Genomic DNA, 115,343 nt, shown 5'->3' with positions numbered 1-115,343 from the left:
GAGAGAGATGAACTTGAGAAGTGTCGGATATGAAAGTTTCGAGATAGTACCACAAAAAAAATGCAAATATCAGACTTGCCGATAAGAAATCCGGGCCTATAATGCTGAAAACCGGAGCGTCTGCCAACGCTCCGGTTTTTTTGTGTCCAAAATGTACTGACGTCTGCCAACGAAGGTACTACGCACTCTGCAAAAGAGACACAAATGGTCAATTAATCAAGGAATTACATAATGCGTATCGAACAAGAACTTAAGTTAGGTTTTAAAGATGTCCTGTTTCGCCCTAAGCGTTCAACACTAAAAAGCCGTTCTCAAGTAAATTTAACCCGCGATTTTACATTCAAGCATAGTGGGCGTCAATGGTCCGGCGTGCCTGTTATTGCGGCGAATATGGACTCGGTAGGCAGTTTTGCTATGGCGAAGTCACTTGCTGAACATGATGTAATGACAGCGGTTCATAAACATTACTCAGTAGCTGATTGGGCTGAGTTTGTTAAAAACGCCGATACATCAACACTTAAGCATGTGATGGTTTCTACTGGTACATCTGATGCTGATTTTCAAAAAACCAAAGACATCATGGCGCTTAGTGACGATCTGATTTTCATCTGTGTTGATATTGCTAACGGCTACTCTGAGCACTTGGTCGATTACGTACAACGCGTGCGTGCACAATTTCCAGATAAAGTGATCTCGGCAGGTAACGTTGTCACCGGTGACATGTGTGAAGAGCTCATCCTTGCGGGTGCGGATATCGTAAAAGTTGGTATCGGCCCAGGTTCGGTTTGTACCACGCGCGTGAAAACAGGTGTTGGTTATCCTCAGCTTTCAGCCATTATTGAATGTGCCGATGCGGCGCACGGATTAGGCGGGTGTATCATTGGTGATGGTGGCTGCACATGCGCAGGTGACGTTTCTAAAGCCTTTGGTGGTGGCGCTGATTTTGTCATGCTTGGTGGCATGCTTGCAGGCCATGAAGAATCTGGCGGCGAAGTGTTTGAAAAAGATGGCGTGAGCTATATGAAGTTCTACGGCATGTCGTCACAGTCTGCAATGGCGAAGCACTCTGGCGGCGTTGCAAAATACCGCGCAGCGGAAGGCAAAACTGTATTGCTACCTTTCCGTGGCAGCGTTCACGACACCATCTCTGACATTCTTGGTGGTGTGCGTTCAACTTGTACTTATGTCGGTGCAGCTAAGTTAAAAGAGTTAACTAAGCGCACCACATTTATCCGCGTACAAGAGCAAGAAAATAACGTGTTTGGCCGCGAGTAAATCAATAGTTTTAACAACCATAATTAATCAGAGCCGCTTTTGCGGCTCTGATTAATTATGCCCCTCACTACGAAGAGTGTATTGCGCTGTTAAAAAGGAAATAATTGCCTAGCAAGAAAAAAGCCGCCAAAAATAGGCGGCTAAAAGTGTGCAAGCAAAGGTGTTGTTTAAGTCGAACCTGTCTTTCGCTACAAACAATAGACTGAAAAGGTGCGGTGCTCAACCCTGTCGTTCATGAAATGAGAGGTGAAACAAGATGCATATGTAATTATTGCATGTATAACTTGCATGGGTTCATTAGATATTCAGCTAGAACCACTTGGGATAGCTCAGGTCAAGGCTTGGCGAGTATAGGTAGTAGACGGTTTATAATAGATTATGCGGTTTTAAAATGTCAGCCAGCACCGAAATGGTTTTGGTACTGGCTGAGTTTTTCTCTGGATGTTGGTGTCTTCAATTACGTCAAATAACCGTTCCACTCTTTGCTGTATGAGCATTGGGTACAACGTCTCTATTTAACCAATGGCTGATTACTTGCTGTAACGCATTTAATGACGTCGGTTTCTCTAAACGACCGTCCATCAGCTTGCTAATCATTTCTAGCTCACGTTCGCCAGATTCACCTGACAGCGCAATGATCGGAACCTGCGGAGAATGCGCCTTAATGATTTGGCTGGCTTCAAAACCATTCATAACTGGCATTTGAATATCCATCAAAATCAAATCGATGGAATTCGCTTTAAAGATTTCTACTGCATTTTCACCGTTGTTTGCCTGCAAGTTGTTAACACCAAGTTGGTTCAGATACATTTGAACTAGTGAGCGTTGTACTTCTTTATCGTCAACGATGAGCACCGTGGGTGCTTTGTTATTGATTAGAAATGGCTGATCGATTGGTTGTATATTGTCAACGGTTCTTTGCTCGGTATTCGGTTTAGGTTGTTGCCAACTTTTGAAATCAGGAGTACGAAGCGAGTCGGCTTGGGGAGCATTGGGTACCATAGGAAAGTATAAGTGGAATTCCGTAAACTCCCCCAGTTTCGATTTGCATTCAACTCGGCCGCCAAAAGAGCGCATGACACGCTGGCAATAGCCGAGCCCCAGACCGCTACCTCCGCTTTTTTGATAAGAGAAAAAGTCATCGAAAATTTTATAAGAAATGGCGTCGTCAATCCCCGGGCCTGTATCTCTGAAGATTAAAATATTTTCATAAGTACCGATTTGAGTTGTGATCTCAATTTGGCTATTTGGGTAGGAATCAAAATAATAAATGGCGTTACGAATCAAGTTGAAAATAACAAAGTTGAATAAGGTTTCATTAAGTTTTGCTACGAAGTCATCTTGTTGTGGTAAGTGAATTCGCTCAATTACTTTCTCGTTCTCAAAGCCATATTGACTGACCGCCTGATCAACGGCTTTGTGGATCGACGTCATCGTAATCGGTTCGTGTTCAGGTGAACTATCGCTGACCTCGCGCAAGATAATATCAATCAACTGCCGCCCACGTTGAATAGCCGCTTGGCCGTTCTCAATATCCTGTTTAATTTGTTGTGCAGGCGCTTGACTATCAATATGTTGCTTTAAAATTTCAAAATGTAATTGTACTTGAGCGAGCGGGTTACGCATTTCATGCGCAATTGAATTCGCTAATGCACGACTTTGGCAGACACGTCTATCCGCTTCAATAATACTTTGTATTCGGGTTAGCAAGGTTTGAAGTGCAGCGATTTCTTCATTAGAAAACATCTGATTATTGATTTTGTGTGGCGAGATTAATAAATGTGTGACCAATTTGCTGTGGCCAAACAGTGGCATAACCAACGCTGTATTGTTTGAGCTCATTTTGTCATAAAGGGCTTTGATCGAGTTTTTTGCCGCGGTTTTGTTGTCTAATTTTTCAAACAATTCATCAAACACTAGTGCGGTTTGTTTGGATGAAAGGTAACGTTCGTAGACGGTTTCGTTATAGTTACTATTAACGAACTGCAGCTTATCATCGGCGATGTATAATAACTGGCCTAAACGGCGCATCGCATCATCAATTGACCGCTTGAAATCGTCTTCCAAAGCGAGAATTTGCTCTACAGGAGTCTGCTGATTGCCGTAAATGAGTAAAGAGGCGTAACGGCTCAAGCGTTTGTAGAGTGGATTCCAAGCAATACCAATAAGCGCACAGAGTGGTATTGCAATCAGCCATTGGTTGCTGTCGGTGAGAGGGATGAAGATTGCGCCGAGCGGTATGAATAAAACCCCACATACTAACGCAGTATTGAGACACAGGTAAGCAAGGTATTTCACACTGTAGAAGCGTGAAGTGATAAGAGCATAGCCAACAAACATCATTTCGCTGATGGAGAGTGCCGGAGGTAGCCAAGTGAGTGAAAAATCTTGAAAGAAAAAGGTAATTCCGACTTGGAGTATGAGCGTTGAAAGCATGTATACCAGGATACCTGCAATCATATAGTTGGTTTTGGCCAGTGTTAACTTACTGCTATTGGCTCGCATTGAGATCAAGTTGAACAGTGTCATTATCATGGCGCAAAGTAGAGCACTAAAAAAGTATGGGGTGTGTGGCCCAAACTCAATGACAAATTTGCTCGGCCCAGCGATATCAACATGTCGGACCGTAAGGTTAGGCTGTAAATTAATGACCAAGAAATACATAACTATGGCAATGAAAAACAGTTGTTGCCAAAGGTATATTCTGCCTCTTCTTTGCTCGGCAGATAGCTGACATGAAAAATAGTAAGCAAAAGCAAACGCAAAGGATGATACGACGTTGGCAAATTTGGCCATAAATATAGCTCTATCTGCGCCAAACTCGGCTAGCCAATCAGTATGGAAATACGCATTACTCCCTATCCATGCAATGATAAAAAGAGAATAAGCAATATAGGCGACATGGCGTGTACCCCAGATCATTTCATTTTTTTGCTTAAGACGATAGCAATAGTAAGTTAACCAAACGAGCACCATGGCTACTGCTGCGATAAGCGTTATCGCTTTAGGATAGAGAATTGGCTCTAAGCTGAAATCAAGCATACTCTTCCCTTTTGATTAAATCGTATTTTCTGCTTTGAGAAACCGCATGTTTATAGTCACGAAAATCGGCATCACTGAAGACGCGGTCCATTGATTCGAAATTCCAGAAACCACGATAAGTTTTTACTCCGTCGTTATTCAGATCGCAATTTCCACAATGGAAATACGCTTTCGGGTCAACCGCTTGATAAAAATTGAGCATGAAAGATTGAGCAGTAGCGAATAAACCAAGTTTGTATCCTAGCTGATGCATTACTTGCATGAATTTTTTTTGAGCAAGGTAGAGGAAGTAGAGCTTTTGCTGAGCGTTGCCACTGACGGTGAAACGCAGCACTTCACAGACTGCTCGCGTATCAACCAATTGTCGCCGAAATTGATGATCGAATTCTGGGAGAGAGTCGCACTTTAGCAGTGCTGGTTTGAAAAGCTGTAATTCCATCAAGGCATCGTGGCCATGATCGGGTAAGCAGAACTGCCACTGCTTATTACTGAACTGCGGCACATAGCTGAGCCAAGTCTGATTTACTGACCAATCTTGTACCAACATTGAAGCGACCAGTGTGGGAGATGCTTCGTTATCAGGATGCTTGAGTAAAACAAAGTGCTTCCCTTTTTGTGATAAGGACAATAAAGGCAGCATCTCGTACCACTTTTCGCCTTTAATAAATAGCTCAAGATTGCTCAAGGTGATCGCATCTTTGATAGGCATTTTTTGCGGGTGACTGGGCATTGTGACCCAAAGTTCAGAATCCTCTATCTGGTCGATCAAAAAACCACGGTAGGCACAGTCTTTAAGTGGCAGTTCGATACGAGGAGGAGTATCCGCTTCGATAGGGAATAGTGTTTTCATAGCCGCAATTTCGCATTCACACCAGAAATCTAGCCAATGCGAATAACACTCGCTGACGGCTTGCTCAAGATGTGCTATCTCTTCACCTAATGTATTCGGATAGCGCCGGATGAGTTCTCGGTAGTCCATCAATTCAAACAGTACTGAGAAGCTTTTATTGTGATGTTCAGGAAATAGGTTGAGTAATTGGTTTTTGCGGTGATCTGTAACGGCGCGAAAAAGATCAGCCCGTTGCTGTGGTTGATAAGTATTGATGACGAACTCTACCAGAGCCCGCTGTTTTTTTTCAATAGGCAGACTGCTTGTCAGCCGTGAGCCTAAAGATGATATTATTTTCATAGAGTTAACCTAGCCTAGGTTTATTTAATTATTTTTTATTAGTTTTATTAGATAGGCTCCAGTAAATGAGACTTTGATTTAGGAGGGTATTTGGCGTCACGTCAGTTAGTAGCAGTAACCGCGATTTTATTTGTACCTAACATCCTAAGTACCAGTTGCATATCCGCAGCAAGTTTACTACTTGCACTTACCCTCCACAACAGAGTTTTATAATAAAAGCCTTCCGAAGAAGGCTTTATCTATATGGTTAATTTATCAATTATTATCGTATCAATAGCATAGGTACGCTTGATTCGGCTAAGAGCCGAGTGGTGTTACTGCCAACAAAAAACTGACGAAGTTTAGAGTGTCCAAACGCGCCCATGACGATCATGCCAAGTTGGTTTTGTTGTTGGTACTGAAGAATCGCCTTATGAACTTCGCCAGATAAGCACGCTTCCACAACGTGAATACCGTGTTCACACAATTTTTCGGCGGCAGCTTTAAACGCGATCGCTTTATCGTGGTTATCTTCCACCATCACCAAATGGCACTCCAGCCCTTTTAGCAGCGGTGTTTTAATGGCTTTATCCACTAGTTTTTGGCTAATTTCACTGCCATCAAAGGCTAATAGATAACTTTGTGGTGGCGTAAAATCACCCGTTGCCACTAAGGTGTGCGACTTCATTGTACGCACGATACTCTCTAATTGAGATCCAACAGCCATGGCGTCGTTTTGGTGCACTTCACCTGATTTACCGACCACCAATACACGAATTTCGTTTTCAAGATCAAGCAAAGTCTCCAGTAGGTTGCCGTGCTTTTGCAGTTTATGCACATCTTGTAAACCTTGTTCATGAGCTTTGGTTTCTAGCTCATTGAGTAACGCTTTACCGTGCCTTAAGGCTAGTTTAGAACGCTTTTCGTCTAGTTCAATAAGCTCTTTCAACAGCTGTTCTCGGCTGCCTAAACCGATATTACCAGATAACTCACTTTCAGTTTGATTGGCCGCTTTATCAAGTACGTGCAATAAGGTTAACGGTGCTTGTAAGCTTTTGGCGGCCCACACGCTTAAATTGGCGACCGACTGTGAATAAATCGATCCATCGATGCAAGCAATAATATTGGTCATAATCTGTTCCTTAATGTCCGCCCATCAGCTTTTCAACTTCTTCTGGCTTACCATGCACGCCGAATTTATCGACAATCGTTGCTGTTGCTTCATTCATACCGATGATGTTTACATCGGTCCCTTCGCGTCGGAATTTGATAACAGCACGATCTAGCGAAGAAACCGAAGTAATATCCCAAAAGTGCGCTGCAGAGAGGTCGATAGTGACACGCTCTAAGACCTCTTTGAAGTCAAACGCGTTCATAAATTGATCTGACGAAGCAAAGAAGACTTGCCCAACAACACGATAGGTACGCTCTTCTCCATTTTCAGAGAGTTCACTTTTAACCACCATGAAGCGGCCAATTTTGTTAGCAAAGAAGAGAGAAGCAAGCAGCACGCCGACACCGACACCGATCGCTAAGTTATGGGTTGCAACCACAACAACGACGGTCGCGATCATCACGATGCTGGTAGAAAGTGGGTGAGTTTTGAGATCCTTTACCGAACTCCAAGAGAAGGTCCCAATGGAAACCATGATCATTACCGCCACTAAAGCCGCCATCGGGATGAGCTTGAGCCAATCACTTAAAAACACCACCATGATGATCAGTAGAATACCGGCGCAAAAAGTAGAGAGCCTGCCGCGTCCGCCGGATTTAATGTTGATGATCGATTGACCAATCATCGCACAACCGGCCATGCCGCCAAGAAAGCCAGTGGCAATATTGGCGATACCTTGGCCTTTACATTCGCGATTTTTATCACTGCTGGTATCGGTTAAATCGTCAACAATGGTTGCTGTCATCATTGATTCTAATAAACCGACAACGGCCAATCCGGCTGAATAAGGAAATATAATCCATAAGGTTTCAAGGTTGAGCGGAACATCTGGCCATAAAAATATCGGTAAAGTATCTGGTAATTCACCCATATCGCCCACAGTGCGAATATCAATGCCAAAGCTGATAGCAATCAGAGTTAAGGCGATAATGCACACTAATGGCGAAGGTAGCAATTTGCCAATCACAGGAACGTAGGGGAATAGGTAGATAATCGCCAGCCCACCGAGTGTCATGGCGTAAACGTGCCATGTTACATTGGTCAGCTCTGGTAATTGCGCCATAAAAATCAGAATCGCCAGCGCGTTAACAAACCCCGTCACGACCGAACGTGATACAAAACGCATCAAATCGCCCAGTTTGAGGTAACCGGCCAGTATTTGTAGAACCCCGGTCAAAACAGTGGCTGCCAGTAGATATTGCAAGCCATGCTCTTTGACTAAAGTGACCATCAACAACGCCATTGCTCCAGTGGCTGCTGAGATCATGCCGGGTCGTCCACCGACAATTGAAATGATCACGGCAATACTGAATGAAGCGTAAAGGCCGATTTTAGGGTCTACACCTGCGATGATAGAAAAGGCTATTGCCTCAGGAACTAATGCTAACGCAACGACAGTGCCAGCTAGAACATCCCCTCGCACATTGGAAAACCAATCGCGCTTAATATTTTGTAGCATACTTGATCTCTAAAAAATGAAATAAAAAGGTGAGTTGTGAGAGGTAAAGATCAATCTAGGGCGGCGTAAGCAGCATTCGCAACGTCTCTTAGTTGATTTTTAAAATGTGATCCTAATCATTGATGTGGTATAGGTCAACCAAACGATCGTTATTTGTATTGCAGTAATCATTTCTCCCGTTATCACGCTGCTTTTCAAGCGCCGCCCGTCGTGCGCGAGGATAGTTCTGGTGTTTGACTTCTACTCTTTTGCTCCTTACACTAAAACACATTCGATATTCCATATGTATTGTTTATGTGTCGCAGTTTATCTTTTTATAAATCCTTGTCTGAAGAAACGAGACTTAAATCCTTGCTGTTGATGAAGCACAAAGGGCAGTTGTGTGTGTGTGATTTAATGAATGCGTTGCAATTAAGTCAGCCAAAAGTGTCTCGTCATTTAGCTGAACTGAGAAAAAATGAGCTAGTGATTGATGAACGGCGCGGTAAGTGGGTGTACTACCAAATCAATCCTGAGCTGGAAAGTTGGATGGTGCAGATATTGGACATCACGCTGAGCCACAATACCGCATTGATTGCGCAAGAGCTAACGCGCATTGCTGGCCCATCTTGTCAAAATGAATGAAATTTTAGCGTTGCTATTTCTCCATGGCTGTAAGTAGAAAGTTGTGTGCGGATCCCTTTTTAGACTGACCGAGAGATGTGATGTATGAGTGAATTACCTGTCTGCGCAGAAGCCTCTGCAGCCGAAAAAATGAGTTTTCTCGATCGCTATCTAACCTTGTGGATTTTCCTTGCGATGGGGCTCGGGGTAGCGATCGGTGTCTTCTTTCCGCAAGTGGCGCAGTGGAATGAGAGCATGTCGGTCGGTTCGACCAATATTCCGCTGGCGATCGGTTTGATTTTGATGATGTATCCACCACTGGCAAAAGTGAATTACAGCCTACTAGGTGAAGTGACTCGTGATAAACGCGCCATCACACTCTCTTTAGTGATGAACTGGATTATCGGGCCTATCTTGATGTTTGCATTGGCGATCATTTTCTTACGCGATTATCCCGGTTATATGGTCGGACTGATCTTAATTGGTCTGGCGCGTTGCATCGCGATGGTATTGGTGTGGAATGATATCAGCGGTGGGAACAAAGAGTACGGCGCAGCGTTGGTGGCGCTCAACAGTGCATTTCAAATTGTCACTTACAGTTTTATGGCGTGGCTATTTATTACTGTTTTGCCGCTATATTTTGGGCTCGAGAGTGTTGTAGTTGATATTACCATTCTCGATATCGCCGAAAGTGTACTGATTTATTTAGGCATCCCATTTTTAGCTGGCTTTTTGAGCCGCAAATGGTTGGTGGCCGCGAAAGGTGAGCAATGGTACAACGAGGAGTTTATTCCGCGTATTTCACCGATTACGCTGGTGGCACTACTAGCGACGATAGTTTTGATGTTCAGCCTGAAAGGCGAGATGATCATTGAACTGCCAATGGACGTGATACGCGTTGCCATCCCTTTAGTGATTTATTTCTTAGTGATGTTTTTTGTCAGCTTTTTCATTGGTAAAAAACTGGGCATTCCTTACGATCAAAATGCCTCAATTGCTTTTACCTCATCAGGCAACAACTTTGAACTGGCGATTGCGGTCTCCATTGCCGTGTTCGGTTTAAATTCCGATCAAGCATTTGCGGGTGTGATTGGGCCCTTGGTTGAAGTGCCGGTGTTGATTGCCTTGGTCAACGTCGCGCTGCGTATGAAAAAGAAATACTAGCGCTCTCTGAGTCCGAACTTCAGGATATTTTTCTCATTAAATTTCATAACCGTAGACTGTTTTAAAAATGTTAAGTGTTTGTGAATGAGTTGGAAACGTCATCTATGTTCTGCTACGCACGAACTCTTGATCCCAATGTTGCGATGCATCGGGGTATGATCGGCGTATCAAAAATAGATCTATTGGGAAATCGATTGTAATCAAAATGCCACAAAAGCCCTGCAACATACCATCAGCTATTTTACTGCTCGCTTTAGCATTGTTCTCTGAAGTCAGCGGTAACTTTTATTTAGCGGTAGCTTTTCTATTGACAGCGATTTCTTTTTATATAATACATATGTATATCCGCATATGCAGAGATAAGTAAAATGCTACCTCATCAGTTTTTTAAATTGCTGTCCGATGAAACGCGGGTGCGCTGTTTACTCATGATTGCACGTGAGCAACGAGTGTGTGTCGGCGAGTTGACACAAGCGTTAAATGAGAGCCAACCGAAAATTTCTCGCCATCTGGCTCTACTTCGTTCCAGTGGCGTGGTGGTTGATACAAGGCAAGGCCAATGGGTGTTTTATCGGTTATCGGACCAACTACCCGGATGGATGAAAAAACAAATTCAAGGGCTGGTGGAATCCAACTGCCTGAAAAAAGAATACCAACAAGATATGCAAAGGCTGGCAGAGATGGAATCTCGCCCAGAATGCTGTGTTTAGAAGGGATAAAAGGAAATAAAGATGTCGATTAAAGTCGGAATTAACGGATTTGGCCGCATTGGTCGTTTAGCATTAAGGGCGTCATTTGATTGGCCAGAGATCGAATTTGTCCAGATTAACGACGTTGCGGGTGACGCGGCGACCTTGGCTCATTTACTCGAATTTGATTCAATACAAGGCCGTTGGCATCACGAAGTGAGTGCCAACGAGCAAGCGATGGTTATTGCTGGCAAAGCGATTCGCACTTCACAACAAAAAGCGATCAGTGATGTCGATTGGTCTGGTTGTGATGTGGTCATCGAAGCCACGGGAAAACACCGCAAGTCTGAGTTTTTGAATCAGTATCTCGCGCAAGGTGTCAAACGCGTGGTGGTATCGGCTCCTGTGAAAGAAGCGGGGATTGCCAATATCGTGGTTGGGGTCAATGACCACATCTTTGATCCACAAATACACCAGATTGTGACCGCTGCGTCTTGTACCACCAACTGCATTGCGCCTATCGTCAAAGTGATTCACGAGCAACTTGGTATTGAACATTCATCGTTTACGACCATTCATGATTTAACCAACACGCAAACTATTTTGGACGCACCGCATAAAGATCTACGCCGCGCACGCGCGTGTGGTATGAGCCTTATCCCGACCACAACCGGTTCTGCGACTGCGATTGTGGAAATCTTCCCTGATCTAAAAGACAAAATTAACGGTCACGCGGTGCGTGTGCCGCTGGCCAATGCGTCGTTAACCGACATTATTTTTGATGTTAAACGTGATACCAGCGCAGAAGAAGTCAACGCGCTACTTAAAGCGGCTTCAGAAAATGAGCTCAAAGGCATTCTCGGTTTTGAAGCGCGCCCACTGGTGTCGATTGATTACAAAGGCGATCAACGCTCAACGATTGTCGACGCACTCTCGACCATGGTGGTGGGCAAGCGCATGGTGAAAATTTACGCTTGGTATGATAACGAAATGGGTTACGCAACGCGTACCGCAGAATTAGTACGCAAAGTCGGTTTGGCATAAAGGAGCAAAGAAATGACACATCCTACATGGGAACTGCCTGTTGCAGAAAACAGCGCTGGTTTGGTATTGACGCCTTGCCCGGGGACAAAAGATCTTCCTTTGGTTGAGAGTATTGAACAACTGAGATCTCAAGGTGTTACCGTTGTGGTGACGGCTCTAAGTCATGAAGAGATGCAAGAGAAAGGTGTTGGTGACTTGCCTAAAGTGGTTGAGCAAGCGGGGCTGCAATGGTTTCACGCCCCAATTGAAGATGATTGCGCGCCCGACCACCAGTTTCAAACGCATTGGCAAAGTATCTCCCCGTCACTTCATCAGGCGCTTACCAAGGGAGATAAGATTGCCATGCATTGCATGGGTGGATCGGGTCGTACTGGTTTACTTGCTGCTCATTTATTGCTGGAGAAAGGTTGGGAACTGCAAAACATTATTACTCACGTTCAATCATTAAGACCGGGTGCGTTTACCAAAGATGTACAAGTTGAGTACATCAAACAATTTGTTAATCAATAACAGTCCCAAAGAGCTGCCTTAGGCGGCTCTTTTGCAAAGAGAGTGATTATGCTGTCTCAACTCAAGCAAAACGTTCGCCAGTACATGCTAGTGACTTTTAATTATTGGAATTTTACCGTCACTGACGGCGCGCTGCGCATGTTAGTGGTGTTGTATTTTTATGATTTGGGTTATTCGACCTTAGCGATTGCGTCTTTGTTTCTCTTTTATGAATTTTTTGGCGTGGTGACGAACCTGATTGGCGGTTGGCTTGGTGCGCGTTTAGGGCTGAATCGCACCATGAATATTGGCCTTGGCATGCAAATATTCGCGCTCTTGATGCTTGCTGTACCTGCGGCATGGTTAACCATTCCTTGGGTGATGGCGGCGCAGGCGTTATCGGGCATCGCAAAAGATCTCAATAAAATGAGTGCAAAAAGTGCGATCAAAACGTTAGTCCCTGAAAATGCACAAGGCGCACTCTACAAGTGGATAGCCATTCTTACGGGTTCAAAAAACGCTCTAAAAGGGGCCGGCTTTTTTCTCGGTGGCGTCTTGCTCTCTTGGATCGGCTTTCAATATGCGGTAGCGGCTATGGCGGCGGTATTGCTGTTGGTTTTTATCGGCAGTTTGCTTAGCTTGCAAGCCGATATTGGCAAAGCCAAAACCAAACCGAAATTTTCAGAGATTTTCTCCAAATCGCGCAGCGTGAATATTTTATCGGCGGCTCGCCTATTTTTATTTGGCGCGCGAGACGTTTGGTTTGTGATTGCCTTACCCATTTATCTGGGCAGCGTTTTTGGTTGGGATCACAGTGCCGTGGGCGGCTTTTTAGCGTTATGGGTGATTGGCTACGGCGTGATCCAAGGGTTTGCTCCTAAAATAACGGGCAGTGCTTCAGACCAAGTGCCAGATGGGCACTCTGCGCTCGGTTGGGCGGCGTTACTGGCGCTGATTACCGGTTTGATCGCCTACAGCATTCAAGCGCAGTGGCATCCGGAAGTCGTGATCATCGCGGGGTTACTGCTTTTCGGCGCGGTCTTTGCGATTAACTCATCGCTGCATTCCTATTTGATCGTGAGCTATGCCAAGGGGGATGGTGTATCGCTTGATGTTGGTTTTTACTACATGGCAAACGCGATGGGGCGTTTAATCGGTACCGTGCTTTCCGGGTGGGTTTTCCAACTTTGGGGATTAGCGGCGTGTTTGTGGGTTTCGTTTGGTTTTCTGCTGCTGACCACTCTCATTTCATTGGGGCTCCCGAAAAGCAAAGCTGTGTTGACGAGCGAACCGTAGCTTCACCAGCAGATCACTATTCCAGTGGATGGAGATTGTGATAGAGTCCGTGCTTTATTGAATGAATTGAGTCAGTCACATGAGAGCTTTTGTTGTAAGGGCCCGCGCCGCTTCCACGGATAAACAGACTTTTTTAGCCTCTGTTGGGCAAGAAGCCCACACCGAAATTTTGGCCCACGTGCTCATGAATGCTATTTTTACCGCGCAGTCGCATCGTGATGACGTGGTGGTCTATTTGGTGCTGGAAAGTACGCAAGATTTCTCGCGGACTTTATGCTTTGAGTCGAGCCAGTTGCACAATATCGGTGGCTTTCACGAGCAAGCCTTGCTGACCAAAATAGGCCACGCTTTAGATGTTTCTGTGGGTATGGGCAAAGAGCAAACCCGAGAGGTCGAGCAAGGACTCACGGTTGAAACCATCAGTTTTGAAAAGTTGGTGCAACGCCTTTCTGAAAGTTACCACTTGTATTTACTGGATAAAAAAGGCGAAAGTGTCCGTGATCATCAATTTTCTGACGACAGCTGCTTTTTACTTACTGACCACATCCCGATGCCGAAAAAAAGTTGGAACAGTTTAAAGCGCCTTAATACACAGAAAATCAGCCTTGGGCCTCGAATGCTGTTTGCCTCGCAGTGCATTGTGCTGATCCAGAATGAGTTAGATATTCGCGGTCTTTAAAAAGTCTTCTTCAAACTCATTTTTACTTTTTTTATCTGTGCTTCTTTATCAATTGGGCTGTGCTGATTGGAGTGTAAAAACCGATCCGCATAGTCTTGATAAATCTCTTTTTCTAAAAAGAGTAAGTAAAGCTTCGGATCAATATGGCCTGTGGTGGCCATGGTGGTCATGATCGCGATCGATTCGCTGAGCGTTTTGGCCTTTTTATAGGGGCGGTCGCTAGAAGTCAGTGCTTCAAACACATCGGCTATTGCCATCACTCGAGCGGGGATGGAAAGCTGCTCTTCATTTAAACCTCTTGGATAACCCGCGCCATCCATTCGTTCATGGTGGCTTCCTGCAATATCAGGAACGTTTTTCATATGTTCAGGATAAGGTAGCCGCTTGAGCATCATGATGGTTTGCACAATGTGATCATTAATCATAAAGCGTTCTTCGTTAGTGAGCGTGCCACGGCGAATGGACAAATTATAGAGCTCACCTCGGTTATAGCGCAGTTCTCCCGGTTGTAAAATAAAGTTTTCTTGCCACAGATCTTGTGGACGGCAACCGTTCACCCAGTGCAACTGGTGTACGGGTTTATCATCAAGCAAGCGCTCCATAGTGGGTAATGGTTTTGACTCTCCTGCACGTTGGTTCTCTATCCAAGAAGTACCGAGTTGATCATCCAAAGTCCGTTTCCACTCTCTTTGCGCAATTCGCTCTAAGCGGGAAAGGTCATCATCGCTCATAAACTCACTGCCAATATTACACTGCGCGACGAAAGCAAATTCCTCATCGAGGATTTGTTGGTTCGTCAGCAACTGCTGCTTGAGATCTGACTCGTTCTTGCCCTGCGCAACACCTTGCCAGTAGTCCGTTTCAGCTTGACATTTGAGCAGCTCAAAACGCATTCTAATTTCGTGAATTCTGTCGTAGATCGTTTCTAATTTGGTCGCTTTATCAATCACATATTCAGGCGTGGTCACTTTTCCACAATCATGCAACCAAGCGGCGAGAGTGAGCTCTTCCCACTCTTCATTGGTCATGGAAAATTGTGGGAAATAGGTGCGATCGTTTTCCGCCGCTTTAGTGATCATTTTGGTTAATTCAGGAACTCGCTGACAATGGCCGCCCGTGTAAGGGGATTTGGTATCAATGGCTGATGCGATCAATTCAATAAACGAGTTGAGCATCTCCTTTTGCCGTTGCATTTTGTCGATATTGTCTTTAGCGATTTCGGCAAAACTGAGCAGCTCTCGTAAAAATGCATGTTTGTCTTGCTGATCGGGAGTGATGGCCCGTTCGTAGCCTAGGTTTAATACGCCAACCAACTGCTTGTCTCGGTTGAGCAGTGGGAAAAGATAAAGATCAGAATTATACAGCTCATCTTTATGCTTACGCATCGAATTATCGGTTTTAGATAAGTGAACCGTTTGGCCTTTTCGCAGTTCAGAAAGTAGCCACGGCATCTCTTGAGACAACTGGTTGATATCAAGCTTAAAGGGAATGATGGCGTGGTTTGCTGCGGTGATAAATTGGTTATTTTCGTTGGCATAAGTGTAGAGCAAAATAGTTTCAGCTCGAGTGATCAAATAGCTTTGATGGGTAATCGTTTTGGCTAACACACCGAATTCTTGATTGCTGGCGGTTTCGCGTAATAGTCGCAGCAAGTCGTGCAGTGTATGCTCCATGAGCTCTATCGATTGGGTTAAATTGGCAACTTCACGGATCCGGCTTTTTGGGTAGCGTGTCTTTTTAAATTCAAAGCGCGTGATGTTGTCGGTCAATTGCACTAGGTTACCTAAAGGGCTGGCGAGCCTTTGCGCCACAAAACCAACCACTGCAAAAGCGATAGCGAGCATGATTAACGCGACAAAAATCTGCTGATCTCGCATCGAGAGCAAATCTGCGATCAAATCGTCTTGCGGTACCGCTTCTGCCAGCAACAAGCGTACATTGTCGTTTAAAAGTACCGGCGTTAACGTCACCGACCACGTTGTGCCATTCATATTGACCGTTTCATACAAAGTTTGGCTGCTGACCCGATTCAATATTGGTGCAAAAGTACTTTGCTGCAGCTGCTGTGCAATCTGTGAGGGATCTTGTTGTAGATCGAACTTAGTATTGTGTTGGGCGAGTGGTCTAAATTGATTATCGAACAAAATAAGCTGAGCACTATCAGAAAAACCCATCGTACTCATCTGTTTTGACAGTGAGTCAAGCGTGAAATCAGCGCCAAGCACACTCTTTCCATCGGCCGATCTACGTGACAGTGTGACGCCACTCGTTTGTAGGAAGAAAAAGAAATAAGGTTCCGTTAAGCGTATCGCGCCATCTTGACTTGCCGAGGTAAACCAAGGACGCACGCGAGGATCAAATTTATTATTGTTATCTTGTTTGTCGAGCAGGCTTTTAAGGTTCTGGTCTAAATAGATAAAGCGGTTAGTGCCATCAACTTGAGTGTAATGAGCCAATAGCTGAGCTTGCGCGGGGGCATCAAAACGCTGTTTGGCTTTATCAAAGCTCAGCGAGCGAAATGTAGTACAAGCTCCGGCTTCGTCACAATAATAGAGCGCGACTAACTGTGGATTACGTTGGAAGGTCAGCCAAACGGTGGCGAGTTGGCGTGGGTCCGAGATGACTTTATCCGGTTGATCAATTACGTTACTAAAAGCTAAAAAATCGAGCGTAGTCAAGATAGGTGCGGCACTTTGTTTAAATGCTGATTCCAGTTTTTTGCTGTTTTCGCTACTTAATCCTTGTGCACTTACCGTCAGTAGTTGCTGACTATGGTGATAACTTATGCCAATCAATACAATGCCGATCACCATGGCGAGCACTAAAAAGAGACTCGTAATGTGAATGCTCAGTGAGTAACGACGTCGTTTCATAACCAACTCCGAATTGGATGACATTGCTAAGTATTGTTCAATGTGGGTAAGTTGCAAAAAACCATTTCACATCGGTGTGTTTTCATCCGGTCAAAAAGTGTCGATATGGTGAATATATCGCCCTTAGATTGAAGTGCCATCAGCGAGGCTGTTACACTGAAGCATCGCTGTTGGAATGGAATAATTAAAATGAATCTTGTCGTTGATACTCATACCCACACTTATGCAAGTGGTCACGCTTACAGCACGCTCATTGAAAACGCGCGTTCAGCTAAAGAAAATGGATTAGCAATGTTTTGCACAACCGATCATGCGCAGTCGATGCCTGGAGCGCCGCATTATTGGTTCTTCTCCAATCAACGTATTTTGCCGCGCTTTTTAGACGGTGTTGCCATTATCCGAGGCATTGAGTCCAACATCATGAATCGTGCTGGCGAGATTGATGTTCACCCTTCGGTTGATCAAAACTTAGATTGGGTTATCGCCAGTTTTCATGAGCCCGTATTTCAGCCTGCCGATAAAGCAGCGCATACCGAAGCGTTGATCAATGTGATTAAAGGTGGACGAGTGGATGCGCTAGGGCACTTAGGTAACCCTAATTTCGATTTTGATTTTGATGAGGTGATCGCCTGCGCCGCCCAGCATCACGTTGCGATAGAAATTAATAACAGCACCTTAAAAGGACACAGCAGGGTAGGGAGTGTCGATCGCTGTTATGAAATTGCTAAGGTGGCGAAAGCGCATGGTGCTTATGTTACCACTGGCAGCGATGCTCATTTTTGTCAAGATATCGGCCAACTTCAACTGGCCAGTGAACTGCTTGAGAACGTTGGTATTGCTGCTGAGAAAGTGATTACGCACAGTGTCGAGCAGTTTCTGGCCTTTTTAGCACTGCGCGGGCGAAAAGCGATCGCAGAATATCAAACACTATAAGCCGTAAAGAGGTCATAAAAAATGACAAAAATTTGTCCCTCTTTTATCTTGAGATCCATTAAACTTGGCACTTCTTGCCAGAATAAAAAGAAATAATTATGAAAAAAATAATGATATTAACAGCTTGCGCATTATTTGCGGCTAGCGTGTCGGCGGCTAATGTTGACTTAAAACAGAACATGAAACAAATGAAGCTTGAATTTAAACAAGCGGCAGAAGCGACCAGCGTTGAAACAATGCAAGCACCCATTGAGAGATTAAGTCAGTTGGTTGAAGAGTCAAAACGAGGAAATTATCCACCGGAGAAGCAAGATCTCTATTTAGAAGGGTTTAATAAGCTTTCAGTGGCATTAGACAAAATCGAAGTGGATCTTGAGCAAGGAAATTTAGAGCAAGCTCAACAAACGCTGCGGACGGTAGACGAACTGCGTGTTGAATACCACGAGCAGCGTAACCCAAGTATCTGGAAGCGCTTATTTGGTTAATCAGCTTTGTGGCCCCCTCACGATAACGTTGGATTAGTTATAACGTTCAATGGTTCGTGGGGTGGTCGCTGCCTGAAAACTGAGCTTGTAAGAAAGGCAGCAGTAGTAAGCCGATCACAGCGGCGCAAACAGAAATGGTGACAAAAAAGCCTCGCCATTCGAATTGCTCGACAATAATGGCTAACGGGTAACCGGCGAGCGCTGCGCCCATATACGCAAATAACCCCACAAACCCAGTTGCTGCGCCAGCCGAATCTTTGTGAGAACATTCCGCGGCGGCCATACCAATTAACATTTGTGGGCCAAAGACAAAAAAGCCAATCGTAAAAAAGCCAGCGGCTTGGAATACAAACCCCGTTAACGGCATCAGCCACAGCGCTGCCACCGAAAGAAAAATGCCCATTGAAAAAATCAGGTTCATTGGCCCACGGTTGCCGCCAAACAGTTTGTCTGAGCCCCAGCCTGCGACTAACGATCCAATAAACCCACCGACTTCAAACAGCGAAAGCGCGCCATTAGCCGTGATCAAATCATAGCCTTGTTGCTCGGTAAGGTAGATATTTCCCCAATCATTGATGGCAGTACGCACTATGTAGACCAGTACATAGCTCAAGGCGAGTAACCAAATGTACTTATTTCCTAACACATATTTGTGCAAGATCTGTTTAGTGCTAAGGCCGAGGCCTTCATTTTCTTGCGCCAGTTCAAGGGCGTCATTACGCCATTGACCAACACTGGGTAAACCTTGGGTCATTGGTTTATCACGCAATCGCCAACATAAGAAAACCCCACCAATAACGGCTAAACAGCCCGGTACAATAAAACCTTCGCGCCAACTAAAATGGAAAGTGAGAAAGCCAACCAGTAATGGGATCAACGCGCCCCCCACGTTATGAGCGGTATTCCATAACGCCCACCAAAAACCACGTTCAGAGCGCGAATACCAAGTTGTCAGGAGTTTAGAGCAAGAAGGCCATCCCCAACCTTGGAACCAAGCATTGAGTACCCAGAGTAAGATGAACATACTGATTGAGCTTGAAAAGCCAAACAGAATATTGATAAAACCCGTTGCCATTAACCCTAGGCCCATAAAATAGCGCGGGTTGGAGCGGTCCGACAAAATCCCAGACAGAAATTTTGAGATACCATAGGTGATGTAAAACAACGTGCCCATGATGCCAATATCACTCTTATCTAAACCGAGGTCAGCAATCATCGCGGGCATGGCGTAATTCAAACTTTTACGCGTGAAGTAGAAAAGCGCATAACCGACATACATCGCCATCATGATGTGAAAGCGCCAATAACGGTACTGCTGGTTAACCTCTTGCGCTGATGCAAGAAGCGGTTGCGGTGGTTGAGAGCGTAGAAAATTTATCATAGTGCTTTATATTCCACGATTATAAGTGGGGCAGTGTGACGGTAAGCTGAGTGCCATTCCCGCTTAGATCGTGGTTGGCTGTTGTAGACTGACAGTGGCTAATAATCTGAAAGTGGCCACCCAATGCCTCGACTCGCTCACGCATCCCCCGTAAACCAAAGCCGTTCAGCTGCGCTTGTGCTTTGAAACCGATGCCATCATCGTGAATGCGCAGTGTGACATCACTTGCCAACGAAAACTCAATCACAATGTGGCTAGCTTCCGCGTATTTTAAGGCGTTATTGAGCGCCTCTTGGCACAATCGATAAAGGGTCACTTTGGTGGCATCACTTAACTTTTGCAGTTGAGTGGTTGAGTTCCCCGTCCAAACCACTTGGGTCTGAATGCCGTGCGTCTCAAATTCAAGGTCACGCAGCAGTTGATCCAGTGCTTCGACTAGGCCTAAATCATCTAAGGTTTTAGGGCGTAAACGGGTTAGCAAACTTTTAGTTGTGTCGTAAACATTTAAAGAGAGAGATTCAATGGTTTTAGCACAATTGCTGGTGACGGGCTGAGATTCGACGCGTTGAATAATGCTGGCTTGAGTACGGATAGCGGTAATGTTTTGACCGATCTCATCGTGCAGCTCGCGAGCAATATCGCGCCGAACAGATTCTTCAGCTTTGACTAATTGGCGGGACAAATTTTGGTTACGATCAAGCTGTTGGCGCAGCTTGGTGTTGAGATCTCTTTGTCGCTGCACACCCATTCCCAGCAAAATGCCGGTTAAACTTTGTGCTGAAAGAGAGAGCAGGAGATCAGTGACTTCCATATTAGAGACACCACTACGAGCCGCGATCAATGCAATGCTATTGAGCAGAGTACCGAGCAATGCACCTTGCCAGCCGTAGCGAAAAGCGAGCAAAATGATCGGGATGGCTAAACAAAATGGCGCAAAACGCCGAAGTTCATCAGGTAAACCAATTTGCAGCGCAATGCTTAAAATAAATAGTAAAGAGTAGAGTAAGACGTGACGCGTGCGAAATTCGATATGACGAGAGACTAAGTTCGCCGTCAGTGGAACCCAAGTGCTTTGGAAAAGATAATTCCATATCAAATAGCAGCTTGGCACAATCATTAAGCCAGCTGTGATGCTGACTAACATCACCATTGACGCGGCATGGCCGTGGTAGGTGGTGGCCAGCGTATTAATGATAGCGCTGGCGAGGATCAACCCGCCCATCACAATAAAGCGACGCCACTGACTTCCGTGGTAGTAGCGTTGGGCGAGCAGGTTTAAGGGCAGCGTTGCGATACTGGCGGCGAGTACTGTCAGCCATTGAGGTTGTTCCATTAGCATGGCGAGCGCAATCGTCAGCCACCATTCTGCACCATAAATCGCGGGCCAGTAACGTTGTGGACTGTGCAGCGCAGTGCCTAAACGCAGAGCAAAAGGAAAGAAGAAGATCGCCAGTTCCGGATCGTTGACAAAATAGTAGGCGATAACCCACAAGCAAAACCAACTGCAAGAGAGCAGAAACCAAGCGCAGAGTGACGTAATAAAATAGCGTGGCATTAGAATGAGTCAGAAAAATATTTCGCTAAGGCCACGTTATTGCTCACACCTAACTTATCCATGGCATTGGCGCGATGGACATGAATGGTTTTGTGGCTAAGTCCAAGCTCATTGGCGACCGCTTTCACATCCAGCCCAGCAGCCAGCATTTCACTGATTTGCCGCTCACGTTTGGTCAACTGTGCTAATAGCTTTGCCTCGCGCTTGGGAGAGGTGAGTTTAAGCGCAATATCGGGTGTTAAGTAGCAACCACCATGGGCGCTGGTTCGTACGGCTTGGATAAGTTCATCTGGGCTACAACGTTTGCTTAAGTAGCCTCTTGCTCCAGCCTCCAAGGCTTTTTCGACCATGGCCGCGGAATCGTGAACGCTCAGCATAATGCATGCTATCCCAGAGGGGAGATCTTGAAGCAGCGACAGCCCGCTTTCATCAGGCATTGAAATATCAAGAATACAGACGTTTGCCCCCGTGCCGGGAAGCCCTGCGCGCGCTTCGGCCGCCGAGCTAAATTGGCCGACCACTTGAATGTCGTCTTCAAGGTTCATGAGTTGGGCAAAGCCTGAACGTACCACGATATGGTCATCCACTAGTGCTACTTTGATCATCACAATCCCCGCTGTTTATATTGCCTGAGTAAAAAGGGAGCTTAAACTAACGCCACAGAGACAATTAAACAAGCAATATATCCCTTTGCTATGGATGCCATTGTAGAGGAGTCTAGCGCGTCAAAAAGGAAGGGGTGGCACAATAAAACGCGACACACTCATAAAAGAGAATATCGCGTTTGATTTTGCTGGGAGCTAAGCGGCAGCTGCGGCCAGCTTTAGCCTTTTCTCATGGCGGATCTTACGCTCTTCTGCGATCGCGACAAAAATCAGCAGTACGATACAGATCATCGCTGAAGTGTCGAGCGCAGCAAAGGTGCCCTTCCAGCCAGTGAGGCCAAAAATCGGTGTACCGTCGGCGATCATACCTAGGCCAAGTTTGGCAAAACTATCACCAATTAAGTAAGCAAAGGTGCCCTTAACGCCATCGGCGACACTGATCGCTTTTTTCGGCACAAAGCCAACCGCAGCAACACCAATCAGTAATTGTGGGCCAAAAACAAGGAAACCTAGCACAAACAGTGACCCGAGATACATAAACTCGCTGGTGGCGTGCTGATAGAATTCGAGCGCAACAATGATGAGTCCCAGAGAGACACAGGCGACCAAAGCTCGGCGGCCATTAGCAAGATCGGACAGATAACCCCACATTAAAGTGCCGACTAATGCGCCCACTTCAAAGAGAGTGAAGCCTGAAATGGCCGCTTCTTTTGACAAACCAAGTTCTTGATAGGCATACACAGTAGACCACTGGTCGATGCCGATACGCACGATGTAGAGGAAGATGTTGGCAAAGCAGAGTAACCAAATCACTTTGTTTTTCAAAATGTATTCAACAAAGATCTCACGTTTGGTCATTTGGTTTTCTTCCGCAGCAATATCTTCCTCGCTGACCGCTTCATCAAACAACTCTTCGACCGTACCTAAACCGTATGCTTCAGGAGAGTCACTACCGTAACGCAAACCAATGAAACCCACCACTAACGCGATGATCGATGGGAATACAAACATGCCCACAACATGACCATTAAAGAGATAGTTTGCACCAAACAGTGCTACGCCTGCCGCACCTGCGCCGCCGACATTGTGCGACATATTCCATAAACCCAAGTAGGTGCCGCGTTTATTTTTGGGCGTCCATTTGGTGATAGTGGAGTAGCTTGATGGCCCACCAGTACTTTGGAAAAAACCGCTTAGCGCATAAAAAGCAACCATTAGGAAAATGCTGACGCTTGAACCGCCCATGCTCATGCTAAATCCAAGCATTGCAATACCAGAAAGGATCAGCATAAAAGGTAGGAACTGTTTCGTGTTCTTGCCATCGGCGTAGTAAGAGACCACTGTCTTACCAATCCCGTAAGTGATGGAGAAACCAAGACCAATCAGCCCTAGCTGTGTCATCGACAAGCCGTAGGTTGAAATCATATCGTTTTGTGCAACGTTGAAGTTTTTGCGCACTAAATACATCGCCATGTAGCCAATAAACACCACAAGGTATGATTGTAAAAATGGTTTGAACCACATTTTACGGCGTTCTGCTGCGGGGAGATCGAGGGTCGGTAGCCGAACCTGTTGCAAAAGTTTTAGCATGTGAAATCCTTAGAAAATCACGTCAAAGAAATCTCTGCTGTCAGTCAATTCACACCAGAGTCGAATGGCTAGCAACCGTCTGGCTGCATTATAGAGTGATTGTAAAAATCGGCTTGGCGATTGACTTGAGGGCATGGCCTAACTGAGCTAGGAATATTTCCTAGTTTGGGTGGATTGATAGACAAAGCGTGAATGGAGTCACATTGATATGCATCTTGAAACGTCGTCTTTAAGCTAACGATTTGTAGCGAACTTGAGGGTATTTGTTAAGTTTTTAGCGCTGCCGCACTGTTATTTTTATCATTGCGTTATATAGTGTCGACAAGAAAAAATTGAGTGTTGCTATGATTCGCCTAAACCGTTTTAACAGAATAATGTTGCTCACCAGCGCGCTCAGTTGGGTGTTGGTGTCGCTTATGCCTGTAATAAACGCGCATGGCAATACGGCGGGGGTTTGGGCCACACTGTGCACCATTAATGGTTTTGAGCTGGTTCAAATTGAAGAGGGAAAAGTACAGACACAGCATACGAAACCCTGTCCCTTTGCTCATTTCTCCACCTTTCATCAAGATTCACTTCCAACGACACCTTTACTGACACGACTGAACTTGTTTGTTTCATACAGCTACACTTTTTTGGCTCTAAGTGTACGATTTGAAAAACAAGTTCCTCGTGCGCCACCATTATTTAATCTGTTGTACTGACGTTAGAAAATAGCCTTGATTCCTTCCTCTATTCACTATTCAGAATAAAGCTCTAACGGTAAACCATCTGGGTCGGCGAAAAATGTGTATTCGCGACCAGTGAACTCATCAACGCGGATGGGCTCGACGATAACGCCTTTTTCCTCTAAATACGCTTTGACTTCACTGACACTGTCCACCACAAACGCTAAATGTCGTAGCCCTTGAGCTTCAGGGAAGCTTGGTCTTGGTGGTGTATTTGGAAATGAGAACAGCTCAATTTGTCCACCATCGGGCAGAGCAAGATCCAGCTTGTATGAATCGCGAGCGGCGCGGTAATTTTCAGCAATAACAGGCAGCCCTAAGATCTGAGTATAAAACGCTTTGGAACGTGCGTAGTCTGAACAAATAATTGCCGCGTGGTGGATTCGTTTTAGCATGATTACCCTTTATTTGTTGAGTTGGCTGACCAAATGTTCAGTGACGTAATCAATGAACACCCGCAGCCTTGCTGGCATGTACTTGGTTTGCGGATATTGCATGGCAATCGAGCCGTAGTAATTACTTTTGATCGTCCAATCGGCTAATAGTCGGACGACGCTGCCTTCAACGAGCGCTTGCTGAATGACAAAATCATGGAAGATGCCGATACCTAAGCCATTTTTCACGCCGTTCAAACGCATTTGTGAGTGGTTTACTGCATAGCGGCCTGAGACGGCCACCGTATGGAACTCATCTTCTTTATGAAAATCCCAGAGATGGTCACGCTCGGTTTCGGCAAGATACAAGCAGTCGTGAGCCGTTAATTCGATAGGGTGGATTGGCGTGCCTCTGGCCGCTATATATTCTGGGCTGGCGCACAACACTAAGTGGGTTTTGCCAATTTCACGCAGTACCAAGTTTTCATCTGGCTTATCAGTCAGCTTAAACGCCACATCAATATTGTGTTTGAATAAATCGATCGCGCCATCTGCAGCTCTCAGCTTAAGTTGAATTTCAGGGTATTGAGTTAGAAAAGGAAGCACAAGGGGTTGCAGAACTGAGTTCAAAAATGCTTCAGGTGCCGCAACAGTGAGTGCGCCTGCAGGTTCGGTGTGGTCAGAGGTGGAAAGCTCAACCGCTTGCTGCGCAGCGTTGACCATCAACAGACTTTGATCATAAACGCGCTTTCCTGCCTGAGTGATTAAGAGTTGGCGCGTGGTTCGCTCAAATAACTTCACTGATAGTGCTTGTTCTAAACGGGTAATCAATTTACTTAATGCCGAAGGTGTTACCCCCAGCTTTTGAGCTGCTGCCGTAAAGCTACCTTCATTGACGACGAGAATGAAAGCCGCTAAATCAGGCAGCAGGGCGATAAGACGATGCGTGATCATAATTGTATTTGTGCCTGAAGTTCACGAATGGTTTTCCATGTCATGGGATAATAGTCGTAAATGGGATCAACTAAAATACCATTAAGCAATTTTACAGTGTAAATGAAGGGTCTATTTTTCGTTTAGGCTGCCCTACACCATAGCTATTGCGCTATATAAAAATAAGGACGTAGCAATGTCTTCTGCATTTTATCAACAGATCCAAAACCAGCTTGAGGAAATCAAAGCGGAAGGTCTGTATAAATCTGAACGTGTGATTACCTCGCAACAACAAGCGGCGGTCGAAATTTCTACTGGTGAAGAAGTGTTGAACTTCTGTGCCAACAACTACCTTGGTTTGGCTAATCACCCTGCGTTGGTTGAAGCGGCGAAGCAAGGCATGGACAGTCACGGCTTTGGTATGGCTTCGGTACGTTTCATCTGTGGTACGCAAGATATCCATAAGCAACTGGAACAGAAGCTCTCTCAATTCTTAGGTAAAGAAGATACGATTCTTTACACCTCATGTTTTGATGCAAACACCGGTTTATTTGAAACTATTTTAGATAAAGAAGACGCGATTATCTCTGACGCGTTGAACCATGCCTCAATCATTGATGGTGTGCGTTTATGTAAAGCGATGCGTTTTCGTTACTCCAACAATAACATGCAAGAATTGGAACAGCAGTTGATCGCAGCCGATGCGGCGGGCGCTCGTAATAAGCTCATCGTAACGGATGGTGTATTCTCAATGGATGGCGTAGTCGCAAACTTGCCCGCGATTTGTGATTTAGCGGATCAATACAACGCGCTCGTCATGGTGGATGATTCACACGCGGTTGGATTTATGGGTGCAAATGGCCGTGGCACGCATGAATACCATGATGTGATTGACCGTATTGATATCATCACCGGTACCCTTGGTAAAGCGATGGGTGGTGCTTCAGGTGGCTACACTTCCGGTAAAAAAGAGGTGATTGATTGGCTTCGTCAACGTTCACGTCCTTATTTATTCTCTAATTCGGTTGCGCCAGCGATTGTTGCAGCATCGATTCGCGTGCTGGATTTACTGGCAGAAAGCGCCGCGCTTCGCGACCAACTTTGGGATAACGCCGCGCATTTCCGTACTCGTATGGAAGGCGCGGGGTTCACTATGGGTGGTGCGGATCACGCCATCATCCCGATTATGCTCGGCGATGCTATCGTTGCAGCAGAGTTTGCAGAACGAGCACTAGCTAAGGGCATTTATGTTGTTGGTTTCTCGTTCCCTGTTGTGCCCAAAGGCCAAGCTCGTATTCGTACACAAATGTCAGCCGCGCATAGCCGCGAGCAACTCGACCACGCCATTGATGCGTTTATTGCTGTTGGCCAAGAAATGGGGCTCATTAAATGAAAATTAAAGCATTATCCAAACTCAAACCAGAGCAAGGCATTTGGATGACCGAAGTGCCAATGCCTGAACTTGGTCACAACGATCTGCTGATTAAAATTAAGAAAACCGCAATTTGTGGCACCGATGTTCACATCTATAACTGGGATGAGTGGTCACAAAAAACCATCCCAGTACCAATGGTGGTTGGCCATGAATACGTCGGTGAAGTGGTTGGCATTGGTCAAGAAGTTCGCGGTTTTGAATTAGGTGATCGCGTGTCTGGCGAAGGTCACATTACTTGCGGCCATTGTCGAAATTGCCGTGGTGGTCGTACTCACTTATGCCGTAATACTGTGGGTGTTGGTGTGAACCGCACTGGTGCATTTTCTGAATACTTAGTTATCCCTGCGTTTAATGCTTTCAAGATCCCAGATGGTATTTCCGATGATCTAGCCTCGATTTTTGACCCATTTGGTAACGCGGTACACACCGCATTGTCATTTGATTTAGTCGGCGAAGATGTGCTGATCACTGGTGCTGGTCCAATCGGTATCATGGCGGCCGCAGTGGCGAAACACGTTGGTGCTCGCCATGTGGTGATCACCGATGTCAACGAATACCGCCTTGAGCTTGCACGTAAAATGGGCGTGACACGCGCCGTGAATGTTGCGGAACAAAAGTTAGAAGAGGTCATGAGTGAACTTGGCATGACAGAAGGTTTTGACGTCGGCCTTGAAATGTCAGGCGTACCGAGTGCCTTTAGTTCTATGCTGAAAACCATGAATCACGGTGGTCGTATTGCTTTATTAGGTATTCCACCTTCAGATATGGCGATCGATTGGAACCAAGTGATCTTCAAAGGTTTGGTGATCAAAGGTATCTATGGCCGTGAAATGTTCGAAACTTGGTATAAGATGGCGAGCCTGATCCAATCTGGCCTCGATCTAACGCCGATCATCACTCACCATTACAAAATTGATGACTTCCAAACAGGTTTCGATGCTATGCGCAGCGGGCTTTCTGGCAAAGTTATCCTTGATTGGGAATAATCGAATATTGAAGTTGAAGCGCTCCGGTTGGGGCGCTTTTTTGAACAGCATTTACTCTGAGACTACAGAATAAGCAAGCAAGTTAACGGCGGTGGCAAAATATAGCGCTAGGAGAAAACTAATACCGACGTAAGAAAACGAATAATTTTCAAACGCTCACTTCATTTAGCGTACCAAAATAAAAATCCATGTAAATGCAGCAAAAAGTAGTGCAATCAAAACCGCAGCTGATCCTATATCCTTCGCACGGCCACTGAGCTCATGCCACTCACTACCTACGCGATCAACTACAGCTTCCACGGCTGAATTCATAAGCTCAACGATGACAATCAGTACTAAGCTACCGATCATCATTAACTGTTCTAATTCATTGACCGGCAAGAAAAAAGTGATCGCAATTAGAATGATAGAAGCGACGATTTCTTGCCTAAAGGCGGCTTCATTTTTCCATGCAGCCTGAAGGCCTTTCATTGAATAACCTGTAGCGTAAAATAAACGACTTATTCCTGTACGGCCTGGTTTCATAAAGTGAGTAACCTAATAGTTAATAATGAGATAATAAAAATGTCGATAGCTTGAGTTGACTCTCATCTTATTAAAAAGTGCTATCGGATGTAGCATACTGTATCTATCTATTATTTTTCTATATGAAAATTCATTGCCATGTCACTTTTTTGAAATAATACAAAGTTGATGTTATCCCTATTAACAAAAATCGCCATAGTAATGATTAAAATTTAGACGGCCTCTTCAGTCATGAATACTAATTAAAAGTTAAATAGAGCATTAAATACGGATCTTTTTGTAAAGACACCCCTGTTACTTAGTCGATTAAACCTGATGAACCTAAGCACTCAGGTTTAATGAACATATTTCTATTTTTTATGTAACAGCATATTTTTTAAATAATTGTGGTCAGTCCAGTGGCTCATTATCACAATGGCGGCTATATGGCTTATCGTTGCCAGCATCGTCAGATTTGCGAGCGCTCCATGCAATTCGCTGAGCCAGTCATTTGCCGATAACATGTCCAGTTGTGTTGCCCAGCCGCTAAGTCCTGTTAGGAGGAGGCCAGACCACAAAATCCAGACCATCACAGCTCCAGCTGGGTTGTGCCCTTCATGGTGATCTTCTTTTGTTTCTATTACTTGCTTTATGTGAATAAACGCATTGTGTATTGAAGGCTTAAAGGCAGACAAGCGAGCAGGGGAATGGACAATAAGACCCCAAATGAGACGAAGGCATATCGTGATCATCAGTAGATAGCCAATCCATTGGTGTGTTTTACTACCTTCTTCTGTTATGAGGTAGTTGGTTAAGAAAGATCCCGCCACAATCCAATGTGTCAAGCGAACAAATAGATCCCATTTGTAAGTTTTAGGCATTTTAGCGTTCCTCTATTTTGTTTATATTATCAAGATTGAAATGGATTTCTGTCGTTTAATTCATCTAAATAAATCCCGCCATTCTTAATTCTATCAGTGTTCGATAAAGGAATTTGCCATATTAATCTTAAGAAAAACTTAAGACATTTAACGCATGAAGATAAAATAGGCGATAGTTTTTCGTTTTACAAAATGAAATGGAACTTATTTCTTTTATCAATGCCTTAACGTATTATCTAATCATTCATTTAATCTTAATAGTTGTTGAAATTTATGCTCAATAAAATCAAACCCTACTTAGGGCCTCTCTATCCGATTGCTGCCGTATTCGTGGTGGGGCTAGTTATCTTTTTTGTCTCTCGTTTAGGACTGGCTATCTGGCATTTTGAACGGGTGAGTGATGCTGGTGGATGGCTGACCATTTTCTTAAGTGGTCTGCGAGTTGATATTGTTTCTCTTTGTTATTTGCTTATTTTACCAGCGTTGTTATCTAGCCTACTGTCTGGCGATCATGCTGTCGGTCGGGTTTGGCATTGGTTTTTACGTGTGTGGATTACCGGCGGTTTGTGGTTGATTGTTTACATGGAAGCAGCAACACCGCCATTTATTATTGAGTACGATCTGCGACCTAATCGAATTTTTATCGAATATCTCATTTATCCCAAAGAAGTTTTCAGTATGCTTTGGAGTGGCTATAAATTTGAACTTTTCCTTGGTGCCGTAGTTTCCACGTTCACACTTTTTGTCGGTTGGAAATGGAGCAAGCAGCTTGTTTCGAACTTAAGCTTTCCTAAATGGTACTGGCGTCCGCTGATTGCTATTTTTGTTGTGGCTATTGGTATTTTGGGGGCGCGTTCTTCACTGGGACACCGTCCATTAAATCCGGCGATGGTGGCTTTTTCTAGTGACCCTTTGGTGAATGATTTAACGTTAAACTCCTCATTTTCAGCGATTTTTGCTGCCAAACAGATGAAATCTGAAGCGAGTGCTTTCGAGTTTTACCCGAAAATGGATAAGGAGGAGATCGTCCAAGAAATTCGTGCATCCATGAATGTCGACAATAAAGACTTTGTCTCTGCACAACAACCTAGCATGGCAATGCACCAAGCGACCTATCAAGGCCAGCCTAAAAATATCGTAATCCTACTGCTTGAAAGTCACGGTGCACGTTATGTTAGCCGCCTTGGTGGTATCGATGCGTCACCCAATATCGATAAACTGATTGATGAGGGGTGGGCATTCACCCGTTTGTACGCAACGGGAACGCGTTCTGTTCGTGGTATTGAAGCGGTGACCACTGGGTTTTCTCCGACTCCTGCACGTTCGGTGGTTAAGTTAGGTAAAAGCCAAACGAATTTCTTTTCAATTGCGGATTTATTAAAGTCTCGAAATTACCACACACAATTTATTTACGGTGGTGAAAGCCACTTTGACAATATGAAGAGTTTCTTCTTGGGTAACGGTTTTGTCGATATGCAAGACTTCCCAACTTTTGATTCGCCTAAATATGTTGGTTCATGGGGCGCGTCAGATGGAGATCTCTACAATAAGGCAGATCAGCAATTTACGAAGATGAGTCGTGAAGGTAAACCGTTCTTTAGCTTAGTTTTTAGCTCATCGAACCACAGCCCATTTGAATACCCTGATAACGTGATTGAACCGTATAATGAGCCAAAGCAAACGGTGGAAAATGCGGTGAAATATGCAGACTATGCGCTTGGACAGTTCATTGAAAAAGCGAAAAAGTCACCATATTGGGATAACACGGTGTTTGTTGCTGTGGCAGATCATGATGCTAGAACACAGGGTAATCAGCCTGTACCAGTCGATTACTTTCGAATTCCAGCAGTGATTTTTGGTGGCGGCATTGAACACCGCATTGACGATCGTCTAGTTAGTCAAATTGACCTTGCACCCACACTGCTTTCTTTGGCCGGTATCAGTAGCCAAAACCCAATGATTGGGTTCGATTTAACTCATGATGTTCCTGCTGAGAAGCAGCGAGTAATGATGCAACGAGATAAAAACTATGGCTATATGACAGCAGACAACCAACTGGTTGTTATTCGGCCTGAGCAAGGTATTTCTACTTATCAATATGATTTTAAATCAGATACCCTGACAGAAAAAGAGTTGGATCCAGAAGTGGTTAAACGTGCTCATGCCAATGCTATGTGGGGAAGCTTAGCGTTTAAAGAAAACTACTACACTGCATCTGATTCATATTGATTATATTTTTATCCACCTACAGCGTTATGCGATAAATCAGTACCCAAAAGTGGCTGAGAAACATAAACTGGTTGGACTTAAACAAGTTTAGCCAGTTTGTGAGACGCAAAATGTTAGAAAAAGAGAACCTGATTAAACTTGCGCGTATGCCAATGCCGTTTGGTAAGTATGCAGGGCGAGCGCTTATCGACTTACCAGAAGAGTATTTGCTGTGGTTTGATAAGAAGGGCTTCCCTGAAGGGGAGCTCGGGCGTTTGCTGCAACTTTGCTTAGCGTTGAAAATTGAAGGATTGGATAGCGTGGTTAAGCCACTAAAGCGTATGTGATCTAGTGGCTAACCGCGTTATTTTTTCATCAGTTTGGCGAGATCGGCAAAGGGGTTATAGGTCGCGCTTTGATGATCGTCTAATCTCGCAACAGGCTCAGCGCCAAATCGGTCGTGGTCTGAATATTTAGAGTGCTCATGATCGTGACAATAGAGGCATAAAAGCTCCCAGTTACTGCCATCTTCAGGGTTATTGGTGTGATCGTGATCTTTGTGGTGCACAGTTAATTCTCGTAAATTTGAATAAACGAATTCACGCGCGCAATTGCCACACACCCAAGGGTAAAGTTTAAGTGCTTTTTCTCGGTAACCGCTCTCTTTACGAGCATAATTGGCACTTGAACCATAAAAATCTGACGACATGTTAATTCCAACCATTGATTAAAAATACTTTTTCGATATTAAAAACCAAAAATCTGCGCTAATCAAAGTTTGTGTGATTTATTTTAATGCACGCCCTCACACCTTAGCGTAAGTGTCACTTTTACCACTCAATCTCAATCGGCGTGCCTTCTTTGACTAGGCTCAAAAATTCATCCATTTCTGAGTTAGTCAGTGCAATACACCCATTAGTCCAATCAAAACTTTGTACATATTCTGGTCGTTGCTTGTCGCCATTTTTTAGGCCATGGATTTTTATATCACCACCGGGATTGATGTTTAAGCGCTGTGCATGCACTTTATCTTGATGATTCGGGTAACTGATATGAATCGAACGATAATAGCCAGAATCATTACTTATAGCTTCAAGATAGTATCGACCTTCTGGGGTACGTTGATCGCCTTCTTGCTGTTTATGTCCTTTGGGTTCTTTACCCAAGGCAATTCGATACTCTTGAATGATCTGCTGGCCCGAGATCAAGTACATGCGACGCTTAGATTTATCCACTTTGACCAGATCAATCTCAGCCGCTGCGCTGTTGAGTGAAAAACATAGAAACAAAAGTAGCCTAAAGTATCGGGTCATAAGAGAGTGTCAGTACTGATAAGGTGGCAAATAGAGAGACATTATGCAGCGGAAGAATGAACGTGGCTAGTTGTCAATATTGTCTTGCAAATAAGACAATGCTAAAAATAATAGGGCTAACCATGTAATAAATGGAAACAGAATCTCAAAAATGTAGGTTAACTCTAGGATGTAAAAACATAGAGTGCAAATTTGCGGCCGACTTAACAGCGACCTTTTTAAGAGTTTGATTGCACATGATCTTTTGTCTAATTTTGCAATGAAAATTATTAAAATGTCAGGCCGCTCATATGTTCTCTCGTACTTTACTCAAACAGATTTCTTCTGCTCGCAACCATCGTATGCTCGCGGAAGCAACGTTTGATTTTCTTCAAAGTTTCATTTCTCCCAAATCAATGCGGATCTTTCATGCACCGACATTAAACAAGCGCCATGAGCCATTATTTGAGTACAACTTACCGACTGCTCTGCAAAATTATCCAAATACCTTTTGGAATTGGGCCGCACAATTTGACACCTCTGATGGTCTAATTCCACTAGCGATCAACACCTGCAATTGGGACTACCGTAGTGTGATGGGCGGTGAGTCTTATCTTTTTATGTTAGATAACCACCCTGATTTAAGAACCTATTTGCTGCTTGAGGCAATTGATAACGTCAACATTCATGCGAAAACAGAATCCGGAGAGCTCGATTGTTTGCAACTGATTGCGGCTCGTTGGCAATGTCTTCGCGCGGAATCTGAAGCGGCAAAGGAGTTTAAAAATAGAGATATCCGCGAAGCAAAGTATTTGGATGAAATTAAACAGCGCGAAATGTTCATTGATAACATGAAGCTGGTTCATCAATTAGCGATTGAACTGGCTAACCCAGACAATTTAGATGCGCTGCACAGAGCGGCCGTTGATGTAACGAAAACACGCTTAGGGTTTGATCGAGCCGCTTTTTTAGTTCTTGATATGAAAAAACGTTGTTTTAGCGGAACTTATGGTACGGATGAAAGCGGAAAAACGGTGAGCGAACACCATACCCAATACGATTTGCACCAGCTAGAAGAAAGTTATTTAAGCGGTCTTTCTGATGATACTAAAAGTTTGGTGCTGATCGACGATGCCCCTCTATACACGGCAGGAAATGTGGTAGGACAAGGGTGGAATGGGATGTTAATCCTACGTGATGGTAATGAAACCATTGGTTGGATCGCGATTGATAACTACATTAATCGACAGCCCATTACTGAATACCAAAAGCAGATGTTGGAATCTTTTGGTTCATTGCTTGCGCAAATTTATATTCGCAAGCGTCAGGAGCAAAATGTTCGCATGTTGCATGCGAGCATGGTTGAACTGTCACGTTGTATGACGGTGAGTGACGTGTGCAAATCGGCGGTCAGTTTTGCGATTAACCGCATGGGTATTGATCGGATGGCAGTATTTTTGACCGATAAACACTGCTCGTACATTCAAGGAACGTGGGGAACCGATATCCAAGGCAACATTGTGGATGAATCCTATTTTCGTTCTGGGACCACCAATAATATGATTGTTGATATGGCCAAAGCCAACCCCAATGAGGTGGTGTTTGAAGAGTCAGTCCCTATTTATCATGACAGCAACATTGTTGGTTTTGGCTGGACAGCCATGACCATGCTTACCAACAATGGCGAACCTATTGCTTTTATTGCTGCGGACAATTTGATCCGCCGCTCACCACTGACTTCACAACTGCGAGAAGTGATCCGCATGTTCGCCTCGAATTTAACCGAAGTATTGATGCGCACCAGTGCTCAGCAGGCGATCAGTGAACTGAATGAGAATTTAGAAATTGAGGTGCGTAACCGTACCTATGAGTTACAAAAAGTGAACGACAAACTGGACTTAATGGCCAAAATGGATCCATTAACTCGCCTTGGAAATCGTCGGATGTTAGCTCATTTATTGGAACGCATCGGTTCGAGAGTACAAACGGAGACCGTAAGCTATGGTTTAATTCTGCTTGATATTGATCACTTTGGTTTATTTAATAATTACTACGGTCACTTAGAAGGGGATATTGCTTTGATTCGTATTGGCCATATTCTCAACCAACATGCTCAGGCAGAGAATGAACTCTTTTGCCGAATTGGTGGTGAAGAATTTATATTGTTGGTGGCCAACCGTGATGCAGCAGAAGTGAAAGCGTTGGCTGAAAGCATACGCTTTAGTATTGAACGAGAGCAGATTGAACATAGTGAGAACCCTGATGGTGACTGCTTAAGTGTCTCGATTGGTTACACTATTGCCCAGTACCTTCCCAGTGAACTTAAGTTTGAGGAGATGTACAGCAAAGCAGATAAGGCACTTTACCAAGCAAAAGATAATGGCAGAAACCAAGTCGTTGGTTACTCTGAGCAAAAACACCATACTCGAAGTGATAAAGTCGCCGCGCCAAATTCATAGTGTTGGCGCGACGAGCCATGACAAAAATAATGAGAACAGCAGATTATTCAGTCTGAGAGGTAATATTCAACTGTTGAAACGACGCGTACTTTTTTGATGTAAGGAGTATTGTTATCACGATCCACAATACTAAATTGTCCCTGTGAAGCGCGTTTAATCTTGCCAAGTGAGCTCTGCGAATCTTTGGCAAATTTCTCTGCGACTTCTCTTGCTTGTTTGGTCGCTTCTTCAATCATGTCGGGTTTGATTTCATTCAGTCCAGAGAATGAATAATCAACGCGGTTGTTGTAAGGATCTTGATTAAAAACGATGCCTTGTTTTCCTAAATTGCCGAGCTTATTAATGGCCTCGCGCACTAGGCCAACTTGATTGCTGTACACCGTAATGGTTTGATTCGCTAAATAACGAAACTCGACTAAATTTTCTCCACCATACTGCTGTGCTTTTTTGTCGATCACCGCTGGCGATGATAGCGAGACACTTTTTTCATCAATGCCTTGTTGAGCTAAAAATGCGGTCACCAGTTGGCTCTGCTTTTCAATCGTGTTGAACATAGTGGGTAAATCATTGTCGGCCACACTAAATTGGATCGGCCAAACAACGGTGTCGGCGGGATATTCTCGCTCTGATAATCCTTTAACGGTCACCACGCGCTCATACTCTTTATATTTCACAGCCGTTTGCTGCACAAAGTAACCGAGGGTTGCGAGCCCGAGTATTAAACTCAAACCGATGATCAATGAAGCGCTACTTTTTATTTGCATGCCTTGTTTTCCTTTTGTTGGCAACAGTCCCAAAATGACTTGAAGTCACAGCGGTTAGTCGTTTGAATATAACAGCATACCTTAGATTTGAGATTGTGATTTCGACAGCCATTTTCGGTTAGAGTTTTGCCAGAGATTCTAACTTTTTATGCTGGCGCTTAGTTTGCTTTTTTTGAATGGCATCAATCATAGAGATTAACGCTGAGCCATCCCAATCACTTTTCTGAGGTGCGTACAAAGTTTTAAGTTGCTGGTTGACTTGTGCATCTAGTGCGGTTTTCTCTTCATCACTTAATACGACTGAATCGCGCCAGAGGGTGAAGTAATAGCTAATTTTGGCACCATCTTGGCTTTGTACAGCTTCTTTTAACTGTTGATATGGGTGGCCTTCAAGCGGTTGATTATGAGCGTTGGTTTCCTGTGTTGCTGTCTGTGGTGCGTTACGAAATGACCAAGCGACTACCATAGTCGCCATCCATAACAGTGCAAAAAATGCGGTAAAGTAGGGCCAGTATCCTGCATCTTTAACGGTGACGGTTTGTACTGTTGGTGGTGTCAGCACAGAGGTGGATGGGTTGAGTAATTCACCTGGCGAAACCTCTAGCGTTAGTCCTTTGGCTTGCGCGCTTTGCTGAGATTCGTTTTTGGTGTCCCACCAACTGACGGTGAGATCCGCCAGCTCAACCTTACCGACGGTTTTTGGGATGAGTACTTGTTTTAGCGTCATTTGCACATCGCCATTATCTAAGCTTTTAAACTGAGGCTTTTCAGCATAGAGCCGAATTGAGTCTGGATATTGCACTGAGAGGTTAGGCAACTGCGTCTGCGTAAGGCCTTTCACTGTCAGAATCCATTCACGAGTCAACGATTCACCTACTTTGGTTTTAAAGCTCTCGGCGGTGATGATCTGCCCTGTGGCATCTCGCCACGTTTGGTTGAGTGTTAGTTTTTGCGTAGGTAGCCAAGTGCCTTGATAGCTACCCGGTTTCGGCAGTACGGTGAGCGAAAAGGTTTTGGCCGGAATATCGACTTGCAGCAAGCGGGTGCTGCCCGTTTGGTTGTTACCATAGATGAGGCCAGCTTTAAACGCAGGGCCGGATAACGTGAAAGTTCCTGCCTCTTGGGCTGTGACTCTAAATTTTTGGTCTACAACGGTGACTTCAACCCCATCCAATAAGCTTTGGTATTGGTTAGCTTCTCCCTCGGTCGTCAGTTCTAATCCTTGTACAGCGGGTGGCGTAATTTGTGGATTTTGCAGCCTTCTTGGGTCAGCTTTGATGATTAGGCGAGCATTGAGAAAAGTGCTTTCACTCGGGTAGAGTTTGCTACGTTCTAGATCGGCTTGTATTTCAACAAGGTCAGATTGCTTGGGCGCTTCACCATCAGCGATAACTTGAATCGCGATCGGTTGAGTAGTTGCCCCATTGACGCTAAAACTAGGAATGGTCAGTATGCCGAGTTTGTTGGCTGCCAACGATACATTCCATTCACTGCGCGTGCTGCGATCGCCATTGATGATGTTCACCGAAGTACCAAAACTTGGGCGGCCGAGAAAAAAATCGCCTTCTAACACCTTAAAGTCGATCGCATCGGTCGATACTTTTTCATCGGCAACAATTCGTAATTGGAATACTTCATTTTTCGCGACCTTATTTTTACTGACGCTGGCGTAAAGTGCAGCCGCGTTAGCGGCCGAGCTCAATAGAGCAACAGAAACTAGGCTGATAATCGCAGCCCAAAATGAATGCTTGATCGATTTCATACTTACCACTTCTTGCTGTTGTTTTGTGGAGGTTGTGCTTGGTCTTCTTGCCGTTGTCTTGCTTGTAGCAACAATTGTGCTTTGAGTAAGCCACTAGGATCTCGTGCACTTTCGACTTGTTCTAGCTTGCGAAGTTGCGGGTCAACAGTTTGGCTATCGCTTTGCTGTTGCGATTGCTTCTGTGTTTGCTGCTCAGAGGCTTCTTTGTCACTGACCTCATCTTCGTTGTTCATTGATCCATTTGTTTGAGTCGCTTCAGTCGGCTGTTGAGAGGCAGGCGATTCATCCGCCGTGTTGGTCTTGGATCGCTCACTTTGCTCATCTTTACTTTGTGCCGATTGAGGCGAAGACTGAGAGCCGTCGTTCTGCGGTGAGCCATCGCTTTGGTCGTCAGGTTTATCTCCGGTTTTTTCGCCATCTTGTTGTTGTGCATCGTTTTTATTCTGTTCATTATTTTTATTTTCCGACCGATTTTTATCTTGATTTGGATCGGAAGGCTCACCAGACTGTTGCTGTTGCTGTTGCTGTTGCTGTTGCTGTTGCTGTTGCTGTTGCTGTTGCTGTTGCTGTTGCTGTTGCTGTTGCTGTTGCTGTGCTTTTTTTATGATTTCCAAATTATGCTGAGCATCTTTATGGTTTGGGTCGCGCTTTAACACCTCTTCATACAAGGTTTGGGCCTTTTCCAATTCTCCATTTTGCGCGTAGGCGTTGGCCAAGTTGTATTGCACTCGCACATTGTCTTGTGGCAGTTGAGAGAGGGTCTCCACCGCTGCCTGATATTCTCCAGCCTGATATTGAGCGATGCCTTTCCACTCTAAGTCTGTAAATTGTTCACTGGCCGCTTGATACTCCTTTGCATCAAACGCTTTTTTGGCTTGTTGATTGCTATTTAGCCAAGGTGAAGCCTGTACACTATTGCTGTGCAGTGTAGGGATGAAGAGCAGTAACAAAGAAAAAATGACGCTACGGCGAAACAAAAGCAAACACGGGATAATGAGGATCAGCACTAACCAATAGCCATTGTTAACGCGCTCTTTCACCATTTGTTGACTCTTGGTTGTACTGTGTGGTTGTTCGTTTTGGTCTAGCTTAGCGATCATTGCGACATCGCTATTGTCTAAGCTGATTGGCGTAAATAATCCATTTATATTCTGCGCGAGCGACTGCATATTGGCAAAGTTGGTCTTGGCCACCACGGTCTGCCCTTGTGCATTTTTCAGTAAGCTGCCATCGCTGAGCGTAATAGGCGCGCCCGCTTGTGTACCAATGCCTAAGATCACTAATTTCCAACGCGTATTGGTAAGCTGTGTTTCAATCTGAGCTTGCTCTTGTGAGTCGATGTCATCGGTCAATAACACAATGTCACCTTGTGCAAGGCCGGCATTTTTCATCATGTCGATGGCTAATTGAACCGCGCGATCCGCATCTGCGCCGGGGTAGGGCATAATATCGGGCGATAGATTGGGCACTAAGTTGCTTAGGGTTGCGGTGTCGGTGGTTAATGGGCTAACGGTATAGGCATCACCAGCATAGGCGACAAGCCCTGTACTACCTTCTTGCCATTGCATGAGTAAGTCGAGCGCTTTATAACGCGCTTGCGTTAAGCGGTTGGGTTTTATATCAGTAGCGTACATCGATAGTGACATGTCCATCACTAATACGCGCGCGTTACTATTGCTGTAACTGGGGCGTGTTTGAGATTCAAAACTCGGACCAGCTAGCGCCAGTACTGCGAGCAGCCAACTGATGCTGATGATCACAATGGCCGCGTTATGCTTTTTATCGCTCAAACCCATCGCCTTAGCCAGATGAGGTGCTATCAAAGAGTGTCGTTTGGCACGCAGAGTGAACCAGCCCAGCAGCAGTGCTAAGGGGAATAGTGCGGCTAACCACCAAGGTGTAAGAAAAACAAACTCAGACATGATTTCTCCTTAGTAGCGCTAAGAGTACAGAAAGCGCGAGCGCTATCGCCAACGGATAACCAAACCATTCGCTTTGTGGACGCCAAGTTTGGCTTGCTTGGCTTATGGGTTCTAATTGATTAATGGTGTCGTATATTTTGGCGAGATCTTGGCTATTTCGTGCGCGAAAATATTGGCCACCAGTCATGGTCGCTATTTGTGTTAACGTCTTCTCATCTAAATCTTCCGCGGTATTTATTTTTCGAGTCATAAAAAACTCTTTGACCATCATTTCGCCAGCGCCAACACCGACTGTGTAAATGGTGGCATTGTATTTTTGGGCAATTTTCGCAGCTTCGATTGGGTCGAGCACGCCAGCGGTATTGCTGCCATCACTGAGTAAAATCATCACCCGCTGTGGGGCATCACTATCGATAAACGTTTTGGTCGCAAGCCCAATCCCTTCACCAATGGCGGTTTGGGTGCCGATCAGCTTAAGGACGGCTTGATTAAGCTGCTGGCGAATGGTGTTTTTATCCAGAGTCAACGGCGTCTGTAGATAGGCGTGATCGGCAAATAAGACTAACCCAAGGCGATCACCTTCGCGCTTGTCAATAAAATCAGAGAGCACATTTTTAACGGCGCTCAAACGATCAATGTACTGATCGCCAAGCAGCATATCTTCTTGGCTCATGGAGTAAGAGAGGTCAACCACCAGCATCAGATCTCGGTGTTTGGGCTGAGCAATAACCGGGTCGCCAAACCACACTGGGCGGGCTGCGGCGATCAATACTAAGCACCAAATAACGCTCGCAATGATTTTAGCGATGATCTGGTTTGGTGCTTGACGCTGATTATCTTTAGGAAGGTAGGGCAGGTGAATCGCTGCCCTTTCTTTTGCTGGTGGTAAGAATCGATAAACGACCAGCGGGAGTGGCAGCAGACATAGCATCCACCACCACAATAACTCTATATTTGCCAAAGCCTAGCTATCTCCGTTTTTTAGGCGGCAAAGCATCATTAACCCATTGATAGCAGTGATTAATCAGTTCTTGACTGTTTTCTGTTTTCTGCTTTTGGTATAACGCTTGCTGCCACAATGTTTCATTGGGAACAAAAAGAGGGTAAGAAATTTGTGAATCTAAAAAGGTGTACCACTCTTTGCCGGTAAGATGTGCGATTTCCATTCGAGGGTAGTAACAAAGTGCGGCTTGACGAAGTAGCTCAATCGCTGAAGAAGGAGTTAAATGCCCAAATTGGGGGTTGAGTAAACGCAGCGCCGTTTTTTTCGGGGCTAAGCGTTTACGACGCCAACGAATGGCTAACACCAGAATCAGCAGACAGAGCAGTATGCCCGCCGCGCTTGCCCACCATCCCCAAGCCAAGGGAAACCAAGAGGGTAGCTCAGGCAGTTGCATCGCGCTTAAATCTAAAAGTGTAGCTATTGATGATTCCTTCATTCTTTATATCCGGATAGTTGTTGCAACAAAGGTTTCTCACTAGAGAGTGAGGTATAAGAAATTGCCATAGTTTGACTCAATGATTTTAGTTTTTCTTTTTGAGATTCAAAGGCTTTTTTTAACCCTAAGCGCGTACTATTTTTCGAAAAGTTGAGCCAGCTCGTCTGTTGGTCATCGGTTACGCGTTCTACACCGCGAAATTGGGTCTCTCCTTGCTCTAATGGATCGTAAATGTGCACAATTTTTACACGATTATGTCTCTGCAATTGGTTGAGTATTGGTTGTAATGTGGCATTGAAATGGACGAAGTCACTGATCAAAATCACTTCACTGCCTTTAGGGCACAAACGATTCAACGCAGTTAGGCCGCGCTGCATGCTGTGTGATTTCGTTTTATCAAGCTCCAGCAGCTGTTGGTTTTGTAGTGTCACCAACTGTTGCAACAGCTGTAATGGCCCTTTTTGGCGGCTAGTCGGTTTTAACTCAACCAGTGTCGAACCAGTATCAATCACCGCGCCCACTCGGTCCTTATTGGCAATGCTTAACCAACTGAGCAAGCTTGCCATGTGCGCCGCTTGCACTGATTTGAGCATTAACTGCGATCCAAACTGCATAGAGCGGCTCAGATCAACGTAAAGAATGACGGGTTTTTCTCGTTCTTCACTGAACAGTTTGGTATGAGGTTTTCCCGTACGCGCAGTAACGCGCCAGTCGATGGTCCGAATATCATCTCCTGCTTGGTATTGCCTGACCTCAGCAAAGTCCATTCCTCGGCCGAGTTGCTTGCTCTGATGCTGCCCCAATACTTGCGCCCATAAACTTTTAGCCGGTGGCAGCCAGCGAATAGCGTGCTGCTTGTAAGGCAACAGTTCAGCCAATGAAAGTGTGACACCCGTACTAAACGGTGGAAGTGACTCTTGCATAGTAAACCTTAGTCTTAGTGCTAAGCACTACCAACCAGTGAAAGTAAGTGAGTGATAACTTGGTTGGGATGCACGCCCTCAGCCTGTGCTTGGTAGCTCAATAATAGCCGGTGGCGCAAAACCGGAAATACCATCGCTTGAACATCTTCAGGGCTGACAAAATCACGCCCACTGAGCCATGCATGAGCGCGAGCGCATCGATCAAGCGCGATGGTTGCTCGCGGGCTGACGCCCATCTCTAGCCATTGTGCCAACGTGGCATCGTAGTCTGCGGGTTTACGTGTTGCCATGATCAGGCGAATAATATATTGCTCAATAGGTTCGGCCATGTGAATGTTCAGCACCGCTTGTCGAGCACTGAAAATATCGCTTTGGCTTAATGTTGGCGGAGAGACTTTCTCAATTCCCTGCGCTTCCCCGCGGTTCAAACGTAAAATGGCGAGTTCATTTAATCAACATTTAAATGCAATAAAAAACGATCCAACTGCGCTTCGGGTAGAGGATAAGTACCCTCTTGCTCGATCGGGTTTTGGGTAGCCATCACTAAAAAAAGTTCAGGTAACGGGTAGGTTTTTCGACCTGCCGTGATCTGTTTTTCAGCCATCGCCTCGAGCATCGCAGCTTGTACTTTGGCTGGAGCGCGGTTGATTTCATCAGCCAATACTAATGAGTTAAAAATCGGGCCCGCTTGAAAGGTGAACTCACCTGTTTCAGGGCGGAAGATATCGGTACCGGTTAAATCGGCGGGGAGCAGATCAGGCGTAAATTGGATTCGATGAAAATCACCTTCTATGCAATCGGCGAGTGATTTCACGGCACGGGTTTTTGCAAGGCCAGGAGGCCCCTCGACCAAAATGTGCCCATCAGCAAGAAGTGCAACTAATAACTGTTTAACCAAACCTGTCTGGCCTATGACTTGCTGATTTAAATAGTGTTGTAGCGATTGAAACGCGTGCGATGGCATTGAATGGGTCTCCTGCTGTTTTGCTGAATTAGTAATTTATTGATTCGAAAAGTTCCATGAAAAGTGTGATACATCAACTGATTGGCGAATTATTATCCATTTGGCGAAACGAAATAATGTTTGGTCACCATACTCGACTATGCTTAGGAACAACCATTGTTGGCCATGATCACATTCTACGTGAAGATAAATCGATTCTATCAATAAATTTCTCAAGAGAGAGGGTTTGTTGCCGATACAAAAAAGTTATTCATGACAAGCCAATAATAAAGAGCGCAAATAATGTTCAAACTTAATTCGATGAGTATTAAGCAAAAGGTTGTATTAGGAATTACGTTCGCGGTACTCGCTTCGACGGTTATCGTTGGTGTAATGGCGCAGCGTCAAGCACGAGAGGTACTGGAGCACCGATTAATTGATATCGAACTTCCCTCGTTACTTGATCAAATCAGTAGCCAGATAGATCGAGAAGTATCGCAATTGCTCTTTTCTGCTGAGCAACTAGCCAATAATGAATTCATCAAGCAAGCCGTTCAGACGACCAATATTAATGCTGACGCAGAGGCGATGCTGATTAAGCAGCTCAATAATGTACGCGATCAATATTCGTTGAATGATGCTTCTGTGGCTAACCGAAAAACGGCGTATTACTGGAACCAAAATGGTTTTCTGCGTCAGCTTAATCAACAGCAAGATGGCTGGTTTTTTGGTTTTACGCAATCGGGACAAAAGACCATGGTCAGTATGTTCCAAGAGGCAAGTGGCGAAGTAAAAATGTTTGCCAACTATCAAAATGTCAGTGGCGATACGATGTCTGGTTTGTCGAAATCAATGGATGACATGGTGAACCTGCTCAATGGATTTAAAATCGAGGACACAGGTTTTGTCTTTTTGACCAACTCGAAAGGGGAAGTGCAAATCCATCGCCAAAAAGAGAAAGCTAAAGCCTCATTAACACAATTGTACGGCTCAAACGCAAACCAACTATTGAATAAAAGCCGCTTCAACCTGATTTCGACAACCTATCAAAACCAAGATGTTTTTGTCGCTAGTGTCTACGTGAAATCGATGGACTGGTTTGTGATTGGTTCAGTACCTGTGTCGGAAGTCTTCGCAGAATTAAATGCCGTTGCGCAAAAAATGTTGTTCACAACCTTAGCTGTGGCGGGTTTATTTATTTTGATGGGTCTTTTTCTCGCGAATAGTATTGCCAACCCAATTAAACAGATTGCACAACGCTTTACCGATTTAGGTAAAGGCGATGGTGATTTATCGCAACGGATTGAGGTATTGGGCCGCGATGAAATCGCTCAATTATCAGCGGGCTTCAACGGTTTTATTGAGAAGATTCATCAATCGATGAAAGAAGTTGCTTCTACCAGTCATGCATTGCAGTCGGCGGCGGGTCGGGTGTCGGAAAAATCGACGCGAACTCATGACAATAGCCAAGAACAGCGTGACCAAACTATACAAGTGGTGGCGGCGATCAATCAAATGGGGGCCACTATCAGTGAGATTGCTTCTAACGCGGCGACGGCAGCTGAAACAGCAAATCACGCGGCTGATAACACTGAAGTAGGACGTGAAGTGGTAAGCAAAGCCAAAGATGCCATCAGTCGTTTAGCCGCGGATATCGAAAATACGGGTAAAGTGGTGGAGCAGCTAGCATCGACCACTCAAGATATTGGCTCTATTTTAGGTGTTATCCGTGGTATTTCTGAACAAACCAACTTGCTGGCATTAAACGCTGCAATTGAAGCGGCGAGAGCTGGAGAGCAAGGTCGAGGTTTTGCTGTGGTGGCAGACGAAGTACGCAATTTGGCCAGCCGCACGGCCTCTTCAACGGAAGAAATTCAAAAGATGATCAATCAATTACAAAACGATGTAAAAGATGCGGTCTCGGCGATGTCTTCTGGTAAGGCTGTTACACAGGAAGGGGTTGACGCTTCCGATGAAGCGGTGAACGTTTTAGTGAATATTTCAAACAGGATCCACGATATTTCCGATCGGAACACTCAGGTTGCCACGGCGACTGAAGAGCAATCAACGGTGGTGCACACAATCAATCAAAATATTGAAGAGATCAACGCCATCAATGAAGTGACCACCAGCACCGCAGAAGAGTTGGCAGAAGCGAGCCAAGAGCTGCGTGATCTGTCTGGCCGTTTAGATAAAATGGTGGGTAGCTTTAAGCTCTAGAATCATGAGGGGGAAATCGGTACACTTCCCCCATTACGTTTATGTTTAGGTAAGTAAAATGAGTGATTTCGAAAAAGAGTTAGCACAATTGTCACAACAGGTGGCGGGTGAACCTGAAGTGAAACTGCCTTCGTTGGAAGAGCAAAAAGCGATTGTGGCTGAGCTTAAGCAGCTAGAAGCGGAAGGCAAGCTGACGCCAGAAGTGCTGGAAAAGCATTTTGGACAATTCTTTACAGAAACGGATACCCCCGTCCATTAATTCAAACCCACTTTATTTAATTTAGAGCACACAAGTTTATTTAGAGTACACAATAGTATTTAGGGCACACATTAGTATTTAGGGCACACAGTAGTGGTGCCCTTTTTTATCAGAAAACGTTATTGAGTCATAGGAAGCTGTTGCGCGATATCTTCGAGTGCCTGTTGAAGGATCTCTGTCGTTTGCGCGCCTGAGATAAGATGGCGTTGCTCAATGATCAAGGCTGGCACAGCTTGAATTCCTGCCTCTAACCACTGTTGCTCTGTGACAGAAACGGTTTTCGCCCACGACTCATCAGTTAAAACTGCGCGGCAGATTTCTCTGTCTAAACCAAGGCTCTGTACTAGGTCGAGCAAGACATCATCGTCATCTAAGGCTTGCCCGAAAGTGAAATAAGCACGAAATAGTGCCATTTCCAGCTCTAATTGTTTTCCTTGGCTATTCGCCCACATTAATAATTGATGCGCTTTACGGGTATTATAAATACGCATGTCGTCACTGAAGTTGAATTGAAAGCCGACTTCTTGCCCTAGGGCGCTGAGGGTTTGGCGTGCTTGTAAACTTGCTTCTATCGACGTGCCATATTTTTTGGCTAAATGTTGCTGTAGGTGTTCACCACCTATAGGCATAGCAGGGTTGAGTTCAAAAGGGTGCCAATGGATGTCTACATCGATCGTATCGCTGAGAGCCAGCAGCGCTTGCTCTAACCGCTTATAGCCAATGATGCACCAAGGGCAGACAACATCTGACACGATATCAATGCGTAGTTTTTTCATTTTCTTCCCTACCGCGATTGGCAATTCACTGACCTTAATTATAGCGAGATTATCAGCATAAACTGTGACTTGTTGTGTAGCCCTTTGGAAAGCTAGGCGCTTTTTTATCGCTCTACGCCTTTTCTCTCATACAAACAATATTGCAATAAGGCTGATGGAATTGCTGAAACGCTCTCTATACTCTAAAAACGTTAAATGCAGAGAATTAAACTGCGCTTTGAGAAACAAGTGACGTATTGTGAGGTTTCGCCTCTTTCAACTTGTGAGTTAACCATGATGAACAGGGACATTGACGTATGACAAATGTTCAACCAACCGATGTGATTTTGCATGCTTTTGATTGGCCGTATCGTTTAGTCGCTGAGCGTGCAGAGCAAATTTTCCAACTGGGTTATAAAACGGTGTTGATTTCACCGCCGATGAAATCGTTCAAAACCGCTCAAGGTACAAAATGGTGGCAACGTTACCAACCGCAAGATTATCGCATCATTGATAATCAACTGGGCAATACCCATGATTTTAAACAAATGGTTGAAACCTTAACCGCATTAGGCTTGCGAATTTATGCCGATGTGGTGTTCAACCATATGGCCAACGAATCCAAATTGCGTTTGGATTTACAATACCCGAGCGCACAAGACTTAGCTTCCTACCAGAATAAAAGCGATGAGTACCAAGCGCTGCGCCTCTTTGGTGATCTGACCCAGCCACTCTTTGATAAAGATGACTTTGTGGAAGCGTTTGGCATAAAAGATTGGAAGGATCGTTGGCAAGTGCAAAATGGCCGCATTACTGGAGGGGCGCATGATCCGGGCCTACCGACGTTGCGTGATAATGAACATGTGGTTGTACAACAACAGGCTTATTTAAGGGCGTTGAAAGCGTTAGGAGTCAAAGGATTTCGAATTGATGCTGCTAAGCATATGTCTATTGAGCATTTGAAGAAAGTATGGGCCGATGACATTACGCAAGGCATGCATATTTTTGGCGAGATCATTACTGATGGCGGTGCAACCAAAGAAGAGTACCAACTTTTTCTCGAGCCTTATCTGCAAGAAACAAAGTTGGGTGCTTATGATTTTCCACTATTTCAAACGGTATACGATGCGTTACAAACAAAAGGTAGCCTGAAATGGCTGATTGACCCTTATTGTTTTGGTCAGGCGCTTTCCAACAACCGAGCGATTACGTTCACCATTACGCATGATATCCCCAACAACGCTGTGTTTGCCGACCTCGTCATGGATGAAGCCTTAGAAAATATCGCCTACAGCTACATTCTTGGTCGCGATGGGGGAGTGCCATTAATTTACACCGATTTAAACACCAGTGGCATTCTGAACCATGCTGGTCTTCCGCGCTGGCAAGAGGCATGGTGTTCGCCACAAATGGCGGCGTGTATTGCTTTTCATAATAAAATGCATGCGTTGCCAATGAAAACGCTAGAAGCGAGTGATGACTTGTTAGTGTTCAGCCGCGGTAAGGAAGGGATAGTGGTTTTGAACAAATCTCAACGCAGTCAGCGCGTTGAAATTGATTGGACAAATCCAATGCTAGAATTGTTTACGAAGCAGCAGTATCAACCCAATAACCAAAAGATTGTCATGGATATCGCCGCTCGCTCTAGCGCCATGCTTTGTCGGCTATCAAATGTCTGATGGTGAATAAAACGGTGAGTCGTTAGAAAAGTAAAGGCGCGTAATCAGCGCCTTTACTGAGTCTACCCAGTTGCTGTGGTAGAGGATTAAACGATAAATTTATTCAATATAGCATCTTGCTCTCTGATATTTTCGGTTTGAGCTTGCATGGCTATGTTGGCATTGTCAGCGGCGTCTGCAACTTGAACGGAAAGATCTTTGATCTTAACCGTGTTGTTGTTGATCTCTTCTGCTACCAAGCTTTGTTCTTCGGCTGCCGAAGCTATTTGGATATTCATATCACTAATTTGCTGAATAGCATCGCGGATTTTCAGCAGAGCATTATTCGCTTCTTCGGCACGATTGACCGCCTCAGCTGCCGTTGTTTTACTCTGATTCATCGCATTGGCAACAGAAGTAGCGCTCGACTGCAACTTCTCAATCATATTACGGATCTCCGTCGTGGATTGCTGCGTTCTTTGCGCCAGCGTACGCACTTCGTCTGCAACGACCGCAAAGCCTCGGCCTGACTCTCCAGCCCGAGCCGCCTCTATCGCTGCGTTTAGTGCCAGCAAGTTGGTTTGGTCGGCAATGTCGTTGATCACTTTCAAAATGGTTTCGATGTTTGCCGTTGCATTTTCTAGTGCACTTACCTCTGTTACTGCTTCATCAATACGCGTCGAAAGATTATCAATCGCTTGAGTGGTTTGGGTCACAACATTGGTACCAAATTCTGTCGCATCATCAGCATCTTTTGCCGCCGACGCCGCGCCTTGCGCGTTGTTGGCGACATCGCCAGAAGTGGTGGCCATCTCATGCATGGCTGTGGCTAATTGCTCAAGTTCATGGAGTTGATCACGCATCGCTTCGGCCGATTCTTGCAACCCCATCGAGGTCATTTCCGAACCGCGTAAAATTTCTGAACCGATGGCTTTAGACTGGGTAATTTGTTGTTGTAAGGCTTCAGTAAAGGTATTGAAACCGACCGCTAATACCGAGAATTCTTTATCCGTGTCGGTGGCTAAGCGTTGGGTTAAGTCACCACTACCAGAGGCAACGTTCTGTATTGCATTATTAAGTGCATCAAGCGGTTTCATCAACAGACGGATAAGCACAAGCAGTATCGCAATACTGAAGACTAAAGCGATTAACGTATAGATGATCGAACTGTTGCGCAGTGTTGCTAAAGACGCATAGGCGATCTCTTCATCCAAAACGACACCGACATACCAATTCTCTCCGGGTACTTTTGAAAAATCGAGTGTGTAGTGTTTGCCATCAATCAGCACTTGTTTAGGCTCTTCGGCGATAACCGCATTGCCTAAGTATTCTTTCATTGGCTTGCCGTTCATCTCTGCTCGGGGGTGGGCTATGGTTGTGCCGTCGGATGAAACAATAAACACATAGCCTGCATCAAATAATTTTACGGTGTTGACCAATTCTGCTAACCCAGCAAGGCTAACATCGTAGAAGATGGCGCCGATAAATTTGCCGTTATCTTTAACTGGGGTAGCAATAGACACCAATATTTCATTAGTGGCAGAGTCGGCGTAAGGTGCAGTAATAATCAGTTTGTCGGCATTTTTTGCATCAATATACCAAGGGCGCACGCGTGGATTCCATGATGCGCCTGGGTTCCAAGTAGGATCATTACTTATGTAAGAGCCATCACTCTCAAAACCGACCCCAGCCAGTAAAAAAGTTTGTTTGACAATCGGCCTTGTGATGACCTTAGACATACTTTCTCGGTTAATGTCGACTTCCAACATGCTGGTGGCGTAAGCGGCAATGGCCTTGCGGCTATTGATCTCTGCACCAGCGGTATTGCTAACCCCATCCACTATTTCAGTTACACTCGCTTCAACTTGTGACTTCACTTCTTTTTGGACGGTGAAGTATTGTTGTATCGTCAGCAGAGTAACGGTGACCAACAGCAGCAAAGATGACGCCGCGACGATCTTATGGCTGAATTTCATGGCAATCCCTTCCATCAATAAATATTAATATTATTAATAAATGTATAGTTAGGGATTAATCATTCAGCCAGTAAACAATCCATTTTTAAGCGAAAAATTACAAATTTCGCCCGAGAACTAAAAGCGCAAGTTGTTGGCACTCTTGTTCATTTCCTTGGAAAAGCTCATCGACGATTTGGTTCAGCTTGATGCCAGACAGTTTGCGCTTTTGTGCCTCACGAACACGTAGTGCTATTTGACATTCAATTGGTAGCTCACTTACTTGATGTGGTTGCCACGCTGATAGCTTTTCGCTGAAGTTGTTTAACGATAATTTGGGTTTAAAATGCGTGGCTTCACTTTTTAGTACATGAAGAAGGTGCGAATAGATTTCATCGTTAGGTTGACATTGGCTCAGGTGATCACAAGCGGCTTGGCTCAGTTCAGATAAGGTGACGTAACCCGCTTGATGGGAAAAATCGGCGGTTAAACGTACTGAAAAATCGACACGCTGCCACTGCGTATTAGGAAAAATAGTCAGCGAGCATAAACAGTCAAAAGGGATCCAAAAACTCTGCTTTGCTTCAACTGAATATTCATGTTTGCCAAGTTTACACAGTACTAATCCGCTCATTACTCGAATCAAACTGTGCTTGATGACTTTCTTGCGAGGGGTGACAACTAAGTTAGCAGACAGTAAGGCTTCAAATTGAATCGCGTAGTTCATGGTACTTCTCACTGATTTTGGGGCGCTAAGAGTACCTTGTCTCACAGAAAATGCCAAATATGCGAACTAAAATCACCTTATTCTGGTCTGACCTTAGTGAATCTGTTACGACTGTAGCTGCGAGCTACGTCAACTATGCGTAGAATGAGCCAGCTTTTTATTTGATGTATGAATATATGACCACCACAACTGATCCTTATGTAGATATCCGTCCTTACAACGACGATGAGATTCCAGCGGCTATTGACCGTTTAATCAATGATGAAGAATTTATCTCAGCTATTTTGCAACATCGTTTTGATAAACGATCTGCTTGGCTAAAATCGATACTGAGCCCTTTTGTAAAAGCATACTTAAAGTTTAAATGGGCCAAACTCACGTCCGTGGAAGCAATCCAACTTGAAGTGAAGAAATATCTCACGAAAACGCTAGAATCAACGACACAAGGTGTCACCTTCAGTGGTCTCGATAAATTGGATAAACAGACGGCTTATTTATTTATCTCGAACCACCGTGATATCGCGATGGACCCAGCATTGGTCAATTATGGTCTGTATATGTCTGGGCATAAAACTGTGCGTATTGCGATTGGTGATAACTTATTGAAAAAGCCTTGTGCTACAGAGCTGATGCGTCTTAATAAGAGCTTTATTGTGAAACGCTCGGCTAAAGGCCCGCGCGAGATGATGAAAGCGCTCAGTACCTTATCTGCTTACATTAAACACTCACTTGAAACTGGAAATTCTATCTGGATAGCGCAAAAAGAGGGACGAGCAAAAGATGGTAACGATTTTACCGATCCGGCCATTTTGAAAATGTTCCATGTGGAAGGGCGCAAGCAGAAAATAGAGTTTGCTCAGTATATTCAATCGCTCAAAATTGTCCCGGTCGCGATTTCATATGAAAACGATCCGTGCGATATGGCCAAAGCGTGTGAGTTGTATGAAAAAGCGACGCATGGGCGTTATGAAAAAGGGGAATTTGAAGATATTGAAAGCATTGTCCAAGGCATTGTCGGTGAGAAAGGCCGAGTGCATGTTGGTTTTGGTGAAGTGATTACTCAAGCATTTGAAACGCCAGAAGCATTGGCGCAAGAGATTGATCGCCAAATTCACGCAAACTACAAATTATTCCCGATCAATAAGTTAGCGGCTGGGATAGAAAGTAGTGATATCACGCCAGATATCCGCGCTCACTTAGAAAGCAAGCTGACTCAGATCCCTGAAGGGGCACAGCGCTATTTACTCGATAGCTACGCCAACCCAGTAAAGAATCAGCAATAATCATTAAACGATGAAGAGAGGGGCTCACGGCTTCTTCTCTTCTCTTTTTCTAGCCTATCTTGCGACCGCGCCGCCAAGGGTCAGTTTGCTTGGCCATTTACTGATGACATTACCTCCCAAATAAATATTGCCATTGACGGTCATCGTGTCAGGAAATTCGGTGATTTTGGAACCGCCAATAAACAAACTCCCTTCCACAACCAAACCTTCGGGCAATTGGGTTAATGGCGTTCGAATTACGCTCAAATCCCCCTTGACTAAGAGATTCGCAGGCAGCGTTTCAAGCGGTGTATCCGTGAAATTCAGGTAACCACCGACCTTGATTCTCATTGGCCACGATTTGATTTTACTACCCAGTAAGTTCGCATAACCACGAATGGTGGTACCTTTTGGAATATTCTCTAGCAAGCTATTAGATGCTTCTAAACTACCCTGCACATTCAAGCCCTTAGGCAGGGATTTTATCGATGTCTTAGCAATATTTAGGTTGCCTTTGAGCGTGAGATTTTCGGGTAGTGTTGTGTAGGGTTTATTACGCAAATAGAGATTGCCATAGTTATCAAGGTGGTTAAGGATTTGATATTGATCGAGCGGCTGTGACCATGCACAAGAGGCATAGAGAAGGTTGCATAATGTTAGTAAAAGCGAAAACTTATTCATAAAGCCTGCAGATGAAGACACGATACCTAGAGTATCGGCAGATTACGGTTAAGCTTCAATAATGCATTGCCTAGGATGAGAAAGCAAAGTGCTTGGGCGATAAAAAAGCGAGCCATGATTAGGCCCGCTAAGAGCAATTAGATTAACGAGCCAAAGAGCGCGACTTCAGTTCAAAAATAAGTTTTTCGGCACTGACTTCAAATTTGAAACGTGCATGCAATTCAGTAGAGTTATCGTCTAACGGTGAAACTTCAAACTCAACATTATCTGAAACCTGTTTGGCAAGAGCGAGGTACTTCTCAAATTCAGCTTCTAGCTGAGCTTTGTTGGGGGCCATGACCATCACTTCGGCAACTTCATCACCTTCTTTGATAATAAAGCCAATTTCGCCAGCGCAGCCACATGCTTCGCAGACTTGGATATCAACGTCTTTTTCGATACTCATTGTGAATCCTCTTAGTAAATGTATGGACATTCTAACGGGCAAATCGTTTATCAGCCACAAAAAGCCAATCAGGTTTGGGGTAAATCGCGTCTTATTTTGGTTGTTCGAAAGTTTTTAACCATCGTTATGAATTAATGAGTGTGATACTGCTCAAATAATCACTAGTTTTTGTGTCATAAATTTGTCAGAACAGTGTTCAGTTCGTTGCGAATTGTTGATGATTGTAAGATTATTCGGTTGAAACAATTATTAATATTATAAATTGCGCTTCATCCATTAGTGGTGATGACTAATAAACTGGAAATTTAAGTTTTATTAGTGATAGCTAAAGGAGTGACAGTAACAAGCCAGTAGATAACGCTTTTAACAAGATAATTCTGGTTTGAATTTACTGTTTTAAAGGATGGTTTTTTAGACAGAAAATGCCATACCACGAGGGGTGATTCGCGAAACGGCACTATCATCGCAATTGAGTTAGATGGATTAATAAAAAAGAGAAGAGTCTGGACCATGCCAAAGCGTAGTAAAGAAGATACTGAAATCACCATTCAGAGAATAATGGATGCTGTTGTCGATCAGCTATTGAGACTAGGTTACGACAAAATGTCGTATACCACGTTGAGTCAGCAAACAGGGGTTTCACGAACGGGGATTAGCCACCATTTTCCAAAGAAAACCGATTTTACGGCCGCTTTAGATGGGCGGATTTTTAAGCTGTTTGTTGAGCATTTAGATTTTGAAAATGACCTTTCAAGCTTTTCAAATAGCTGGATAAATGCGCTGGAAAATGCACAATTTTTGGCTATTTTGCGTTTATTATTTCATCATGTTGTGACGACTGAAAATGCGGATGAATTTGCAGCAAACGGTGTCGATCGGTTATACAAAACGGTGGCTGTACAGTTTGGCAAAGAGAGCGCAAGGGAGCTTGAGTGGCTGATTGGTAAATCACTGATTAAAATGAGTCAATAATTTGGCACTTTGTGCAAGCTTGTATTGTCGACTTTAACACTAAAGCCAACTGAGAAGTTGGCTTTAGTGCTTTTTGTAGAGAGTTATAGAGAGATTGTGTCGATCAATCGTACAACGTTGGGATCGGTTGACGTTTATGCTGAGTTGCTGTGTAAATCGCGACAAGACGGTCAATCACGTGCTGTGAAACAGGCTTCCCTTCTAAAAAATCATCGATTTGGTCATAACTTAAGTTTAACGCATCTTCATCTGCTTTTTGTGGTGCGAGCTCTTCTAAATCCGCGGTGGGTGTTTTTTGAACCAATTGCTGTGGTGCGCCTAATTGAGCCGCTACCGCGCGCACTTGACGTTTACTCAAGCCAAAAAGTGGTGCTAAATCACACGCGCCATCACCAAATTTAGTATAAAAACCGGTGATGTTTTCTGCGGAATGATCCGTGCCGAGTACTAACGCACCAACAAAACCTGCAATTTCGTACTGCGCGACCATGCGAGCGCGCGCCTTTACATTTCCTTTCACGAAATCAATTTTGGCACTGTCAGTTGGAGTTAAGCTTGTGCCTTGTAGCGCATCAAGAGAGGCTGAGTGCAGGCCATCTACACCCGCTTTAATGTTGACCGAAATTGAGTGAGTAGGTTGAATGAAGGAGAGAGCAAGCTGCGCTTCATCCTCATCTTTTTGTTCGCCATAGGGTAAACGAACGGCGATAAACTGATAGTCGTTAACGGCGTATTCTTGGTTGAGTTGTGTCACGGCGAGCTGGGCTAGACGGCCGCACGTTGTTGAGTCGACGCCACCACTGATGCCAAGCACTAAAGACTTACAACCAGATTCAACCAATTTGCGTTTAATAAACTCAACGCGCCGTTCAATTTCATAAACAGGGTCAATGGATGAGAGAACACGCATCTCATCACGGATCATTTGTTCCATTAGGGTTCCTTTTCCTGCAAGCAATATAAATCTTTGGTGTATCATACCGAAATCATCAGATTAGAAAACCGAGAAAATGGTTTTCAGACTTGAATAGGATTGCTATGACCAAAATTGCCGTCTTTGGGAGTGCTTTTAACCCTCCGAGCTTAGGACATAAAAGTGTGATTGAATCGCTAAGCCATTTCGATTTAATTCTGTTGGTACCGAGCATTTCACACGCTTGGGGTAAGCAGATGCTCAGTTATGAGATCCGTTGTGAACTTATTGATGCTTTTATTCATGATTTGCAGTCAGATAAGATACAACGCTCAATAGTCGAAGAGGATAGTAAGTTAGAGTGGAATTATCTGAAATGACATGCTTTTCTTGTTTAAAGTTGCCGTTTTTGATGTAAGCTGCTTCAAGCGGTTTGGAAAGCTACAACATCACTAAACTTGCTGTGCCCAAGAAGGCAAAGAAGCCGACAACATCCGTTACTGTGGTTAAGATGACAGAGCCCGCTAATGCTGGGTCAAGCTTAAACTTATCAAGCGTGATCGGGATGAGTACCCCAAACAGCGCGGCGGTAATGATATTTACAACAATGGCCAGTGAAATGGTGGCGCCAATCATCGCTGACTGGAACCAGAGCCCTGCCAAGGCACCAATGATCAACGCCCATAACAAACCGTTAATGGAACCAATACCAATTTCATTTTTGAGCAACGCAAAACGGTTACCCGGTGTAATTTGGTTCAATGCCATGGCACGTACCATCAAGGTTAAGGTTTGGCTTCCCGCAATACCGCCCATCGAGGCAACAATTGGCATCAACACCGCTAACGCGACAACTTGCGAGATGACCGTTTCAAACATACCTATAGTGACCGAAGCGAGGATGGCGGTCAGCAGGTTGATCCCGAGCCAAAGGCCTCGTTTTTTGGAACTTTTAATGATGGGTGCAAATAAGTCATCTCCTTCATCCATACCTGTACCGGCCATTAAGCGCGATTCGTAAATCTCTCGTTGTGTACTCAGGGCAAATTGCCAGTCAATTTCACCCACTAAGATTTCATGGTTATCAATGATGGCGACGGTCGGCAATTGGGAATGTTCTAACGCTTCTACTGCTTCAGAAAGTGATTGGTGAGCATTCAGCGTAAAGAGATCATCTTGCTTGATGTTTTTCAGTAAAGTTTTGCTTTCAGCAAGCAAAATTTCTGTATAACTCACGATACCTTGGAATTTTTTTGCTTTGTTGATCAAATAGATATGTTGTGGAGAGTCATAATGATATTTCTCCAATAGTATCTTGGCTTTGTCGACACTGATGCTGAAAGGCAAGGTATACACTTTACGGTTTGCCCAGTGGCCAACTTCAGTATCTTCATAGGCATTGGCTTGATCATACAATTCAAGCTCGTCGCGACTAATTAAGCGCAGCGCTTCACTGATGATTTCATCAGGCAGAGAATCGGCCCATTCGAGCAGAGACAAGTTATCGAGTTTGGCGAGAGTCAGTTTTAGTTCTATTTCTGACAGTGCGTTGATGATAGAAAAACGTACTTCAGCACGCATCTCTGTCAGTACATCAATGTGTAGCTCTAAGGGTAGGCTACGCCACAGACGTACCCGCTGCTCGACAGGAAAAGCTTCTAGGATGATTGCGATCGAGCTTTCATCAAGCCCACTTTCCACGTACTCGCCGAGTAAGTCGATTTGTTGCTGCTCATCGGCTTTTGAAATCGTTTCAATATGCAGTGAAAGGTCTTGATATTCGTTCAACGTTTTACTCCGATAGGAAGTTGTTTCTTCTCGATTTTTTTCACGGCTTTTTCTGGAGTTTTGTTTAATACAATTACAGGGCGAACAATAAAGAGGTTGTTTGGATAGAGCACTGTATTGCCATCAACATTCTCTAGTACGACATTGAGTAGGTTCATGTCGACGATTTTACCTTCAACAAAATTTGCACCATCCACCACTCGCACCCATAAACCGATGCGACAGTGGTTTTGTACAAATAAAACCAGAAATGAGGTGACGTTGCTCAGCAAAGACCAACCTGCAAACAAACCGACGCCAAGCAACGCAAAAAGTGATGAGCCAACAACCAATAACCCACGCAGTTCCACGCCCCACATCATTAGCAGAGTCAACACTAACACCAAGAAAAGTAAGGTCTTCACCAGCCAACGTGCTCGTTTAAGCCGATGAATATCGACTTTGCCTATGACCATATTCTCAAACCATCGCACGGTGTAGCTGGCTGTTTTAGGATAAATAAGCAACGCCATGATCGTGATGATCCATTGATAATTTTTTTGAAATAAGTCTAAGTATTCCATGACGAATCAGAAAAAGGAGATTTGGTTCAAAATAACCGAAATTCAGTCAATTACAACCTCTAATCTGGCTGAGGTTGATAATTGGAATTGGGTTGAGAAAAAAGTAACCAATTTGCTTTAGTCGGTCGAATAAAAACTAGAGAGGATCATCGGGTTCTAGACTAGACAATAGCGTCGATGCTTCTATTTCTGGTGTTTTCATCATCATCGATAACCGCTGTAAAGTGGAGAGAATGAGAGTTTGTTCCCATGCGTTTAATGCCTGAAATTGTTCAATAAAGCTATCTTTTAGCAGTGTGGGTGCTTTGAGTAATAATTCATCTCCTGTTGGGGTCAACAACGCATGAACTTTACGTTTATCTTGTTGATCTCGCTCTCGAATGATCAGTGCGCGCTTTTCTAAGCGATCCAAAATGCTGGTCGCTGTAGCTTGGCTCATATTAGTATGATCGGAGAGTTGCTTTATGGTCATATCGGCCGAGTTTTGGATCGCACGCATTAACAATAGTTGGGGGCTAGTGAGGCCAAAATCTTTGTTTATTTTTTTGGAATGGAGATCTGTCGCACGAATAATTTGGCGTATAGCGACCAGTACTTCTTCATGAATATCCAATACTTTCCTCCTTGAAAATAAGCAGAGCCACCCTTTTGATATGGGTGGCTCCATACTCTCTTACTTAGCGGCTTCTTTGGCGGTTTTTATCCACGAATCGAATTCAGATTGGTGAGCTTTTATCCAACCATTGGCATGAGCTTCAATATCTTTGGCAGAGTTTTTACCTTTACTCATGATCATGTTTTGCGCACTGATATCATTAATATTCAACTTCATGATTTCAAAAAGTTTTGCTGCGGCTGGGTTTTCTAGAGCGAATTTTTTATTGGCGACAATCAGCATGCTGTTCATCTCAAAGCCGAAGTTCTTTCCGTTGGGTAGGGTTGTATCGATATTTTTGCGCTCACCAGGTAGGGCAGAGAAAGGGACTTCAAGCCAAGTGACATCTTTACCAGGGACCAACACCCCACTCACCCAATAAGGTGTCCAAGTGTAATAAAGGATAGGGTCGCCTTTTTTGTAGCGTGAAATTGTATCGGCAATGATAGCGGCATAGTTACCTTGGTTGTGAGTAACGGTCGGTCGTAAACCGTAGGCGGTTAAGTGCTCCTCAATCACCATCTCACAACCCCAGCCGGGTGTGCAGCCAGTTAAGTCTGCTTTACCATCGCCATTTGCATCAAACAGCTTGGCGATTTTAGGGTCTTTTAACTGAGCAATATTGGTAATACCGTATTTATCTGCCGTTTTTTTATCAATCAAGTAGCCTTGCGCTGCTCCTGATATATATTGACCTTTTCGATAGAACTTAGCGTCGCCGCCCGCCATCGAGTATTTGTCGGCGTGTAAAGGAAACCACCCAACGGCGAGATAGGTTGCATCGCCTTCGGCAATCGAAGTATAAGCCACGTTGTAGTCGACTTCTTTGGTCGGTTTGACATCGTACCCCAGCGCTTCCATCGCTTTGTTCACGATGAGAGTTTGAAATGTTTCTTCAGCCACTGTCGATTGTACGGGTTGTACACTAATACCTTTGCCAGGAAGTTTATCAGCCCAAGCGCTGATGGGTAATGCCGCCGATGCGATTAAACTGGTTGAGATTAACGTCTTCCATGCGTAATTCATTTCTGTTCTCCTAGATTGTTGGCACTCTGATGAGCCAGTTTTTGCTTCAGTAAATAAAAGGGTGAGATAGGGCCGGTTTGATACCAGCGTACTTTTTGATCGCGATTTTCTGTACCGATATGCTGAGTTAGGCGATCAAGTAAGATGGCGAGAATGACAATGCCAAGTCCCCCCACGGCAGCGAGTCCCATATCAAGTCGGCCAATACCACGCAAAACCATTTGCCCCAAGCCACCGACAGCAATCATGGAGGCAATCACAACCATCGACAGCGATAGCATCAGTGTTTGATTGACACCGGCCATAATGGTCGGCATGGCTAGTGGTAACTGAATACGGTAGAGCATCTGTTTTGGGCTTGCGCCGAATGCATGGCCTGCTTCGATAAGCTCTTCGGGAACTTGTTGAATACCTAAGATGGTTAAACGGACAATTGGTGGCAGGGCGAAAATAATGGTTACCACCACGCCAGGTACGTTGCCAATTCCGAACAGCATCACGATCGGGACTAAATACACAAATGCGGGCGTGGTTTGCATCGCATCCAAAACGGGGCGGATGAATTTTGCAGCCGTTTGATTTCTGGCCAGCCAAATCCCAAGTGGCAAGCCAATCAATAGGCAAAAGAATACCGAGGTCATGACCAAGGCGAGGGTGACCATTGCTTGTGACCACGCTCCGATTAATCCAATCGTAATCAGTGAGGCTAATGAAGCGATACCCATTTTAGGTCCAGCAAGTTGCCATGTGATCAAAAATAAAATCAACAACATCACAGGCGCTGGCGTTGAAACTAACGTGGTTTCAAATGAACTTAAAATAAAATCAACAGGTACTCTGACAGCTTGAAATAATGGCCTACCGTGTTCCACTAACCAACCCAGCCCGGTTTCAACCCAGTGATCAAAGGGGATAATTGCATCTTGAAATGGGTGCAGCCAATCGAAAGGCGCGGGAGCGTCGGTTGCGCCATTTAACCAATCACTTGCTGTAGTTGGGGATGCAGTAGTCGCTGACCAAGGATCGCTGCTGACAGGCGTTTGCGCGGCAGACGCCCATGGGTCAAGCGCCTCTGTGGATTGAATGTTGGTTTCCGTTGTCATAATTATTCCCTATCCAAAGTCTGCAATAAGCGTGATTTGGTGATCACGCCGTAATAATTTCCCTGCTGATCGACAACAGGCACGGCGTAGGGGACTTCAGCCACTTGGCTGATTAATTCACTAACAGACAGCTTCGGATCAACCGTCACGATGTCAGGCAGTAGAGCTGCGCTAAGCGATGTTTGTTGCTTGAGAGCTTGTTTCAGAGAGTCGAGCGACACAATGCCAGAGTATTTATTCGTACGGTCAACTACAATTCCGTAGTCTCGGTCATGATCCATCAGTAACTGCATTGCTGCAGCCGGACCATCATTATCGTGTTTTTTAAAAACGGCCGCGGGTTTTTTACGGGCAATGTCTTTAGCTGAAAAAACACTGGCAACATTAACGCCACGAAAGAATGAACTGACGTAATCGTTAGCAGGATGATGCAATATTTCATCTGGCGTGCCCGTTTGTACGACGATGCCATCTTGCATGATGGCGATACGGTCACCAATTCTCATTGCTTCATCAAGGTCATGAGAAATAAAAACGATGGTTCGCTTATCATCATTTTGCAGGCGGATTAGTTCATCTTGCATTTCGGTGCGGATTAAAGGGTCGAGTGCGGAAAATGCTTCGTCCATTAACAAAATGTCAGGGTCGTTGGCGAGTGCACGGGCCAAACCAACGCGTTGTTTCATCCCACCCGATAACTCATCAGGGAATGACTCACAGTAGGCGTCTAAGCCAACCCGAGCGAGCGCTTCTTTTGCACTTTTATTACGTTCATGAGCCACCACTCCTGATAGTTCTAATCCAAAGGCAGCGTTTTCAAGAACGGTCATATGTGGCATGAGTGCGAAGTTCTGAAATACCATTGAGATATTTTTACGTCTTACATCGCGCAGCTCTTGCTCTGAAATATGAGCAATATCCTTACCCTTCAGTAAAACACTTCCTTGGGTTGGCTCAATCAGGCGGTTCAACAATCGAACTAAAGTGGACTTGCCCGAACCGGACAAACCCATAATGACAAAAATCTCCCCTTCATTGATTGAAAGAGACACATCCTTGACCCCAACAGTGAGCCCGGTTTGCTCGAAAATTTGGTCCTTATCCAACCCTTTTTCTAACAGCGGGAAAGCTTGTTGCGGAGTCTCTCCAAATACCTTGTAGAGGTTCTTAACTTCTAACACGGGTGACATGATTTACATCCTTTGTTCTTCATGGCTATTTAATGTTTAGCCGTAAATATGTATAGTACACTAAACATTAATTTGACGGTTTTCAAGTTTTAACCCAGTTGTCATTAGCTATTTTGTCATTAACTTACTGATTTTTTATATCAAAAATAAATTTAAAAAAACAAAAAATAGTTTGAGTTAAAATGGTTATATGTGGATGACAGGCCAGAGAAATTTGGGTCCATCGGTGTGCAGATTTGAAAATGGCGACGAATAAATCGACAACGTGTCTGATGAAAGAGGTAGAGAGTGAGAAAAATAAATGAGCAACCGATTGTGCGGCAATTATTGCCACTATTCTTGTTCCTGATAGTGCTAACGTCTTTCCCAGCACTGGCACAGGAAGAGCCTTATTCTGAATCGCCAATATTGGATCGTCCTTTGGTTGAGCGCTACATATTGGATGAGCTGAAAGCGTTAAGACAAGATCAACAAGATCTTGAACGGCGACTCACGATTCAAATTACCGACAGAGAACTGTCCGTTGCAGACAAGTCACTGAATTACTCGAATGTGACGGTGACCTATTTTTTCTATGTCATCGCTGGTGTTGCCTCGTTAGTTGCATTAATTGGTTGGCAGTCACTTAAAGAAGTGAAGCACAACACGCGTGAGCTGGCCGATAAACGGCTAAATCAAATTGCGCAGGAATATGAGAAAAAATTCCTCGCCTTGGAGCGAGATCTTAAGCGCAAAACACGCATCATTACCGAAAACAACCGTGAAATTGAAATTATTAATGAAATCCATAACTTATGGTTGAGAGCACAAAGTGTCCAAACACCAGAGCAGCGTATTGAAGTGTATGACGAAATTTTAAAAATCCGTCCCGGAGATTTGGAAGCGTTGACATACAAAGCAGATGCTGCGATGGAAATTCGAGAATACTACTGGGCACTGAGTCTATGTAATCGCGTGCTAGAGTTAGATGATGCTAATGCGCCAGCCTTGTACCAACGAGCATGTGCGTATGCGCGTATCGGAGCCGAAGAACAAGCGATTGAGGATTTACAAAGAGCCACGGAAATTAGCGCTTCATTGCGAGATTTAATTGCAGAAGAAGCTGATTTAGAAGGGCTACACGGCAATAAGAAGTTTGACGAGCTTATTAGTAGCAACATTTGATTTTGTATTAAATTTCATCCACTTTTTATAGCGAACTGGTGATAATCAAACGTAATCTTAACGACAAATTATTATCATTAGACACACATACGCTTTTAACCGTTAATGCGCCTGACGTTACAGGCGTCAAGTCGTGATATCAGACTTTCTGATTCACTTTTTACTCTCTGTTTTTGTGAGATTAGATGTGGAACAACCATCCAAATTAGATCGCGTTCGCGCTGACTACAATGTTCATTATTGGAGCCAAGGCTTCTTCGGTATTGACAATCAAGGCGAAGTTTATGTTTCGCCGCGCCATGATAAGGCGCACCAAACCCCCTTGAGTTCGATCGTAAAGCAGCTTGAAGCGCGTGATTTAAATTTGCCTGTGCTTGTACGTTTTCCGCAGATCCTGCATCAACGCGTACATAACATTTGTGACGCCTTTAATCAGGCGATTGAAGAATACCAATATCCAAACAACTACCTGTTGGTCTACCCAATCAAAGTGAACCAACAAAAAGAAGTGGTAGATGAGATTTTAGCCAGCCAAGCGCAGCTAGAGACTAAACAGCTTGGATTGGAAGCGGGCAGTAAGCCAGAATTATTGGCGGTATTGGCTTTAGCCCAACAAGCAAGTTCAGTGATTGTATGTAACGGCTACAAAGACAGAGAGTACATTCGTCTGGCCCTGATTGGTGAAAAGCTTGGCCATAAAGTATTCATCGTTTTGGAAAAATTGTCTGAGCTGGATCTCGTGCTGAAAGAAGCGAAAAGCCTAGGTGTGAAACCACGTTTAGGGCTCCGCATTCGTTTAGCTTCTCAAGGCGCGGGAAAATGGCAGGCGAGTGGTGGTGAAAAATCAAAGTTCGGGCTCTCTGCATCTCAAGTGTTGACCGTTATCGAACGCCTTAAAAAAGAGCAGCAATTAGAAGCGTTGCAACTGGTGCATTTCCACTTAGGTTCGCAAATGGCGAATATTCGTGATGTGCGTAATGGCGTGAACGAAGCGGCGCGTTTTTACTGCGAGCTGCGTGATATTGGTGCGGAGATTGACTTCTTCGATGTGGGTGGCGGTTTAGCGGTGGACTACGACGGTACACGCAGTCAATCATCCAACTCGATGAACTATGGTTTAGCTGAATATGCACGCAATATCGTAAGCACGGTGAGCGATGTGTGCCAGTTATATAGTCAGCCAAGGCCAGTCATTATTTCTGAATCAGGCCGCTCGATTACCGCGCACCACGCCGTACTTATCACTAATGTTATTGGTACAGAAGCGTATTACCCAGAAGAGATTCCAGAAGTCGGTGAAGAAGCTCCGGTATTGCTACAAAACATGTGGCGTAACTGGCAAAGCTTAAGTGAAGGCTCTGATGCGCGTGCACTGATTGAAATTTACAACGACACGCAAAGCGATCTGTCGGAAGCGCACAACCAGTTTTCGACTGGCGTTATTAACCTTCAGCACCGTGCTTGGGCTGAACAGCTATCGCTGCGCATTTATCACGAACTGACACTGCAAATGAGCACCAAAAACCGCTTCCATCGTCCTATTTTGGATGAACTGAATGAGCGTTTGGCGGATAAGTTTTTTGTTAACTTTTCACTGTTTCAATCATTGCCAGATGCGTGGGGAATCGACCAAGTTTTCCCTGTGTTGCCATTGTCTGGCCTTGAAAAAGTGGAAGATCGCCGCGCCGTGATGCTGGATATCACCTGTGATTCTGATGGTGCAATCGAGCAGTACGTCGAGGGGCAAGGTATTGAAACGACGCTGCCAGTGCCAGCATGGAATGCCGATGAACCGTATTTGATGGGATTCTTCCTTGTAGGGGCCTATCAAGAGATCTTAGGCGATATGCATAACCTATTTGGCGACACACACAGCGTGGTGGTGAACATGGCAGAGAATGGCGAAACCGAAATCGTATCGATCAACGAAGGAGACACGGTTGAAGATATGATGCGCTATGTCCATATTGATGTGGATGCCATCCGTAAAAACTACCGCGAATTAGTTAGCCAGCGTGTGGCGGTTGAAGAACAAGAAAATGTATTGCAAGAGCTTGAGCAAGGCTTGAGCGGTTATACCTATCTAGAGGATTTCTAAATGAATGATTTGTTTACTAAAACTGATTATTCCCTGTATTCCAATGCGATGACGTTTGTACGTCGTCCTTATGTTAAAGACCCAGTAAGTGCAGATGCCGATGTCGTGGTACTGGGTGTACCTTTGGATATGGCTACATCAGGTCGCCCAGGGGCGAGAATGGGTCCAGATGCGATTCGTCGCGCTTCAGTGAACCTTGCATGGGAAGGTAAAAAGTTTCCTTGGAACTTTAACTTGTTCCAAGATACCAAAGTGATCGACGCGGGTGATTTGGTGTTTGATTGTGGTGACGCTGAAGATTTCACTTATCGCTTAGAAGCAGCGACTAGCGAAATTCTAAAAAGTGGCAAAACCATGCTTGCTTTAGGTGGTGACCACTTTATCACGCTGCCTATATTGCGCGCTTATGCCAAATATTATGGCGAAATGGCATTGATTCACTTTGATGCTCATACAGACACTTATGCCAATGGCAGCGCTTATGATCACGGCACTATGTTCTATCATGCGCCGAAGGAAGGGTTAATCTCAGCCAAGCATTCTGTGCAAGTGGGTATTCGTACCGAATACAAACAGGAAGGCCACGGCTTTAATGTCATCAATGCGATGCAAGCGAATGATATGTCAGTGGAAGAGATCGTCGCTAATATTCGTCAAACTATTGGTGATAAACCCGTATACCTAACGTTTGATATTGACTGTTTAGATCCCGCTTTTGCTCCTGGAACGGGTACGCCAGTATGTGGTGGATTGAATTCCGATAAAGTGCTGAAAATCATTCGTGCATTGGCCGGTATTAATTTGGTGGGAATGGATGTTGTTGAAGTTTCTCCTCCGTACGATCAAAGTGAGCTAACGGCTTTGGCTGGTGCGACAATTGCTCTAGAGCTGCTTTACGTTTGGGCTTCTAAGCCAAATGTGGCGTCATAAAAAATAAGTCAGCGCGCAGCATCACCACTGCGCGTTTTTCTTAACCATCATCTCAACGTATTTCCATTAAAAATCATCATGTTGTCTTCTAATGTAAAATTCACTTTGCGCACTCAATAATAAATATTAATGACATAACTTGCATAAGTGTTCGCCGTGTACCAATTTTATTAGGTTGGCTAGGTGTCTCATTGGTCTACCATTCATATTAATAATATGATCAAGTTTCACCTTAATCTTTCTAGCTGTTACACGGTGAGGGTGAATCTATGACTTTAGGTTTTAAAAGCAGAATATATGTGAGCGTAGCACTGCTCGTTGCGATTTCTTTAATCGTTTTGGGCACCATCAACATGCTGTCGTTAAAAGAGAAGATGATTACCTCTTTAACCACAGAAACTCAAAACAAGCTCAACTATCACGTTTCTGAACTCGAATCTTGGGTGAAAACACGTTATCAAGCCGTAGTTAAAGGTTCACAACATTTCCGATCTGCTCTTTCTGATCAAGAGAATGTCAACTTGGTTCGATTGTTAGCTGAGAGTGCACAAATTTCAAATGTCATTATGGCGTATGACGATGGCCGTGCCTATATGTCGTTTGACAAAGACAACGGAGTTGTTACAGGTCAACAAAATTTCACCAGTAGGGATTGGTATCAGCAAGCAAAAACCTCTCGAACTGCTCAGGTAACTGAAATTTATGAAGATAAAATCACCGGTAAACAGGTTATTAGTGTAGTTATGCCTGTCTACCAACAAAGCCGTTTCATTGGTGTTTTGCTGGGAGATATCCAACTGGATGAGGTTATTGTCCAAGTCAGTAATATGCGCTTTGCCGGCGGTGCAGCGACACTAACCGACAAGAATGCTGTCTTTTTTGCTAGTGATGATCCTAGTGATATTGGACGAACGCCCTCGCAAGTCAGCCCTAATTTCCTCGAAATGGAGAAACTTTTTAGCCAGCAGGATGCTGGTCACTTGTCATTTCCTTATTTAGGCATTGAATTTGATGGTTATTTCAAGCGCGTTAACCTAACCGATAACATGTACTGGACCATGATGGTGTTCGTCGACAAAGGTACGGCGTTAGCTAATGTGTATGAAGCGCAAAGTAGCGCTATTTACACTGGGGTGATTTTGCTCATTATCAGCGTCGCGGCAATCTTCGTCATTCTTAATTATATCTACAAGCCTTTGCTACGCCTGAAAAAAGCGGTACTTGATCTTTCGAAAGGCTCTGGTGATTTGACACGCCGCTTGGAGGTGAATGGTGATGATGACTTAGCGCAGATAAGCCAAGGCTTCAATTTATTCTCAGAAAATCTACAAAAAATGATGTTGCAAATATCTGATGCCAGTCAAAACATCTCCTCTAATATTGAACAGTTAGGTCAAACGGCAAAGGAAAATGAGCGGATGCTGCTTTCGCACTCATCTGAAACAGAGCAAGTGGTGACGGCCATTACTGAAATGAGTGAAAGTGCACGTACTGTGGCAGAGAGCGTCACTCAATCGAATCACATTACTGACTCGGCGAGCAAAGAGGCCAAACAATCGATTATTATTGTGAATAATGCGGTTGAAACGGTCAGCTCATTGGTGAGTGATGTTGAACAGATGTCTGAGCGCATTGCCAATATGAACAAAGATGCGATCAAGATCAGCGAAGTATTGACCGTGATTGGCGCTATTTCAGAGCAAACGAACTTGCTTGCGTTGAATGCGGCGATCGAAGCGGCGCGTGCGGGTGAGCAAGGCCGTGGGTTTGCGGTGGTTGCAGATGAAGTTCGTGCTTTAGCGGCAAGAACGCAAAACAGCACTACTGAAATATCAGATATGCTGGCCAAGCTACTTGAAGGGACGGATAGCGTTGTAGCCGCAATGGACAAAACTAAAAACCAATGTCAAACCACAGCAGATAAAACGTCTGAAGTTTCTGGCAGTTTAAACATCATGAGTACTTCCGTTTCCGAAATTGATGATTTGAGTACGCAGATCGCAGCTGCGACCGAACAGCAAAGTACAGTGGCAGAAGAGCTCAGCCGCAATATGCTAGCGATAAGAGACATCGTTGAATCATTGGTGGTGAGTGGCAGACAAACCGTCAGTGCTACAGAGTCACTCTCTTACTCAAACCATGAGCTTGACCGCTTGGTCTCCAACTTTAAATTAAAGTAATAAAACGCCGCTAACGCGGCGTTTTATTTGGGATTGAGCATGGAGAGAGCATCATGAAAACAGCGTACTATAGCGTGTGGCTAGATGAGCACGCCAACCAACTGAACCCTGCGTTTGAGCAAATTTTCCAGACAGTGAAAGCGCATTTTTTTGCTCGTGATCCCAATCGTTGGCCTTTGTATCGTATTCACGAGATTGCCCGTTGGCTTGAAGAGCGAAAAATTGATGCGCCAACCGTGGTAAATACTGCATTGCAGCAACAATTACGGCATTCAAGCACCATTCCTCGACACTCGAGCCACGCCATCCACCCTTTTAACGACTTAGCGCTTTATGCAGCCAAACGTTCAAAAAACTGGGATGACCCTCGCTCAGTGGAAAATGTGATCTCGACACCTTGTGACCCGGCCATTCACGGTGCGCTACTTGCGACTATTGCCAACCCTAACTTGGTTTATAGCGAATATGCGGGAGATGCCATTGAACTGGAAAAATTAGTCGTGCGGCAAATCGCGCATTTAGCTGGTTATGATAGTGATCAAGCGACTGGAGTATTCACACAAGGAGGTACATTTTGTAATTTGTACGGCTATCTATTAGGTATTCGAAAAGCGTTGCCAAAGTCAGCTCTGAATGGTTTGGCGGGAGAAGATTACAGGATATTCAATTCAGAAGCAGGTCACTATTCAAACATGACAAATTTGTCGTTGTTGGGGGTTGATGTTCAAGGTAAAGCGATTCGGATCAAAGTTAAAGATAACAATGAAATGGATTTGGCTGAATTAGACCAACAATTGATTTTCTGTTTTAAAAATGGCATTGCTGTTCCTAGCATAATGCTGACATTTGGCAGTACCGATACCTTTGCAACTGATGATATTGAACAGGTTTATGCGATAAGAGAAAGAAGATGCCAAGAATATGCGATTTCGATAAAACCACATATTCATGTTGATGCTGCTGTTGGGTGGAGTATGTTGTTTTTTCAAGAGTATGATTTTGAACGCAACCCTTTATCGCTTAATCGGGCAACACTGACGGGTATTGAATCCTTATTGCCGAGGATTAAAAGTTTACAATTAGCGGATTCATTTACGGTCGATTTTCAAAAATGGGGTTATGTCCCTTATACTTCCAGCTTGGTGATGCTCAAAAACAAACACGATCTCGCGGTATTAAAAACAGATCCCGGTTATTACTCCTACTTTGAACATGCTCAAAGAGAAGAGAGCCATTTGCAATCGACCATTGAATGTTCACGCAGTGCCGTGGGTGTTTTTTCTGCCTATTCAGCACTGCAACATTTAGGTATCGAAGGCTACCAAACCGTGATTGGTCATACATTGCAAAATGCTAATTATTTACGCTGCCAATTAGTCGCTCTACCACACTGCAAGGTGGCAGCAGTAGAAAACCAAGGGCCAAGTGTTACTTTTCGTCTCTATGACCCACAGAAAGTGACGTGTGCTGAATCGATGTTTGAGCAAGAAATGAACGTCGCCCGTCAGGGTTCTATGGTTGATTCGATAGTAGAGAATACGCTCTACCATCGTCATCAGTTCTTATCTCATAAAGGCCAGCATCTCAACACCAATTGGGTCGATTCGATTGCGCGCACTCATTATGATGATACTGGACATTGCTTACATATTCCGGGAGAAAAAGCGGTTTTAATGAACCCCAATACCACCCGAAAACATATCGAACAGTTTTGCCAAAACATTGTTCGGCGCTAGCCATGGAAAGGGTGAGCGCGAACTGAAATGAATGACTAATCACGTCAATGTAATGTTATTTTTCACCACGGATGCGGTATGAAGAATGTATTACCATGTGCGCGTGATATTAACCTGAATGTTACATTTTAGATAACAAGCTGTCTCAAGGAACGATAATGAAAAAACAACTGTTGACCCTAGCAATTAGCGTTTGCTTTACCTATGTGGCGCAAGCAAATGAATGGGGATATGAAGGTGAACGTGGCCCTGAACATTGGGGACATGTTTCTAAAATTTGTGAAATGGGCAAAAATCAAAGCCCAATTGATATCAATGGCCTCGTTGAAGCTGATTTAAAATCTTTAGATATCCACTATTCAGGCGTTGTGGGTACATTGACCAACAATGGACACACGCTGCAAGCCTCAGTTTCAGGGAAAAATACACTGGTAGTGGATGGTACAGAATTTGAACTCAAACAATTTCACTTCCATACCCCTTCTGAAAACTTAATTAAAGGACATCAATATCCTTTAGAAGCGCATTTTGTGCATGCTGATGCGGCTGGCAATCTGGCAGTTTTGGCGGTGATGTTTGAAACGGGCGCACAGAATGAACCATTAGCCCAGCTTACTGCAGAGTTGCCTAAAGTTGGGACGAGTGTGCAGTTAGCAAAAGGATTAGCAGTACAGTCACTGTTACCTAAGCTAGATGAGTATTACCGTTTTAATGGGTCACTCACAACGCCACCTTGCAGTGAAGGCGTGAGATGGTTGGTGGTCAAGCAGCCGAAAAGTTTGTCACAGCAACAAAGTGCAGCACTACATAGTGTGATGGGAAATAACAATCGGCCCATACAAGCTCACAATGCTCGCTTAGTGCTAGAAAAAGAATAACAACGCTCTTTGAGCGATTTGAAGTCGCAGTCGGGCTCACAGGGTTTACTATTTCCTTTCCGCTCTGCTTCTTCAAATTTTAGGTGTAAGTGCTTAATTTAGCTAAGCTATTTTTTGTGCTTATTCATTAACAGCATTTAATGTATAGCGGCTTGCACTGGCTAAAGATAGTGGTTTTGAAAACCAATAGCCTTGTAAATAAGTTGCCCCCATCTCTTTAAATTTTTGGTACATGTCGCCATTTTCAACCCCCTCAATAACAATGTCGACGCCATTGGTGTGACAAAACTGGATGAGAAAGGCTAAATATTGTTCTGATGCTGGGTTAGTCAGTGTTTTCCATACAATGCTTTTGTCTATTTTAATTTGATTGAGGGGCAAATCAAAGAAGCTATTGAGTGAGCTAAAACCAGCTCCAAAATCATCCAGCGACAGTTGAAACCCCATTTCATTTAAGGAGTGAAGCTGGTTAATCGCATTTTTATCGCCATCGAGTATGACAGTTTCCGTCAGTTCTAACACAATAGAAGAGGGCAATACACCGGAAGTCTTAGCCATTGTTAGTATCTGTTGTGGGAAGTCACTTTTCAGAAGTTGAAGGACTGAAACATTAATATTAACCCGAATATTGACCCCATTTTGTTTATTGTAACGGCCAATAAACTCACAGGCTTTTTTGAAGACAAAATAGCCTAAATCAACAATCAGCCCCTTTTTTTCTGCAACGGGAATAAATTCGTCCGGGAAAATCTCACCAAACTCTTTTGAGCGCCAGCGGACTAAGGCTTCAAAGCTGGATACCTGTCCTGATTGTGCATGAATAATGGGTTGGAATTTCACGGACAATGAACGTTGATCTAATGCTTCCTTTAAGCCTCTTTCGATGAAGAAATAACGATCAACGTTTTTTTGAATTCGGCCACTGTAAATTTCGATACGAGAATGATTTTTGGCACTAGCAAATTGGCAAGTTCGTGATGCAATATTTAACAACTCATCGGCAGATATAGCACGGTTTATCTCAGGATAGACACCAATGCTAATATCATTACCATAGAGGTGCCCATGCTCCGTGGCTGATTTCGAATAGTGCTTCATTATTTGAGAGCAGATATGCTTGAGCTCATCGTATGAGCGTTCTCCTCTAAGTAATATGGCAAAATCGTCAGAGCGAATACGGTAAAAATCAGCAAATTCATCGGGCAGTTCACGCAGTGCACTGACGACGTGATTCAGTAAATCTTTAACAATGTCTGAGCCGTATTGATTGAGATAAGACTTAATATCTTCAAGTTGGATGTAGATAAGTGAATAAGGCTCTCCAATTTTGAGTGCTTTCTCATCAATATCGAGCAGTAATTTACTTCGATTATAGAGGCCTGATGAGCTGTCAAAAAATGCAGCTTGATGAATGTAATCTTCCATCAATTTTTGATCGGAGATATCTTTATGGCTACCCACCATAAAATGTTCACCGTTCACACTTTTTGTGACCGCATTCCCCTCCAACCAGATATATTGACCATTTGCTTTTTTGACTCGGTATTGAATCGATTCCCTTGATTCAGTGGTGCTGATATGCTTGTCGACGCGGCTGTTGAGCAGTGCACGATCCATAGGATGAACCAAACTCAGCCAATCAGCATAGGAAATAGTTTCGCTGTTTACACCAAATTGTACATAAAACGTTGGATTATAGAGCACCATGTTTCCATCGCTGCTCATATAAAACAGACCTTGACTAAAAAAATCGAGAATATGAACCAGACGCTGCTTTGCAACGGCACTGTCTAGGTCTGAAATTGAATACTCTTCCTGCGGAAATGACATTGTCATGTTAATCCTAATTCAAGCGAAAGCAGCAATGGATGATAATTGTGAGTCTTGATCCAAAACCTTTATGACTCATCTTTAAAGAGTACTATAACGCTTGTACTAAGATGTCTCAATTATAAAACTATTGATTCATCAATTAGGCACAAGTTATCAGTTTATTTCACGGAAGTTGTTATTTCTGAAACGAAATGGTGAGACTTAAATAACGTAGGATCGCATCGTGCGGTTTATTCGTTGTGGAAATAATAAAAGCGACAAATTGTCGCTTTTATTCATGTAGAAGTCATACGATTTAACGATCCCAATACGCTTCTTCTAGGCTATCTTCACGTTCTGGTAATGCTCGCGATAAACGAGGAGAGTGCTGTGTGAGTACTTCGTAGCTGACACGGTTTGCATATTTGCAGATCTGAGATAACGAAGAGTAAGTGAGGTACGGCACATCATGTTTGGCAGAGTTTGGAACATTGCGTTGATGATAACTATTCGCGGCCATATCGTGCAATAAAGCCGATAGCGCTCCGTCTCCCGCTCCGTTAGTGTTTTTGATTTCCAATGGGCCACCCAAGTAAGGGCCAATGTGTGAATACACTTTTATTGGGTTGAGGCAGTCTTGTTTTCGCATCGCACGGCTAAATTCGTACTTGTTAAATTCAGCAATATTACCCGGTAGGAGAGGTAATTCAGTTTCGCGCTTTGCGCTTTCATCGGTGTAGCTAGCCATATAAAGACCCACGGGCCCCGCGGTGCAGAGGATTAAATCTACCCACTCGAGTGCTTTGTTAGCCGCAAGCAGTGGATCTTTCTCACCAGTTAACGCTTCGCCTTCTTCTTCATTCATGGCGACGACTGTGATGTTTTCTTTGATGTAGTCTTGCCACCACTTCGCATTACCTTCAATTACATACTTAGTGCCTAGGGTTAACACCACTGGAATGTGCTTGGATTTAGCGATCTCAATAGCGCGTTTGACCGCAAGTGGCATTGGATCTTCGGGCTTTCCACGCATTAAGTAAGAAGAAACAACTAAAGCGGAAGCTTTTTCAAAAACCTCTTCAGGAACACTATCGGGGCGAAGTTTATTCATATGCCCTTCATTAATGGCGAAGGTGCGCTCTCCATCATCAGAAATTAGGGTGTAGCAACGCCCGATAGGACCATCGACAGTTTGAAGATGGTTTAGGTTCATGCGCGATGAGGTTCTACACAAATAACGATAGCTGTATGAGCCGACTTCAATATTTTTGGACATCACGCCGAGCAAAACGGATTTGCTATCGGCCAACACAGAGTAGTTGTGCAGTGTGTTGCCAATCGTATCTCCCGGGTATTGGTGAGTAATTAAACCTCGTTCGACTAGCTCTTCATAGAGCGCATCGGCTTTGCTCTCTTCGAGCACCAGTGAGTGACCTTTACTCAATTGATGTTTCTCTAAGAACTCATTGTCTACACGAGCTTCAATATCAACAATGGTTTGCCCAACACCGACCACTGTTGGGCGGTGGAGCATAGCCGTTTGTTGAATTTGATTGACGAGAGGGTCACGAGCATGAGTCGGAAAATAGTGCTTAGATTTACGCTGTCCAGGAAACTTCATGTTGAAAAATGAGAATTGAAAATTTACCGCATCATATCACGGATATGAAAGGTTCCTTTCATTTTTATTACATAAAAAAGTGAGCTAAATCCAGATCGCCGAGGCGTTAGCGGCTATTTAGTGAGCGTTATGTCCGTACTATAAGCCTTAGTCCCCCAAAGCGGTACGGTCGATAGGCTGTGCTTGAAGCTACCATCTGTTTCTTTGGTAGTATAAGACAAGTAGATCAGGGTTTGATTTTCTGCATCGTAGATACGTCTGACTTTCATTGACTTGAAGAAAATGCTTTTTGACTTCTTAAACACGATTTCGCCTGATTTGCTCTTATCAATTTTTGCAATCATCTCTGGCGTAATGTCACCAGTCTGACGACACGAGATTGAGCTATCACTTGGATCAGAAAGACTCAAATTAGCCTCAATTGAAGCAATATGGCACGTAACACCAGTCACAATATCATCACTTAGATTTTCGATTTTTACGTCTTTAAGCGTGAAAAATCCGAGCGATACATCGCCAACTTCATTGCTATCGCAGCCAACTAAACCAAAGCTAAGTATGAATGCGGTAGTGATGAGTTTCTTGTTCATGTCTATAATCCATTTATCCATCTTTCTGTACATGATAGCAGCATCAAAGGAGAATGATATAGGCTGTTATGTTGATGTTTTGGCCAGCATATCTGCAGTTTAGATGAGGATAATGTGAGTAATGGCTTGTCGCATATCGATCTGGTCAGTATCCTGCTTGCAACAATTAGAAGAAGAAGTAAATAACAATGATTAACCAACCTGACGTTGCCGCCATTAAAAACCAATGGCTATTTGACCAAGTGAATGTCGAATTTCCAACAGAAGAGAGCTTACAAGGTCGAGATCTCTACCAAAAAGCGGTTGTTCAACGCAGTTTTCGCCCTTTTATTGAGCTCACTGAGGAGCCTAACCTATCGTTGCTCGAAGAGGTTTATTTGGTTGATTTTCATCGGATGACAATATGGTTTGCTCTGTTGCAAGCAAGCTTATGGAGCGATAAAAACGATCAATCAAAAGTTATCGAATTCTTTACCCAAATCATTTATTCAGCACCTTGCGAGCTTTACTTAGGTTTTCAAAATGGGGAGCCTGTGGCTGCTGGTATCGTCACCTCCACTTCACATGAGATACTCATCTCTGACATCGTGACTCTGGATAAAAATGCATTTGGAGGTGAAGATGTATTCACGCGGTTGTTGCTCGCAAAATGGCGTGCTAATCATGAGTGCAATGGTAATGTTTTTATAGAACAGTAGCTTGTCCTGATGAAATTGGTACTATAGCGCCTGGTTTGGTATTAATTTTAGCCTGCACGGAGAGCTATGTATGAATAAACAGCAAATAACATATTGGCTTAGTTGGACTGCTATGGTCTGTTATGCGCTGTTTTTGTCGTTTCCTGCTAAGTCAACTCGCTGGGAGCCTAAAAATATTCTTGTGCTGCATTCATACGAATCATCTTATCAATGGACATATGAATTTCAAAAGGGCATTGATGCTGTAGTTAAGAGCAGAAAAACACCGATTAAGCTCTCCATTGAATACCTTGATACAAAAAGAATTTATAGCCAAGAGTATCTTGAGGAGGCCAAAAAATACCTCCACGTTAAATATCGTGATTATCCATTCGATGCGGTTATTATTACCGATGACAATGCGTTAAAGTTCACTAAAGGGCTCTCAAGCCTATTTAAACCAGATACGCCTATGGTTGCGGTTGGCATCAACGACAAAAGTGCCACACTCGATGACATGACTAAGTACAATAAAATTATTTATGAATCTGAAGCTATTATAGAAAACTTCTATTTAATCAAAATATTACGTCCAAAACTCAAGAGAATCTATTATTTATCAGATCAAAGCCATACTTCGCAATTGATCCGAAAAAAAGTCGATGAAGTGCTGGCTACGGATCTTTTAAAAGGTATCGAGTTTATCGATATTAACTCCATCACTTTGGCTGAAGCAGAAAAGGTGCTATTCCAGATCTCCCCTGATGATGCGGTACTGCTATCGCACTTTAATACAGAGATAAATCAAGGTGTTTACCATACTTATCAAGAGATTTCCTACCGCCTAGCACAAGCTAGCGCTGCCCCCATTTTTGTACTGTGGGAGTTTTATATTCGTGATGGTATCGTTGGAGGGCATGTTAATCGTTCTGAGCAACTGGGAAAAGATATCTTGATGGCGTTAAACCAATTTGTATCATTAGATTTGGCCTCCGCAGTTGACATGCAAATCAGTAGTGCAAGAGCGGTTTTTGATTACCAAGCCATGCAGCGACATCAGATTGACATGAAAGCCTTGCCGCAGGATGTGTTGGTTCTTAATCGTCCTCTCTCTTATTTTGAACAGCATTGGAAAGTGTTACTCGCGGCTAGCTTTATTATTCTCTGTTTGCTGGTTGTGATTGTTATGCAAGGGGTGACCCTCAGACAAAAAAGAGAGCTTGGCGTCAAAAACCGTAAAATAGTGGTATTGCAAGAGCGTACATTAGCCGTACAGCGGGAAATGATTCATTTACTCGGAGAAGCAATAGAAACGCGCTCTGGTGAAACGGGTAATCATGTTAAGCGGGTAGCAAGGCTCTCTGCGCTGCTGGCTCGTTTGTGCGGGTTAACGCAGCGCGAGGTAGAAATGATCGAGATCATCAGCCCAATGCACGATGTGGGAAAAATTGCGATTCCAGAGTCGATTTTGGATAAGCCTGGAAAATTAACACCAGATGAGTGGGAAATCATGCAGACTCACACTACCGCTGGTTATAACATCCTCAATACAAGCGAAGGTGATATAACTAAATTAGCTGCGATTGTCGCGCATGAACACCATGAGCGTTGGGATGGTAAAGGTTATCCTAATCAGAAAAAAGGCACAGACATTCATATATTTGCTCGCATTACTGCGATAGCGGATGTGTTCGATGCTTTGCTAAGTGAGCGTTGTTATAAAGAAGCGTGGCCGCTTGAGAATGTAGTAAGTTTATTTGAACGTGAATGCGGTTTTCAGTTTGACCCTACTTTAGTCAATTTATTGCTTAATCATTTGGATGATTTTATCCAAATCCGTAATTTGTATCCCGATACGACAAGCTATTACAGAGCCGGCTAAATACGCCCCATTGAGTATCAAAGAGTGATGTGGCTATAAGTTATGTATATCAACTCTTATCTTCGTTTCATTCTGTTAACTCAATCATTTTATACATTCACCCAGCGGTTAAAATTAAGCATTGGATGAAGGAAGTGTTTATGACTGAGAAAAAAATAAAATGTATTATTTTCGACTGTGAAGGTACTTTAGTTGATAGTGAGCGTTTGTGCTGCGAAGCGCTAGTCAATGTATTGAACCAACTAGGAGCCCACCTTACTTTTGCACAAGTGAGTAACCATTTTGAAGGAGGGAAGATTGCGGACATACTGTTTCAGGCGCTTGAACATACGAACATTAACGCCGATCTTGATCTTTTAGAGAACCTTTATCGGGATAAAGTTAATGAGCTCTTCCAGCAATATCTTTCACCCATGGATGGTGCGATAGAACTACTTGAGTATTTACGCCAGCAGGGTATTGAATACTGTGTCACCTCTAATGCACCTAAAGAAAAAATATCATCAATTTTACAACGGAGCGGTTTGCTCCCTTTGTTTGAAGGACGCATTTTTTCAGCCTTTGATGCGAATAGCTGGAAGCCTGAACCTGATTTAATTCGTTATTGTGCGATGAATATGGGATTTCTTTTGCAAGAATGTATTTATGTGGATGATTCAGCAAAAGGGGTTGAAGCGGGTATCAATGCAGAGGTACCAACCGTTCAGCTAGCACCTCTTAACCCACAGGGTTTTTCTCAAGCGCCTAATGTCGTTGTTATCGACACATTACTCGAGCTTAAACCATGGCTCAATGCACATTGTTGGCCAAGCAATGAATGTGTTTATGACTGATTAGCGCTGTGTGTACACCAATCATTTGCTGGACGTTTTGTAAGTGGTCGGTTTTAAAACCACATTGTGCGCAGATAAACTTTTCATTGTTTGTGGAAATAAAGTATTCGTCATGTTGACAAAGTGGACAGCAGTCTATTTTTTCAAGTGTTTTATTTATATTTTTCATAATCAATTCTCAGCAGCAAAAAGGGAGAGTCATGTTCTCCGTACTCACAGAATAAACACTAATCAAAACTTGCTCTCGGTAATATTTACCTTAGTTCCAAAAATTAGAGGCATTTCATACTTCACTGTAAGGAATGTTTGATTTTGGCCTAAACCATAATAGGCAAAGTGCCGTCATTGCCCCAAGGGTATCGCATAACATGTCTTTTTGTGCGTCCCAAATGTCGCCTTGTGAACCCAGAAAAGCGATTCCCTCATCACCACCCGCGATTGAGGCATACCACCATTCAAGAATTTCGTAACCTGCTGCGATACTCATGATAGAGAAAAGCCCGAACAATGAGGCAATTAGCGGTTTACAGAGCTGCTTTCTAATTAAATATTCAGCGATAGGGTAGGCATAAAAGCCAATTGAGAAATGAGCGACGCGATCAAAATTATTACGAGATGATCCGATCAGTTCGTTGAACCAAGCAAACGGAACATCTGCAAATGTATATTTAGCCCCAATGGTATGCAAACTAAGCCACACAAACATCAGAATATAAGCCGTTGAGCTAAAGCGTAGTTTTGTTGAAGCCCAATAGACGAGTGCTAAGATCCCTAGCGCAGGGATGATTTCTGCTAACCAGACAGCACGAGAAACCGGCGCGATCGCTGAAAATAGAAAGAGTACACCGTAGATCGCCGTCAAAAATAAAAGCGTGCGTGAGAAGTTGAGAGACATGTTTTTTCCTATGACAAAATACCGATGGATAGTGCCACTATTTTGCACGATGTTCAATTTTGTTGAATTCTGTATCTTATAGACGTAGAAATTTGTGTTTGAGATGTGCGTATCTACCTTCGTTTTGTGATTGATTTTCGCATTGTCTTGGCAAAGAGATCTGCAAGGTGGAGAAGATCATGCAACAACTCGATCTTTCTCTTTTTATGTATTGATAGATAGTGCGTGTGATAAACGGACTCTAGTTCAAAAAGCCAAGATAATATGCGGTAAGAAACTCGACAAAAAAGCGATATTGGATTTGAATGAAGAGAGAACCTTAATGTGAACGTCGAGACTATGTCCCAAAGTAGGCCCGAAAGTATGTCTGAAAGCTTAGAACTTACCGCTCAGTTTCAATCTTACATGGAAAATCCGCTGCTTTGGCCAATGTTGGAGGTGTTGCGTAAACAGCCTTCCGGTTGGAAAGTCCATACGTTAGCGGCACATTTAAGTGAACAGGGATTCATGCCTGTACTTGATAGCGCACCTGAAAAAGACCTCTTTAAGCGTAATTTTTTGATCATGAACGCGCTCTATCAGCTTCAAGAGACGCTTTACCCTGAAAAGTGGTTACAAGTATCAGCAATGGACATTGTACTAATGCCTGCGCATCGTGCCGTTAGTTGCGAAATCGACCCAGATGATCCATTGCGTGATTATTACACTCAGTGGAAAAATTATGAGGCTGATGAAGGAGAAGTGCGCCGCTTGTTGAACGAATTTTGGACTCGTTACCGTAAAGCAATGGGTGGAACGAGTAACCTTAATATGAATCGTCTTCAAGCATTGAGGCTGTTTAAATTACCAGTGGAAGCGACGCAAATTGAAATCCGGAAAACATGGCGCAAGTTGGCACTAAAGTGGCATCCAGATAGAGACAATGGCAATGCTGAAACGTTTCGAGTGTTGTGTGAAGCATGGAATATTTTGCGGCAAAATAGTTAAAGCCCAAACCTTAAACTCTAGACAAGATATTTGTCGAATAAGGTCAACTGGCACTGTAAGGCATACCTAAGCTAACTACCTGTAATGTACTGAAGCAATAAGGTACTGAAGTAAAAAAGAAGCGATCTCTCGCTTCTTTTGGCTTTTGTTGTAGGGGAGTTAATCTTTACTGGTGGTTTTTAAATTGCGACTTGCGCATACGGTTCAACGCCGCCATCACATCGATGACACGTGGTTTCGCCAAGTCACCGTGGTTTGGCATATTTTGGTGCCATGTTCCTGCTAATAAAGCCATCATCTCTTTGCTTGGTTGCGCTGACCACCCCGGAGTCTGCGCAAACTGGAACCAAGTCCAGCCAATCGCATTGACTTCAGAAGGTGACTCCAATTGTTCTAACGCATTTAAATCCGTAAATTCTTTGCCAAAGCGAAGCGAATCAACGCCTTTGGCAGAGACTCGGAATTTACCATCAACCAGTAATTTTTGCAGCGCAGTGCGATTCACAGCGCGTTCTGGGAAAATAGCCAGTGGCGTTTCACATTCGTTGTGACGAGCAGTTGGGTGCTGTTTGATGACTTCTTTAGCTTTGTTAGTCACATCAACGGCGTGGTAGTCATGCATCTGGATGACAGTATCGGCGACATCTAAGTAATCACCGGATCCCCCCATGACGATCAGTGTTGAGATATCCAAATCATCGCGAAGTTGCCCGATACGATCAACCAATGGTGTAATGGGCTCATCACCTTTACTAACCAGCGCTTGCATACGCTCATCACGGATCATGAAGTTGGTGGCGGAAGTATCTTCATCAATTAGTAATGTACTAGCGCCAGATTCAATGGATTCTTGTAACCACGCTGCTTGCGATGTTGAACCGGACGCATCTTGAGTGCTGAAATCGGAGGTTTCTTTACCCATAGGTAGGTGATTGATGTAGTTGGACAAATTTAAATTATGTACGCAACGGCCATCTTCAGCGCGAATTTTCATGGCTTGATGATCCGTAACAATTCGCTCACGGCCATCGCCGGGAATATGGTTGTAAATTGAACGCTCAATCGCCGTTAACAAAGTCGATTTACCGTGAAAACCACCGCCGACGATAAGGGTTATACCTTTGGGGATACCGAGTCCTTTAATTTTGCCTTGGTTTGGTGTCTCAAGCTCGACTTCTAGCGATGTGGGGGCTTGGAAAGTAACGGCGTCTTTCATCGGCAGATCACAGTTACCTGCCAAGCGAGGTAATACGCTGCCATTAGCCACAAAAGCAACCAGATTGTGCTGTGCCAGTTGTGCACGCATTGCTTCTTGATCTTCGATCACAGCGCAATGCTCAAGTAGGGCATCTTTATCCAGTTCACGTTCAATGGTAGCTCGGCGAATGAATTTTGGTAGGTAGAAGGTGATGATGTTGAGCGCTTTCTTGGCCAGAATGTCACGACCTTCAGCGGGTAAATTGATGCGAAAACGAAGCTCAATACCATGCTCCGTAAAGAGAACAGCGGTACTATCAAGCACCGTTTGGCCCGTCAATGCGATGGAAATATGGTTCTCTTGCTTAGCAAACTCCGCAAAACTACGAGCGATAAAATCTCTTGCAGCCATTTGATAAGCAGGTGATTTCTCTTTTAACCATTCCAGACCGGTCAGAGACCATGCTCGAGTAGCGCGAAAGCGAGATGCAGAAGCGTAAGGGTCCGCTTGGATATGATCGATATGCAAGGTGAAATCACCAAATTCGTATTGACCTTTGATCTGCTGATAGGCGCGGTAGTTCTGTTTTTCTAGCTTTTTGAGAATTGATGTTAATAAATCCATCTCGATATCGCTCGTTTGGAAAGGAAAGGCGGCGATTATAGGAACCGCCACACTGAGAGTAAAGACATGATAAGGGATTCCTTTATCCTACAAAACCTTTGTCTCGATAGGGTGTGCATAATTTTGGTTCAGTAGCCCAGCCTCAAACTCGTCACAAGGCATCGGTTTACCATAGAAATAGCCTTGGCCAAACTCACACCCTTCACTGATGATAAAGTCTTCTTGGCTTTGATTTTCAATCCCTTCGAGGATCACTTTCAGCTTTAATTTTTTGGCAACGTGAATGATTGAGCGAACAATTTCTTTATCTTCCTCACTTTGATCCAATTGATGTACAAAGCTTTTATCTATTTTTATGCAATCGAAGGGAAATTTTTTCAAATAGCTGAAAGAGGCGTAGCCCGTGCCGAAATCATCAAGTGACAACGTCACACCTAGTTGGTGTAGAATTCGCAGTGTGTTGCGAGCCACCACTTCATCCGCAATCAAACAGCTTTCTGTTACTTCCAACTCTAAGTACCGAGCTGGAAGTTGGTAGGTGTTCAGTAGCTCACGAACTTGGTCTGCGAATTGGGCATTCTTCAATTGGACGGCTGAAACGTTAATGGCCATTTTGAAATTATCGACCTGTTTTGCCCATTGGCTCGTTTTTTCGATGGCCGATCGCAGGACAAAGTTACCCACTTCAAAAATCAGTCCATTTTGTTCGGCCATGTGAATTAAGGTTTCATTGGATATATCGCCCAATACGGGGTGCCGCCAACGTAGTAGCGCTTCTGCCCCCGTCCAGCGATGAGTGGTTGGAGAGACCTTAGGTTGAAAATAGAGCATGAGCTCATCGTTGCGCACTGCTCGTAATAAGTAGCTTTCTAATTGGTTGATTTGCCGGAGTGAGTCACTGAACACTTGCGAGTGATAGCAAAACTTATGACCGGAATCTTTGCAAGAGACCATGGCAGCAGAAGCTTGTTTGAGCAGTTCTATAGCATTGTCAGTGTCTAAACTCGTTGCAATACCAATATAGGAATGAAGATGAACATTATGGTCATCGAGCTTAAATTCAGAATGACCGATTTCGACCAATTTATGGCACAACTTTTCCAGGTGACGCGCTAATAGTTTTGTTTTGACGATCAAGACTAAATCTGTCGACGTGGGTCGAGCGGTCAATATTTCAATTTTATCGCAGCGGCCTAATCGCTCACGATATCGAGCGATGACTTGATCCCATGCTCGGTAGCCAAAGTGAGATTGAATATGACGAGCATTAGTGAAACCAATATGAATGGCGGCAACTTCGGTGTGCTGTTTTGTTGCTTGTAAAAGGCTATTTTTGAGTTCCAATTCAAGTGCGTTGCGATTTAAAAAACCTGTGCTGACGTCATGCCACTTTTGATATTGAATCTGTTGTTCTGCGGCGCGGCGTTTATCGATCTCTTGCGTGAGCGAGTAGTTGAGATCAGCAAGATCTTGTGTTCGGTTATCGACACGAAGCTGAAGCTCATCATTGAGCTGCTGAAGTCTTACTTGTTGGTATAAGGTGGTGAGATGGGATTCAATGGTATCGCGAAAACTCTCCAGTAACTGCCGATAGGTGGGGCCAAAATGGTTCTCCTTGTTATCGAGTACGCAAATGGTGCCAAACATATCACCATTCGGCCACTTTAATGGGATGCCACAATAGGCAATCATGCCCAGTGGTACATCTGGATTATGCATCCATTTTTTATCGGCTAAAGCATTCGGGACCAATAGTTCCTGCTGTGTTTGCATCACAGTTTCACAGTACAGACCTTGTCCTAAGGGTTCTTTATGTCCGGTTTGATAGGGGTTGTCGACGTTGGTATTTTTACAGAATATTTCGAGTTTTTGCTGGCTAGCACGCATGATCAATGCGCTCGGGACGTTTAAAATTTCAGCGAGTAAATTCACAATGCGCTGCCATCCATCCATCATTGAAGAGGGGATGAGCATCTCATGTGTCTTTATTTTCGACATATTATCAAATTCCTTTGGACGACAAAGCTTAAAAAAGCCGAGCATTCATTGCTCTAGACTGACGATGACAAGATCCGCTCCTATGACCATAGTATGGTATTAAGAATAAGAACGCGCCGCCAATGTAACAAAAAAAAGCCCCAATAAAATATTGGGGCATTGAGATAGTTAGCTGTGTCTCGTAAATGATACGGAAGGAGTTAATCGGCTTGCTTGATATAATGGTCGATATTAATTTCTTGAGCATAATCAACACAATCAAAGTCGAAGCCATTGAGCTGCATGAATTCTCGCTTAAAGCCCTTATAGTCACCTAGTTGCTTAAAGTTGTACTGATCCATTTTCTCCAGTAAATCGGCCACTTTTTGCTGAGTATCTGGGTTGAGCTCCCAATCATCCATACGGATCAGTCGTTCGCCATCAACGGGTACTTTGCCTTTGCTAGAGAGTTTTTCGCTAAACAGACGCTGCATCTGCTCGATACATCCTTCGTGCGTCTCTTTTTCTTTCATCACCTTATACAATGCGACAATGTAAGGGCTTAAATTGGGAATGAACACGCTCGCCTTCGTGACTAAAGCTTTACAAACAGTCGCATAAGCCCCGCCGCCATAGTTAGACAATTTTAGGTTGAGAGAGTGGCTGGTTTGGTGCAAATCAATTTTGGCGCGTCCCAGTGTACCGTCAAGATAAATGGGGTGAGTAATCTGAGGGCCGATGTATGAAAAAGCAATGGTTTTACACCCTTGTGCAATCGATTCAGTGTTGATCAGCGTATCTATCCAGTTTTCCCAATCCTCGCCACCCATCACTTTCAGTGTACTTTCGATCTCTTCGTCATTTGCAGGGGCAATGGTGGTTTCTACCCACGTATCGTTTTCTAGTAATATCGTCGCACCAGAAACGGCCTCACCAATCGGTTTGATGGCGGAGCGCCAATACTGATCTGAATTGGGTTTTGGTCTCATGCCGCTGGCGATACTGTAAATGACTAAATCGACTTCCCCTTCAAAATAGGTCTCTATCGCTTCAATCACTTGCTCGCGTACTGATGGTGAAAAAACATCCCCATCGATATTGACGGCGACTCGACCCGCTTGCTCGGCCTGTTGTTTAAAAAAGAGATTGTTGTACCAACCAGCACTACCAACCCCTTTTTCTGATGGCGTTTTTTCAAAGGAAACGCCAATCGTATCGGCTTCTGAACCACCAAAGGTTAGGGCAATGCGGGCGGCGAGCCCAAAGCCTGAAGATGCGCCTAAAATGAGAACTCGTTTTGGCCCGTGAGTGATCGGTCTGCAAGATTTTACGTAATTAATCTGTTGTAACACAGCTTGTTCGCATCCGAGTGGATGAGCAGAGCGAGCGACCACACCTTTGATCACAGGTTCAATGTGCATAGTTTGTACCTTTGCGGTTAGGGGAATGGTCTAAAAAATATCGTAAAACTAGGTAAAGTTCATTGAGCTGAGGCATTAAAATCAGAGATGCTCTGCTAAATGTTGCGCAACAAAATTGGCGATCCACGGCTGAGCGTCGACCGTCGGATGTAAGCCATCGGCCATCATCCACTCGGGTTTAATGATCACTTGCTCTAAGAAAAAAGGCAGCAACGGCACAGTGTGTTGGAGGCTAAGCTCAGAATAGAGGCTATAAAAGGCATCGCTGTAGCGTTTGCCATAGTTTGGTGGAATGCGGATCTGCATCAAAAGAGGGGTTGAGCCTGCTTTTTTTATTTGGCCAATGATGGCGGTTAAATTGCTGCTGATCAATTGAGATGGAAAGCCACGCAATCCGTCGTTCGCACCAAGCTCAATAAGCACCGCATCAGGGGTATGTAGGGTGAGTAGTGACGGTAAGCGGGCTAGGCCATTGCCCGTTGTATCGCCAGAAATACTGGCATTAATGACATCAATGTCTGATTTACCTTCAGCTTGTAACGCATTAGGTAGCAAGCTAGGCCAAGCTTTTTCAATCGGCATTTGGTAACCGGCGCTTAAACTATCACCCAATATCAAGAGTGTGGTACTACTAGCGCTAGCCGAGAATAATAAAATACAAATCAAGGAAAGAAGTCGAGTCATGCAAACATCCGTTATTAGGGCACATTCATTATCTAAAACAGTCTCTACCAATCAAGAGCATTTAACAATCCTAAAAGAGGTAAACCTAGAGATCAAAAGTGGTGAAAGCGTGGCGATAGTCGGAACGTCTGGTGCGGGGAAATCAACCCTGATGACGCTGTTGGCTGGGCTTGATACGCCGACACGCGGAGAGGTAGAGCTATTGGGTCAGCCATTGTCTCAACTGGACGATGAAGGACGTGCGGCGATCCGCAGTCAATCGGTTGGCTTTGTGTTTCAAAGCTTTTTGCTGATCCCAAGTTTGTCTGCGTTAGAGAACGTGACGCTACCTTGTTTGTTAAAAGGCGAAAAAGAGGATGTGGATCGTGCTAAATCCTTGTTGACGGCCGTTGGTTTATCGCATCGAATGCATCACTCTCCTGCACAACTTTCAGGGGGCGAGCAGCAACGAGTCGCGCTAGCAAGAGCTTTTATGATCAATCCGAAAGTGCTGTTTGCCGATGAGCCTACTGGCAACCTTGATCAAGAAACCGCGGCAAAAGTGGTTTCATTATTGTTTGAATTAAATAAGCAGCACGGAACGACCTTAGTGCTGGTTACTCATGATCCCGCTCTTGCGGATCAATGTGATCGTATTTTCCACATGCAAGCCGGTATGTTGGAGGAGCGGTAATGAGCGAGATGTCGAGCCGTTCACTCAATAAACGATTAATTCGCTGGAGCTTAGGTGAAATCCGCCACGGACAGCTGTGGCCTATTTCAGTGGCGTTAACCTTGATCATTGCTTGTATTTTTGCGCTGACTGCCTTAGCTGAGCGTATGGAGCAAGTGATTGTTAAACAAGGTAAAGACGCACTCACTGCCGATAGTGTGTTTGTTTCCGCAAACCCACCCCCAGCGTCATTGCTCGATCAGATCGAGCGCTTGCAATTGCCGTCTTCACTACTTACACGTTACGCGACAATGGCATTCAGTGAGCGCGGTATGCAGTTAGTCACTGTCAAAGCAGTGGATAGTGCTTATCCGCTACGCGGTGAAATGCGTCTTTCTGATGATGTGACGACATTTCAGCACCTTGCGCCGAATCAACTGTGGTTAGATGAACGAGTATTTGCGCAATTAGACGTTCAAATTGGTGATCAGGTCACGCTGGGCGATGCCGACTTTACGGTCTCGGGACGCATCCTTGAGGAGCCGGGACTCAGCTTTAATCCATTTCAACAGATGCCCGCGGTGTTGATCCACCAAGACGATGTGGCTCGTACTGGTGCACTTCAATTGGGGAGCCGAGTGCAATTTAGCGTGTTCATTAATGGTGATGATGGACAGATTGAAGCAGTAAAACAGCCCGTTACTTTAACGCCTAGCGATCGTTGGCGCGACCGAAATAGCGCCAGCCGAACGAATGAGGTTTTTGAACGCACAGAGCAATATTTGTCGTTAACCGTAGCGATTGTGATCATCATGGCGGCAACCACATTAGTCCTGACTTGTCAGCACTATGTTTCTACGCGGCAAAAAACCATCGCCATGTTAAAAAGCCTTGGAGCGAGCAAACGTTGGATCCGCCAATGGTTGATCGTACAAGTGGTGATTTTGTTTGTTTCTGCTGCGGTGCTTGGGGTATTGATCGGCATTGGCCTAGAGTCTTTATTACGCGTGCCGCTGGTGGATTTATTGCCTACGCCTTTACCGAGTTATGGCGCTAAACCCGCTTTTATTGCGCTGATGGCGAGTGTATTGATCGCTTTTCCTGCACTCGGCATTCCTTTACTGCATTTGCTAGATACCAGTGCGCTCAATGTCATGCAAACAGAGCGAGCGAAACCGAATCATCGCCGTAATGGGTTGCTCATCTTGATTCCGTTAGTGCCGATGCTGTGGGCTTATTGGAATAATCTCTTAGTGTGGATTGTGTTGGCTGGGATCGTGACGCTTTTTGCAGTGCTTGCTGTGGTCAGTGTTTTGGTGGCTCGTAGTTTAGGACGTCTTCCGCTCTCTACCGCGCTTAAATTAGCGCTCAGCCGAATCAATCGTTCGGCAATCACGACCGGAGTCCAGTTCGGCGCGTTAGGACTATCGTTAATGTTATTGGCGATCATCTGGTTAGTGCGTACCGATTTACTCTCTGATTGGCAGCGAACCTTACCCAGCGATGCTCATAACGCATTTGCACTCAACATTTCACCAAATGAAGTTAACGATTACCTTAACACGTTAGACAGCGCCAACATTGTGCGTTCGCAAGCCTATCCGATCATCCGAGGGCGTTTATCGACTATTAATGGCATAGAGGCCAAGCAACAAGCTCAAGGTGAAGAGGGGAGTGATGCGTTGAGGCGAGAGCTCAATTTCACTTGGGGAGAATCGCTACCCAGCAACAACCAACTGACGGCAGGAGCGTGGACAGAGCAAGGTGGCGTTTCGGTTGAATCCGACGTTGCTCGTGATTTGGGGCTGAAACTGGGTGATAGTTTGGGGTTTGTGATCAATAGCCAAACCGTGGAAGCGAAAGTAAATTCCATTCGCCAAGTCGAGTGGCGAGAAATGAAGCCTAACTTCTATTTCATTTTTACCCCAGACCTATTGCAGGAGATCCCTGCCACGTGGCTGGTGAGTTTCAGAGCGCAAGATCAAGATAACGCCTTGCTTGCCACCCTTGCTCGCACTTACCCTACGGTCAGTTTGATGGATATCCGGGCAATGGGCGATAAGATTCAAACTTTGCTGACGCAAATTATCTGGTCAGTGACAGTGCTGGCCGCAATGGGCGTTATTGCTGGTATTTTGCTGATTTTTACTCTGTTGCGTTTAAGTTTAAGCCAGAGGCAACAAGAAATTCGCTTATACCGCACTTTAGGGGCCAGCAAGCGCCGCGTCGAGCAAACTATTTGGGCTGAATACGGTTTGATGGCGCTCATTGCCGGAGTCGTCGCAAGCCTTGGCTCTGACGCGGTGGTGGCCAGCGTCATGAAGTTCGGTTTTGAACTAGAACCTATGGCGCATTACAGCATGTGGTTGGTGCTACCCTTGGCGACGTTTTGCACATTATCGCTGGTCGTGAGTAGTTTAATTAAGCGGCTGTTAACCCCTATAAATAAAGACTTTAACTAGCGGTATCCATAATCCCAGACGGAGTTATCCACAAAAACAGTGGATAAAGTTTGGGATAACTCGACGGCTTGATAACGGCCTATTTGCGCTTAGCCCCGTAGTTACCTTGGGTTGCGCAGTTTTGTTATTCACAAGGTTGAAAAAACGTCGTTTTGGCTTTATTGAGTCAAGCAATTTTTTAAGTTATTTGTCGATTATGCGTATTGCTTGTTAGTCGTAAAACAGATAAGACCACGTGAAAAATGTGATTTTAATAACGCTTTACAAGCTTTAGAATGCATCCGGGTTTTCCAGAGTACTCGTATCTTATGTCATATAAAAAGTTCAATACAGATTCTCCATGTGTCGCAATTATTGGTGGGGGTGTGGCTGGTGCCACTGCCGCCGTTCATATGGGAGAACTGGGGCTCAATGTGCTGCTTTTGGAAAAAAGCGCTGGTCTCGTTAATGGGCCGCCGATTTGCCATCTGCACGCGGGCGGTAACCTCTATCGCGAAATTTCGCAGCAGCAGTGTCTTGAGTTACTTAAGCAGTCGATTGAAACCGTCAGGCTCTACCCACACACGCTGAATAAGCGACCGACTGTGATCGCTGTTCCGCATAGTGATGGCGGTGAGCCGCAAGCCTTATTACCAAGGCTAGAGCTTATTCAGCGCAGCTATCAACAATTGGTTGATGAAGACCCACGTAATCAGCAGCTTGGTCAACCCCAAGAGTATTTCAAACTCTACAGCCGTGAAGCACTGCAGGTATTAGCAACTCAGCAACAGAGTGATCAACCGACATCATTCGATGATTGGGTGATCCCTTTTGCTCAACATGCAGATTTAAATCAGTTGAAGTACCCAGTCATTGCGGTGCAAGAATACGGTTGGAGTGTTTTTCGGCTGGCGGCCAGTGCTGAGCTTGCGTTAGCGGCGATGCCTCATTGCCAAGTTTTAACGCACGCTAAATTAATCAAATCTGATTTTATTGATGAGCAATGGCAGCTCGTTTATTTGGATGATCAAGAGCATGAACACGTTATCCATGCCGATTATTTAGTCAATGCATGTGGTTATGAAACGGGAATAGTCGATGATTTGGCTAAGGCTCCGCGTCAACGCTTGGTGGAATTTAAAGCGGCCTACGTTACCCGTTGGGCAGAATGCGACCAGCAATGGCCAGAAGTGATTTTTCACGGGCCAAGAGGCACCCCACAAGGAATGGCTCAGCTAACACCGTATGCTGATGGTCTATTTCAGTTGCATGGTATGACCGAGGGAATCACGTTATTTAAAGATGGGTTAGTGGCCTCGCAAGCTGGATCATCACAGCCCGTATTGCCTGATTATCTCGAACGCAAAATTAAGAACGGTTGGCAACAGGACGCACTGCAAGAGCGCAGTGAACGAGCCATACACCACATGAGTCAGTTCATCCCACAGTATATTCAAGCACAAGTAGCTGGTAAGCCACTGTTTGGTGCGCAGCAAATTCCCGGCCAAGATGCCACATTACGAGCCGCTGATGTTACGTTTGAAGCTCATAATTATGCACGAATCGAAGTGGTCAAAGGTTCATCCGCGTTGGAAGCGGCAACTAAAATTGTTCAGCATTGGCAGTTAGTGAACGATGAAGACTTGCTACAATCGATAGAAGCTCGTCACCCAATCAGCATGAGTTTGGCTCTTGAACAGGTGGAAGAGAAAGCCATCGCGTTAGCTAAGGCACGCGCTTATCCTGAAGCATTGGCAAAAATTGTCGGTATGGTTTGATTGGTGACACCTTGCGGTTTTCTAAAGGAGCAAGGTGATAGTTGTTAGTAGCCGAAATAACGCGCCCATTGGCACCAAACCTCTTGCAGGCCTTGTATATCACCTTTGACAAAACGTATTTTCTGCCCTGGTTTTGCTTGTGCCAAACGGGGCAGATCAATGCGAGCCACACACCCTAATTTAGGGTAACCGCCGATGGTTTGGCGATCGTTGAGTAAAATGATCGGTTGGCCATCTGGCGGGATTTGAATCGCCCCCAAAGCAATTCCTTCCGATAAAATAGGTGTCGCGGGTGGGGTAACCGTATCGCCATTAAGACGATAGCCCATGCGATCGGCATGCTGACTGACGGTGAAGCTGGTTTGATAAAAGCGATCGAGTTGCTGCGATGAAAATTGCAGGGCTTGGTAGCCTTCAATGACGCGTAATTTAAGTGGCAGATTATAATCAGGCTTATAACGAAAAGTAATGTGTACGGGTTTGTTATCGATAGCGTGGGGATTAAAGTGCAGTGAATCGCCCGCTTGCAGTGGTACACCGTTTTGCGTTAACCCACCAAGCTGTTCTTTGGGTACGGTGGCAACACTACCTAAATGGTGAGGCACAATGAACCCTCCGCGCACGGCCAAGTAAGCTCTTAAGCCATTTTTGGCTAGGCCAAATTTCAGTGTTTGCCCGGCTTGCGCGCTAAAGCTTTGCCAATTACCAATCAGTTTTCCATCTAACGTGGCCGATAAATCACCACCTGCAATTGCCAGCATACATGGGTGTTCAACATGAAATTCCGCCTGACCAAGCGTGATTTCAAGCGTTGCTAAATTGACTCGGTTACCCAGTAAATGGTTGGCCCAACTGTAGGCGTAATCATCGACTGGTCCTGATTGAGTAACACCGATATGACTGAGACCAAAGCGTCCAAAATCTTGAATTAAGCTCAGTTGACCGGGTTTTATCACCTGTAGTAGGGGGCTCATGAATGGTGCTCCCACTGCGCGGCTAATTGAGGTATTTCACCTCCTAATGATAAAAATTCCTCGCGAGTCATCGCTGTAAACTTCACTTTAGCTCCAATCGAAAAAGGCGTCATTGGTGTTTGATGAGGAGAAAAGAGCGCATGGGGGCAATTGGCGATGATATTCCATCCTCCGGGAGAGTTGTTCGGATAGACGGCCGTTTGCTGTTCTGCAATCGCGACGCTGCCTTTGGCCACACTAAGGCGTGGGGTGGCATGGCGCGGTAAGCGTAATTGTTCATCTACTTCAGCCATAAAGGCAAAGCCTGGTGCAAAACCGACGGCACAAACGGTGTAGACCGTTTGAGTGTGCAGCGCGATAACTTGTTGCGTGGATAAACCAAGCGCATGGTAGCGCTTCAAATCTGGGCCGACACTTTCATCGTAGTAAGCGCTAAGCTCAACCAAATTGTGGGTGGCTTCCACAGCTAAAGATAAGGCCGCGATCGCTGTGATCAATTGCTGCTCTAGCTCCCTTTGACTTATACGATAAGGAAGGTAATCGATCAAAATGGTAGTGTAAGAAGGGGTGACATTCATCAGGTAAGCAGAAAACTGCACCATGATCTGTTGCGCAATTTGTCCGATATCGAGTGAGAGATCGGCCGATGGCGGGTGAGCAAAACGCAATAAGAGGCTGCATTCCGCAACGGGCTCAATGCTGTAGTTCAATGTCACTTAACACTCCTTGTGATGACGTTGTGGCTGCTAGGAGATATACGAGTAATGGTTCAACGCTCTCGTAGACAAATTCGGATTTTCTCTATCAGTTCAATCGCTGCCGGATTATCGCCATGCACGCAAATTGTATCGGCTTCGATAGGGATCACAAAGCCATCCGAACTGGTCACTTTTCCGTAATCAACCAGTTGTTTAATTTGATTGATGATCGCCTCTTCATTAGTCAGCACTGCATTGGCTTGGCCTCTTGGAGTGAGCATACCATTAGCGAGATAAGTCCGGTCGGCAAAGGCTTCAAACAGCAATGGCACGTCATAAATATCGGCGATATCAAGGTAATCTTGGTTATTGCCTGAAGCTAAGATCATCAAGGGCACATTGAAGCAAGAAACTGCATCGACCACTGCGCGAAAGACAGATTTGTCACGCATCATATCGTTATATAAAGCCCCATGAGGTTTGACGTAGCTTATCTCGGCATTTTTGCTCTCACATAATGCCTTGAGTGCGCCAATCTGGTAAATCAGTAACTCGCATATCTCTTCTTCGCTAAAACTCATTGAACGGCGACCAAAACCTTGCAAATCGGGGTAACCCGGGTGAGCGCCAATCATTACATCAAATTGAATCGCCAGCTCAATCGTTCGGCTCATCACGTGTGGGTCAGAGGCATGAAAGCCACACGCAATATTGGCCATGTCAATCCAAGGCATCACCAACTCATCAGCGCCCATTTGCCATGCACCGAAGCTCTCGCCCATGTCACAATTGAGAGTGATTGTTCTTCTTGTCACGGGTTGCATCATCCTTGAGTATCCATGTTGAGTAACTTGCCGTAATCAAAGGCAATATACAGTGATCTGATTCATTGTTTGGCGATAAGTATGGGCCGAAAGAGAGCGAATTGGCCTGATAGACAAACATTAAAGCAGATTGATTTATAAGTGAAGTTTAGGTTGAAAGTCGTTAAACTTGCACAACCAATGTCAGAAGGTAAAAACAATGAACGTATTAGTGACAGGCGGGATGGGGTATATCGGCAGCCATACCTGCATTCAAATGATCCACGCCGGTATGACACCCGTAATTTTTGACAACTTATACAATAGTAAAGCATCGGTTTTAGAGCGCATCGAAAAAGTGTCCGGTGTGAAGCCGCTGTTCGTCCATGGTGATGTACGCAACCAAGCACAACTGGTTGAAGTGATGAAAGCGCAAAATATTCAAGCGGTGATCCATTTCGCAGGCTTAAAAGCAGTCGGTGAGTCAGTAGAAAAACCATTGGAATATTACGATAACAATGTGAATGGCACATTGGTACTGGTGGCGGCCATGCGTGAAGCTGGCGTGAAGGCACTTGTTTTTAGTTCATCTGCAACCGTATACGGTGACCCAGCCTCAGTGCCTATTACCGAAGATTTCCCAACCAGTGCGACCAACCCTTATGGCCGTAGTAAGTTAATGGTTGAAGAGTGCTTGGCCGATTTCCATAAAGCCAACCCAGATTGGAGCATTACACTGCTGCGCTATTTTAACCCTGTAGGTTCACATCCATCAGGCGAGTTAGGTGAAGATCCACAAGGTATTCCGAACAACCTAATGCCTTTTGTCTCGCAAGTGGCCGTGGGTCGAAGAGCATTTCTCTCTGTTTTTGGCAGTGATTACCCAACTAAAGACGGCACAGGGGTTCGCGATTATATTCACGTAATGGACCTAGCCGATGGTCATATTGCTGCGCTGGAAAAAGTAGGCCAACAAGCAGGCTTGCACATTTATAACCTAGGCACAGGAAATGGCTACAGTGTACTAGAGATGGTGAAAGCGTTTGAACAAGTGTCAGGTAAAAGCGTGCCGTACCAATTGGTCGAACGCCGCGCTGGTGATATTGCGGAGTGTTGGGCAGATCCAAGCAAAGCGATGGCGGATCTAGGTTGGAAAGCGACTCGCAGCCTAGAAGCGATGACACAAGATACGTGGCGTTGGCAGTCAAATAATCCACAAGGTTATCCTGAGTCTTAAGCTCTTGCTTCAACTTCTCTGCGATGAATGAAATAAATAGCCAGTCAAATGACTGGCTATTTTGATCTGACTTGATTACTCAAGCAATCCAATGATCAGTTAGTCCGATAACGGCTTAAAATTTCACCAAGGTTGCGCGAAGCGTTTGCAAGGCTAGCGACACCTTGCGATGAGGTTTGCGCAACACTGCGAATCGCATTGGATTGTGTACGAATATCGCTCAGCTCAGCAGCAATATCATTAGCAACGGCGCTTTGTTCTTCGGCTGAAGTTGAAATTTGAATACTCATGTCATTGATCATTTTTGCTGATTCAGCAATTTGATTGACGTTATTGCCGATGTTAGCGACTAAATTACTACTGGTTTGAGCTTGACTAACCGTTTGCTCAGTAATGCGTGCGATATCTTGACTTTCGGTTTGCAGCTTCTCAATCATGGATTGAATTTCAACAGTAGCCGCTTGCGTGCGGCTAGCTAAGGTGCGAACTTCATCGGCTACCACGGCAAAACCGCGTCCTTGTTCACCAGCACGTGCCGCTTCTATTGCAGCGTTCAGTGCCAATAAGTTCGTCTGTTGCGAAATGGCATTGATGGTGGTGATCACATCGTTAATCTGCGCCGTATTTTCATTCAATGTAGACACCGAATGAGAGGCTTGTTCAATGAACTTTGACAACTGGGAAATTTCATTAATCGCTTGCTGAACTAGCTGTGAGCTCTCTTCCGCTTGTTTTGAATCTTGCTCGGCTTGCTGATTGGCTTGTTGGGAAATGGTCGACACTTCTTGCGCCGAGGCCGTCATCTCTTCCATGGCCGTGGCGACGGAATCCAAGGAAGCGTATTGGCTACTGATTTGTTGCTCGCTCTCTTTCATCTCATGGGCAAAAGAGCTGGATGTTTCACCGAGAGTGGTGGCGTTTTGTTTTACTGAAACTACCAGTTCGGTCAAGGTGTCCATGGCGTTATCGAGCGCGCAGCCAATGGTGCCAAACTCATCGCGACCGGGATGAAAACCTAATCGTGAAGTTAAATCACCTTTTGAAATTTTCAAGGTTGTTGTGTACAGCACCCACAATGCACCGCCAATAAAAGTAGCGACCCAATAGAGGAAAATCGCAAAAGGGATTGCCCACAAGTAGCTCAACAGAAAAGTCGAGAGTGCCGATCGCTGAGCGTCTTTTTCAAGATAAGAGAGATTCTCTGTTAGCGCGTAAACTTTGCCATCGCTGTGTTTTACTGTGGCGGTAATCACCCCTTTTTGATAACTAGTTGCGGCTAAAGAATGGCGAGTTTCAACCGCTGAAAGGGTTTGTGGATCTGCGCCGCTGGCAAGCAGACCTTGCAGTTTGTACTCAACGGCCAACTTCGATTGCGCTTCTATCTGGGCCAGTGAATCAACATAGCGATTTCCTGCGACAAAGCTTAAAGCGGTGAGGAATAAAGCGAAGATCACCCACATCTTGTCATTAATTGACATTTTAATGAACACGCGGTCAATCGTCCTGAACTGAACTTCTTTCATTGCTGCTCCGATATGCAAAAAAGTAATAGTAAATTTTATAAATATACTAAGGCTAAATGTGTGTGTTCGTGCAGAATTTTATGAAATGAATGTTGACTTAAATATCAAGATTGAGACTTTGATCTTATTTTAGGTTAAAAAAAGTGGGGAGAGTAATATTACTCTCCCCACTTTTAACTTTAATTGATTAACCCAGAGCGGGTAGTACACCAAGGCTAATAAAGATTTGCGAAGTGACGATCATCAAACCAATGGTTGCTGTCATGGTCAGAGCCAGTTTACCGCCTCTGACTTGATATTGTGTTCCACCCTGCGGTTGGAATACTTGGTTTGAACGCACTTTAATCACCATCACAATCGGTAAGAATATGGCCAAAATAGTCAATGCAATAGCCGCGTAACCGAGCGCCATAATAAAGCCTTGAGGGTAAAATAGCGCAAAGACTAACGGTGGCAGATAGGTGATGACGGAGGCAGCCATACGGTGCAATGGAATGTTCTTTTTCTTAATCGTATCGCCCATGAATTCAAACAAGCCCAAGCTTACGCCTAAGAATGACGTCAAAAGTGCAAGGTCGGCAAACACGCCAATAATGCTGCTTAAATTGGATTGATGAACGGTTTGTCCTAATGTCACAATTAGCGCACTCAGGCCGGAATTCTCAACCAGCTGAGGTTGGCTAACGACACCTAACGTGACGATCTGCCAAAAAATGTAAATAATCAACGGGATAGCAGAACCAATTAAGATGGCTTTGCGCAGCGAAGGGGTGTCGCCATCTAAGTAATTCACAATCGCCGGAATACTGCCATGGAAACCGAATGAGGTGAAAATGACGGGAATTGCAGCAACGATTAAGCCTTGCTCAAGTGGCATACTAAGCAAGTATGACTGAGAAACATTAGGTGCAAGAAATGAGAGCACTATAATCATCGCGACCATTTTACCGGCAAACAGCAGGCGGTTCACTTTATCAACCGTGCTGGTGCCGATCGTCACCACAAGTGCAACCAGTAAAGTAAAAAGCAAGGTGCCCAACGGATTGCTGATCTCAATGCCAGCAAACTCTGTCAGGCGATGAGTGAATTGTGCGCCGCCACCAGCAATGTAAGCTGCACAAAGCGAATAGAACAAAAATAGCATAGCAAAGCTCGCTACCCATTTTCCTTTTTGCCCTAAGATCTGTTTAGCCAATGTATGTAAGGTGGCGTCTTTGTCTGCATATTGATGGATTTCAACCATTAACAATGCAGTGAAAGCCATTAATGCCCAGAGGGCGATCATAATCAGTAATGATGTGCCAAAGCCGATACCTGCAGAAGCGAGCGGTAGAGCTAGCATGCCTGCACCGATAGTGGTCCCTGCGATGATCAAAGTACTGCCGAAAATCTTTGATTGAGTCATGGTGTAAAGTTCTTTATACGTTATGTTGTGTTTCAGGGAGTGATATATATGAATACAACGGGGTGTTGACCATTAATCCACTCATTTTGGGCTATATTGTAGAACTTCGGATTCATTTTCAACAGCTTTGTAAAAATAAAAATCCATGAGTGTATTTTTTTGTTTACATGGCAAGGTGGCGGCTAAATAAGAGTGGTCGAAATCGTTTCGCTGTGATAGATATTGTGGTGATGATTAATTTGACCATTCGCTTTCAAAAAACTGTCATATAAATCATTTAAAAAGGATCTTGCGACGTGATAATCCCGTCTCAGTAAATATCAAAGGAGGTCGATTAATGAGTGACCAATATAAAAACGATGAGTGCTTAGAGTGGCTCGACGCCATGGAGATCGGATTTGATTTATCCGATTATGACTCTGTATCTCATGAATGCTCTGAACAGAGCGCAGAATAGTACCAGCCAGCAGCCTATGCTGGCTATGCTGGCTATGCTCCTTACATTCCCCCCTCATGTATCAATTCCCTAACACTGTTGATTTCCGCTGATTTTGAATAGGCGATTACCTTGCGCTTTGTTACAATCCGCGCCCTGATTTCCAATAGGTAAGCTGCAATGTCTGATACTGTGCACCCATTCCAACGTTTAGGACTTTCAACCACATTAGTTAGCGCTCTGCAATCTTTAGGTTTTGAACAACCGACGGATGTTCAATCTCAAGCTATCCCGCATGTTTTGGCTGGTAAAGATGTCATGGCTGGGGCGCAAACGGGTACCGGCAAAACGGCAGCTTTCGGTTTACCTATTTTGCAACGTTTTCTTGATAACCAAGCCGAGCGAGAAACCAATAGTAAAGTTGTGCGCGCGCTTGTTTTGGTTCCGACTCGTGAGCTGGCTCAACAAGTTTTTGATAGCTTAAGTGCTTATGCACAAAGCACTACATTGAAGATCGTCACCGCGTACGGTGGAACCAGCATGCAAGTGCAAACACGTAATTTACGTGGCGGTGCGGATATTTTAATTGCGACGCCTGGGCGGTTAATTGACCATCTGTTTGTGCGCAACATTATCCTGACGCAAACCGAAGTGTTGGTGCTGGATGAAGCCGATCGCATGCTCGATATGGGTTTTTTGCCTGATATCCAACGTATTTTGAAACGCATGAATGATGAACGCCAAACGCTGTTTTTCTCGGCCACCTTTGATGACAAAATCAAAGCATTAGCACACAAAATGATGCGCGACCCTGTCGGCGTGCAAATTTCACCAGCCAATGCGACCGCTGATACTGTAAAACAGATCGTTTATCCAGTGGATAAAAAACGTAAAAGTGAGTTATTAGCTTATCTAATTGGTTCACGTAATTGGCAGCAAGTCTTGGTATTTACCAGAACCAAACAAGGCAGCGATGAGCTAGCCAAAGAACTGAAATTGGACGGCATCAAAGCGGCCTCGATCAATGGCGATAAAAGCCAAGGGGCGCGCCAAAAAGCATTGGATGATTTTAAATCAGGTAAAGTTAGAGCGTTGATCGCTACCGATGTTGCGGCTCGTGGAATTGACATTCAGCAACTTGAGCAAGTGGTTAACTACGACATGCCCTATAAAGCGGAAGATTACGTGCACCGGATTGGTCGCACAGGCCGGGCCGGGCTAACGGGCTTCGCGGTCTCTTTGATGAGCCGAGATGAAGAGTATCTACTTGAAGCGATAGAGGCCTTACTCAATCAACGCCTGCCACAAGAGTGGTTAAAAGGGTTTGAGCCGAGTTTGTTGGAAGCCTTACCGACTGAGCGTAGCAGTCGTAAACCTAGCCGTTCAGCGGAAAAAAGAAAGATGAAAGCAAAACTAAACATCCATGCAGGTAGAGGTAAGCGATAAAGCGCCCGCTTTATCTGGCCCAGTCACATTCAATATCATACAGCAACTCATTGATGGAGTTCGGACAGAGCGTCTGAGCTTCGTCGATATGGAACTTGGCGATCATCAAGTCATTAAAGAGTTGCCAATGTTTTAGTAAGCATTGGTTCACATCTTGAGTTTCATCTGACCATGTTTCTTTTAAAAATGGCGTGAGGCTCGCCGCGCCGTGCGCGTACATGATCATCTGCCATTTTATCTCCCACACCTTTATTGGTGTGGCTGAAAATTCACGGTTGTATTGCTCGGCAAGTTGTTCGACGAGCTGCTCAATTTCACCTGCACTGTCGATAAAATAATCAAAAAGAGCATCTTCTTGCCTTACCGCATCGGCGATCAGTTGAATCGGCTGTTTGACGGTCAGCATATGCGCGAGCAGCCGTACAATGAACAAATACAACTGCACGTTGGCGGGGGTGTTGGCTGGGATCTCTTTCAATATATGACGTAAATAATTCTCCATATAAAGATGGAGACCATCGCTGATACTGCGCCATATTTGCTCTTTACTACCGAAATGATGACGCAGCAAACTGTGCGAAACCCCAGCTTTTTCGCTGATCGTTCGTAATGACACTCGTGCATAACCTAGCTCGCAAAACAGATCCGCAGCGACCACTAGAATGTCTCTTTTGGTTTTTTGGGCATCAGTGGCACTTCGGCGGCCTTGTCTTTTGGTCATTTTTTAACTCGTCTCATTTTTTAACGAGCGCAGTTGTACCAGATTTGAGAGGTAGTTTCACGGAAAAAACGCTTTGGCAGTCATAGCCGATGATAAGGTTATGACTGCACAATGTTAATTGGATCGGAGATAAAGGGAGAGTTTGCTGATTAGAAAATCAATATCATCGCGTGAGACGTCTTTATGGGTCACAAAACGTACCGGATTACCTGGCGAAACTTTTATTCCATCTTGCGCCAACTGATTGGTAATTGTATGGATATCGATAGAATCAGCTAATTTGGCAAATACGATGTTAGTTTGCACTAAATCTGGATTGACGGAAAACCCGTTTAAGTCCGCTAATTTGCGCGCTAAATATTGGGCATTGTCGTGATCAGTCTTCAGCTGAGTGACTTGTTCAGTCAATGCAAGATGGCCTGCTGCGGCCAAAATGCCTGCTTGACGCATGCCGCCACCGAGCATTTTTCTTAAACGTCGAGCCTTGGCAATGTAGGTTTTTGAACCTAGTAGTAGCGAGCCGATAGGAGCTGAAAGCCCTTTAGATAAACAGACCGTCATTGAGTCAAAGTATTGCGCAATCTCTTTAACATCCACATCCAGCGCTACAGCGGCGTTGTATACGCGCGCGCCATCTAAATGCAGTGCCAAATGGTGTTGATCAACAAACGTTCGTGCTTGCGCTAAATAGGCGAGTGGTAGAACTTTGCCATTGATGGTGTTTTCAAGGCTAAGTAATCGAGTGCGAGCAAAGTGGGCATCATCAGGTTTAATGGCCGCGCGCAGTTTATCGAAGTCTAACGTGCCATCAGGGTTATTTTCGATTGGCTGCGGCTGAATAGAGCCAAGAACCGCGGCGCCACCCGCTTCATATTTGTAGTTGTGCGCTTGTTGGCCACACAGGTACTCATCGCCACGCTCACAATGTGACATTAAACCCAGCAGGTTGGCTTGTGTGCCTGACGTGGTAAATAGCGCCGCTTCAAAACCGTGTCGCTGCGCGGCCCACTCTTCTAAGGCGTTGACGGTTGGGTCATCGCCATACACATCATCACCCACGTCGGCATTAGCCATTGCTTCACGCATCGCAGCGGTGGGTTTAGTAACGGTATCTGATCGAAAATCCATATAATCTCCTCATGCGTTTTTCTATTTTTGCTAGAAGCATTTTCACTTCAATGTTTATCTGTGCTTGTGCTTTATTGATAACTAAGCACTTTATCGATAGCTAAGTATTTTATAGATAGCCACACAGCTTCGCCTTACTTAGGCAGGCAATGGTTTTTGAATCTGTGATTTGCCCAGTGATGATTTTTTGCTCCAATTCCTGGATCGAAAGCGTCACCACCTCAATGACTTCATCATCGTCGCATGATAATCGTGCAGTTTTGCTCAACTGTTTAGCGACAAACAGGTGCTGTATTTCGTCACAAAATCCAGCTAATGGTGTGACTTGCCCTAAAGTGATCAGCTCACTTGCACTGTACCCTGTCTCTTCTTCAAGCTCACGGTGCGCGCATTCGGCTGGAAGCTCTCCCTTTTCTAAAGTGCCTGCTGGGAGCTCTAACAACCACTTTTTGAGTGAGGGGCGAAACTGATTAATCAGAATAATATCGCCTTGTTCTGTGATCGGCAAAATCACGGCCGCGCCCGGATGGACTATGGTGGTGTGCTCAATGCTTTTGCCCGTAGGAAGGGTGACATCCTCTTGCACTAATGAAATGGTTTTCCATGTATGTATGGTTTTGCTCATGCAAACTCTTCTTTAATTGTGGCTAGCCAATGACTGATAAGGGTTCAACCTTACCGAGAATCTGTGGCTAAGACAAAGTAAAACGATAACCTAAGTATCAATATTGCTTGCACAATCAGTGATGTCAGTCTCATATATGCAAACATTGATTTCGAAGAATTTCACAGAAAAGAGATCTGCTATAAGTGGGCGCTTATACTAAAATCTATTTGTAACAAAACAATAACAGTCGTATAAAGTTATGTATACAAACCACTTGGAGCGCTTAAGTGATCAATTTTACTCCTGCATCTCATGCGCAAAAAGCGCTACTTTCAGAGCGCATAAATAAGCTTGCTAAGGCTTTATCGGATGGTGTTTATGAGCGTGAAGACACCATCAAACTTTGTCTACTGGCTGCTTTAGCGGGGGAAAGTGTTTTCCTACTCGGCCCTCCTGGCATTGCAAAAAGTTTGATTGCGAAACGTCTGATCCAAGCCTTCGATAACAGCAGTTATTTTGAATACCTCATGACGCGTTTCTCAACACCAGAAGAGGTATTTGGTCCATTAAGCATTCAAGAATTAAAAGATAATGGGCGCTATGTTCGCCTAACCAAAGGCTATCTTCCTACCGCACAAGTGGTTTTTCTTGATGAAATTTGGAAAGCAGGCCCCGCCATTTTGAATACCTTATTAACGGTAGTGAATGAAAAGACCTTCAAAAATGGGAGCGATATTGAACGTGTACCAATGCGTCTTCTGGTTTCGGCATCGAACGAATTGCCGGATGAAGAGAGTGGTTTAGACGCCTTGTACGATCGCATGTTAGTGCGTGTGTTTGTCAATCGTATTCAAAATAAGCAGAATTTCAAATCGATGCTAACTGTCGGTACGCCACAAGAAGCGCGCATCCCTGAAGGGCTTGCGATTACCGATGAAGAGTATCACTCATGGCAGCGACAACTTGACGATTTACTGTTGACAGATGACGTGTTTGAAAAGTTATTTGAGCTGAAAAACATGCTAGAGCATGCCGTTGAAAACCAGCCCGCTGCGGCAAGTATTGATATGTACGTTTCAGACCGCCGTTGGAAAAAAGCGGTGAAGCTGCTCAAAGCGAGTGCGTTTTTTAATGGCCGCGACTCAATCAACCCGCTTGATTTACTGCTGCTGCAAGATTGTCTTTGGAATAGCCCCGATTCTCGCGATATTGTGCGCCGCGTTATACGCGACTTTGCGTTGAAACATGCTTTTGACCAACAAGAAGTTGAACATCAAATCGTAGTGTGTCGTGAAGAGCTGGCTGAGATTCAAGAAGAGCTAGAGTCTGAATTTGGCATGTTGCTCTCGCTGGAAACATCATCCGGTTTGATTAAAAAGCAAGTGCATCAGTTTGATACCAAATCAGCAAAAACCTATCAGGTAGGCACCGCTCATGACTTGGTCAAATTGGTATTGCTGCAAAGCAATATGTCCGTCTCTGAGGCCGAAAAAGGCGATAGCCGCTGGGTTTATGTGCCTAAAAGCGAGCTTGAAAGAACGATCAAAGAGGGGCATGGCGATGTGTATGGTTATGTGAATCAAAATACCAATTTGTGCCGTTTAAGGTTTGATTTAGATGCTGGTAATAACCTCGTTCTTAAAGATATTGCTAATCGCTCGGTGTTGGTGAGTTTGGTGACTGAGCAAGGTTTAGACGAAAGTCTTTATCAAGAGTGGCTTACGAAAGCGGATCAAGCCGTTGCACAGTTGCAACATGCCGAACACCATTTGCGTAAAGTACGTTCTAAGTTTCACGGCGCTTTGCCGCATAACTTCATTGATCCGGAGCTGCCCACCGCTATGGAAGCGACGCTGCAGCATCTGCAGCAATTACTTGAATCGACTCATACCGAATGCGAAAAAACGGTGCTTCGTTTTAAAAACCTAAACCAGTTTTTTGCGTAAGGAGAGAAGATGCTTGGTGCCGATGGTTTAAATTTAGCGTTAATGATTGCCGATTCGGGCATCATTGATACGGCAGTGAATGATTTGCTTGCGCGCTCGCAAGTGATGATGATGGCTGAAAACCGCGGCGTGGCGAATTCAGTTAAAAATCACCTAACTAAGTGGCGTGGTAGTGTCAAAAAACGCATTACAAAAGTGTGTGAAACTGAGCGTTTTCAACAAGAGCTGACCTTATACCAAGAAGTAATTCACTGGGATGAAGAGACCTTCTTTACCCGGATTAACGAGATAATCAAACAGTTGGAATGGCACTCAGCATTTTATCTCCAAGCACGTCGTTTAATCGAAAAAAACAAGGGGTTGCATAACCCCATGTTCCCTCATTTCTTTTGTGACCAATGGTATCAAAGCCTTTGCCATGCGATTAAACAAGCGCAAATCAACGAACTTGAAAGTAACAAAGAAAAAGTGTTGGCCGATTTGTACCAGCGTATGGAAACCATGAAAAACATGGATAAAGTCACGGAATCGGGTGATGAAAGCAGCGTCGGTCGCTTGTGGGATATGGCATCGGCGAAGCTCAGTAAAACAGACATTAGTGTCATGAAACGCCATGCGGAATTTTTGAAAAAGAACAAAGGATTGCAAGAGATTGCTGAACAGCTTGGGCGCATGGCTGGCGAAGTAGATGACCCGGATCTCAACCGCACTCCAGCCGAAGCGCTGCAAATGGTGGAGGAGAAATCGGACGAAGCGACGGATGACATCGTCGGCATCCACGAAAGTGATGATCTGAACAAGCTACTGCCCAACGAAACCATGTTTCTTGCCTATCCTGAACTTGAGGTGGTTTTCTACAAGCATTTAGTGGATAAGCGCTTGATGAACTATCGCATGCAAGGCAAGTCTCGCACCTTGCGTAAAGTCAAAGCGTACCAACCAGAACACAAACAGTTTGAGATTGAAAAAGGGCCGTTCATCGTATGTGTGGACGCTTCTGGTTCCATGAGTGGTTTCCCAGAACAGTGTGCAAAAGCGATGGCTTATGCTCTGATGCAGATCGCGCTTGCTGAGAGGCGCGAGTGCTACGTGATGCTGTTTTCTACTCAGCAAATTACCTATGAGCTGACCAAGCAAGATGGCTTGCGTGAAGCGAGTGATTTTTTAAGTTATTCATTTCACGGCGGAACGGATTTAGACCCTGTGCTAGAACAATCGGTTGAACTGATGAACAGTGACAAATACCACAATGCAGATTTGGTCGTATTGTCGGATTTCATCGCACCTAAACCGCCGGAAGTTCTACTAGAAAAAATCGCGACCTTAAAACATCAAAAAAATCGTTTCCATGCGGTGAGTTTGTCTCGCTATGGTAATCCACAGTTGATGGCGATGTTTGATCACTGCTGGGCATACCATCCTAATCTCGTCGGGCGACTGATGAAAAAATGGTAACGATCACTTGATAAAAACTGATGGATTGTTGCTCTAATTGTTCGCCTTCTATCCTTTGCGGGTCGATTCTTAGTCACTTGATTCATAAGTGGAAAATTTATTGTTGACTCATTTTCTTAATCCGTTAAAGTACGCCTCGTTCTCACGGCAAAGCTCGAAAGAACAATGTCAGGAGTTAGTTGCTCAGCAAGATGAGCAAAGTTATTAAAAGCTGCAAAGCAATGTTTAATAACAAATGTTATTAATAATAAAGCTAGCGAATGTACTTCAAAAAATTTTCGATGGTGTGTAACTGATTCAGTTGACGGCATCGCAATCCAGAATTGCGTGCCCTGGTGGTGAAATTGGTAGACACAAGGGATTTAAAATCCCTCGACTTTCGAGTCGTGCCGGTTCAAGTCCGGCCCGGGGCACCATCTATTCTTTGCTCATTAAGAGCAACAAAAAATTAAAGGCGCGATGGCAGACTGGTTATGCAGCGGATTGCAAATCCGTGGACCTCGGTTCGACTCCGGGTCGCGCCTCCAAAAACAAAAAAAGACGCTTTTTAGCGTCTTTTTTTGATCTATGTGATTAAGAATCAACAGCCTGCTTAGAAAATAACGCCATCGGTATGATGGCGTTAACATGACATTGACAGCAATGCACAGAGGTGAGTGTTAAGCCGCCTTTTCGGTTTGATAATTTCCCAGTAGGGCACTGTAAATTTCTTGGTCGCTTAAGACGCCGACGAGCTGATTATTTTCCATCAGAAGAATCGGATTTTGAGTTCGATGTTTCAACTCAATCGCACTACGCATATCAATATCAGGTGTTGTAATGATCATCATCGATGAATCAATGTTCGACATATCGCTGACTTGGGTATCCCAGTGGATAAGAGCGGTCGACGTTGCTCCATATAGTGTCAGAGTTTTATCATGTTGTGCGACCCAAATATCCTGTTTTTTGCAGACCTGCCAACGTTCGTCTTGTTGTTTTAACTGTTCGATGGGCTGCATTAACGAACGTCCTTTTAGTACGTTAAGAGGGTTAGTGTGTGCCACGAACTCTTTAACATAGTCCGTTTTGGGTGTAAGGACAATTTCTTCTGGCTTACCGTGCTGAATCAGTTTTCCTGACTCCATAATCGCGATGTTATTGCCTATTTTTAGTGCTTCATCTAAGTCGTGGCTAACAAATAAGATGGTTTTGTTGAGTTTGCTTTGTAGATCTAATAACTCATCTTGCAGTTGCGCACGAATCAGCGGATCAAGTGCTGAGAATGGTTCGTCCATTAACAGGATGTCACTGTCCATTGCAAAAGCACGTGCTAAACCGACACGTTGCTGCATGCCGCCAGAAAGTTCGTGGGGGAATTTATCTTCCCATTCAGCAAGACCAACCATTGTTAGCTGTTCACGAGCACGTTGGTGGCGTTTTTTCTTACTCATTCCTTGCATTTCTAAGCCAAAGGCCACGTTATCTAAAACCGATAACCAAGGCATAAGGGCAAACTTTTGAAACACCATCGAGACACGATTTGTTCTTAAATGCTGAAGCGTTGCTTTATCACAGCTGGCAAGGTCAACAAAGCGTTCGCCATCTTTTAATTCTAATGATCCCCGGCTGATGGTATTCAAGCCATTCACCGCGCGCAGCAAGCTCGATTTCCCTGAACCAGACAGCCCCATCAAGACGCAAATCTCGCCTTCTTTAACAGTAAGGCTGACATTGTTTACCCCTACGACTTGACCGCAGGCATCGATAATCTCTTGGCGAGATTCACCCGCGTCGAGTCGTTGCAGTGCTTCATTTGGGTTCTGACCAAAGATAACATCGAGGTTTTTAATGGTAATTGCGTCCATGATTATGCGTCCTTATTATTTTGATGTGGGGTTTTGCATAAACGATCAAGAATGATGGCGACTAAAACGATGGCTAAACCAGCTTCAAAACCTTGAGAAATATTGACGGTGTTGAGTGCACGAATCACGGGTTTGCCAAGGCCGTCAGCACCAACTAAGGCGGCAATCACAACCATTGAGAGTGATAACATAATGCACTGAGTGATCCCTGCCATTATGCTGGGTAGCGCTGCTGGCAACTCCACTTTGAGCAGTAAGTTCATACGGCTAGAGCCGAATGCTTTACCCGCTTCAACTAACTCTTCCGGTACCTTAGTAATACCAAGATAGGTGAGGCGAATGGGGGCTGCGATGGCAAAGATAATGGTCGAAATGAGCCCCGGAACAATACCCAAACCGAACAGAACTAGCGTTGGAATGAGGTAAACAAAGGTTGGTACCGTTTGCATTAAGTCAAGAATTGGGCGCATCAGCGTATAAAGCCATGGTCGATGCGCGGCGATAATGCCCAATGGTACGCCAATTAATACGGAAATCGTTGTCGCGGCAAACACCAAGACAAAGGTTTCCAGCATTTCTTGCCAGTAGCCAAGGTTTAGAATAAGCAGTAGGGCAGCAATAACAAATACCACCAATGAAATCTGACGATGCAGATACCATGCAATGGCTGCGGTGACTAAAATCGGCACGGCAGGGGGCATCCATTTAAACACATCAACTAAAGATAAAATGATGGTCTCAAGTAAGTAGGAAACAGTATCAAAAAATGTGGCTGCATGAATGGTCAGCCAGTCAACGCCACTTTCCATCCAACGACCTAAGGGGATTTTGTTATCTGTAATAAAATTCACGATATAGCCTTTCGGAAGGTGAAATGCTCACCTCCTCCTCTAAATTAATTTATGCTTTAAATGGCGCTAAATAGTTGCTGATAGCTTGTTGTGCAGGTGTTCCAGCTTTGGTTTTTACATTCTTTAGCCATGGAACAATACTTTCTGGATGTTTGATTAACCATTGGCGAGCGGCTTGTTCTGGTAACACGCCTTGGTTGAGAATGGATTCCATCAGTTGGTTTTCCATTTCAAGCGAGAAGGATAGATTTTTTAATAAATTACCGACATTTGGGCATTGTGCTAGGTAGTTTTGACGAACATTGGTGTAGACATTTGCACCACCGTAGTTTGGGCCAAAGTAATCGTCACCGCCATCAAGGTATTCCATTTCAACATTGCTGTTCATTGGGTGCGGAGCCCAACCTAGAAACACAATCCACTGATTACGACGTACTGAGCGTGCCACCTGTGACACCATGCCCGCTTCACTTGACTCAACAACGCTAAAATCTTTCAGCTCAAAAGCGTTTTCATCAACCATCGATTGGATCAAGCGATTACCGTCATTGCCCGGTTCAATACCATAGATTTTGCCGCGAAATTTATCTGAAAATTGAGCGATATCAGCAAACGATTGGACACCGGCATCATAAACGTACTTAGGCACAGCGAGTGTGTATTTTGCTCCTTCCAAGTTAGCGCGCAGAGTTTCAACCGTTCCAGCTTCACGGTATTTGGCAATATCGCCTTCCATGGTTGGCATCCAATTACCGAGGAATACATCAATGTCACCGTTTGCCATAGATGAGTAGGTCACGGGTACTGAGAGTAAATCGATTTTTGTCTGATAGCCTAACCCTTTGAGCAGCTCTGTGGTTATTGCTGTCGTGGCGGTAATGTCTGTCCAACCCACATCAGCAAAGCGCACCGTATCGCATTGATTGGCGTAAGCGTTGGCGCTGAGCAGAGTCGTCATTGTAAGTGTGAGCACGGTTTTTTTAGTAATAGACATGTTATTTCCTTGTGTTTTTGACTGACTTTATAAATTTTATGAGTAAGCGTCCGGCTTTCTCATTGGTGGTTTTATTCTTTGTTTGGTTTGCCAATCTGGTGCAATCCATACTGGAGCTTCAGTACTGGCTAATAGCGGTTTGCCTAAAATAAGATCGGCGGCGCGCTCTGCGACCATAATGGTTGGCGCATTCAGGTTCCCGTTGGGAATGCTTGGGAATATCGAGGAATCCACCACGCGTAAAGCTTGAATTCCGCGCACTTGGCATTGGTCATTCACCACGGCCATTGGGTCGTCATCTGCGCCCATTTTGCAGCTGCAAGAGGGGTGATAAGCGCTTTCCACATTCTGTTTGACCCATGAATCAATATCGTCATCGCTTTGGATCTCTTCCCCCGGTTGAATTTCTTCGCCCCGATAAGTATCCAATGCTGGTTGCGCTAGAATTTCGCGGGTGAGACGAATGCAATCGCGCCAATCTTGGCGATCTTGTTCGGTTGATAGGTAATTAAATGCGATAGAGGGTGAAACCGTTGGATCGCGAGAGACAATTTGTACTTGTCCTCGGCTTTCTGGCTTATTGGGTCCCACATGAACTTGGAAGCCGTGACCATCAAAGGCCGCTTGACCGTCGTACCGCATCGCAGCAGGTAAAAAGTGGTATTGAATATTTGGCCATTTGAGCCCTGCGCGAGAGCGAATAAACGCGCATGACTCGAAGTGGTTGGTTGCCCCTAATCCTTTACGAGTTAAGATCCATTCAGTGCCGATAAGCCCTTTGCTGATTAAACCGAGTTTACTGTTTAGTGTGATCGGCTGTTTGCAGTGGTATTGAAAATAGATCTCTAAGTGATCTTGCAGGTTTTCGCCCACACCAGGTAGGTCTTGCTCCAGTTTCACACCAACTTGTTCAAGCAGCGCTTTAGGGCCAATACCCGAAAGTTGCAAAAGTTGAGGAGATCCTATAGAACCAGCACTTGAGATCACTTCTCGCAGGCAAAACGCTTGTTGGATCTTGCCCGATTTTTCAAACTCAATGCCGATGGCCTTTTGCTCTTCAATCAAGATTTTATGTGCCACAATTCCTGTTTTTACGGTGAGGTTCGGGCGCTTCATCGCGCGGCGTAAATAGGCATTGGACGTTGAGGCGCGAACTCCAGAATCTACCGTCATATGCATTGGTCCGAAACCTTCCTGCTGATAAGCATTGTAATCGTCAGTTTCTGGATAACCGGCTTCTTTGCCCGCATCGATGAAGGCTTGATAAAGTGGGTTCAATTGCATGTCGTTACCGTTACAAGTACCGACGGGCCCGTTGCCGCCACGATAAGCGTTCTCGCCACCTATCCAAGATTCAGCGCGGCGAAAATAGGGTAAACAATTTTGATAATTCCAACCCTCAGCGCCCAGTGATTCCCACTCATCAAAATCGCAAGCGTGACCACGAACGTACACCATGCCATTAATAGACGAGCTGCCACCGAGTACTTTGCCCCGTGGGCAATGTAACTGACGCCCGTCGAGATCGGATTCTGATTCGGTTTCAAATTGCCATGCGTATTTTTCGCTGTTCATCGGGTAAGAAAGGGCGGTTGGCATTTGAATGAAAATGCTTTTATCGCTACCACCAGCTTCGAGCAGTAAAACTTGATGTTCGCCAGACTCGGTTAAGCGATCGGCAAGAACACAACCTGCTGAGCCCGCACCGACGATAATGTAATCAAAGTGATTTAACATAGAAGGCTCCTTTGACGATTAAGCATATGGACTAGAAAAATCATCTAGCTCCACTAAAATGCTCTTGGTTTGGGTATAGTGCTTAAGGGTTTCTATGCCATTTTCACGACCAATTCCGGAATGCTTATAACCACCAACAGGCATTTCTGCCGGAGAGTCTCCCCAAGTATTTATCCAGCAGATCCCGGCTTGAAGTTGGTGAATTACTCGGTGTGCACGTGAAAGGTTCTGTGTGAACACTCCTGCAGCTAAGCCATATTGAGTGCCATTCGCGCGCGCGATCACTTCGTCTTCATCGCTAAACTTAAGCACTGACATCACAGGGCCAAAGATTTCTTGCTGCACGTGAGCCATGTCATCAGTGCAATCAATGAAAACAGTTGGTGCAACAAAATTGCCCTTATTTAGGCCGTTATCGGTAACTTGATAACCGCCAGTGAGCAAAGTTGCTTGGCTGGTTTTGGCTTGCTCAATCGCTGTGAGCACTTTGCTTAAATGAGGCTTGGAGATCAGTGCACCAATCTGTGTGTTGATATCCATAGGATCGCCAATCACTAATTGTTCAGTACGCAGCTTAAGCTGAGCCACAAACGCATCGTAGAGGCTGTCGTGCACGAAAACGCGCGTCCCATGGGTACACACTTCGCCTTGGGTATAAAAGTTTGCCACCATGGCAGCAGAGACAGCTTGATCAAGCTTGGCATCATCAAAAATAATGAGCGGTGACTTGCCACCCAATTCCATGGTGACAGACTTCAAGCTGCGAGCGCTGTCCGCCATTACGGCTTTCCCGGTACCCGATTCACCGGTAAAAGAGACTTTGGCAATGTCAGGGTGGGCTGTCAGCATTTGACCTACGCGGTAATCACCTTGAACCACGTTAAAGACGCCGTCTGGCACTCCGGCTTCACTGAAGATCTCTGCCAGTTTTAATGCGCTTAATGGCGTTTCCTCTGAGGGCTTGAAAATCATCACATTGCCGGCAGCCAGTGCTGGCGCTGATTTCCACATCGCGATTTGAATCGGATAATTCCATGCGCCAATGCCCGCGCAGATGCCTAATGGCTCGCGGCGAGTATAAAAAAACTGATGGTCGTTGAGCGGTTGTTGCTCGCCTTGGAGCGATGGGGCTAAATTCGCAAAGTACTCAATGACGTCTGCGCCAGTAGCAATATCAACGCAATTGGCTTCTTGAATCGGCTTGCCGGTATCGAGAACTTCAAGTACAGCAAGTTCATCGTTTCGTTCTCTAAGTATTTTTACTGCTTTTAGCAAAATACGGCTGCGTTCTGTCGCGGTCATTCTTGACCATACCGCGAATCCTTGCTTGGCTGAGGTGATAGCTTGTTCAACATCATTGGCACTGGCGTGCTGCAATCTTGCTATCACTTCACCTGTTGCTGGGTTGTAGGTATCGAAACGTTCTCCTGAAGTCGCAGATCGGAGCGTTCCGTTGATATAAAGCGATTGTATTTCCATTTTAAGGCCTGAAGTGAGTTGTTATTGCGCGTAAAACGCTAATTGTTTATTGAGGTAATCGTTAATGATGGAATGTGCTTGAGCAGGGTCTATCCCCTTGGGGTTTAATGCTCCGCGTAGCCAAATGCCATCAATCAGTGACGCGATACCATGAGCCACGAGGTTGACTTGTTCTGATGGGAGCAGCGGCTTGAGTTCAATCTTAAGATGAGAAAGTAAACGCTGTTCATTGACGTATTGCAGGCGATTTAACTGTGCGTCGTGCATGGAGTAAGCCCAAAACGCTAACCATGTTTTAACGACTTGGTTTTCCGCTTGGAACCCTTTGAAATTGCCGGTTACGATGGCATTAATGCGTTCGTAATGAGCCTCTTTTGGGAGTTGGTTTAAATGCTGAGTGATGGTGGTTGAAAGCTCACGTAAAACAACACGCATTGTCTCTTCCAATAATCCATGCTTGCCGCCAAAGTAGTGATTGATAATCCCTGTCGAGACACCCGCTTCTTTGCTGATTAAAGCGATACTTGCGCCATGTAATCCAACGCGCTCAATGACTGTCATTGTTGCGGCAACAAGTTGAGGTTTGCGTATGTCTGGCATCCCTACCTTTGGCATAATTCATCCTGATTATTTTATATTGAACGATTAGTTAAATATAAAATGCCACGATAATGCTTAGAGTTCAAATCTATTTTTGAATGATAATTGCCATTGAATTTATATGGTTAATGATAAATATTGCTTTAATTCAATTAATTACAATTAATTTTTCATAATTGTTTAGTGTGAGAAATATTTGAAGTCACTGTGTTTTTTGTTCGGTGCTAGCTTCTATCGTTCATCGAAGAAATCCTTATTGCGGATGTATTTACTCATGAGGTGATAAGAGAAGGGGCGAACTAGCCAGCTCAATAAAGATCGACCTAACCGGATTAGTGTTGGTGTGTTTTCGTAAATTCGCCCATTGTAAAGCCATAGCAATTTACCCACATGCCAATAGATTAAAGGGATGGGTGGCATGAAGGTGACGATGTCGAGGTCACAACAAATACGATAGGTTTTGTGACTAAGCGCGTAGCGTTGACGAAAACGCCAATTACCAATCGCGGGTTGGCCGAATGTCACAATGCGTTTGATGCATTTTGGGTATTTCTTTTCGATGTAGTCAGCAAAGATACACCCAATAGCCCCACCCGAAGAGTGACCAGTAATGGCAATGCGTTTGCCACTCTCGATCAGAGGAACAACGACGGCTTCCAGCCGTTGTAAAACCGATAAGCCGAGTTTATCTTCGTTGCGCGTTGGCAGGCTCTCTTGATGCAGGAGATGGTAAAAGCCCGCATGAATACGGTAATCCAATCCTAAGTGCTGACAACTGCGTGTCCACATTGCAAAGTTCAAAAGCCAATCACTGACACTGTGCGAACCTTTGATGACGACCACGGCCTCTTCTTGGTTTTTACTCCACAGCACTCGAATCATGATTTTACCAAACTGGTTACGGATGATGTGCTGACCGTTCGGGTCAAAACCGTAACGTGTCTGCCTAAACACTCTGGGATAAGCAAGGTTGCACAGCACGGCATAGCGTTCGTATTGATAGCGTTTAAGTGGTTTCACATGACAGCTCTCGAATATATTGAGCTAACGTAGCGATTGAATGTGAACACTTTATGAATGATGCAGTTTAGGTTGGGGGAGTCTTTGTATCTCAATGTTGGAGCGTTAGCCGTTTGAACACGAAGGCATTGCTCGTAGCGAGCGAGCTTTAGCGGATGGCAAGGTCGTCAGCTATAAAGATGCTAAGGAAAGAATGTCACATTAATTATGTGGGATTCGTCAAGAAAATCTTTCATAGAAAGATACCGCTACCTCTCAACGCTCACGAAACTAATTCCCTCCCCTTTAAGGGGAGGGGTAGGGTGGGGTGTTTCTTGGTTGCTGACACCCTAACACTTAACCGATTTGTGATTATTAGGAAGAACGCCTTCTCACGATTTAGTTCCGGCCCGGTCTAACAACTGAGTTTCGTTACATTGTCGGATTCGCTGCTTTATTCAGAATCCTAGGGCCATCTGGTGATACGGATGGTTCACTCTTATCGTGGTGAACAACGCTTCATACTACTTCTGGTCGTACGGACATTTGTGAGTTAAACGTAAAATGCTTGTTTAGTGAGCGGTTAAGCTTCCTTAATTAGCTTTCTTCTACTATATCGGTAAAATGCTCCAGTCAGATTATAGGTAGGTTTTGTGGTATATGAGTGTAATTGATTTATTCGCAGGTGCAGGTGGTTTCAGTTTAGCAGCACAACAAGCTGGTCTTGATGTATTAGCAGCTATAGAACTAGATGTGTCTGCCGCTCTGACATATAAGAAAAATATAATTGAAAGATTAAACCAGAAGACCAAGCTGATTAATGATGACATTTTAAAGATAGAACCATCTGAAATAAGGAAAGATCTTGGTCTTAAAAAAGGTCAGCTACAACTTATCCTTGGTGGCCCTCCTTGCCAAGGCTTCTCAAGCCACAGAATAAAAGATGCAGGTGTCGATGACCCTCGTAACAAACTACTATTGCGTTACTACGATTTTGTTGAAGAATTTCAACCTAAGGCATTCTTAGTAGAGAACGTTGCAGGCTTATTCTGGAAAAAGCATGCCTCTTACTTAGAAAAGTTTAAACAACTGGCTCAAGATAACGGTTACATCATACATTTCTGCAATACACTAAATGCGAAAGACTACGGAGTACCCCAAACTCGCAAACGTGCTTTTATATTAGGTGTACGTGACGATATTAATCGTGAAAAAATAGTTTTTCCACCAGTACCAAATTTCTTTAACCCCAATTCAAGAGAAGTGAAAGAACAAGATGCGAAACCTTGGAAAACTGCATCTACTGTTTTTGAAGCACTTACTCCTGAGTTGATAGAACAATATGTAGAGAAACATTTTCGTCCTCATACAAAGCTATCAGATGATGAAGCTAGAAAGTTGCTTCAAAGCTTAGAGTCGGGTGACCTAGTAGATGAAGATGATCCTTGTAATGTTCATATGAAGCCGACAGAAAAAATGCGACGACGCTTCAAATCAACGCGCTTAAATGGGAGTCGAATTGACGCTGATCCGGAGTTTGAATTGGCATGTCATGCTAACGGTTATGGTGGGCATAAAGATGTATACGGCAGAGTTAATATCCACACACCGTCAAATACCATAACAACTGGCTGTAACAACCCATCAAAAGGCCGGTTTGTACACCCTTGGAAAGATCATGGTATTACATTAAGGCATGCAGCCAGGCTTCAAACATTCCCAGATGACTTTATTTTTATTGGAAGTTCAACAAATCAAGCGAAGCAAATTGGTAATGCGATCCCACCAAAACTTGGTGAAATTCTCATAAATACTATTATGAATGGAATGGAATAACGAAAGAGCCTATGATACGGGCTCTTTTTATTTTAATAGTTTTTTGCCGATTCCATTGAGGCTTTATTATGGCTTATAGCACCTCGTCTTTTCAAACCAGAGCTAGGACCATTGACCACTTAGGTCGAGAGCAAATTGCAGACATCCCTACAGCCATTTCCGAGTTATGGAAAAATGCTTATGACGCATATGCGAAGAATGTATCACTAAATATCTTTGATGGTGAACTTCCCGTTGCAACCTTAGTCGATGATGGTCATGGCATGACTATCGATGATGTTAATAACAAATGGCTTACGGTTGGTACAGACTCAAAAGTAACAGCCTCTCAAAT

The 115,343-nt window shown here is 44.5% G+C and carries 97 protein-coding genes, 2 tRNA genes and 2 pseudogenes (1 of these 101 only partly in view); 43 read left to right on the top strand and 58 right to left on the bottom strand.

What is annotated here, in order from left to right; all coding sequences use genetic code 11:
• The first annotated feature begins 231 nt into the window (after window positions 1-231).
• Window positions 232-1,275, top strand: coding sequence for a GMP reductase (locus DD616_RS01275; RefSeq protein WP_017046019.1), 1,044 nt, complete (start codon window positions 232-234; stop codon window positions 1,273-1,275).
• A gap of 462 nt (window positions 1,276-1,737) precedes the next feature.
• Here DD616_RS01275 and luxN read toward each other — a convergent pair whose 3' ends face one another.
• From luxN to DD616_RS01255, 4 genes are all read right to left on the bottom strand, one after another.
• Complete coding sequence (luxN, locus tag DD616_RS01270) at window positions 1,738-4,317, bottom strand: quorum-sensing autoinducer 1 sensor kinase/phosphatase LuxN (protein WP_208871579.1); 2,580 nt, start codon at window positions 4,315-4,317, stop codon at window positions 1,738-1,740.
• Window positions 4,310-5,506, bottom strand: coding sequence for an acyl-homoserine-lactone synthase (locus DD616_RS01265; RefSeq protein WP_170899074.1), 1,197 nt, complete (start codon window positions 5,504-5,506; stop codon window positions 4,310-4,312). Before DD616_RS01265 ends, luxN begins: the two co-directional genes overlap by 8 nt.
• A 262-nt stretch (window positions 5,507-5,768) precedes the next feature.
• Window positions 5,769-6,617, bottom strand: a complete 849-nt coding sequence (locus DD616_RS01260; RefSeq protein ID WP_017046034.1) for a universal stress protein — start codon at window positions 6,615-6,617, stop codon at window positions 5,769-5,771.
• 10 nt (window positions 6,618-6,627) lie between these two features.
• Window positions 6,628-8,118, bottom strand: a complete 1,491-nt coding sequence (locus DD616_RS01255; RefSeq protein WP_013868030.1) for a SulP family inorganic anion transporter — start codon at window positions 8,116-8,118, stop codon at window positions 6,628-6,630.
• Window positions 8,119-8,412: 294 nt separating this feature from the next.
• Between DD616_RS01255 and DD616_RS01250 the strand changes: the two genes are divergently transcribed.
• From DD616_RS01250 to trmY, 7 genes are all read left to right on the top strand, one after another.
• A complete protein-coding gene (locus DD616_RS01250) occupies window positions 8,413-8,742 on the top strand; it encodes a metalloregulator ArsR/SmtB family transcription factor (RefSeq protein WP_017046037.1) in 330 nt (109 codons plus the stop codon).
• Window positions 8,743-8,826: 84 nt separating this feature from the next.
• Entirely contained in the window at window positions 8,827-9,885 is a 1,059-nt protein-coding gene (gene arsB, locus DD616_RS01245) for an ACR3 family arsenite efflux transporter (RefSeq protein ID WP_208871578.1), read from the top strand.
• A 368-nt stretch (window positions 9,886-10,253) separates the two neighbouring features.
• Window positions 10,254-10,595, top strand: coding sequence for a metalloregulator ArsR/SmtB family transcription factor (locus DD616_RS01240; RefSeq protein WP_013868027.1), 342 nt, complete (start codon window positions 10,254-10,256; stop codon window positions 10,593-10,595).
• Window positions 10,596-10,616: 21 nt separating this feature from the next.
• A complete protein-coding gene (locus tag DD616_RS01235; protein WP_208871577.1) occupies window positions 10,617-11,618 on the top strand; it encodes an ArsJ-associated glyceraldehyde-3-phosphate dehydrogenase in 1,002 nt (333 codons plus the stop codon).
• A gap of 12 nt (window positions 11,619-11,630) precedes the next feature.
• Complete coding sequence (locus DD616_RS01230; RefSeq protein WP_017046039.1) at window positions 11,631-12,128, top strand: cyclin-dependent kinase inhibitor 3 family protein; 498 nt, start codon at window positions 11,631-11,633, stop codon at window positions 12,126-12,128.
• A 42-nt stretch (window positions 12,129-12,170) separates the two neighbouring features.
• The gene (gene arsJ, locus DD616_RS01225) at window positions 12,171-13,403 is read left to right on the top strand and encodes an organoarsenical effux MFS transporter ArsJ (RefSeq protein ID WP_208871576.1); all 1,233 of its coding nucleotides are present in this window, start codon (window positions 12,171-12,173) and stop codon (window positions 13,401-13,403) included.
• Between the two features lie 79 nt (window positions 13,404-13,482).
• Window positions 13,483-14,082 (top strand): tRNA (pseudouridine(54)-N(1))-methyltransferase TrmY, encoded by a 600-nt coding sequence (trmY, locus tag DD616_RS01220; RefSeq protein WP_170888550.1) that lies wholly within the window; start codon window positions 13,483-13,485, stop codon window positions 14,080-14,082.
• Here trmY and DD616_RS01215 read toward each other — a convergent pair.
• Window positions 14,079-16,955: an HD domain-containing phosphohydrolase gene (locus DD616_RS01215; protein ID WP_306307608.1), complete on the bottom strand. Its 2,877-nt coding sequence runs from the start codon at window positions 16,953-16,955 to the stop codon at window positions 14,079-14,081. The two genes, trmY and DD616_RS01215, sit on opposite strands and share 4 nt — an antisense overlap.
• Before the next feature lie 189 nt (window positions 16,956-17,144).
• On the opposite strand from DD616_RS01215, the gene DD616_RS01210 reads away from it, so the two are divergent.
• Window positions 17,145-17,888, top strand: coding sequence for a phosphatase (locus DD616_RS01210; protein WP_013868021.1), 744 nt, complete (start codon window positions 17,145-17,147; stop codon window positions 17,886-17,888).
• A gap of 98 nt (window positions 17,889-17,986) precedes the next feature.
• Window positions 17,987-18,373, top strand: coding sequence for a cytochrome b562 (locus DD616_RS01205; RefSeq protein ID WP_013868020.1), 387 nt, complete (start codon window positions 17,987-17,989; stop codon window positions 18,371-18,373).
• 46 nt (window positions 18,374-18,419) lie between these two features.
• Here the strand turns inward: DD616_RS01205 and DD616_RS01200 are convergent, their stop codons facing one another.
• From DD616_RS01200 to uhpT, 4 genes are all read right to left on the bottom strand, one after another.
• Window positions 18,420-19,754, bottom strand: a complete 1,335-nt coding sequence (locus tag DD616_RS01200; protein WP_017048480.1) for an MFS transporter — start codon at window positions 19,752-19,754, stop codon at window positions 18,420-18,422.
• Between the two features lie 19 nt (window positions 19,755-19,773).
• Entirely contained in the window at window positions 19,774-21,309 is a 1,536-nt protein-coding gene (uhpB, locus tag DD616_RS01195; RefSeq protein ID WP_208871574.1) for a signal transduction histidine-protein kinase/phosphatase UhpB, read from the bottom strand.
• Window positions 21,309-21,914, bottom strand: a complete 606-nt coding sequence (uhpA, locus tag DD616_RS01190; protein WP_026028260.1) for a response regulator transcription factor UhpA — start codon at window positions 21,912-21,914, stop codon at window positions 21,309-21,311. The genes uhpB and uhpA overlap by 1 nt, the downstream gene beginning before the upstream one ends.
• A gap of 195 nt (window positions 21,915-22,109) precedes the next feature.
• On the bottom strand, window positions 22,110-23,504 hold the full coding sequence (gene uhpT, locus DD616_RS01185) for a hexose-6-phosphate:phosphate antiporter UhpT (protein ID WP_017048964.1): 1,395 nt from the start codon (window positions 23,502-23,504) through the stop codon (window positions 22,110-22,112).
• A 344-nt stretch (window positions 23,505-23,848) separates the two neighbouring features.
• On the opposite strand from uhpT, the gene DD616_RS01180 reads away from it, so the two are divergent.
• Entirely contained in the window at window positions 23,849-24,208 is a 360-nt protein-coding gene (locus DD616_RS01180) for a hypothetical protein (RefSeq protein ID WP_170900307.1), read from the top strand.
• A gap of 35 nt (window positions 24,209-24,243) precedes the next feature.
• Here DD616_RS01180 and gloA2 read toward each other — a convergent pair whose 3' ends face one another.
• On the bottom strand, window positions 24,244-24,627 hold the full coding sequence (gene gloA2 / locus DD616_RS01175; protein ID WP_017046047.1) for an SMU1112c/YaeR family gloxylase I-like metalloprotein: 384 nt from the start codon (window positions 24,625-24,627) through the stop codon (window positions 24,244-24,246).
• Between the two features lie 9 nt (window positions 24,628-24,636).
• Complete coding sequence (locus tag DD616_RS01170; protein ID WP_094145243.1) at window positions 24,637-25,560, bottom strand: LysR family transcriptional regulator; 924 nt, start codon at window positions 25,558-25,560, stop codon at window positions 24,637-24,639.
• A gap of 175 nt (window positions 25,561-25,735) precedes the next feature.
• On the opposite strand from DD616_RS01170, the gene DD616_RS01165 reads away from it, so the two are divergent.
• Both DD616_RS01165 and tdh read left to right on the top strand, forming a co-directional pair.
• Complete coding sequence (locus DD616_RS01165) at window positions 25,736-26,932, top strand: glycine C-acetyltransferase (RefSeq protein WP_094125045.1); 1,197 nt, start codon at window positions 25,736-25,738, stop codon at window positions 26,930-26,932.
• Window positions 26,929-27,960 (top strand): L-threonine 3-dehydrogenase, encoded by a 1,032-nt coding sequence (tdh, locus tag DD616_RS01160; RefSeq protein WP_088733474.1) that lies wholly within the window; start codon window positions 26,929-26,931, stop codon window positions 27,958-27,960. The genes DD616_RS01165 and tdh overlap by 4 nt, the downstream gene beginning before the upstream one ends.
• Window positions 27,961-28,125: 165 nt before the next feature.
• Here tdh and DD616_RS01155 read toward each other — a convergent pair whose 3' ends face one another.
• Both DD616_RS01155 and DD616_RS01150 read right to left on the bottom strand, forming a co-directional pair.
• Window positions 28,126-28,485, bottom strand: coding sequence for a diacylglycerol kinase (locus DD616_RS01155; protein ID WP_013868010.1), 360 nt, complete (start codon window positions 28,483-28,485; stop codon window positions 28,126-28,128).
• Window positions 28,486-28,835: 350 nt separating this feature from the next.
• A complete protein-coding gene (locus DD616_RS01150) occupies window positions 28,836-29,345 on the bottom strand; it encodes a cytochrome b/b6 domain-containing protein (protein WP_017048335.1) in 510 nt (169 codons plus the stop codon).
• 273 nt (window positions 29,346-29,618) lie between these two features.
• On the opposite strand from DD616_RS01150, the gene DD616_RS01145 reads away from it, so the two are divergent.
• Entirely contained in the window at window positions 29,619-31,574 is a 1,956-nt protein-coding gene (locus DD616_RS01145; RefSeq protein WP_038148334.1) for an LTA synthase family protein, read from the top strand.
• A gap of 110 nt (window positions 31,575-31,684) precedes the next feature.
• Window positions 31,685-31,900 carry a DUF3820 family protein gene (locus DD616_RS01140; protein ID WP_026028221.1) on the top strand — a complete coding sequence of 72 codons (216 nt, stop codon included), beginning with the start codon at window positions 31,685-31,687 and terminating at the stop codon, window positions 31,898-31,900.
• Between the two features lie 17 nt (window positions 31,901-31,917).
• On the opposite strand, the gene DD616_RS01135 is transcribed toward DD616_RS01140, so the two are convergent.
• Complete coding sequence (locus DD616_RS01135) at window positions 31,918-32,262, bottom strand: YajD family HNH nuclease (RefSeq protein ID WP_010318547.1); 345 nt, start codon at window positions 32,260-32,262, stop codon at window positions 31,918-31,920.
• 121 nt (window positions 32,263-32,383) lie between these two features.
• Window positions 32,384-32,866, bottom strand: a complete 483-nt coding sequence (locus DD616_RS01130; RefSeq protein WP_013868005.1) for a L,D-transpeptidase family protein — start codon at window positions 32,864-32,866, stop codon at window positions 32,384-32,386.
• Window positions 32,867-33,156: 290 nt separating this feature from the next.
• On the opposite strand from DD616_RS01130, the gene DD616_RS01125 reads away from it, so the two are divergent.
• Complete coding sequence (locus DD616_RS01125; protein ID WP_208871573.1) at window positions 33,157-35,304, top strand: GGDEF domain-containing protein; 2,148 nt, start codon at window positions 33,157-33,159, stop codon at window positions 35,302-35,304.
• Between the two features lie 47 nt (window positions 35,305-35,351).
• Here the strand turns inward: DD616_RS01125 and DD616_RS01120 are convergent, their stop codons facing one another.
• From DD616_RS01120 to DD616_RS01090, 7 genes and pseudogenes are all read right to left on the bottom strand, one after another.
• A complete protein-coding gene (locus DD616_RS01120; RefSeq protein WP_208871572.1) occupies window positions 35,352-36,068 on the bottom strand; it encodes an SIMPL domain-containing protein in 717 nt (238 codons plus the stop codon).
• Window positions 36,069-36,186: 118 nt separating this feature from the next.
• The gene (locus DD616_RS01115; RefSeq protein WP_208871571.1) at window positions 36,187-37,839 is read right to left on the bottom strand and encodes a BatD family protein; all 1,653 of its coding nucleotides are present in this window, start codon (window positions 37,837-37,839) and stop codon (window positions 36,187-36,189) included.
• Window positions 37,833-39,752 (bottom strand): vWA domain-containing protein, encoded by a 1,920-nt coding sequence (locus tag DD616_RS01110; RefSeq protein WP_208871570.1) that lies wholly within the window; start codon window positions 39,750-39,752, stop codon window positions 37,833-37,835. The genes DD616_RS01115 and DD616_RS01110 overlap by 7 nt, the downstream gene beginning before the upstream one ends.
• Entirely contained in the window at window positions 39,745-40,713 is a 969-nt protein-coding gene (locus tag DD616_RS01105) for a vWA domain-containing protein (RefSeq protein ID WP_017048974.1), read from the bottom strand. The genes DD616_RS01110 and DD616_RS01105 overlap by 8 nt, the downstream gene beginning before the upstream one ends.
• A gap of 7 nt (window positions 40,714-40,720) precedes the next feature.
• The gene (locus DD616_RS01100) at window positions 40,721-41,191 is read right to left on the bottom strand and encodes a DUF4381 domain-containing protein (protein ID WP_013867999.1); all 471 of its coding nucleotides are present in this window, start codon (window positions 41,189-41,191) and stop codon (window positions 40,721-40,723) included.
• A complete protein-coding gene (locus DD616_RS01095) occupies window positions 41,188-42,114 on the bottom strand; it encodes a DUF58 domain-containing protein (protein ID WP_017048975.1) in 927 nt (308 codons plus the stop codon). Before DD616_RS01095 ends, DD616_RS01100 begins: the two co-directional genes overlap by 4 nt.
• A gap of 20 nt (window positions 42,115-42,134) precedes the next feature.
• A pseudogene (locus DD616_RS01090) lies at window positions 42,135-43,078 on the bottom strand (AAA family ATPase).
• 282 nt (window positions 43,079-43,360) lie between these two features.
• Between DD616_RS01090 and DD616_RS01085 the strand changes: the two are divergent.
• Window positions 43,361-45,277: a methyl-accepting chemotaxis protein gene (locus tag DD616_RS01085; RefSeq protein ID WP_094144747.1), complete on the top strand. Its 1,917-nt coding sequence runs from the start codon at window positions 43,361-43,363 to the stop codon at window positions 45,275-45,277.
• Window positions 45,278-45,335: 58 nt separating this feature from the next.
• A complete protein-coding gene (locus tag DD616_RS01080; RefSeq protein WP_013867995.1) occupies window positions 45,336-45,536 on the top strand; it encodes a restriction endonuclease subunit S in 201 nt (66 codons plus the stop codon).
• 119 nt (window positions 45,537-45,655) lie between these two features.
• Here the strand turns inward: DD616_RS01080 and DD616_RS01075 are convergent, their stop codons facing one another.
• Entirely contained in the window at window positions 45,656-46,336 is a 681-nt protein-coding gene (locus DD616_RS01075) for a DsbA family oxidoreductase (RefSeq protein WP_094127212.1), read from the bottom strand.
• A gap of 272 nt (window positions 46,337-46,608) precedes the next feature.
• Here DD616_RS01075 and DD616_RS01070 point away from each other — a divergent pair, with 272 nt between their 5' ends.
• Window positions 46,609-47,970: an alpha-amylase family protein gene (locus tag DD616_RS01070; RefSeq protein ID WP_017046062.1), complete on the top strand. Its 1,362-nt coding sequence runs from the start codon at window positions 46,609-46,611 to the stop codon at window positions 47,968-47,970.
• Window positions 47,971-48,056: 86 nt separating this feature from the next.
• Here DD616_RS01070 and DD616_RS01065 read toward each other — a convergent pair whose 3' ends face one another.
• Together DD616_RS01065 and DD616_RS01060 are read right to left on the bottom strand one after the other, a co-directional pair.
• Window positions 48,057-49,925 (bottom strand): methyl-accepting chemotaxis protein, encoded by a 1,869-nt coding sequence (locus DD616_RS01065; protein WP_026028218.1) that lies wholly within the window; start codon window positions 49,923-49,925, stop codon window positions 48,057-48,059.
• Window positions 49,926-50,022: 97 nt separating this feature from the next.
• Complete coding sequence (locus DD616_RS01060) at window positions 50,023-50,631, bottom strand: hypothetical protein (protein ID WP_017043337.1); 609 nt, start codon at window positions 50,629-50,631, stop codon at window positions 50,023-50,025.
• A gap of 176 nt (window positions 50,632-50,807) precedes the next feature.
• Between DD616_RS01060 and DD616_RS01055 the strand changes: the two genes are divergently transcribed.
• Window positions 50,808-51,914: a 1-acyl-sn-glycerol-3-phosphate acyltransferase gene (locus DD616_RS01055; RefSeq protein ID WP_026028217.1), complete on the top strand. Its 1,107-nt coding sequence runs from the start codon at window positions 50,808-50,810 to the stop codon at window positions 51,912-51,914.
• 54 nt (window positions 51,915-51,968) lie between these two features.
• Here DD616_RS01055 and DD616_RS01050 read toward each other — a convergent pair whose 3' ends face one another.
• Together DD616_RS01050 and DD616_RS01045 are read right to left on the bottom strand one after the other, a co-directional pair.
• Window positions 51,969-52,595, bottom strand: a complete 627-nt coding sequence (locus DD616_RS01050; RefSeq protein ID WP_013867989.1) for a hypothetical protein — start codon at window positions 52,593-52,595, stop codon at window positions 51,969-51,971.
• Between the two features lie 121 nt (window positions 52,596-52,716).
• Window positions 52,717-53,019, bottom strand: a complete 303-nt coding sequence (locus tag DD616_RS01045; protein ID WP_010318562.1) for a YfcZ/YiiS family protein — start codon at window positions 53,017-53,019, stop codon at window positions 52,717-52,719.
• A gap of 510 nt (window positions 53,020-53,529) precedes the next feature.
• Between DD616_RS01045 and DD616_RS01040 the strand changes: the two genes are divergently transcribed.
• The gene (locus DD616_RS01040; RefSeq protein ID WP_013867986.1) at window positions 53,530-53,991 is read left to right on the top strand and encodes a TetR/AcrR family transcriptional regulator; all 462 of its coding nucleotides are present in this window, start codon (window positions 53,530-53,532) and stop codon (window positions 53,989-53,991) included.
• Between the two features lie 103 nt (window positions 53,992-54,094).
• On the opposite strand, the gene nadE is transcribed toward DD616_RS01040, so the two are convergent.
• Window positions 54,095-54,925, bottom strand: a complete 831-nt coding sequence (gene nadE, locus DD616_RS01035) for an NAD(+) synthase (RefSeq protein ID WP_064626299.1) — start codon at window positions 54,923-54,925, stop codon at window positions 54,095-54,097.
• A gap of 104 nt (window positions 54,926-55,029) precedes the next feature.
• Here nadE and DD616_RS01030 point away from each other — a divergent pair.
• Window positions 55,030-55,254 (top strand): annotated as a pseudogene (locus DD616_RS01030) (nucleotidyl transferase family protein); the annotation flags it as partial.
• Between the two features lie 91 nt (window positions 55,255-55,345).
• Here the strand turns inward: DD616_RS01030 and DD616_RS01025 are convergent.
• From DD616_RS01025 to proV, 6 genes are all read right to left on the bottom strand, one after another.
• Complete coding sequence (locus tag DD616_RS01025) at window positions 55,346-56,692, bottom strand: magnesium transporter (RefSeq protein WP_017046070.1); 1,347 nt, start codon at window positions 56,690-56,692, stop codon at window positions 55,346-55,348.
• Window positions 56,689-57,255 carry a mechanosensitive ion channel domain-containing protein gene (locus tag DD616_RS01020; protein ID WP_013867977.1) on the bottom strand — a complete coding sequence of 189 codons (567 nt, stop codon included), beginning with the start codon at window positions 57,253-57,255 and terminating at the stop codon, window positions 56,689-56,691. The genes DD616_RS01025 and DD616_RS01020 overlap by 4 nt, the downstream gene beginning before the upstream one ends.
• A 136-nt stretch (window positions 57,256-57,391) precedes the next feature.
• Entirely contained in the window at window positions 57,392-57,922 is a 531-nt protein-coding gene (locus DD616_RS01015) for a MarR family winged helix-turn-helix transcriptional regulator (protein ID WP_013867975.1), read from the bottom strand.
• Window positions 57,923-57,928: 6 nt separating this feature from the next.
• Entirely contained in the window at window positions 57,929-58,936 is a 1,008-nt protein-coding gene (gene proX / locus DD616_RS01010) for a glycine betaine/L-proline ABC transporter substrate-binding protein ProX (protein ID WP_017043349.1), read from the bottom strand.
• Entirely contained in the window at window positions 58,933-60,039 is a 1,107-nt protein-coding gene (gene proW, locus DD616_RS01005; protein WP_208871569.1) for a glycine betaine/L-proline ABC transporter permease ProW, read from the bottom strand. Before proW ends, proX begins: the two co-directional genes overlap by 4 nt.
• A 2-nt stretch (window positions 60,040-60,041) precedes the next feature.
• Window positions 60,042-61,229, bottom strand: a complete 1,188-nt coding sequence (proV, locus tag DD616_RS01000; RefSeq protein WP_208871568.1) for a glycine betaine/L-proline ABC transporter ATP-binding protein ProV — start codon at window positions 61,227-61,229, stop codon at window positions 60,042-60,044.
• Window positions 61,230-61,568: 339 nt separating this feature from the next.
• On the opposite strand from proV, the gene DD616_RS00995 reads away from it, so the two are divergent.
• The 6 genes from DD616_RS00995 to DD616_RS00970 all read left to right on the top strand — a co-directional run bounded on the left by DD616_RS00995 (window position 61,569) and on the right by DD616_RS00970 (window position 70,215).
• On the top strand, window positions 61,569-62,393 hold the full coding sequence (locus DD616_RS00995) for a tetratricopeptide repeat protein (protein ID WP_231140457.1): 825 nt from the start codon (window positions 61,569-61,571) through the stop codon (window positions 62,391-62,393).
• A gap of 187 nt (window positions 62,394-62,580) precedes the next feature.
• Entirely contained in the window at window positions 62,581-64,491 is a 1,911-nt protein-coding gene (gene speA, locus DD616_RS00990) for an arginine decarboxylase (RefSeq protein ID WP_026027469.1), read from the top strand.
• Window positions 64,492-65,421, top strand: a complete 930-nt coding sequence (speB, locus tag DD616_RS00985) for an agmatinase (protein ID WP_013867969.1) — start codon at window positions 64,492-64,494, stop codon at window positions 65,419-65,421. It abuts the gene before it with no gap.
• A gap of 269 nt (window positions 65,422-65,690) precedes the next feature.
• On the top strand, window positions 65,691-67,601 hold the full coding sequence (locus tag DD616_RS00980; protein WP_020977858.1) for a methyl-accepting chemotaxis protein: 1,911 nt from the start codon (window positions 65,691-65,693) through the stop codon (window positions 67,599-67,601).
• A gap of 53 nt (window positions 67,602-67,654) precedes the next feature.
• Window positions 67,655-69,337 (top strand): pyridoxal phosphate-dependent decarboxylase family protein, encoded by a 1,683-nt coding sequence (locus DD616_RS00975; protein ID WP_208871566.1) that lies wholly within the window; start codon window positions 67,655-67,657, stop codon window positions 69,335-69,337.
• A 158-nt stretch (window positions 69,338-69,495) separates the two neighbouring features.
• Window positions 69,496-70,215: a carbonic anhydrase gene (locus DD616_RS00970; protein WP_088733453.1), complete on the top strand. Its 720-nt coding sequence runs from the start codon at window positions 69,496-69,498 to the stop codon at window positions 70,213-70,215.
• A 120-nt stretch (window positions 70,216-70,335) separates the two neighbouring features.
• On the opposite strand, the gene DD616_RS00965 is transcribed toward DD616_RS00970, so the two are convergent.
• The 3 genes from DD616_RS00965 to DD616_RS00955 form a co-directional block, all read right to left on the bottom strand.
• Window positions 70,336-72,051 carry a putative bifunctional diguanylate cyclase/phosphodiesterase gene (locus DD616_RS00965; protein ID WP_208871565.1) on the bottom strand — a complete coding sequence of 572 codons (1,716 nt, stop codon included), beginning with the start codon at window positions 72,049-72,051 and terminating at the stop codon, window positions 70,336-70,338.
• Window positions 72,052-72,343: 292 nt separating this feature from the next.
• A complete protein-coding gene (locus DD616_RS00960) occupies window positions 72,344-73,648 on the bottom strand; it encodes an inosine/guanosine kinase (RefSeq protein ID WP_013867964.1) in 1,305 nt (434 codons plus the stop codon).
• Between the two features lie 113 nt (window positions 73,649-73,761).
• Window positions 73,762-74,238: a CreA family protein gene (locus DD616_RS00955; protein ID WP_026028212.1), complete on the bottom strand. Its 477-nt coding sequence runs from the start codon at window positions 74,236-74,238 to the stop codon at window positions 73,762-73,764.
• Window positions 74,239-74,426: 188 nt separating this feature from the next.
• On the opposite strand from DD616_RS00955, the gene DD616_RS00950 reads away from it, so the two are divergent.
• The 3 genes from DD616_RS00950 to DD616_RS00940 all read left to right on the top strand — a co-directional run bounded on the left by DD616_RS00950 (window position 74,427) and on the right by DD616_RS00940 (window position 77,630).
• Window positions 74,427-74,936 (top strand): hypothetical protein, encoded by a 510-nt coding sequence (locus tag DD616_RS00950; protein WP_170899261.1) that lies wholly within the window; start codon window positions 74,427-74,429, stop codon window positions 74,934-74,936.
• Window positions 74,937-75,006: 70 nt separating this feature from the next.
• A complete protein-coding gene (locus DD616_RS00945) occupies window positions 75,007-76,797 on the top strand; it encodes an HD domain-containing phosphohydrolase (protein WP_208871564.1) in 1,791 nt (596 codons plus the stop codon).
• A gap of 140 nt (window positions 76,798-76,937) precedes the next feature.
• Window positions 76,938-77,630, top strand: coding sequence for an HAD family hydrolase (locus DD616_RS00940; RefSeq protein WP_029189709.1), 693 nt, complete (start codon window positions 76,938-76,940; stop codon window positions 77,628-77,630).
• Here DD616_RS00940 and DD616_RS17475 read toward each other — a convergent pair.
• Both DD616_RS17475 and DD616_RS00935 read right to left on the bottom strand, forming a co-directional pair.
• Window positions 77,587-77,799: a transcription initiation factor TFIIIB gene (locus tag DD616_RS17475; RefSeq protein ID WP_306307607.1), complete on the bottom strand. Its 213-nt coding sequence runs from the start codon at window positions 77,797-77,799 to the stop codon at window positions 77,587-77,589. The genes DD616_RS00940 and DD616_RS17475 overlap by 44 nt on opposite strands.
• A 114-nt stretch (window positions 77,800-77,913) precedes the next feature.
• Window positions 77,914-78,582, bottom strand: coding sequence for a DUF2238 domain-containing protein (locus tag DD616_RS00935; protein WP_017048994.1), 669 nt, complete (start codon window positions 78,580-78,582; stop codon window positions 77,914-77,916).
• Between the two features lie 306 nt (window positions 78,583-78,888).
• On the opposite strand from DD616_RS00935, the gene DD616_RS00930 reads away from it, so the two are divergent.
• Window positions 78,889-79,512, top strand: coding sequence for a DNA-J related domain-containing protein (locus tag DD616_RS00930; protein WP_170900289.1), 624 nt, complete (start codon window positions 78,889-78,891; stop codon window positions 79,510-79,512).
• Between the two features lie 166 nt (window positions 79,513-79,678).
• Here the strand turns inward: DD616_RS00930 and DD616_RS00925 are convergent, their stop codons facing one another.
• The 4 genes from DD616_RS00925 to tesA form a co-directional block, all read right to left on the bottom strand.
• The gene (locus DD616_RS00925; RefSeq protein WP_096037237.1) at window positions 79,679-81,334 is read right to left on the bottom strand and encodes an ABC-ATPase domain-containing protein; all 1,656 of its coding nucleotides are present in this window, start codon (window positions 81,332-81,334) and stop codon (window positions 79,679-79,681) included.
• An 87-nt stretch (window positions 81,335-81,421) separates the two neighbouring features.
• The gene (locus DD616_RS00920; RefSeq protein WP_208871563.1) at window positions 81,422-83,332 is read right to left on the bottom strand and encodes a bifunctional diguanylate cyclase/phosphodiesterase; all 1,911 of its coding nucleotides are present in this window, start codon (window positions 83,330-83,332) and stop codon (window positions 81,422-81,424) included.
• Window positions 83,333-83,532: 200 nt separating this feature from the next.
• Window positions 83,533-84,732 carry an enoyl-ACP reductase FabV gene (fabV, locus tag DD616_RS00915; RefSeq protein ID WP_017043170.1) on the bottom strand — a complete coding sequence of 400 codons (1,200 nt, stop codon included), beginning with the start codon at window positions 84,730-84,732 and terminating at the stop codon, window positions 83,533-83,535.
• A gap of 81 nt (window positions 84,733-84,813) precedes the next feature.
• The gene (gene tesA / locus DD616_RS00910) at window positions 84,814-85,416 is read right to left on the bottom strand and encodes a multifunctional acyl-CoA thioesterase I/protease I/lysophospholipase L1 (RefSeq protein WP_208871562.1); all 603 of its coding nucleotides are present in this window, start codon (window positions 85,414-85,416) and stop codon (window positions 84,814-84,816) included.
• On the opposite strand from tesA, the gene DD616_RS00905 reads away from it, so the two are divergent.
• The 3 genes from DD616_RS00905 to DD616_RS00895 all read left to right on the top strand — a co-directional run bounded on the left by DD616_RS00905 (window position 85,415) and on the right by DD616_RS00895 (window position 90,287).
• Window positions 85,415-86,089, top strand: a complete 675-nt coding sequence (locus tag DD616_RS00905; protein ID WP_019283206.1) for an ABC transporter ATP-binding protein — start codon at window positions 85,415-85,417, stop codon at window positions 86,087-86,089. The genes tesA and DD616_RS00905 overlap by 2 nt on opposite strands.
• Window positions 86,089-88,530: an ABC transporter permease gene (locus tag DD616_RS00900; protein WP_208871561.1), complete on the top strand. Its 2,442-nt coding sequence runs from the start codon at window positions 86,089-86,091 to the stop codon at window positions 88,528-88,530. The genes DD616_RS00905 and DD616_RS00900 overlap by 1 nt, the downstream gene beginning before the upstream one ends.
• Window positions 88,531-88,805: 275 nt before the next feature.
• Complete coding sequence (locus DD616_RS00895; RefSeq protein WP_017046088.1) at window positions 88,806-90,287, top strand: FAD-dependent oxidoreductase; 1,482 nt, start codon at window positions 88,806-88,808, stop codon at window positions 90,285-90,287.
• Between the two features lie 44 nt (window positions 90,288-90,331).
• Here DD616_RS00895 and DD616_RS00890 read toward each other — a convergent pair whose 3' ends face one another.
• From DD616_RS00890 to DD616_RS00880, 3 genes are read right to left on the bottom strand one after another with little or no spacing between them, the layout of a single operon-like run.
• Window positions 90,332-91,276: a 5-oxoprolinase subunit C family protein gene (locus tag DD616_RS00890; RefSeq protein WP_013867949.1), complete on the bottom strand. Its 945-nt coding sequence runs from the start codon at window positions 91,274-91,276 to the stop codon at window positions 90,332-90,334.
• Window positions 91,258-91,977, bottom strand: a complete 720-nt coding sequence (locus DD616_RS00885; protein WP_208871560.1) for a 5-oxoprolinase subunit B family protein — start codon at window positions 91,975-91,977, stop codon at window positions 91,258-91,260. The genes DD616_RS00890 and DD616_RS00885 overlap by 19 nt, the downstream gene beginning before the upstream one ends.
• Window positions 91,978-92,030: 53 nt before the next feature.
• A complete protein-coding gene (locus DD616_RS00880) occupies window positions 92,031-92,774 on the bottom strand; it encodes a 5-oxoprolinase subunit PxpA (RefSeq protein WP_026028339.1) in 744 nt (247 codons plus the stop codon).
• A 208-nt stretch (window positions 92,775-92,982) separates the two neighbouring features.
• Between DD616_RS00880 and galE the strand changes: the two genes are divergently transcribed.
• Window positions 92,983-93,999: a UDP-glucose 4-epimerase GalE gene (gene galE / locus DD616_RS00875; RefSeq protein WP_208871559.1), complete on the top strand. Its 1,017-nt coding sequence runs from the start codon at window positions 92,983-92,985 to the stop codon at window positions 93,997-93,999.
• 95 nt (window positions 94,000-94,094) lie between these two features.
• Here galE and DD616_RS00870 read toward each other — a convergent pair whose 3' ends face one another.
• Complete coding sequence (locus DD616_RS00870; RefSeq protein ID WP_208871558.1) at window positions 94,095-95,522, bottom strand: methyl-accepting chemotaxis protein; 1,428 nt, start codon at window positions 95,520-95,522, stop codon at window positions 94,095-94,097.
• Between the two features lie 187 nt (window positions 95,523-95,709).
• Window positions 95,710-96,927, bottom strand: coding sequence for an aromatic amino acid transport family protein (locus tag DD616_RS00865; RefSeq protein WP_017047351.1), 1,218 nt, complete (start codon window positions 96,925-96,927; stop codon window positions 95,710-95,712).
• A gap of 616 nt (window positions 96,928-97,543) precedes the next feature.
• Here DD616_RS00865 and DD616_RS00860 point away from each other — a divergent pair.
• Entirely contained in the window at window positions 97,544-98,809 is a 1,266-nt protein-coding gene (locus tag DD616_RS00860; protein ID WP_081245245.1) for a DEAD/DEAH box helicase, read from the top strand.
• A gap of 10 nt (window positions 98,810-98,819) precedes the next feature.
• Here the strand turns inward: DD616_RS00860 and DD616_RS00855 are convergent, their stop codons facing one another.
• The 3 genes from DD616_RS00855 to DD616_RS00845 form a co-directional block, all read right to left on the bottom strand.
• Window positions 98,820-99,530 (bottom strand): TetR/AcrR family transcriptional regulator, encoded by a 711-nt coding sequence (locus DD616_RS00855; protein ID WP_013867941.1) that lies wholly within the window; start codon window positions 99,528-99,530, stop codon window positions 98,820-98,822.
• A 114-nt stretch (window positions 99,531-99,644) separates the two neighbouring features.
• Entirely contained in the window at window positions 99,645-100,658 is a 1,014-nt protein-coding gene (ltaE, locus tag DD616_RS00850) for a low-specificity L-threonine aldolase (RefSeq protein ID WP_094125724.1), read from the bottom strand.
• Between the two features lie 109 nt (window positions 100,659-100,767).
• Window positions 100,768-101,283, bottom strand: coding sequence for an NUDIX hydrolase (locus DD616_RS00845; protein ID WP_017048791.1), 516 nt, complete (start codon window positions 101,281-101,283; stop codon window positions 100,768-100,770).
• A gap of 269 nt (window positions 101,284-101,552) precedes the next feature.
• On the opposite strand from DD616_RS00845, the gene DD616_RS00840 reads away from it, so the two are divergent.
• The 4 genes from DD616_RS00840 (at window position 101,553) to DD616_RS00825 (ending at window position 105,193) form a co-directional block, all read left to right on the top strand.
• Complete coding sequence (locus DD616_RS00840) at window positions 101,553-103,211, top strand: ATPase RavA domain-containing protein (RefSeq protein WP_013867938.1); 1,659 nt, start codon at window positions 101,553-101,555, stop codon at window positions 103,209-103,211.
• 9 nt (window positions 103,212-103,220) lie between these two features.
• Complete coding sequence (gene viaA / locus DD616_RS00835; RefSeq protein WP_170907518.1) at window positions 103,221-104,666, top strand: ATPase RavA stimulator ViaA; 1,446 nt, start codon at window positions 103,221-103,223, stop codon at window positions 104,664-104,666.
• Between the two features lie 329 nt (window positions 104,667-104,995).
• Window positions 104,996-105,082, top strand: a tRNA-Leu gene (locus tag DD616_RS00830).
• Between the two features lie 37 nt (window positions 105,083-105,119).
• Window positions 105,120-105,193 (top strand) — tRNA-Cys (locus DD616_RS00825).
• Window positions 105,194-105,325: 132 nt separating this feature from the next.
• Here DD616_RS00825 and choV read toward each other — a convergent pair.
• From choV to DD616_RS00790, 7 genes are all read right to left on the bottom strand, one after another.
• Window positions 105,326-106,513 carry a choline ABC transporter ATP-binding protein gene (gene choV / locus DD616_RS00820; RefSeq protein WP_208871557.1) on the bottom strand — a complete coding sequence of 396 codons (1,188 nt, stop codon included), beginning with the start codon at window positions 106,511-106,513 and terminating at the stop codon, window positions 105,326-105,328.
• Between the two features lie 2 nt (window positions 106,514-106,515).
• Complete coding sequence (choW, locus tag DD616_RS00815; RefSeq protein WP_208871556.1) at window positions 106,516-107,364, bottom strand: choline ABC transporter permease subunit; 849 nt, start codon at window positions 107,362-107,364, stop codon at window positions 106,516-106,518.
• A gap of 49 nt (window positions 107,365-107,413) precedes the next feature.
• A complete protein-coding gene (locus DD616_RS00810; protein ID WP_017047361.1) occupies window positions 107,414-108,358 on the bottom strand; it encodes a choline ABC transporter substrate-binding protein in 945 nt (314 codons plus the stop codon).
• A 36-nt stretch (window positions 108,359-108,394) separates the two neighbouring features.
• On the bottom strand, window positions 108,395-110,095 hold the full coding sequence (gene betA / locus DD616_RS00805) for a choline dehydrogenase (protein WP_208871555.1): 1,701 nt from the start codon (window positions 110,093-110,095) through the stop codon (window positions 108,395-108,397).
• A gap of 18 nt (window positions 110,096-110,113) precedes the next feature.
• Window positions 110,114-111,574, bottom strand: coding sequence for a betaine-aldehyde dehydrogenase (gene betB, locus DD616_RS00800; protein WP_208871554.1), 1,461 nt, complete (start codon window positions 111,572-111,574; stop codon window positions 110,114-110,116).
• A gap of 21 nt (window positions 111,575-111,595) precedes the next feature.
• The gene (gene betI, locus DD616_RS00795; RefSeq protein WP_017046103.1) at window positions 111,596-112,189 is read right to left on the bottom strand and encodes a transcriptional regulator BetI; all 594 of its coding nucleotides are present in this window, start codon (window positions 112,187-112,189) and stop codon (window positions 111,596-111,598) included.
• A gap of 216 nt (window positions 112,190-112,405) precedes the next feature.
• Window positions 112,406-113,194, bottom strand: a complete 789-nt coding sequence (locus DD616_RS00790) for a lipase family protein (RefSeq protein ID WP_094167768.1) — start codon at window positions 113,192-113,194, stop codon at window positions 112,406-112,408.
• A 639-nt stretch (window positions 113,195-113,833) separates the two neighbouring features.
• On the opposite strand from DD616_RS00790, the gene DD616_RS00785 reads away from it, so the two are divergent.
• Window positions 113,834-115,009, top strand: a complete 1,176-nt coding sequence (locus tag DD616_RS00785) for a DNA cytosine methyltransferase (protein WP_129533022.1) — start codon at window positions 113,834-113,836, stop codon at window positions 115,007-115,009.
• Window positions 115,010-115,077: 68 nt separating this feature from the next.
• Window positions 115,078-115,343: the beginning of a sensor histidine kinase gene (locus DD616_RS00780; RefSeq protein ID WP_208871553.1), read on the top strand. Its footprint extends 2,704 nt past the window's final position; only the first 266 of its 2,970 coding nucleotides appear in the window; its start codon is at window positions 115,078-115,080; its stop codon lies off the right edge, out of view.

This window comes from Vibrio anguillarum (assembly GCF_003390515.1).
In the GTDB taxonomy this organism is placed as follows: domain Bacteria; phylum Pseudomonadota; class Gammaproteobacteria; order Enterobacterales; family Vibrionaceae; genus Vibrio; species Vibrio anguillarum.
The sequence above is the reverse complement of the archived record's forward strand: the minus strand, read 5'-3'. Positions and strand labels throughout refer to the sequence as shown.

Coding starts and splice junctions, on each gene's coding strand:
- DD616_RS01275 (WP_017046019.1), top strand. CDS start 232: ATGCGTATCGAACAAGAACTTAAGTTAGGTTTTAAAGATGTCCTGTTT.
- luxN (WP_208871579.1), bottom strand. CDS start 4,317: ATGCTTGATTTCAGCTTAGAGCCAATTCTCTATCCTAAAGCGATAACG.
- DD616_RS01265 (WP_170899074.1), bottom strand. CDS start 5,506: ATGAAAATAATATCATCTTTAGGCTCACGGCTGACAAGCAGTCTGCCT.
- DD616_RS01260 (WP_017046034.1), bottom strand. CDS start 6,617: ATGACCAATATTATTGCTTGCATCGATGGATCGATTTATTCACAGTCG.
- DD616_RS01255 (WP_013868030.1), bottom strand. CDS start 8,118: ATGCTACAAAATATTAAGCGCGATTGGTTTTCCAATGTGCGAGGGGAT.
- DD616_RS01250 (WP_017046037.1), top strand. CDS start 8,413: ATGTGTCGCAGTTTATCTTTTTATAAATCCTTGTCTGAAGAAACGAGA.
- arsB (WP_208871578.1), top strand. CDS start 8,827: ATGAGTGAATTACCTGTCTGCGCAGAAGCCTCTGCAGCCGAAAAAATG.
- DD616_RS01240 (WP_013868027.1), top strand. CDS start 10,254: ATGCTACCTCATCAGTTTTTTAAATTGCTGTCCGATGAAACGCGGGTG.
- DD616_RS01235 (WP_208871577.1), top strand. CDS start 10,617: ATGTCGATTAAAGTCGGAATTAACGGATTTGGCCGCATTGGTCGTTTA.
- DD616_RS01230 (WP_017046039.1), top strand. CDS start 11,631: ATGACACATCCTACATGGGAACTGCCTGTTGCAGAAAACAGCGCTGGT.
- trmY (WP_170888550.1), top strand. CDS start 13,483: ATGAGAGCTTTTGTTGTAAGGGCCCGCGCCGCTTCCACGGATAAACAG.
- DD616_RS01215 (WP_306307608.1), bottom strand. CDS start 16,955: ATGAAACGACGTCGTTACTCACTGAGCATTCACATTACGAGTCTCTTT.
- DD616_RS01210 (WP_013868021.1), top strand. CDS start 17,145: ATGAATCTTGTCGTTGATACTCATACCCACACTTATGCAAGTGGTCAC.
- DD616_RS01205 (WP_013868020.1), top strand. CDS start 17,987: ATGAAAAAAATAATGATATTAACAGCTTGCGCATTATTTGCGGCTAGC.
- DD616_RS01200 (WP_017048480.1), bottom strand. CDS start 19,754: ATGATAAATTTTCTACGCTCTCAACCACCGCAACCGCTTCTTGCATCA.
- uhpB (WP_208871574.1), bottom strand. CDS start 21,309: ATGCCACGCTATTTTATTACGTCACTCTGCGCTTGGTTTCTGCTCTCT.
- uhpA (WP_026028260.1), bottom strand. CDS start 21,914: ATGATCAAAGTAGCACTAGTGGATGACCATATCGTGGTACGTTCAGGC.
- uhpT (WP_017048964.1), bottom strand. CDS start 23,504: ATGCTAAAACTTTTGCAACAGGTTCGGCTACCGACCCTCGATCTCCCC.
- DD616_RS01180 (WP_170900307.1), top strand. CDS start 23,849: ATGATTCGCCTAAACCGTTTTAACAGAATAATGTTGCTCACCAGCGCG.
- gloA2 (WP_017046047.1), bottom strand. CDS start 24,627: ATGCTAAAACGAATCCACCACGCGGCAATTATTTGTTCAGACTACGCA.
- DD616_RS01170 (WP_094145243.1), bottom strand. CDS start 25,560: ATGATCACGCATCGTCTTATCGCCCTGCTGCCTGATTTAGCGGCTTTC.
- DD616_RS01165 (WP_094125045.1), top strand. CDS start 25,736: ATGTCTTCTGCATTTTATCAACAGATCCAAAACCAGCTTGAGGAAATC.
- tdh (WP_088733474.1), top strand. CDS start 26,929: ATGAAAATTAAAGCATTATCCAAACTCAAACCAGAGCAAGGCATTTGG.
- DD616_RS01155 (WP_013868010.1), bottom strand. CDS start 28,485: ATGAAACCAGGCCGTACAGGAATAAGTCGTTTATTTTACGCTACAGGT.
- DD616_RS01150 (WP_017048335.1), bottom strand. CDS start 29,345: ATGCCTAAAACTTACAAATGGGATCTATTTGTTCGCTTGACACATTGG.
- DD616_RS01145 (WP_038148334.1), top strand. CDS start 29,619: ATGCTCAATAAAATCAAACCCTACTTAGGGCCTCTCTATCCGATTGCT.
- DD616_RS01140 (WP_026028221.1), top strand. CDS start 31,685: ATGTTAGAAAAAGAGAACCTGATTAAACTTGCGCGTATGCCAATGCCG.
- DD616_RS01135 (WP_010318547.1), bottom strand. CDS start 32,262: ATGTCGTCAGATTTTTATGGTTCAAGTGCCAATTATGCTCGTAAAGAG.
- DD616_RS01130 (WP_013868005.1), bottom strand. CDS start 32,866: ATGACCCGATACTTTAGGCTACTTTTGTTTCTATGTTTTTCACTCAAC.
- DD616_RS01125 (WP_208871573.1), top strand. CDS start 33,157: ATGTTCTCTCGTACTTTACTCAAACAGATTTCTTCTGCTCGCAACCAT.
- DD616_RS01120 (WP_208871572.1), bottom strand. CDS start 36,068: ATGCAAATAAAAAGTAGCGCTTCATTGATCATCGGTTTGAGTTTAATA.
- DD616_RS01110 (WP_208871570.1), bottom strand. CDS start 39,752: ATGTCTGAGTTTGTTTTTCTTACACCTTGGTGGTTAGCCGCACTATTC.
- DD616_RS01100 (WP_013867999.1), bottom strand. CDS start 41,191: ATGAAGGAATCATCAATAGCTACACTTTTAGATTTAAGCGCGATGCAA.
- DD616_RS01095 (WP_017048975.1), bottom strand. CDS start 42,114: ATGCAAGAGTCACTTCCACCGTTTAGTACGGGTGTCACACTTTCATTG.
- DD616_RS01085 (WP_094144747.1), top strand. CDS start 43,361: ATGTTCAAACTTAATTCGATGAGTATTAAGCAAAAGGTTGTATTAGGA.
- DD616_RS01080 (WP_013867995.1), top strand. CDS start 45,336: ATGAGTGATTTCGAAAAAGAGTTAGCACAATTGTCACAACAGGTGGCG.
- DD616_RS01070 (WP_017046062.1), top strand. CDS start 46,609: ATGACAAATGTTCAACCAACCGATGTGATTTTGCATGCTTTTGATTGG.
- DD616_RS01065 (WP_026028218.1), bottom strand. CDS start 49,925: ATGAAATTCAGCCATAAGATCGTCGCGGCGTCATCTTTGCTGCTGTTG.
- DD616_RS01060 (WP_017043337.1), bottom strand. CDS start 50,631: ATGAACTACGCGATTCAATTTGAAGCCTTACTGTCTGCTAACTTAGTT.
- DD616_RS01055 (WP_026028217.1), top strand. CDS start 50,808: ATGACCACCACAACTGATCCTTATGTAGATATCCGTCCTTACAACGAC.
- DD616_RS01045 (WP_010318562.1), bottom strand. CDS start 53,019: ATGAGTATCGAAAAAGACGTTGATATCCAAGTCTGCGAAGCATGTGGC.
- DD616_RS01040 (WP_013867986.1), top strand. CDS start 53,530: ATGCCAAAGCGTAGTAAAGAAGATACTGAAATCACCATTCAGAGAATA.
- nadE (WP_064626299.1), bottom strand. CDS start 54,925: ATGGAACAAATGATCCGTGATGAGATGCGTGTTCTCTCATCCATTGAC.
- DD616_RS01020 (WP_013867977.1), bottom strand. CDS start 57,255: ATGGAATACTTAGACTTATTTCAAAAAAATTATCAATGGATCATCACG.
- DD616_RS01015 (WP_013867975.1), bottom strand. CDS start 57,922: ATGGAGCCACCCATATCAAAAGGGTGGCTCTGCTTATTTTCAAGGAGG.
- proX (WP_017043349.1), bottom strand. CDS start 58,936: ATGAATTACGCATGGAAGACGTTAATCTCAACCAGTTTAATCGCATCG.
- proW (WP_208871569.1), bottom strand. CDS start 60,039: ATGACAACGGAAACCAACATTCAATCCACAGAGGCGCTTGACCCATGG.
- proV (WP_208871568.1), bottom strand. CDS start 61,229: ATGTCACCCGTGTTAGAAGTTAAGAACCTCTACAAGGTATTTGGAGAG.
- speB (WP_013867969.1), top strand. CDS start 64,492: ATGAATGATTTGTTTACTAAAACTGATTATTCCCTGTATTCCAATGCG.
- DD616_RS00980 (WP_020977858.1), top strand. CDS start 65,691: ATGACTTTAGGTTTTAAAAGCAGAATATATGTGAGCGTAGCACTGCTC.
- DD616_RS00975 (WP_208871566.1), top strand. CDS start 67,655: ATGAAAACAGCGTACTATAGCGTGTGGCTAGATGAGCACGCCAACCAA.
- DD616_RS00970 (WP_088733453.1), top strand. CDS start 69,496: ATGAAAAAACAACTGTTGACCCTAGCAATTAGCGTTTGCTTTACCTAT.
- DD616_RS00965 (WP_208871565.1), bottom strand. CDS start 72,051: ATGACAATGTCATTTCCGCAGGAAGAGTATTCAATTTCAGACCTAGAC.
- DD616_RS00960 (WP_013867964.1), bottom strand. CDS start 73,648: ATGAAGTTTCCTGGACAGCGTAAATCTAAGCACTATTTTCCGACTCAT.
- DD616_RS00955 (WP_026028212.1), bottom strand. CDS start 74,238: ATGAACAAGAAACTCATCACTACCGCATTCATACTTAGCTTTGGTTTA.
- DD616_RS00950 (WP_170899261.1), top strand. CDS start 74,427: ATGATTAACCAACCTGACGTTGCCGCCATTAAAAACCAATGGCTATTT.
- DD616_RS00945 (WP_208871564.1), top strand. CDS start 75,007: ATGAATAAACAGCAAATAACATATTGGCTTAGTTGGACTGCTATGGTC.
- DD616_RS00940 (WP_029189709.1), top strand. CDS start 76,938: ATGACTGAGAAAAAAATAAAATGTATTATTTTCGACTGTGAAGGTACT.
- DD616_RS17475 (WP_306307607.1), bottom strand. CDS start 77,799: ATGAAAAATATAAATAAAACACTTGAAAAAATAGACTGCTGTCCACTT.
- DD616_RS00930 (WP_170900289.1), top strand. CDS start 78,889: ATGTCTGAAAGCTTAGAACTTACCGCTCAGTTTCAATCTTACATGGAA.
- DD616_RS00925 (WP_096037237.1), bottom strand. CDS start 81,334: ATGGATTTATTAACATCAATTCTCAAAAAGCTAGAAAAACAGAACTAC.
- DD616_RS00920 (WP_208871563.1), bottom strand. CDS start 83,332: ATGTCGAAAATAAAGACACATGAGATGCTCATCCCCTCTTCAATGATG.
- fabV (WP_017043170.1), bottom strand. CDS start 84,732: ATGCACATTGAACCTGTGATCAAAGGTGTGGTCGCTCGCTCTGCTCAT.
- DD616_RS00905 (WP_019283206.1), top strand. CDS start 85,415: ATGCAAACATCCGTTATTAGGGCACATTCATTATCTAAAACAGTCTCT.
- tesA (WP_208871562.1), bottom strand. CDS start 85,416: ATGACTCGACTTCTTTCCTTGATTTGTATTTTATTATTCTCGGCTAGC.
- DD616_RS00900 (WP_208871561.1), top strand. CDS start 86,089: ATGAGCGAGATGTCGAGCCGTTCACTCAATAAACGATTAATTCGCTGG.
- DD616_RS00895 (WP_017046088.1), top strand. CDS start 88,806: ATGCATCCGGGTTTTCCAGAGTACTCGTATCTTATGTCATATAAAAAG.
- galE (WP_208871559.1), top strand. CDS start 92,983: ATGAACGTATTAGTGACAGGCGGGATGGGGTATATCGGCAGCCATACC.
- DD616_RS00870 (WP_208871558.1), bottom strand. CDS start 95,522: ATGAAAGAAGTTCAGTTCAGGACGATTGACCGCGTGTTCATTAAAATG.
- DD616_RS00865 (WP_017047351.1), bottom strand. CDS start 96,927: ATGACTCAATCAAAGATTTTCGGCAGTACTTTGATCATCGCAGGGACC.
- DD616_RS00860 (WP_081245245.1), top strand. CDS start 97,544: ATGTCTGATACTGTGCACCCATTCCAACGTTTAGGACTTTCAACCACA.
- DD616_RS00855 (WP_013867941.1), bottom strand. CDS start 99,530: ATGACCAAAAGACAAGGCCGCCGAAGTGCCACTGATGCCCAAAAAACC.
- ltaE (WP_094125724.1), bottom strand. CDS start 100,658: ATGGATTTTCGATCAGATACCGTTACTAAACCCACCGCTGCGATGCGT.
- DD616_RS00845 (WP_017048791.1), bottom strand. CDS start 101,283: ATGAGCAAAACCATACATACATGGAAAACCATTTCATTAGTGCAAGAG.
- viaA (WP_170907518.1), top strand. CDS start 103,221: ATGCTTGGTGCCGATGGTTTAAATTTAGCGTTAATGATTGCCGATTCG.
- choV (WP_208871557.1), bottom strand. CDS start 106,513: ATGGACGCAATTACCATTAAAAACCTCGATGTTATCTTTGGTCAGAAC.
- DD616_RS00810 (WP_017047361.1), bottom strand. CDS start 108,358: ATGTCTATTACTAAAAAAACCGTGCTCACACTTACAATGACGACTCTG.
- betA (WP_208871555.1), bottom strand. CDS start 110,095: ATGTTAAATCACTTTGATTACATTATCGTCGGTGCGGGCTCAGCAGGT.
- betB (WP_208871554.1), bottom strand. CDS start 111,574: ATGGAAATACAATCGCTTTATATCAACGGAACGCTCCGATCTGCGACT.
- betI (WP_017046103.1), bottom strand. CDS start 112,189: ATGCCAAAGGTAGGGATGCCAGACATACGCAAACCTCAACTTGTTGCC.
- DD616_RS00785 (WP_129533022.1), top strand. CDS start 113,834: ATGAGTGTAATTGATTTATTCGCAGGTGCAGGTGGTTTCAGTTTAGCA.